The organism is Cobetia sp. PS-4MA, assembly GCF_057670765.1.
The window spans coordinates 979,698-1,095,040 of sequence record NZ_CM173107.1 but is presented as its reverse complement, the minus strand read 5'-3'; the positions used below and the strand labels follow the sequence as shown (position 1 = coordinate 1,095,040).

The window sequence follows — 115,343 nt, the reverse complement described above, 5'->3', positions numbered from 1 at the left end:
TCAACAATTACGATTAATTTATATATTCCGAATGTCTCATTTGGATTATTCCTGCCTGACCCTACCCTCTGAACTCGCGTAGTAAAACAACGTACTTCACGGTACCTACTTCGCGGCACGTACTTCACAACAACAAGCTCACACTCAGAGGTGAAAGCCCATGTCCTGCCCCCGCAACAGACTGTCCTCCTCAGGCTCGGGAGATATCACATGTTGTCATTGATCGGCGTCGCCATCATCGTGGTCGGTCTGGCACTGCGCTTGAACGCTCTGCTGGTGGTCCTGGTGGCAGGCTTTGCCTCGGGACTCGTGGCCGGCATGACACCCACCGAGATCCTCGGCGCCCTCGGCCAGGCCTTTACCGACAACCGCGCCGTGTCACTCTTCATCATCACCCTGCCGGTCATTGGCCTGCTGGAGCGCAATGGCCTGCGTGACCAGGCCGAGCATCTCGTGCAGAAGCTGCGTGCCGCCAGTGCCGGCCGCATCACCCTGAGCTACCTGCTGCTGCGCAAGGTGACCAACGCCTTCGGGCTGCAGCTGGGTGGGCACCCGGCGATGATCCGTCCGCTGGTCGCGCCGATGTCGGTCGGTGCCGCCGAGCGCGACCTCTCCGAGGAAGCCGTGGCCTCCCCCCGCTTCAAGACCCTGAGCCAGCGCATCCGGGTACTCAATGCCGTCAGCGAGAACTTCGGCAACTTCTTCAGTCAGCTGATCTTTGTCGCCTCGGGCGGCTTGCTGCTGATCAAGAGCGTGCTGGACAAGAGCGGCACCAACGTCAGTCTCGCGGACATGGCGCTCTATGCCATTCCTACCGCACTCGTCTCGCTAGTCGTGGTCTTCATCCTGTGTCGCCGGCTGGACAAGCGCATCCAGCAGGAGCATCGACTGCTGCGCGAGGAGTATCCCGCCTCCCCTTTGCAGGCAACCCCCGCGTCAGCCCCTGACAGCTACACCACTCCCGTGACGGAGAGCCACTCATGAGCGGTATCGATGCCCTTTACCTGATCACCGGCTTCGCCGTCATGGTGTTTGCCCTTCTGACCCTGACCGACCGCGACCATCCGCGTCGCCTTGGCACCAGCGCCTTCTGGATGATCTTCGGGATCAGCCTGGCCTTCGGCCAGTGGCTGCCCAATGTCGTGGTCGGCCTCGCCATGCTCGCCATGGCACTGCTGGCCGCCACCGGTCAGCTCGGCTTCGGCAACTACGGACAGCTCAGCGATGAAGCCCGCCAGCAGCGCCGCCAACGCCTGGGGTCTCGGCTGTTCATTCCGGCACTGGTGATTCCCATCGGCACCTTCCTCTACACCCTCACCACCGGGCAGAGCGCACTGGTCGGACTGGGGCTTGCGACCGTGCTGGCGTTTGCCGTTGCCCTGCTGCTGCTGCGTGAGCGCCCCGGCACCGGCATGCAGGAAGGTCGTCGCCTGGCGGATGCCATCGGCTGGGCCGCCATCCTGCCGCAGTTCCTGGCCGCGCTCGGTCTGCTGTTCGATCAGGCCGGTGTCGGCCAGACCATCGCGGGGCTGGTCTCAAGCGTGGTTCCCGATACCAGTCTCATCGCCTGCGTGATCGCCTACTGTGTCGGCATGGCCGTGTTCACCATGCTGATGGGCAACGGCTTCGCCGCCTTCGCCGTCATCACCTCCGGGATCGGCTATCCGCTGGTCATCGCCCTGCATGGTGGCAATCCCGCCATCGTCGGCGTGCTGGGGATGCTGTCGGGCTATTGCGGCACGCTGATGACGCCCATGGCCGCCAATTTCAACATCGTGCCGGCGGCGCTGCTGGAGCTGGATGATCGCTATCACATCATCCGCGCCCAGATCATCCCGGCGCTGGTGATGCTGATGGCCAACATCAGCCTGATGCTGCTGCTGGCCTTCTGATTCGTTCTCATGCTTACCCGCGCATCGATCACCGCCAGCAGTGGCCTGCGGTGATCGATGCCAGTCAAGGAGTCTCCCATGTCCCGTCTGCTTCTCTGTGGTTTCGAGCCCTTCGGCAACGACAGCGTCAATCCGGCACTCAAGATCATCGAGCAGCTGGAGGGTCAGACCCTGGCCCTGCCGAATGGCTCATCGGACAGTGTCGAGATACGCACCTGCCGCGTGCCGGTGACGCGCTACGCCGCGATCGAGAGCGTGGTGGAGGCCATCGAGCGTCACGCCCCCGATACCGTGATCATGCTGGGCCAGGCGAGTGGTCGCAGCGCCATCACACCGGAGCGCGTCGCCATCAATCTGGATGACTACCGCATCAAGGACAATGGCGGACACCAGCCGGTGGATGAACCCATCGAGGTCGCAGGGCCCGATGCCTGCTTCACCACCCTGCCCATCAAGGCGATGGTCAATGATCTTCAGGCAGCGGGTCTGCCGGCCAGCGTCTCCTATACCGCCGGCACCTTCGTCTGCAACCACCTGTTCTACGGCGTGCAACGCCATCTGGCACACAGTCCGATCCGCTCCGGCTTCGTGCATATTCCGGCGCTCCCCGAGCAGAGCCTCGATGGCCGACTGCCGACCATGAGCCTGGAGAGCCTGCTGGAAGGCGTGCGCGTCCTCTGCATCAGCGCCATGACCCATCAGCAGGATGTGCGCATCGGCGGTGGCAACATCAGCTAGCCCTTCCGCCACCACCGCACTCGCTGCTGACCTGGCCATCCCCTTGGCAGCACGTCTCACCCGCCAGCCGGCATGCGTTACAATGCCGGCTTTCCCATTTCTGGCAGGTGGATACGATGACTCCCGAGACACACATCCTGGTGCTGTATACCGGCGGTACGCTGGGCATGGTCGAAAGCGAGCAGGGCCTGGTGCCGGCCGGAGACTTCGATGCGCGTCTGCGAGCAGCGCTGGAGGATCTGCCGCCCAGCCGTCGTGGCCGTCTGCCCGCCTTCACCCTGCGCGAATTCCCGCAACTGATCGACTCCTCCTCGGCGACGCCCGCTGACTGGCAGCAGATCGCGGGCGAGATCGCCGATGCCTATGACAGTTTCGATGGCTTCGTGGTGCTGCAGGGCACCGACACCCTCGCCTGGACGGCGTCAAGCCTCGCCTTCCAGCTCAAGGGCACCGCCCGCCCGGTGATCGTCAGTGGTGCCCAGCTGCCATTGGAGGCCGACGGCAGCGATGCTCTTGCCAATGTCGAACTGGCCCTCACCGCCGCCGCCCAACCGACCCTCAATGAGGTGGTGGTCGCCTTCGGCGGTCAGCTGCTGCGCGGCGTGTGCACCCGCAAGTGGTATACCCAGGATCACCGCGGCTTCACCACTCCCAATGCCCCCCTGCTGGGCGAGTGGGTCGATGACCGCGTGGTGGTCTATCCGGGCCGCCTGATGGATGACCAGGGGCCGGCCTTCGAATTGCCGGATTACGCCTGCCTCGGCCAGGATGCCATCATCCGCCTGCCGCTCTACCCCGGCATCAGCGCCGAGAGCGTACGAGTGCAGTTGCTGCGCAGCGAAGTGAAGGGCGCGGTGCTGGAATTGTGGGGCAGCGGCAATCTGCCGGCGGACGCCGAGCTTCTGGGCGTGCTGGCCGATGCGCGCGGCGAAGGCAAGCTGCTGGCCGGCATCAGCCAGTGTCCGCATGGCCCGGTCAGCATCGGCCACTATGCGGCAGGCGCGGGCCTTGCCACCATCGGGGTACTGTCCGGTGATGACATGACACTGGAGGCCGCCTTCACCAAGCTGCTGCACCTGGTCGCGCTCAATCAGGATGAGGACTGGCAGCGGGAACGCTTCCTGATGCCATGGGTAGGAGAGCGCGCCAGCGGCCTGCTGTAATCAGATACCGCCGTTAGCTTCATGACAACGAAAAGCCCCGACAGGCATGCCTGTCGGGGCTTTTTCATGCAGTGACTCAAGACTGGCCGACGCGATATCGTCAGCCGCCGCCTCAGCCGGTGTTGCGCAGACCGGCCGAGATACCGGCCATGGTCACCATCAGGGCGCGCGACAGCTCGGCGGAGATGGCGCCATCGGCGTCCCGGTTGCGCTGCAGAAGCTCGGCCTGCAGGCCATGCAGCGGGTCGATGTAGGGGTTGCGCACATCGATGGCCTGACGGATCAACGGCATGTGCTCCAGCAGCGTCTGTTGATCGCGGATCTCCAGCACCACCTTCTCCAGACGCTCGAGACGATCACGCAGCGACTGCCCCAGCTCCTTGAGCGCCGGCTCATCCACCAGACGTTGCTCGTAGTAGGCCGCCGTCGAGAGATCCGCCTTGGACAGCAGCATCTCCAGCATGTCGACATAGGTGGAGAAGAACGGCCAGTCGTTCATCATCTCGCGCAGGATTTCCAGCCCACCCTCTTCCTCGAGCCGATTGGCGAAGGCTTCGCCACTGCCAAGCCACGCCGGCAGCATCAGACGAATCTGGGTCCAGGCGAAGATCCACGGGATTGCCCGCAATGTCTCGACACCGCCATCCTGACGACGCTTGGCCGGGCGTGACCCCAGCGGCAGGCGCGCCAGTGCCGTCTCCGGCGTGACCGAGCGGAAGTAAGGCACGAAGTTCGGGTCCTCGCGCACCACCCCCACATAGGCCTTGTGCGCGACGTCCGCGAGACGATTCATCTCGTCGCGCCATTCCTGACGCGGGGCGGGCGGCGGCAGCAGGCTGGCCTCGAGCACCGCACAGACATAGATCTCCATCGAGCGGCTGGCGATGTCCGGCAGGCCGAACTTGAAGCGGATCATCTCGCCCTGCTCGGTCACGCGCAGGGAACCGGTCACCGAGCCCGGCGGCTGCGAGAGGATCGCCGCATGTGCCGGACCGCCCCCGCGACCCACCGTGCCGCCACGACCATGGAACAGTGTCAGTTCGACGCCGTGCCGCTTGGTGACATCCACCAGCGTCTCCTGGGCACGATACTGTGCCCAGGCCGCCGCCAGCTGGCCGGCATCCTTGGCGGAGTCGGAATAGCCGATCATCACTTCCTGACGATTGCCGGCGTGCTTGCGATAGATCGGCATGCCCAGCAGCGTGTCGATGACCGGGCCGGAGCGATCCAGGTCGTCCAGGGTCTCGAACAGCGGCGCGATGGGCAGGCGCACGTCACCGCCCACCTCCTTCATCAGCAGCGCCACCGCCAGTACATCGGAGGCTTGGCCCGCCATCGAGATGATGTAGGTGCCCAGCGCCTCACGGTGTTCACGCGCGATGACCTTGAAGGTATCCAGCACTTCGCGGGTATCGGTGGAGCACTCCCAATGACGCGGGATCAAGGGGCGCTGACCGCCCAGCTCCCTGGCGAGGAATTCACAGCGCTTCTGCTCATCCCACTCGAAGTAGCTGCCCATGCCCAGCGACTGGGTCAGCTCGTCGAGCACCTGGGCGTGGCGCGTACTTTCCTGACGGATGTCGAGCTTGGTGAGAGTCACGCCGAAACAGGCCACGCGGCGCAGCGTGTCGAGCAAGGCGCCATTGGCGATGGTGTCCAGTCCCACGTCACACAGCGAGCGGTAGCAGGCCAGCAGCGGTGCATAGAGCTGCTCACGCGTCTCGATGATGTCGAGCCCCTCGTGACGCTTGCCGTCCAGGCCAGCCTTGGCCCAGTCACGGGTGCTTTCCATGCGCAGGATCAGACGCCGCAGGATCTCGCGGTAAGGTTCCGCCACGTCGCCGGCCTCGGCACGCAGCGCCGCGGAGCACTTCCACATGGAGAGCTCGGACTTGAGCTGCTCGAGATCCCGCAGGTAGAGATCCGCCGCCATCCAGCGACCCAGCAGCAGCACGGTGCGGGTGACCCGCGCGGTGACATTCGGGTTGCCATCGCGGTCGCCCCCCATCCAGGAGGCGAAGCGCAGGGGCGCGGCGTCCAGCGGCAGACGCTCGCCGGCCGCCTCCAGCGTCATCTCGTCCAGCTGACGATGGAAGTCAGGCACCGCCTGCCACAGCGAATTCTCGATGGTGGCAAAGCCCCACTTGGCCTCGTCCACCGGGGTCGGGCGCTCGTGACGGATCTCGTCGGTATGCCAGGCCTGGCTGATCAGCTCAGAGAGGCGTGCACGCGCGAGCGTCGCCTGTTCCGGGCGATCACAGGCACCTTCCATCTGGGTCAGGCAGCCTTCGATGGCATCGTACTTCTGGATCAGGGTACGGCGGATGACTTCCGTCGGGTGGGCCGTCAGCACCAGCTCGACGCGCATCGCCGACAGCTCCTCGACGATCTTCTGGGCACTGAAGCCACGCTCACGGATACGCGTGATCAGCTCGCCCAGATCCGGCTGACTGCCGGGACGATAATCCTCGACACGCTTGAAGCGGCCGCGGTAGTGCTGCTCGGCGATGTTGGAAAGATTCAGAAACTGATTGAAGGCGCGGGTGACCGGCAGCAGATCGCTGTCGGGAAGGTCGCGCAGGTAATCGATCAACTCGCGGCGGGCCGCAAGGTCGCCTTGCTGGCCTTTCTTGGCCAGGGCGCGGATGCGTTCGATACGCTCGACGAAGTCATCGCCGAGGTCGGCCGCGATGGTCTGGCCGAGGTTGTCCCCGAGAATGCGCACATTGTCGCGCAACGATTCATGCAGGTCGTGACTCATGCAACCCTCCTTGGGAGTGACGGTGCCGCCGCGGGAATCATCCCCTGTCATCAGGGGCATTCAGTTGACAGATCCATGACGGGCTCGCGGCCCGTCGCAAGCCGTGCGCCATCTGACACGGAGACTGGCACAGAGATCTGACGCATGCCCCAAACGAAAGGCCCGCGGCGCAGCAGACCGGAAAGCAGGACAAGGCACTTGCCCTGATCGCTTACCATCAGCATACGACCGCGGGCCTTGGCTCCACAATCCGACTATCGCGTAAACTTACTACATTTTCTTTCTGCCGCCCGACGACGGCATCACATCACCTGACAAGCGGAGTCACCGCACGCGCGTTCGACGAGCCATCCTCGAGGCTCTCGGACTGACTGGCCGCCCGCTCCCGGCGCTTGGCCTCATCCCAGTGCGCATCCATCTCGGCGAGACTGGCCTCCTTCAGCGAACGCCCCTCTGCCGCAATCGCGGCTTCCACATGACGGAACCGGGACGCGAAACGGGCATTGGTCGCCCGCAGCTGCTGCTCCGGGTCCGCCTTGAGCGTCCGCGCCAGATTGACCACCGCGAACAGCAGATCCCCCACCTCCTCACGCGCATGGGCCTCATCGCCCTCGGCCAGCGCTTCCTCGACCTCGCCGAGTTCCTCGCGGATCTTGTCCAGCACGCCACTCGTATCCGGCCAGTCAAAGCCCGAACGTGAGGCCTTCTTCGTGAGCTTGGCCGCCCGCGTCAGCGCCGGCAGGCCCAGCGGCACGCCATCCAGCACGCTGACGTCAGCGGCCTGGCTGGCAGATGGCTCGCCGGACTCCTGCTGCTTGAGGGTCTCCCACTGGGCATTGAGCGACCCTGCGTCCACCTCATGCGTGGCGATGCCCTCACGGCGCGAAGCCAGGGTGCCATCCGGGAAGACATGCGGATGGCGGCGCAGCATCTTCTCGGTGAGCACATGAATGACGTCATGGAAGTCGAAACGCTGCTGCTCGCTGGCGATCTGGGCGTAGAACACGCCCTGGAAGAGCAGGTCGCCCAGCTCCGCCGGCAGCTCGTCGAGCACCTCGGCATCTGCCGCGGCCCGCTCGATCACGTCGACGACTTCATAGGCCTCCTCCAGGGTGTGCGGCACCAGGCTCGCGTAGTCCTGCTTCAGATCCCACGGACAGCCGTACTGCGGGTCACGCAGCACGGCCATCAGAGTCAGCAGGTCCTCAAGGCCATGGCGTCCGGGGGGAGTTGCGGCACTCATGACTTGTTGCCACCAACCCGCAGGCGCTTGACGTCGATGATGTTGGGCAGCTGCTGGATACGTGCGAACACGCGTCCCAGCACATCGAGGTTCTCGACCTCCAACGTGATCCTGAGCGTGGCGATGTTGTCGAGCTGGTCGGTGCGCGTATTGACTGACAGCACATTGACCTTGTCGCCACTGAGCACATTGGTGACATCGCGCAGGAGCCCCGAGCGGTCCCAGGCCTGGATCTCGATATCCACCGGATACTGGCTGCGTGACCGCTGGCCCCAGTCGACATCGACGATGCGCCGCGGCTCGTCCGAGCGCAGCTGGATCAGGTTCGGGCAGTCCTGACGATGCACCGTCACGCCACGCCCCTGGGTGATGAAGCCGGCGATCTGATCCCCCGGCACCGGATGGCAGCAGTTGGCCATGGTGGTCTTCAGGTTGCCGACCCCCAGCACCATGACGGCGTCCGGCTTCTCCTTGCCCTGCGGCTTGCGCTGACGCAGCAGGCGCTCGAGCTGCTCCTGATCATCGGTGTCGCCGAACAGCTGCTGCGCCTGATGCAGCACCTGGCCGACCCGCAGGTCCCCCGCGCCGATGGCGGCGTACATGTCATCACGCGTCGGATAGTTGACGGCGTTGGCCAGCTTGTCGCGATCAAGGTTCTCCAGCGCCAGACGCGAGAATTCCTTCTCGAGCAGCGCCTTGCCCTCGTCGACGTTCTGATCCCGCGCCTGGAGCTTGAACCAGGTCTGGATCTTGGCGCGAGCGCGCGAGGTGCGCACATAGCCCAGGTTGGGGTTGAGCCAGTCACGACTCGGCCCGCCCTTGGTGGCCGTCAGGATCTCGACCTGCTGGCCGGTCTTGAGCTTGTAGGTCAGCGGCACGATACGGCCGTCAACCTTGGCACCACGACAGCGATGCCCCACCTCGGTGTGCACGCGATAGGCGAAGTCAATGGGCGTGGCGATCTTGGGCAGGTCGATGACGTGCCCTTCCGGCGTGAAGACATAGATACGGTCAGGCGCCACGTCGGAACTCAGGCCCTGACGGATGGACTCCTGTCCTCCGCTCTCGCCGACCTCGTCCTGCCATTCGAGCACCTGACGCAACCAGGCGATCTTGTCCTCGTAGCTGCGACTCTTGTGGCCGACGTCGTGGCCCTTGTAACGCCAGTGGGCACACACGCCCAGCTCCGCCTCCTCGTGCATGTCGAAGGTGCGGATCTGGATCTCGATGACCTTGTTGCTGGGCCCGACCACTGCGGTGTGCAGCGACTGATAGCCATTCTTCTTCGGGTTGGCGATGTAGTCATCGAACTCGTGAGGCACGTGGTGCCAGCGCGAGTGGACGATGCCCAATGCCGTATAGCAGTCACTGACGGTGCCGACGAGAATCCGCACCGCACGCACGTCATACACCTGCGAGAAGGCGATGCGCTTGATCTTCATCTTCCGCCAGATGGAGTAGATGTGCTTGGCGCGGCCGGCGACATCGAAGTGCTTGATGCCCTGATCGCGCATCAGACTGCGCATCTCGACCAGCAGGTCGGCGATGTAATGCTCGCGCTCCAGACGCTTCTCGGCCAGCTGCTTGGCGATGTTCTTGTACTCGGTCTCCTCGCGGTAGCGGAAGGACAGATCCTCCAGCTCCCACTTGAGCTGACCGATGCCAAGACGATGAGCCAGCGGACCATAGATGTCGAAGACCTCATTGGCGACCCGCATGCGCTTCTCACGCGGCGCATCCTTGACGTGACGCAGGGCGACGGTGCGCTCGGCGATCTTGATCAGCGCGATGCGCACGTCATCGATCATCGACACCAGCATCTTGCGCAGGTTGTCCTGTTGATCGTGCTGCGCCATGCCATGACTGGGCGCCTGCAACTGACTGATGGCGGCCATGTTGAGCACGCCCTCGATCAGGCGTGCCACCTCGGCACCGAAGTGCTTGTCGATGGCCTCAAGCCCCAGGTGCCCCTCACGCACTGCGCGATAGAGCACTGCCGCCACCAGCGCAGGCTGGTCAAGCTTCAGCTCCGAGAGGATATCCGCCATCTCGAGACTGAAGCGGAAACTGACCAGCGGCTCACGCCAGGGCTTGTCGCCACGCGCATCCGCCTCACGCGCCACCTTCAATGCGACTTCACAGGCTCGCACCATGACCTCGGCATTCACCGACGGGACTTCCTCGCGCAGTCGCGCGACCCACACCGGGATGTCCACACCACCGCTATCGGTCAGCGGCTGATCTTCGCGCACCTTGACCATGACCCTATGTCCTTGAATATCTTGCCATCTTGATGACAGCGCCCGGGGGCGCCGTCTCAGTCTTCCATCCGCTCCAGCAGCAGCATCGATTCCAGATGTGCCGTGTGAACGAACATGTCCGCCATCAGCGCACGCGTGACACGATAGCCGGCGTCGGTGAGCATCTTCACGTCACGCATCAACGTGGTCGGGTCACAGGCGATGTACAGCACCCGTGCGGGTGCATGGGAGACCTTCCCGGCATGCAGGTGACGTGCCAGCTCATCGCATAGAGGCTGAGCGCCATCGCGCGGCGGGTCCAGTACCAGAAGGTCGATACCCTCGAGTGATGGCAGCGCACGACTGAGGTCGGCGCGTCGAGCGCTCACCTGGGGCAGCGCGTTGTGCTCGGCATTGGCGATCAGCTGATCCACCATGCCCTGGCTGCCTTCGATGCCGGTTACCTTCGCGGCCCCCGCTGCCGCCACGGCCAGCGTGAGATTGCCGACTCCGGCGTAGAGGTCCATGACCGCAAGGCCACTGACGTCGCCCAGCCAGTCCAGCGCCGTATCCACCAGGCGCTGATTGAGCGCGGCATTGACCTGCACGAAGTCACCCGGCGAGAAGGCGAGACGCAGTGTCCGCTCGCCGACGCGCACGGAGTAGGCGGCGTCCGGCATGCCGGCCAGCCATTCCAGCACCACCGGATCACGCCCGACTCGCCAGCCGACCACCAGCCCATGCTGTTCGGCAAAGGCCTGCCAGCGCTCGGCATCACGCGGCACGGCCTTGAGCTGTCGTATCACCAGGATGACCTGGTCATCCGCGGCCGTCAGCTCCAGATGGCCCAGACGCTTGGGCGCTTCCAGCGTATTGATCAGCTCGCGCAGCGGCGTGATCAGTCGATCCAGCGCCGGCACCAGCACGCTGCAGCTCTGGATATCCACCAGCTGATTGCTGCCACGGCCGCGGAAGCCCAGCTGGATCTCGCCGCTGTCCGTGACGCGCACCCCGAGGCGTGCACGCCGACGATAACGATGCTCGTCCTCGCCCAGTGGCTGGATATCCGCCAGCGCCACGCCATTGCGCTGTGCATGCTCACTGAGCACCTGCACCTTGTGGGTGCGCTGGGCCGGCAATGCCAGGTGCTGGAGATCACAACCACCACAGGTGCCGAAGTGTGCACACGGCGGCGTCACGCGACTCTCGGCAGCATTGTCCCGCGAGCGCACATGCGCTTCGTTGAAGCGCTTGTGGGTACGGTGGATGGCCAGCGTGACCCGCTCACCGGGCAAGGCCTGGTCGATGAACTGGGTCTTGCCGTTCTCGTCATGCGCGACGCCTCGCCCATCATGCGCCAGACGTTCCACCGTCAGCCATTGGCTGTCGGCATCACTGACGTTGCGCGTCTCGCGACTGGCCACTTCCTTCTCACGACGCGTCGGCTTGCGCGCTGGGCGTTTCTGTCCGAGCAGTGCCATCAGAGGTCATCTCCGTGGGTGTAGAGGCCGGTCGACAGATAGCGGTCGCCACGGTCACAGACGATGAATACGATCACCGCGTTCTCGACCTGCTCCGCCACCGTGAGCGCCCCTGCCAGGGCGCCGCCGGAGGACACGCCCGCCAGAATGCCTTCCTCACGCGCCAGACGGCGCATGCAGACTTCGGCGTCCCGCTGAGCGATATCCAGAGTGCGGTCGATGCGCGAGGCATCGAAGATGCGCGGCAGATAGGCCTCGGGCCAACGACGGATGCCGGCGATGCTGGCGCCGTCCGCTGGTTGCAGTCCCACGATCTCGATGGCGGGATTCTGCTCCTTGAGATAGCGCGAGGTGCCCATGATGGTGCCGGTCGTGCCCATGGAGGAGACGAAATGCGTGATGCGTCCCTGAGTCTGTTGCCAGAGCTCCGGTCCGGTGGTGCGGTAGTGCGCCAGGGGATTGTCCTGATTGGCGAACTGATCAAGGGCCTTGCCCTCGCCACGCGCGATCATCCCATCGGCGATGTCCCGCGCGTGCTCCATGTTGTCTGCCTCGATCAGCGTCGCGCCATACGCGCCCATGGCCTGCTTGCGCTCGCTGGAGGCAGTGGAGGGCATCACCAGCACCATGCGGTAGCCCTTGATGGCCGCGACCATCGCCAGCGCGATGCCGGTGTTGCCGGAGGTGGCTTCCACCAGGGTGTCACCGGGCTGGATCTCGCCACGGGCCTCGGCTTCATTGAACATCGAAAGCGCCGGACGATCCTTCACGGAACCCGCGGGATTGTGGCCTTCCAGCTTGGCCAGCAAGACGTTGTTGCGACCGGCGGTGATACGCGTCAGGCGTACCAACGGCGTATTGCCGACGACATCGGCAAGACTGGGGAATTCAGTCGCGGCAAGATCCGCGGGGTCACTGACATGAGACATGAGGGGCAGACTCCAAGGACGCGCCCGGATACTCCGATGCTGACCGTCAGGAGGCAGCATCGAGACCTGAGACAATCGGGGCCACGTCGGGGGTGTAGAAGATGTGCGCAGTATATCGCTCCCGCCACCTCCCTGTCAGGGCGCGAACCATCGCATCACTGCAGTCTGGAAGGTATGCTTGAGCCTGGCTTTCGCACGCCGCTCGCCGCTGGCGGCTGTGCGGGCCTTGCACGCAGGCCCTCGGACACGTCACCTCCGGAAGGTGCGGCGCTGCAACCCTGTTTTCCTCTTCCTGCGGCATCCGAGTCTCTGGCTCGCTGCCCCGTCGCGATGGACTGCCATGCTGCTTAGAACCCGCTTTCAGCTCGCGTTGCTTCTGCTGCCGCTTGCCACGAGCCTGCTGTTCAGCCTCTATGTGGTGGATCGTGAGATCAGTCGTGAACGCACCGCCATGATGCAGCGTCTGCAGGCCAGTGTGCAGGCGATCATGCCCGGGCTTGCCAATGCCGCCCTGGAAGCCGACGACCAGCGTCTGCATGAACTGGCACAGATGCTCATCGATCAACGCGACGTGCGAGGGTTGACGCTGCGCACCCCCGAGGGTGGCACCCTGCTTCACATGGGGCCGAGCCAACGTCCACAGACAAGCTCGCTGCTGGAAAGCGACGCCTACCCGCAAGCCCCCGACGCGCTGGTGCTGGTGACACCGGTGATCGACCCATGGCGGGAGGCACGACGCGGAGACCGCATCTCCTGGCTGATTCTCGAGGCCTCCGATACCCGTATCGTGCTGCACCGCTATCAGCTGCTGGTCGGCTATGGGCTGGCCAATCTGGTCTTCGGACTGGCACTGCTGCTGTTCGCCTACCATGCCTCACGTCGCATGCTGCAGCCCTTCCATGACCTTGGCGAAGCCATGACCCGCCTCGCGCGCGGCGAGACTCACCAGCGTCTGCCGGTGCAGGGGAATGACGACATGAGCGAGCTGGCCGAGCACTACAATCTCAGCGTCGAGCAGCTCAAGCGCGCGCGGGAAGACATGCAGGACCAGATCGACCAGACGACGCGTGACCTGCACGAGTCGATGGAAACCGTCGAGATCAAGAACATCGAACTGGACATGGCCCGCCGCAAGGCGCTGGAAGCCAACCGCATCAAGTCGGAATTCCTCGCCAACATGAGCCATGAGATCCGCACGCCGCTCAATGGCATCATCGGCTTCAGCAACCTGCTGGGGCGCAGTGACCTGGACAACCGCCAGCGCGACTGGCTGGGCCACATGCAGAACGCCTCCTCCTCGCTGATGTCATTGATCAATGACATCCTGGACTTCTCCAAGATCGAGGCCGGCAAGCTCGAGCTCGAGAAGGTCCAGATGGACATCGAGCCGCTCATCGAGGAAGTGCTGGCGATGCACGCCCCGGAGGCGCATCGCAAGCATCTGCACCTGCTGGGGCTGGTCTACGATGACGTGCCACAACGCTTCGAGGGTGACCCGCTGCGCATCAAGCAGGTAGTCACCAATCTGGTGGCCAATGCGGTCAAGTTCACCGAGCAGGGCGAAGTGATCGTCCGCGTGATGGTGGATGACCTTTCCGGCAGCAGTACCCGCCTGAAGATTGCCGTGGCCGATACCGGCATCGGCATGGACAGTGCGCAACGCAACCGCCTGTTCCAGGCCTTCTCCCAGGGTGACCCGTCCCGCGCCCGCCAGTTCGGCGGCACCGGCCTGGGCCTGATGATCTCGAAGCGCCTGGTGGAACAGATGGGTGGCGAGATCCAGGTCGAAAGCCTGCCCGGACATGGCTCCACCTTCCTGTTCAGCGTGCCGGTGGCCGTCAGCAGCATCGAGGAGCGCCCGCGCGAGATCGTCTTCGATCATCAGCGCATCTGTCTCATCGAGCCTCACCCGGCCACGCGCCGCGCCCTGAGCTACCTGCTCTCGCGCTGGTCGCTGGACCTCGTCGGCATCGAGGAGCAGCCTGATCTCGTGGTAGTCGCCCTGGAAAGCCGTGACCTGAAGCGGCTGGAGGAATGGAGTCAGCGCCTCAAGCATCTGCCGTGTCGCGTGCTGTGTCTGCTGAATGCGCCACTGCCGGCCAATATCGAGGACCTGCAGCAATACGGGATCGACGAACTGCTCAGCAAGCCGGTCACACGCCTGCAGATGCGCCACAAGCTGGCCAACCTGCTGCATTCACCGCGGCGCGACACACCACGCCTCCAGGAGCTGCCGGCCTTCACGCCGCTGGAGGATGGCACCACGGCCGGGCGGCTGACGCCTGATCTTTCCGCTCCGCTCCCGGAGCGCTCGCCGGCATCGCCGCGGCCCCCCGAGGCGTCGCCTGCCTCCCCCATGCCTGACGGGCTGCCTCAGGCTGCCACGCCTGCGGAGACGCCGAACATGACGCGCAAGTGCGTGATGGTCGTCGATGACAACCCCTCCAATCGCCTGCTGGCCGAGGAACTGCTCACCGACATGGGTCTGGATACCCTGGCCGCACAGAGTGGCGAGGAAGCGTTGGCCCTGGCCCAGCAGCAGCCGGTGGATGCGGTACTGATGGATATCCAGATGCCGGGCATGAACGGCCTGGAAGCCACCAAGGCACTGCGCCATCAACAGCGCATGCGCCATGAGCACCTTCCCGTCATCGCGTTGACCGCGCACGCCCTGGCACACGAGCGCCGGGAGCTGCTGGCCGAGGGCATGGATGACTACCTCATCAAGCCGGTCGACGAGCACCTGCTGGCCAACATGCTGAGCCGTCATCTTGGCATCACGCTCAGCGTGCCGAAGACCCCGCCACACGACACGGCCCCCGCCTTCTCCCCCCTCTCCAGTGCCACTGACGCGGGCAGTATCGAGCGTGGCAAGCGCCCCGAGGGTACACCTCCCATGCCCGCCGCGTTCGAGGGACTGAGCGAGCAGGATGGCGAACTGCCCATCGTCGACATGGCACTGGGCATCGAGATGGCCGGCGGGCGCAAGGCGCTGGCCCTGGAGATGCTGGGGCTGCTGATCAAGAGTCTGCCGGAGAGTGAGGTCACCATCCGCAGGGCCTGGGCGGTACAGGATGGCGAGGCCATGCTCGATGGGGTGCACTATCTGAATGGTGCCTGCCGCTACTGTGGCGTGCCGCGCCTGGCACTGCTGGTCGAGGCGCTGGAGACACGCCTGCGCGTCAGTGGTCTGGATCAGCTGGAGGACGATGTCGCCGCGCTGTTCGATGCCATCGCAAGCCTTGCCCAGTGGGCACAGAGCGAGGAAGCCACCTCGCTCCTGGCAGAGTCGCGCCCCGACGCCTCGGACCGCGAGCGCTGAGCGAGAGCGCTGGTCGAGGGCACTGATGACGGCATCCGCTCTTCGCCACCCCTTTTTCTCTTGCCTTTTCCGCCCCCTCCTCACCATCCCACTGCCGACAACGACAACGCCACCCTGGCCGCAAGGCGAGGGTGGCGTTGTCATGTCCAGCACTTGTCAGCGGTCAGCGGTCAGCGGATGCTCAGCGCTCCAGCACCACGAAGGCGATGGCCTGATCACGCTCATCACTGATCGACAGATGCAGATGACGAATCCCGGCACGTGCAGTCAGCGCTTCCGCCTCATCTGACAGCACGAAGGACGGCTTGCCCAACGCATCGTTCACCACCTGGATCTGGGTGAAACGCATGCCCTGGCGCAGCCCGGTCCCCAGCGCCTTGACGAAGGCTTCCTTGGCCGCGAATCGCTTGGCCAGAAAAGCCGCCGGCTGGGGGTGATCCGCGAAGCGTGCCAGCTCCTGCGCTCCGAGCAGACGCCGAGCGAAGCGCTCTCCGTGACGTGCCATGCCGGCCTCGAAACGCTCGATTCGCGCGATGTCCGTGCCTATCCCGACGATCATCCGCAGCAGCCTGACCCTTGCACGTGCTCATGATCCTCATCGTGCTCATGGTCATGGTCGTGCGCATCCAGCGCTGCCATCAGCCCCGCTTCCTGGCCTGCGATGCACAGGCGCTTCATCTCGATGACGGCCTCCTTGAGGCCAACGAACATGGCGCGCGCGATGATCGCATGGCCGATGTTCAGCTCGTTCAGCCCCGAGATGCCCGCGATGGCCTCGACGTTGTGATAGTTGAGACCATGCCCGGCATTGACGATCAGGCCCAGCTCGTTGGCGAGCTCGGCTGCAGCCGCGATGCGCTCGAATTCGACACGCGCCGCTTCACCGCAGGCATCCGCGTAGGCACCGGTGTGAAGCTCGACGACTGGCGCCCCGGTCTCGAAGGCGGCACGAATCTGCTCAGGCTCCGGGTCGATGAACAGCGAGACTTCACAGCCCGCCGTCGCGAGACGCTCACAGGCCGCGCGAATGCGTTCCAGATCTCCGGCGACATCCAGACCACCCTCGGTGGTCAGTTCCTCGCGCTTCTCCGGCACCAGGCAGACATTGGCCGGACGCACTTCCTCGGCCAGCGCCAGCATCTCGTCACTGACGGCCATCTCGAGATTCATGCGCGTATTGAGCACCTCGGCCAGAAGACGCACGTCGCGCTCCTGGATATGGCGACGGTCTTCACGCAGGTGCACGGTGATGCCATCGGCGCCGGCTTCCTCCGCGACCAGCGCGGCCTGGACCGGGTCCGGATAACGGGTGCCACGCGCCTGGCGCAGAGTGGCGATGTGGTCAATATTGACCCCGAGCAGGATACGCAGCGGGTGCATGATCAGCTCCTAGCGATGGAGATGGAAAATAGGCATGGCAACAGGTGCCATGACGAAGACAGCTTGCATGACGACAGGATACGATCTGCAGGCAAGGCCCGCATCAACCTGTCTGACGACTTTCACGTCGCCGGGCGGTCAGCTGACGCATCAGTTCACGCGAGCGCAGCGGACGCTCTCCCAGCAATGGCGCCAAGGCGCGCCGCGCCAGCCATAGACTCTCTCGCGACAGGCCGGCGTGCCCCCAGTCCTCACTGGCCAGCAGCTTCAAGGCACGCCCCTCGATACCTGCTGCCCCCTCGGGTTGGGCGCGAAAACGCCGCTCGCTGGCGACATAGTCGTAGCGCACGTCGGGCATCAGAGGGGCATCCTCCAGCGTACGAAACTGCGGCAATTGCTCAAGGGCTTCCAGCAGGGTGTATTCCAGTCGCCTGAGCGCCGGGGCGCGACGAGCAGGCAGCGCCACGTCATCCAGGGTCAGCGAATAGAGCGCGAACAGCTCCGGTACCGGCATTTCCACCGGCAAGGTGCGCGTCAATAGCTCATTGGCATAGAAGCCACACAGAAGCCCTTCCCCCGCCAGCAGACTGGCGCTGCCGCCGGTCTCCATCAGGTTGAGCGTCTTGAGATCGCTTTCCCCGCGCCAGGTGACGTGCAGGGGAGTGAACGGCTGCAGTCGCGCCCGCGACTTGCTGCCCGGACGCTGGACACCGCGTGCCACCGCGCGCACCCGACCATGCTCGAGGGTCAACAACTCGATGATGGCACTGGTTTCACGATACGGCTTGCGATGCAGCAGGAAGGCCGGTTGCGGCGTCATCGGACAGACTCACGACAAAGAGGGCTTGCGGACAGGGAAGATGGCATCCGGCAGAGGCGAACGCCGAGCATCAGGCGATGCTCGACTGATGAGGGCACCCGTGGCGCGGCAGTCGTCTTGCCTGCCGCACCACGGGTGCGGGGAGCATCAGTCCTTGTCGTGGGTGTAACCCAGGCTTTTCAGGGCGCGCTCGTCATCCGACCAGCCACGCTTGACCTTGACCCACAGGTTCAGCATCACCTTGGCATCGAAGGCACGCTCCATCTCGAGACGCGCTTCGCGACCGATGTTCTTGATGCGCTCGCCATTCTCGCCGATCAGGATCTTCTTCTGGCCCTGACGCTCGACCATCATCAGCGCGCTGATGTGCAGCGTGCCGCGCTGATCGGTCTTGAATTCCTCGATCTCGACGGTCATCTGGTACGGCAGTTCGTCACCCAGCTGACGCATCACCTTCTCGCGCACCAGCTCGGAGGCCAGGAAACGTGAGCTCTTGTTGGTGATCTGATCATCCGCGAACATGTGCTCGCCGTGCGGCAGACGCCCCATCACGTTCTCGAGCAGCAGGTCGATGTTGGTGCCATTCTTGGCCGACATCGGGATGATGGCCGCGAAGTCACGACGCTCCTGCAGACTCTGGAGCCAGGGGGCCAGAGTGGTCTTGTCCTTCAGCCAGTCGATCTTGTTGACGACGAGAATCACCGGCGCCTTCACGTGGGCCAGCTTCTCGAGCACGATCTGGTCTTCTTCCATCCAGCGGGTGCGGTCGACGATGAACACCACGGCGTCCACATCGCGCAGCGCCTGGGTGGCGGTCTGGTTCATGAAGCGGTTGATCGCCTTGTTGCGATCGCGCTGCATGATGTGGATCCCCGGGGTATCGACGAAGACGCACTGGGTGCCGTCCTCGGTGTGGATGCCCATCACCTGGTGACGCGTGGTCTGCGGACGACGCGAGGTGATCGAGACCTTCTGGCCCAGGATGTGGTTCATCAGCGTCGACTTGCCGACATTGGGGCGCCCGACGATGGCGACGAAGCCACAGCGGGTATCCGGCAGCGGCTGATCGCTGACACCGGCGGCCGCCAGCATGCCCTCGAGGGCATCGGCGTTGCCGGTGTGCGTCTCGGTAGAGGCATCAGGGGCGTCGCCGCTCGGGGTGACATTGTCTTCTGGGGTATGGCTCATGAGCGGCCTCCGCGGGCAGGTTCGAGCAGTTGCAGCGCGAACTCGGCCGCCTGCTGTTCAGCATGGCGACGGCTGGAGCCGACGCCTGTGGTCTTGGTGTCGATCATCTCGACATGGCAATCGACGCTGAAGGTCTGCGAATGCGCTTCGCCTTCGACGCTGGTCACCTCATAGCGCGGCAGGGCCGCCTGACGCGATTGCAGGAATTCCTGCAGACGTGTCTTGGGATCTTTCTGGGTGTCCTGAAGGTTCAACGCCTCAAGACGGCTGTCGTACCAGCGCAGCACGTGTGCACGCACGACCTGCATGCCAGCATCCAGATAGATGGCACCGATCACGGCTTCCACGGCATCGGCCAGGATGGATTCGCGACGATGACCGCCGCTCTTCATCTCGCCGGAGCCCAGGCGCAGGTTCTCGCCCAGCTTGAACTCACGGGCAAGCTCCGCCAAGGTCTGGCCCTTGACCAGACGCGCACGCAGGCGTGACAGCTGGCCCTCACGGGCCTGGGGGAAGCGCAGGAACAGCGCTTCGGCGATCACGAAGTTGACGATGGAATCGCCAAGAAACTCGAGCCGCTCATTGTTCTGGCCACCATAGCTTCGATGGGTCAATGCCAGTTCCAACAGACTGGCATCCTCGAAGGTGTGGCCGATACGCTTTACAAAGGCATTCAGCGGGCTACTCACAGGTCTCCCTACTCTCTTTTTGTCGCTGACGCCCGCAGGCGTCCTGTCGAATGGTGCATCAGTCTTGACGGCTGATGCCTGTCGTCATCGACATGCTTCGCGATGCCCGAAGCCTACACGGCTTGAGGAGTTGCCGATCGCCACCATCCCAATCCGATATTCGTCAGCCGCGCTGCCCGCAGGCTCGTGGCCTCGGGTCCGACATGATGAACAGCAGGTTGACATGGCAGGCACGACGCATCGTCCCATGTCGAAAGATCCGTCCTTGCGGTACTGGCACGCCGCCGGGCGGCGCTGCCAGACACGACCGGGCCGCCTCTCGGCGGCCCGGTCAATGCACTGATCAATGAATCAGGCGTACCGAGGAAAAGTCCGGGAATCCGTCCTTCCAGTGCATCCACACCGCGACCGCCTTGCCGACGATGTTCTCTTCCGGCACGAAGCCCCAGTAGCGGCTGTCGTTGGAATGGTCGCGGTTGTCACCCATCACGAAGTACTGGCCTTCAGGCACCCGGATCTCGCGCATCTGCGGGCCGGGGTCCTGAGGGTTATTGTAGATTTGATGGGCGTGTTTCCCCAGTGTCTCATCCAGCAGACTCTCGCCGGGCTGCTCACTGACATTGCGCGCATTGAGCGTCTTGCTGACCGCCTGGCCATTCACGTAGAGCTGCTTGCCCTCATAGCGGATGGTGTCACCGGGCAGACCGACGACGCGCTTGATGAAGTTGGTGGACGGGTCCTCCGGGAAACGGAACACCATCACGTCACCACGCTCGGGCTCGCCGACCTCCAGCACCTTGGTGTCGACCACCGGCAGGCGCAGGCCATAGTCATACTTGTTGACCAGGATGAAGTCGCCGATCTTGAGCGTCGGCAGCATCGAGCCGGAGGGAATCTGGAACGGCTCATAGGCGAATGAGCGCACCACCAGCACCAGCAACAGTACCGGAAAGAACGACTTGGCATAGTCCACCAGCCACGGGTCCCGCGTCAGCTTCTCACGCGTATCACTGTCCAACTCCCCTTCGACGGATGCCTCGGCCTTGGCCAGACGCGCCTTGCGCGCACCGCGCAGGGCAATCAGATCTATCAGCCACACCACGCCGGCTACCGCTACGGCAATCACCAATACTAGCGAGAAATCCATCGTCATCCCTGTCTGCCCTGGGTCTTGGGGCAGGCCGCCAGCCGGCGGCCTGCATCAGTCGTTCATCTTGAGCACGGCAAGGAAGGCGTCCTGGGGAATTTCCACCCGGCCGACCTGCTTCATGCGCTTCTTGCCCGCTTTCTGCTTCTCGAGCAGCTTCTTCTTGCGGCTGACGTCGCCGCCGTAGCACTTGGCGGTCACGTTCTTGCGCAGCGCCTTCACGGTGGAGCGTGCCACGACCTGACCTCCGACGGCCGCCTGGATCGCCACGTCGAACATCTGACGCGGGATCAGTTCCTTCATCTTCTCGACCAGCAGTCGGCCACGGCCGTGAGCATGGTCGCGGTGGATGATGGCCGCCAGCGCATCGACGCGATCGCCATTGATCAGCACGTCCAGACGTACCAGCTTGGCCGCCTCGAAACGCTCGAAGCTGTAATCCAGAGAGGCATAGCCCTTGGAGATGGACTTGAGGCGATCGAAGAAGTCCATCACGACCTCGGCCATCGGCAGCTCGTAGACCAGCTGGATCTGGCTGCCCAGGAACTGCATGTCGAGCTGGACGCCGCGACGATTGACGCACTCGGTGATGACGTTGCCGACGTATTCCTGTGGCACGAGGATGGTGGCACGGCAGATCGGCTCACGCAGTTCATCGACGTTGGCCATGTCCGGAAGCTTCGAGGGGTTGGACACCGGCAGCACGTCGCCGTTGTCCATCAGCACCTCGTAGATCACCGTCGGCGCAGTCGTCAGCAGGTCGAGATTGTACTCGCGCTCCAGACGCTCCTGGATGATCTCCATGTGCAGGGTGCCCAGGAAGCCGACGCGGAAGCCGAAGCCCAGTGCGTCGGAGTTCTCCGGCTCGTAATCCAGCGAGGCATCGTTGAGCGCCAGTTTCTGCAGCGCGTCACGGAAGTCCTCGTAGTCATCGGAGCTGATCGGGAACATGCCGGCGTAGACCTGCGGCTTGACCTTCTGGAAGCCCGGCAGACGCTCGACCTTGTCGGCCGTCTTGGTGTGCACGATGGTGTCACCCACCGGCGCGCCCATGATGTCCTTGATGCCGGCGACGATGAAGCCCACCTCGCCGGCACGCAGCACACCGGTTTCCTTGCGCTTGGGCGTGAAGATACCGATCGCGCCGGTTTCCCAGTCGCGGCCGGTGGACTTCAGGCGGATCTTCTCACCCTTCTTCAGGGTGCCGTCGAAGATACGTACCAGCGAGACGACGCCGAGGTAGTTGTCGAACCAGGAGTCGATGATCAACGCCTGCAGCGGCGCTTCCGGATCGCCCTTGGGCGGCGGAATGTCACGCACCAGACGCTCGAGCAGCGCTTCCATGCCCATGCCGGACTTGGCCGACACCTGACAGGCATCCGTCGCGTCCAGACCGATGATCTCCTCGATCTCCTGGGAGACCTTCTCCGGGTCCGCCTGCGGCAGATCCATCTTGTTGAGGACCGGCAGCACCTCGAGGCCCTGCTCGATGGCGGTGTAGCAGTTGGCCACCGACTGGGCTTCGACGCCCTGACCGGCATCCACCACCAGCAGCGCCCCTTCACAGGCATACAGCGAGCGCGAGACTTCATAGGAGAAGTCGACGTGGCCCGGGGTATCGATGAAGTTCAGCTGATAGGTATTGCCATCATCGGCGTGGTAGTCGAGGGTCACCGACTGGGCCTTGATGGTGATGCCGCGCTCACGCTCGATGTCCATCGAGTCAAGCACCTGCTCCTTGAGCTCACGGTCACTCAAGCCTTCGCACAGCTGAATGATGCGGTCAGCCAGCGTGGACTTGCCGTGGTCGATGTGGGCGATGATTGAGAAGTTGCGGATATGCTTCAAGGACGGCGGCGTTACGCGTTCGGTCATGGATCACTGCTCTGTATTTGTGCCCGTCTCCGTGAAATCACACGGCCAACACGGGAGACGACGGAAATCGAATTGCACGCATTGTACAGTCCGACTTGAGGCGATGATAGAAGGCGTTACCTTTTGCACCTCTCTCACCCAGCCGTTCGAACGGCAGCCACAAGGCAATCCTCATGCTTGCGAGCCCCGCGAGAAGGGGCTCGCCCCTGAATGCAGACGGGGCGCACAGTCGCCCGTGCGCCCCGTCGTCACTCGCCTCCCTTGCTGGCGTCCGCGTCATTCATCGCGCATGCGCAGAGCGATGTACAGCGGGCGACCGTTGCGCACCAGGCGCAGCGAGACCGGGCGATCCGCCGGCAGCTTGGCCACCACGTCACGCAGCGACTGCACGCTGGTCAACGGCTGCTGATTGAGCTCGACCAGCACATCGCCGGCAGTGATGCCCGCCTCTGCCGCCACGCCCTGTGGGTCGACCTCCAGCACCTTGACGCCATTGTCGAGGTTCATTTCCGCCAGCGCCGCCTTGCCAAGCTCGGTCACGGCAATGCCCAGGCCTTGCTTGTCATTGCTGGCAGCGGCAATCTCGTCCTGATCGCTGCCCGGCCAGTGCCCTACCTTGGCCTGCAGGGTCTGACGCTTGCCATCTCGCAGGATGGAAAGCTTGAGCGAATCCCCCGGCGAGCTGGCACCGACCATGCGCGGCAGGTTGGCGGAGGTTTCCACCTCATCGCCATCGACCGCCATGATGATGTCGCCCGCCTTGAGGCCGGACGCTGCGGCCGGGCCATCCGGGTCAAGATCGGCGATCAGCGCGCCACGCGCCCGGTCCAGCCCGAAGGATTCGGCCAGATCCTTGGACACCGGCTGGATGACGACCCCCAGCCAGCCACGATCGACGCGACCATCGGTCTTGAGCTTGTCGGCCACATCCATCGCCACATTGATGGGAATCGCGAAGCTCACCCCCATGAAGCCACCGGAGCGGGTGTAGATCTGGGAGTTGATTCCGACCACGTCTCCCTCGAGATCAAACAGCGGCCCCCCGGAGTTGCCCGGGTTGATCGCGACATCCGTCTGGATGAAGGGCACATAGGCATCCGAGGGCAGCGTGCGATCGATGGCACTGACGATCCCCGCCGTGACGGAGTGATCGAAGCCGAACGGCGAGCCGATGGCCGCTACCCACTGACCGACTTCCAGGGCGTCACTGTCGCCCATCGGCAGAGTGGGCAGATCATCCGCCTTGACCTTGAGCAGCGCGATATCGGTCTTCTTGTCCTCGCCGACCACCTGAGCCTTCAGCTCTCGACGGTCATTCAGGCGCACCATCACCTCGTCGGCACCATCCACGACGTGGGCGTTGGTCATGATGTAGCCATCGTCGGAGATGATGAAGCCGGAACCGAGGCTGGAGCGCTTCTCGATCCCCCCACGCCCCTGACCGGGGAACTGATCACCGAAGAAGTGCTTGAAGAACTCCGGCATCTCCTGGCCATCCGGGCCACGGAACACCGGCCCCGAGGTACGTTTGATCTCGGTGGTGGTCGCGATGTTGACCACGGCAGGCGCCGAATCCTTGACCAGCTGGGTAAAATCGGGAAGTTCACGCGCCTGGGCCATCTGGGCACCCATCAGGGCAGCCATGGCCAACGCGGGCGCCATCAGGCGAGAAAGCGATTTCATCGATGCGACTCCTGGTACGTCCTGTCACTTGTTATGAGGCACGCTGTCACTTGCCATCCAGCATGCTGACGCCGCAGGCGACGTCCCATTCATTGACGCCAAGACGGCGTTGAAGTTCAGCGAATGATACCGCGCTCGACGCAACCTCAGGTCGCATGAAAGCGACAGACGACATGCAGCAGGCATTCTCGGGGACGGGCGAGGGTCGACCACTGCCGCTCACGCGCGCGAGCAGCTGTCAGCCGAGCACAAGAGCCCCGTCAGACGGCCTTGATGGCCAGCGAGTCCACTCCCAGGCGACGCAGCAGGCGGGGACGATACAGCGCCTGCTGCTCAGGACGCGCGGCATGCCAGCGCACCACGCCCAGCCCCGCCGCCAGCGAGAGCGCAAAGCCCAGCGGCACCACCAGAGCCCCTGCGCCTGCCAGCTGCTCGGCTACGATACCGCCGAGCATGCCACTCATCAGCGGCAGGCCATACAGCAGTCCGGCACTGCGCAGGAAGGCGGATTCGTCGATACCGATCACGACCCGTTCGCCGACCATCGGCCACGCCTCGCCAAGCGGCACATGAATCAGCACGCGGTGTGCCTTGCGGCGCGAGAACTGGCTCAACAGCCCGCTCCCGCAACTGCTGCGAGCCTTGCAGGCTCCGCAGGTGGAGCGGCGCTGGGTCTCGACCCACACCCCTTCCCTGCCATGACCGGTGACCTGCCCTTCTTCCTGCATCATCTTGCCGACTCCTGAAATCTCGCCACCTGCCGGCAGCACATATGGGTAGAATAACGCCTTTCAGGGGGACGCTTCACCTCACCCCGCCGCCATTGCCCCTCATCCCGGTCGACCGAGATGACACCCATGTCCGCACAGGAACTCTCATGAGCGAAGCACCGCCACCCTCCACCTCGCGTCTCGACCCCCTGCACGGGGTCACCCTCAAGGCGTTGCTGACCTGGCTGGTCGACCATTACGGATTCGAGACGCTGGGCGAACTGATCCCCATCAATTGCTTCCTGAGTGACCCCAGCATCAACTCCAGCCTCAAGTTCCTGCGACGCACGCCCTGGGCACGCGCCAAGGTCGAGGCGCTCTACATCCAGACGGCAGATCGCTATCTACATGACTGAGGCGGAGAGTGGCCACACCGCCAGGTGACGGCGCTGACCGGACGCGACCAGGATATGCAGACGCAAAAAGAGGGGCAGCCAATGGCTGCCCCTCTTTTTGCGTCGACCCTTGCTGCTTTCACCTACCCTGGCAACGACGCCATCGCAGGCCAGTCATCCAGCGAAGGTTACTGGGCGACATCCTGCAGACTGATCCATTCGCTGCGCTCCGGCACGGGGCCGCGCTCGGACGACTTGCTCAGGTACGCTTCAAGCAGTCGACGCTGGGCAAGATCCGCCGCCGCGACGTTGCTGGACGACATGCCGGATTCATAACCGCCATTCTGCGGGGCCATGAACATGGGACGCGACGGAGAAGCCGTCACGCCGACCTGCATCAGGCCGCCTGCAGCACTCGGTTGTGCCCACTGGGAAGCCTCGGCATTCACGGACGGCTGGCTGACCTGATGCACCGCGCCACCCTGCAGGCCTGAAGCCCCACTGGCCAGCTCCGCGCCTGAGCCGTTGAGGCTCGGCACGCCGGTGTCAGTGCCGTTGAAGACCTGCACACCGGTGATCACCATCACCGCGACACCCGCCGCGATCGCGGCAGAGCCTGCGAAGGAGAAGAGGCTGCGGCGCTCGGCCACGGGTTCGGCAACCGGCGCTTCACGGGAGATCATCTCGACCTCGGCACTCACGGCCGCCGAGATATCCATGGTGAAGCTGCTCTCGCGCTCGCGGTGCATGACGCTGCGCGCAAGATGATAGCGACGCCAGGTGTCTGCCGCCTCAGGCGATTCGTCGAGCCCCTTGAGGACACGTCGCAGATCCAGCTCGTCACCCTCCGCATCCATCAGCGCGGACAGCGACTCCTTCACGGATTCGGTGGTCTTAAGATTCATGCGTAAATACCCTCACACTCGACAGGCCATCACGGGGCACAACCTGCATTTCAGACAACGAATGGCGTCATGACACGACTGGCTCGCTGCATGACTCTTGGCGGCCCGACTGAACGAACCGGCAATCTGCACACTATGATCACGCGCGCGCCAGTTCGTTCCGCGATTCATTCAGAAAACATTCACTTTTCATGCACTATCTGAACAAGCCATTGTTTTTGATGAATTTTCTCGGCAGACAAGGATGTAGACCATCGGAGACAGATACTTGCCTGTCGGGTCCTGCTCGACCGCCAGACGCCATCTTCAACAGTGCCCCTCTCAGTCAGCTACCGCCCCAGCTGCAGCAGGACTGAGCAGCCCCTGGATGGCCTTGTCCACCGATTCGCGAGCACGGAAGATGCGTGAGCGAACGGTCCCCACCGGGCACTGCATCACCTCGGCGATATCCTCATAGGACAGACCGTCGAACTCGCGCAGAGTGATGGCAGTGCGCAGGTCTTCCGGCAATTTCTCGATGGCATCGAACACCACCTTCTCCAGCTCGTCACGCGCCATGGCCGCTTCCGGTGTTTCGACATCCGCCAGACGCCCGGACTGATCCAGCACCTCGGCATCCCCGATGTCCAGATCCGTCCCCGGGGGACGCCGCCCCCGCGAGACCAGATGATTCTTGGCGGTATTGATGGCGATGCGATACATCCAGGTATAGAAGGCGCTCTCCGCCCGGAAATTGGGCAAGGCGCGATAGGCCTTGATGAAAGCTTCCTGGGCGACATCCTGGACTTCGGCATGATCATGCACATAACGGCTGATCAGGCCGAGAATCTTGTGTTGATACTTGTTGACCAGCAGATCGAAGGCGCGGTTATCCCCTTTCTGGGCGCGCTCGACCAGCTGCTGATCTGTCTCATTGACACTCATTCACTCGCTCCCTCCGCGGGAGTGGAGGCACCGCTAGAGACGACTCGCAAAGACGTCCCCGGGGCATCAGTACCTGATGGAAATTGCGACTCGCGCATATGGAATCCGGCCCCTTTGACATTCATGCTCATGGATGCGTCGCGCAATTCGAACAGCACACTGGCTACCTTGCACCCGTTCGGGCGACCAAAATCAACGCACAGTGTTCCTGTTTATCATTTGCACGGCAAGACACGTGGTGGCCAAAGCCACAGGTTTTCCATGCCCACGCCTGAGATGACCGTGTTTGGCGACGCTGACTCGCTCAAGTGTAACGATTACTTTACGACTGACTCATGACCAGGCATGACACTCGCTCCTGATCCCTCCATTTACCTTGACAGGTGATTTATATTGCGCCAAAGCCGCTGACAAGCGTCAAAGCAGCAGATACCATGGAGCCATTCACGACTCCACTCACGGCAGAGGGACAGCCTCTGCCAGGATCTGCGCTCACGATTGCGGACCGAACAACGCTCAGGACACCGTCATGTCAGAACAGCACGTCAACAACCTCAACGTCCTGTCCCAGGATGTACTGATCACTCCGCAGGCGCTCAAGCAGGACATCCCGCTGACCGACAAGGCCGAGCAGACCGTCATCGAAGGCCGTCGTACCATCCAGCGCATTCTGGACGGCGAAGATCCGCGCCTGCTGGTGGTGGTCGGCCCCTGCTCCATCCATGACCTGGACGCCGCCCGCGACTATGCTCGCCGCCTGAAGGTGCTCGCGGAAGAGGTCAAGGACAGCCTCTACATCGTGATGCGCGTCTACTTCGAGAAGCCGCGCACCACGGTCGGCTGGAAGGGATTGATCAACGACCCGCACCTCAACGATTCCTTCGAGATCGAGGAAGGCCTGCACATCGCCCGCGGCCTGCTGGTCGAACTGGCCGAGATGGGCCTGCCGCTGGCCACCGAAGCGCTGGACCCGATCTCCCCGCAGTACCTGCAGGACTGCATCAGCTGGTCCGCCATCGGCGCGCGCACCACCGAATCCCAGACTCACCGTGAGATGGCGTCTGGCCTCTCATGCCCGGTCGGCTTCAAGAACGGCACCGACGGCTCGCTGGATGTCGCCGTCAACGCCCTGCAGTCCGTCTCCCACGGCCACAACTTCCTGGGCATCAATCAGGCCGGTCAGGTCGCGATCATCCGCACCCGCGGCAACGCCTACGGCCACGTCGTGCTGCGGGGTGGCAACGGCAAGCCGAACTATGACAGCGTCAGTGTCGCCCTGGCCGAGCAGGAACTGGCCAAGGCCGGCGTCACCGCCAACCTGATGGTCGACTGCTCCCACGCCAACTCCAACAAGGACCCGGGCCTGCAGCCGCTGGTGCTGGAAAACGTCACTCAGCAGATTCTCGAGGGCAACCGCTCCATCATGGGCCTGATGGTCGAGTCGCACATCAACTGGGGCGCCCAGAAGATCAATGCCGACCGCAGCAAGATGGAATATGGCGTTTCCATCACCGATGCCTGCATCGACTGGGCGACCACCGAAGAGACCTTCAAGACCATGGACACCAAGCTCAAGGACGCCCTGCGCGCCCGCCTCGAGCAGTCCGCCGAAGCCTGATACGCACCGAACAGGCAGACAGAAAAAGCCCCGCCGATCGGCGGGGCTTTTTTGTGGCCACTCAGTACTTGCGAATCAGTACTTGCGAATCAGTACTTGCGAATCAGCACTTGCAGATCAGGGCTTGCGGCTCAGTTCTGACGTACGCCGTCAATCTCGCGCACGAAGGGCGGCAATGCCTCGATCAGCTGCTGACCGTAACGCTTGGTCAGGATGCGCCGATCCAGAATCGTGATGCGCCCCTCATCGGCCTCCTTGCGGATCAGGCGTCCGCAGGCCTGCACCAGCTTGATGGACACATCGGGCACCGCGATGCGCATGAACGGATTGCCGCCTCGCGACTCGATCCACTCTGCAAGCGTCGCACCGACCGGGTCATCCGGCACCGCGAACGGCAGCCGCGTGATCACCACATGGGTCAGGTACTTGCCGGGCAGATCGATCCCCTCGGCGAAGCTCGCCAGGCCGAAGATGATGCTGCCGCGACCACCATCCACCGCCTTGCGGTGCTGACTGAGCAGCTCGTGCTTGGGCAGGCGACTCTGGGCCAGCACCCGCTTGCGGGTCTCGTTGTCCAGCGCCTTGTTGACCGCCGCCAGCTGCTTGCGCGAACTGAACAGCACCAGCACCGCCTCGCGCACATCCAGCGCATTGACGAAATCGACGATCGCCTGCTCATGCGGGCCGGGCGGCGACGGTTCTACCGCCTCGCGCGGGATGGCCAGCACCGCCTTGCCATAATCGAACGGGCTGGGCAGTCGCTGATAGCGATAGCGATTGGCCAGACCAGCGCGCTCCTGCAGGCGCTCGAAGCGGTTGAGCGCCGTCAGGGTCGCGGACGTCAGTACCGCGCCGAAACAGGTCCCCCACAGGTGGCGCGCCAGAGTCTCCGCCGCCGAGACGGGGCTGGCCGAGACGGTCATCTCCGGTTCGCCATTGAAGCGCTCGAAGGTCAGCCAGCGCGCATGCGGCGGGCCATCCGCGGGGTCGCTCAGCCCGATGGCCTCCCACAGCGCATGGGCTTCCAGCGCACGCCCATGCAGCAGGGCCACCAGCGGCAACCAGTCCTCGGCATTCTCCTTGGGCAGGCCTGTTGCCTTCTCCGGGTCCAGACTCTCGCGCAGGATATCGGCGATCTGCTCCAGCGCCCGTGACAGCTCCGCGAAGCCCTTGAGCAGATTGTGCCCCAACTCCTTGAGCGCCTCCGGTGCCTGGCCGCGCTCGAAACGATGATTGGTGGCATCATCGCCCGCCCCCTCCGGCAGGTCAGCCAGCTGGTGGCCCAACCCGAACACCTCGCCCAACCGCGGCTCGATGTCGGCCAGCAACTCCGGCATGCGCGCCAGCAGGCGCCCGATGGTCGGCTGACTGCCCAGCGCCGCGTTCAGCTCGGTGAGCGACTTCTTGAGATTGCCCAGCCAGCGCAGCGTCTGATTGATCGGCGTGCGGTGGTGGAAGTGGTCCAGCGCCTTGTCCGGCAGGTGATGCGCCTCATCGAAGACGTAGATGCAGTCACTGGGCGAGGGCAGCACCAGCCCGCCGCCCAGCGAGAGATCCGCCAGCACCAGATCATGGTTGGCGACGATGATGTCGGCCTGCTCCAGCTGACGGCGGGCACGGAAGAAGGCGCACGCCGAGAAGTGGCTGCAGCGGCGATTGGTGCACTGGCGGTGATCCGTGGTCAGCCGCGCCCAGTCGCGATCCTCGACCTGCAGCGGCCAGCTGTCGCGGTCCCCTGCCCACTCGCCGCTGGCATAGTCCTCGGCCATCTTGCCGGCCAGCTCCACGAAGCTGCCACCATCGCTGGCGATCATGTCGCGCTCGAACAGCGCCATGGTCGGGTTGTCCTCGACGCCTTCCAGCGCCTGATCCAGCTTCTGCACGCACAGATAGCGCCGCCGCCCCTTGGCCAGCGCATAGTCGAAGGTCAGCCCCGAATGCTTCTTGAGCGCCGGCAGGTCCTGATGCATGACCTGCTCCTGCAACGCGATGGTCGCGGTGGAGACCACCAGCCGCTTGCCGCGCGCCTTGGCCACCGGCAGCGCGGAGAGCAGGTAGGCGAGCGTCTTGCCGGTACCGGTACCGGCCTCCAGCACGCAGACGTGCTCGTTGCCGAGGCGATACCCTTCCGGATTCTGCTCGATGTTGCCCAGGGTGCGTGCAATCTCGGCGATCATCAGCCGCTGTCCATAGCGCGGCGTCAGCTCAAGCCCCTCAAGCAGCTTGCGATAGGCGGTCTGGATCTCGCCCTTGAGACTGTCTTCCAGCATTGCGTGTCTCTCCTTGTGCCGAGCTGACCGCCGTGCGGCGCCCTAGCGCAAGACGGCGAACAGCCTGAGCTGTTCGCCGTCCATCACTTGCTGTCTTCTGACTGCGCTGCCGAGCCATGCCCTGATGAGTGGCATCGGTCATCCAGGCCAGACAGTCAGCATGAGCGGGGTATCACCCCCGCGTCACAGCATGCCCTGTGGCGGTTGCTCGCGGGGCAGCGTTTCCTGGATGTACTCCTCGATCCCCGGCAGGGAGAACACATCCTCCTCGCCGATGAAGCTGATCAGGCTCACGTCACTGAAGCTGGCACGATGCACGTAATCTTCCGGCACCTCCGGCAGCGTGAAGTTGATGGCATGGGTGGCATCTTCCAGCGGCAGACCCCGCCCGGCCACGTCACTGACCACCAGCACCTTGAGCTTGCCGTTGCGGAAGGCTTCCTGCGCCTCGAGACGTGCCGTCTGGGTCTCGGCACCCGACATCAGCGCCACCTCGATGCCTGCCTCACGCAGAGCGGCATCGATGCGACGCACCAGCGCACGGGTATTGCCGAATACCACCACGCGCTCCAGCGCGTCCTGCTCGACGAGCTTGACCAGCAGACGCAGCTTGTCGTCGTCGCTGACGGTATAGGCCTGCACGCCCGCGTTGTCCGCCGGGATGGCGGCCGCGGCTTCATGCTCCACCGCCACCTGAGCGGCCTCATGCGTCCACTGCTCTGCCAGGCCCAGCACGTCGGAGGACAGCTCGGCGGAGAACAGCAGTGTCTGGCGCTCCTCGGCACGCGGCGTGGCGCGGATGATGCGCTTGACGTCCGGGATGAAGCCCATCGACAGCATGCGGTCGGCCTCGTCGACCACCAGCACTTCGGTCTCGGAGAGATCGACATCGCGCTTGGTATGGAAGTCCAGCAGGCGGCCCGGCGTGGCGACCAGCAGGTCGACCTTGCGCTCGAGACGCTCACGCTGCTTCTGGTAGTCCATCCCGCCGACCACGCAGGCCACGGAGATGCGCGCGAATTCGGAGAATGCCTTGGCATCCTTCTCGATCTGCAGCGCCAGCTCACGGGTCGGCGCGATGATCACGGCACGCGGGGCTCCCGGCTTCTGACCTTCCGGCGCCTTCTCTTCCAGGAAGTAGGCCAGCGTGGCGATCAGGAAGGCAGCCGTCTTGCCGCTGCCGGTCTGGGCGCGCCCGACCACGTCACCGCCCAGCAGCGCCTTCTCGAAGGTCTGGGTCTGGATCGGGGTGCAGTATTCGAAACCGGCCTTCTGGATGGCACGCATCAACGGCAGCGGCAGATCGAAATCGTGGAAGCGCCACTGACCGGCGACCGGCGCGACCTGGAACTGATCAAGGTTCCACTTGGACTGGGAGCGACGCGGCTTGCGGCGGCGACGCTTGGGCTTTCTGGGCTTCTGGTTCGGGTCCTGCGGCTCTTGCTGAGTCTGCTCAGCGGCTGGCTGGGTCTGATCCGTCTCGCTCATGTAATCCGTTCTTTTCAAGGGTTCATATGCGACAGGCGCGGGCCGCTCTCGGAATCTCGCCACGACAGGCCACACCCGGATGGTTCGTCATGCCCAGTGGTCTCACCTGGTTCGCCTGACCCGCTTGTGACAAGCGGTCGTCTCGGGCTGCATGCGCCTTTGCCGGATTGGGAGTCATCCCGTGCCTGTCTGCTCCCCTTCGGGGGTATGCGTCTCCAGGGCCACGCAGGCCCCGGGTGCAGACATGCACGAATGCTCTCACCTGTTCTGAACGGATTCACGCATCCGGATCTCCCCTGCCCGAATGTTCGGCAGGGGCTGGAGCGGACGTCGGCCATGAGGGTCAGCTCACCTGGCATCGGTCATGTCATCGCCGCGCACAGGGAACCGACAGGCTCATGGGTCGCCACAAGGGCGGCCAGTACTGCGTGTCGGTGGAATGGTTGTCTTCTGTCATCTTCTTTGGGCCCGGCGAGGACACGCTGAACGCTTCCTGCCGGAGCGACCGGGCGGTACGTTGCAGGCCAGGTCAACGAGGCTGGCGGGTCCTGAGAGCCGTTCCCCCGGCACGGCATTCAAGCAACGTGCCGCGAAGGCAGGGTACTTGAGACATGCGTGTGGAGGGTGAGGCTTCGGATCCTGCGGCCAGTCGCGAGTCGCGCCTGCGGGTAACAACGATGATGCCGGATCATTGTACCAGCACGTGACCATCTTCGCGCCCCTGCGTGGCATCGTGATGACCCCGCCCGGGCATGGGGAAACCTCCCATCATCGTCTGCGTCCTGCAGGCGTCAGGGGAGCGGCGTGTGACATGGCGCATGGCACCTGCCCCGTGCAGGCTGGTAGAATGCCCGCCAACTGATGCGATTGCCCGCACGCCACGCCCTGACTTGCGCGTGTGCCCGAGGCTGGCGACTGCTGACACCGAACAGGAAAACCCGAAGATGACACGCAGAAAGAAGAGCCGCTCCATCGCCGACAAGGTGCAGATTCGCACCGGCCGCCGCAAGGACTTCAAGAAGTGGCGCGCCGAGAATCCGGATCAGGTACATTCCGGACCTCGCTATGTGGCCAAGAAGAAGGATCAGCGCAAGAGCCAGGCAGCCGCCAAGCTGGAACGCATGAACGCCGCCCCGCTGCTGCCGCTGCATCCGGACGCCCCTGCCGAGCAGGACGACAAGGGCGGGAATGATGAGGGAGGCAAGGCGTGATGCGACTGGTGTCCTTCAACATCAATGGCATCCGTGCGCGTCCGCATCAGCTGGAAGCGCTGATCGAGGCGCATCAGCCGGACGTCATCGGCCTGCAGGAAACCAAGGTGCAGGACAGCGAGTTTCCCCACGCGCACATCGAGGCACTGGGATATCACGTGGTCTGGCACGGCCAGAAGGGCCACTACGGCGTCGCGATGCTGACCCGCCAGGTGCCGAAGAAGGTGCATTACGGCATGCCCGATGACAGCGAAGATGCCCAGAAGCGCATGATCGGCGTCGAGATCGACGGCCCGAACGGCGAACCGCTGATCGTCTACAACGGCTACTTCCCCCAGGGCGAGAATGTCGAGCACCCGGTGAAGTTTCCCTACAAGACGCGCTTCTATCAGCAGCTGTTCCGCCTGCTGGAAGAGGACCACACCCCCGATCAGCACGTGGTGGTGATGGGCGATTACAACATCTCGGCCACCGACCGCGACATCGGCATCGGCGAGCCCAACCGCAAGCGCTGGCTGCGCGAAGGCAAGACCAGCTTCCAGCCCATCGAGCGCGAGTGGATGGAGCGTCTCTACGCCTGGGGCCTGACCGACAGCTTCCGTCACGTGCACCCGGAAGTCGATGACCAGTTCAGCTGGTTCGACTATCGCTCGCGTGGCTTCGAGCGCGAGCCCAGACGCGGCCTGCGCATCGACCTGATCATGACCAGCCCGGGCCTGACCCCGCTGATCAAGGATTCCGGTGTCGATTACGTGCTGCGTGGCATGGAAAAGCCATCGGACCACGCGCCCGTCTGGACCGATATCGGCTGATACGCTGAGCAACGCCAGCGCGAACACGATCGCCAGATACGCAAACGCCGCCTTCCCCGTCTCAGGACGATCAGGAAAGGCGGCGTTTTCGTTGCACTGACGGTCAGACAGCCAGGAATCGCGGGGGTGGGCGCCTCAGCGCTGCGCGAGTGACTTCAGCCAGTCATCGGCCCCTTCGGCGCCGCGTGCCTGCGCCTTCTTGAAGGCCTCACGCGCGGGGTCCAGCTGGTCAAGCTGACGGGCGACCACACCGCTGAGCAACCAGTGACGCGCGGAATCATCCCCACGCTCACCGGCACTGGCCAGGGCACCGCTCGCGATATCCCAGCGCCCCCAGTCATAGGCCAGTTCCGCCAGCTGCCGAGCATCCTCGACACGGCCACTCTGCTCGGAAACCGTCGCCCACGCCGTCAGCGAGTGCTCGATGTCGCGCGCCGAGGTCCAGGCCTCTGCCAGCTGACGACGCAGTACCGGCGTGTCTACCAGCAACGGCTGCCCCTTGGGAGTTGCCGACGTCGAAAGTCCCGCCTCGATCAACTCCGCGGCCCGCGCCGGCGCGCCGGCGGCCAGTTGCAGATCGATGCGCTGCTGATAGGCCTCGCGCCCACTGACGATTCCCGCCGCCCAGGCGGCTTCCCAGGTACTCGCCGCACGCCGCTGCTGATTGAGACGCTGATAGAGCGCCACGGCGCGCTGCCAGTCCTGCGCATCCCGCGATTCGCCAAGTCCCTGCTCGACCAGTGCCACCGCCGCAGCATGGCGTCCCGTCTGCTGATAGACGCTGACGGCAAGTTTCAGGCGATCGCCTTCAGGCGCACTCGCTCTGCTGGCCCGCTCCAGCCAGTCCTCGGCCCGCGACCACTGGCCACGGTTGGCTTCCAGGCTGACGGCCAGCCACAGATCATCGGCACTCGCCGAGCCACCATGCAGGTACTCCGCCAGACGTGCGGTACCGGCTTCCTGCTCTCCCGCCCGCAATCTCAGCATGGCTTCGCGCCGCAGCCACTTGCGCGCCTGACTGGCATCGACGCCCGGCAACCGGCGCGCTTCGCCATAGAGACGCGCCGCCTGGGCCTGATCCCCTTGTCTTGCCCGCGCACTGGCGGCCAACGACAGATACAGCGCACGCACCTCGCCACGTTGCTGACGGGCTTCCCGCTCGGCACGCTCGCCGACCTCGTCGTAATCCCCCTCCTCCAACCGTGACTGGAGCGTGCGCAGCTGCCCCGCGACCTCCGCCGACACGCGCATGGCCCCATTAGCGGTGGCGACGCCCCCGACCTCCATCATCAGCATCAGACAGGTGGAGACCAGGGTCACGCGCGTCAGGCGACGCCCGCCGCGACGAATCGCCGTCATCAGACGAGCGCCGAGACCTTCAGGCGTCGCTGACTCGGCAGGCGCCTGTCGCGTGGACTGCACGCGCGGTGAGCGCTTGGCGGAATGCTTGTCTTGGTTCGACATCGTACGGATATCCTTTGCTCCACGACTCAAGTACGTCTCAGGCGTCATGCCTGCCATCTGCTTGCAACACCAGCTCTCTTCTACACCAGATTCGCGGCGAAGACATGAATGACAGGTACCGCTTTGCATGCGCCCGGGTTGCCTCAACGCAACTGGAACTCAAGCCGTTGACGCGCCTGACGCGCTGTCTGGGCCGCCGGGAACTCCCAGCGCGCGATGGCCTTCATCGCGGCGCGATCAAAGACACCGGAAGGCTCTGCACGCACCACCCTCAGCGAACTGCCATCGACATTGCCATCCGGACGAATCACGAAGGCCACCTCGACGAAGCCCTCGATGCCACGCCGGCGTGCACGACTGGGGTACTCAGGCGCCGTGCGCAGCGTCGGGCGGGGCGAGCCCCCTTGCGCCGCGGGTGCCGGGGTCGACTTGGCCTCCGATCGAGAAGCACTGGCGGTGGCCTGGGCACTGGACTGGGCTGACGCCTGGGAGGCGGGTGCCGGGGCCGGCTTCGGCGTTGGCTTGGGTTTCGGATCCGGTTTCGGCTCCGGTTTCGGCTCCGGTGTCGGTCTCGGCGGACGCTTCACCTCCAGTGGCGGCAGGCTGTCATCCAGCGTCAGCTCCGGCGTTGGCGGCAGTGGTGTCTTGACCTCAGGGATCGCCACCGAGCTTGTCACCTCTGGTGACGGCATCGGTGCCGCTTTAGGCGGCGGCGGTGGCTCGGCCGGTGGTGTCGGCAAGGCCTCTGCCGGCGCCGCTTCAGAGGCGGGAGCCTCCTCAGGCGCCTGAACGGTCGAGACCGACAGCGGCTCAGGCGCCGGCGCATCGTTCACCGGCGGCGCCACCAGCAGCGCCAGGGCATAGAACAGGGCCAGCGCCAGCAGGGCTCCGCCCAGCAATCCGATCAGTCGATTGGCATACAGACGTCGCGTCATGTCATTCGCCTTTCGATGCCGCGACCGCGATGTCCTGCACTCCCGCACTGCGCAGCGCATCCATCGTCTCCACCAGCAGCCCGGTCCGCGATTGACGGTCCGCCTGGATCACCACCGGTTGGCCATCGGCCAGCTCCGCTACCGCGTCCCCGACACGGTGGGCATCCACCGGCTTGCCATCGACCCACACCGCGCCCTCGGCGGTGATCGCCACCATCACGGCGGCATCCGGACGCGCCGTGGCATGCGAGGCCTCGGGACGCTGGATCTCGACCCCCGACTCCTTGACGAAGCTGGTGGTGACGATGAAGAAGATCAGCATGATGAAGACGACATCCAGCATTGGCGTCAGGTTGATCTCGCCGCTGTCTTCCGCGGCTTCCATGCGACGTCTACGCATGCGGTGTCTCGCTTGTATCAGAGGAATCGGAGTCAGACGCGGTGGACATGCCGCCAGGTACCTTGCCCTTGCGGGCATCATCCACGGCGCGCGCCAGGCGGTCGTGCAGGCGTTGGTCTTCACGACGCACGACACGCTCGAAACGGGTCACGAACAACAGTCCCACCACCGCCACTGCCATGCCGGCCAAGGTCGGCAAGGTGGCACGCGCCACGCCATCGGCCATCGCTCGCGCCTGGCCGGTACCGGCGATCGCCAGGGAATCGAAGACGTGGATCATGCCGGTCACGGTACCCAAAAGGCCCGCCAGCGGGCAGGTCATCACCAGCAGCTTGAGCCACGGCAACGGCGCGCGCAGGCGCGACAGCAGCTCGCGGGTCAGTACCTCGCGGTGAGTGAGCGCCGACCAGCTGTGGTGCTCGCTGCGCGCCACCCAGTCGTGGATCAACTGGCGGCGTGCCGGCCGATGCACCAGCCGCCAGTAAAGGCCGCGCTCCAGCGCCAGACCGAACAGCAGCATGGCGATCAGGCAGATCACCACGATCAGAGGCCCGCCGCTATCCACCAGCCGCATGACCGGTGCCAGCGCACCGGGCAACAGGGAAGAAGAGGCCAGCGACTCAGGCATGCTCGGTTTCCCGCGTGCGGGCATTGGCCGTCGCCGCGGCGGCGGGCGCACGTCGCTCGAGGTGATCCGCCAGACGCGCACTGGCACGCCCTTCCAGGCGCCCCATCAGCCCCTTCGACAGGCTCGACAGACCGGTCTGCGCGAACAGCAGCGGCACGGCGGTGATCAGACCCAGCACGGTGGTCACCAATGCCTGGGAGATGCCGCCGGCCATCAATTTCGGATCGCCGGTACCGAAGACGGTGATCGACTGGAAGGTGCCGATCATGCCGGTCACGGTGCCCAGCAGGCCCAGCAGCGGCGCGATGGCCGCCAGCAGCTTGACCAGTGCCTGACCACGTTCCAGCTTCGGTTGCTCGGCGAGCAGCGCCTCATCGAGACGCGCTTCCAGCGCTTCCGGCTCATGATCATGACGCATGCCTTCAAAGCGGGTCAGCACGCGGCCCAGCGGGTTGTCATCCTTGAGCTGGGTCAGATCCGCTTCCTGACGCTTGACCGCGCGCCGCGTGGCCGTCAGGCGCACCAGCTGGATCAGCGCGATGATCAGCCCCAGCACGCCAAGCCCGACGATCACGTAACCGACCGCCCCGCCCTGCTTGAGTCGCTCGGTCAGCCCCGGCGCACGTGACAGGGCGCGGGTGACATCACCCCCGGTGGGATCGAAATCGAGTCGATCGGTATCGCCGGCATTGAACGCCGCCAGCTGATCACGCATGGTCGCCGGTGTCTTGCCGGCAAGGCCGAGACTTTCCAGTGCGCTTGCACCATCCACGGCCTTGTCATCGGACAACGGTGAGAGCAGCAGGTCGCCACTGAAGGCCATCTGCTCGCCGACACGCACGATCTCACGTGGCTTGATGCTGCCATCGGCACCGGCCAGCGGTGCCTTGAAACGCAGCGCACGGCCACTTTCGCGGGCGATGCTGCCGATGTCGGCCGTCAGGGCCGCGAGTCGCTCACGACCGGGCACTTCATCCCGCGGACCAAGGTCCGGCAGTCGGGCCTGCCCACCAGCCAGCAACCAGTTGCCGGCCACCCCTTCACGGACTTCCCGCGCATGCTTGCGCGCCACCGTGAAGACCTGGCCGAGATCCCCCTGCTGCGCCTGGCGCTCATCATCCAGGCCGCTGAGGGTCGCCTGCTGCTGCTTCGCTTCGGCTTCAAGGGTCTCGCGCTTCTCGCGCAGGCTGTCACGTTGCGCCTCGGCCTTGGCCACGGCCGCCTTGAGCGCTTCACTGTCCGACAGCAACGTCTCCAGGCGTGTCTGATCGCGACCTTCCGCCTGTCTGGCCGCCTGCTCGAACTGCTCGACGCTCAGTGCCTGTGCCGCGGAGCCTGTCACGGCATGTGCCGGCAGCGCGCCCATGCCGAGCACGCCCAGCAGGCTCACGCCGAGCCACCCGCGCTTGAGCGCGCCAGACATCGACAGTGGCGGGAATGTCTTGTGCATCATGGACATCAGCTGGACTCCTGCGCGGACGGGGTAGACGAAGCGGCATTGGAGACAGCCTGACGAGAGGCGTCGAGCTCCACGTTTTCCACCGGGACGGACAGCGGCAAGGTGAGCAGTGACGGGGCCTGCTGGTCACGCGCCATGCTGATTCCCTGGCGCAGCTCGCTCAGCGCACTGTCATCCAGTACCTGCCAGCTGTCATTCTGCGTCTTCCATGCCCCGCCGTGCTGGCCATCCAGCGTCAGGTAATAAAGCCCCACGCGGCCGACACGCAGATATTGCACCTCGGTGTCCTCCGCACCGATCAGCCCTGCACGCCAGGTATCCAGGCCCTGGCCGTAGCTCAGCTCCTGCTGCCAGGCATTGAGCAGCTGATCGAGGCGCTCGTCATTGGTGAGACTGGCGTTGGACAGGTTGTCGCGCAGCCGTGCGACACGCGCCAGACGCTCTTCCTTCAGGAAGGGCAGGTCCTGCTCGATGAACGCTTCCAGCTCATTGACCTGCTCACGCAGCAGGCCCGGCAAGGACTCGCGGGTGGCCTCGAGATTCTCGAGCGCCGTGCGCTGACGCTCGATTCGCGCGGCACGGTCGGCATTGAGCGGGGTCAGTTCCGCGGTATAGCTTTCCAGACGCGCCGCTTCCTGACGCGCCTCGCGCAGCCTCACCAGCAATTCGCGGGTCTCGTCGTCAGCCGCGTCGATGCGCGACTGCAACTCCCCCTGAGTCTGCTGATGACTCGCCGCACTGTCACGCAGCGTCTGTGCATGAACCGGCAGACTCGTGGCACACAGAGGCACCATCAGCGCCAGCGCGGGCAGCATGCCGCCAAACGCGCGCGCCCTCGGGAAAGAGAAAGAAGTGGAACGCCGCACGGACATCTCCTGAAGAACAAGACTGGGTTGCATCCTCGGTCACTGGCCAAGCTGCCAGAAAGTCGCGAGTGGAAATGCAAATCACTGGCAGGGACGGTATTACAAACAAGAACAATTATCAATTGATCTCGATCCGCACTCGCCTCCATCTCTGCAATGCCGCGTTGCAGGCTTTCCCCTCGCGTGCCGACGCTCACGCAGAGCCTGTCAGATGTCATGCCCACGGGGTGCCATCCAGGCAAACGCCATGACGTGACGATGTCTGATCCGGGCACAAAAAAAACGCGACCCGCCGAAGCGGGTCGCGTTTTCTGCTCATCTCCGGTCCGGGTGTCCGGCGCCGGATGAGAGGTCAGCGCACTGTCTTACAGCTTGCCTTCCAGCTCCGGCAGCACCTCGAACAGGTCACCGACCAGACCGTAGTCCGCGACCTGGAAGATCGGCGCCTCATCATCCTTGTTGATCGCGACGATGACCTTGGAGTCCTTCATGCCCGCCAGGTGCTGGATCGCACCGGAGATGCCGACGGCAATGTACAGGTCCGGGGCAACGATCTTGCCGGTCTGGCCGACCTGCATGTCATTGGGCACGAAACCGGCATCCACGGCGGCACGTGAGGCACCGATGGCGGCGCCCAGCTTGTCGGCGATGCCGTCGAGCAGTGCGAAGTTCTCACCGTTGCCCATGCCGCGGCCACCGGAGATCACCACCTTGGCAGCACCCAGCTCCGGACGCTCGCTCTCGGCCAGCGTCTCGTTGACGAAGCTGGAGACACCGGCATCCTCGACGACATCCACCGCCTCGATGGCCGCCTGGCCGTCAGCCGCCACCGGGTCGAAGCCGGTGGCACGCACGGTGATCACCTTCAGGACGTCGTCACTCTTGACGGTCGCGATGGCGTTGCCGGCATAGATCGGACGCAGGAAGGTATCGGCACTCTCGACCGCGATGATCTCGGAAATCTGTGCGACGTCCTTCAGCGCTGCCACGCGCGGCATGAAATTCTTGGCCGTGGTGGAAGCACCGGACAGCACATGGCTGTAGTCGTCCGCCAGCGCCACGACCAGTGCCGAGACATTCTCCGCCAGCTGATGGGCGTAGACCGCGTTGTCCGCCACGCGCACACGCTTGACGCCGGCAAGCTTCGCGGCCTGCTCGGCAACGCTCCCGACACCTTCCCCCGCGACGAGAACATCGATATCGCCACCGATGGCGCTGGCAGCCGCTACCACACTGGCAGTGGTACCTGTCAGCTGGCCATCGTGATGATCGGCAATGACGAGAATGCTCATGAGATCACCTTTGCTTCATTCTTGAGTTTGTCCACCAGCTCATCGACGGAGCCGACCTTGACGCCACCCTGGCGCTCGGCCGGCGGCGTCACCTTGACCAGCGTGACCTTCGAGGCCGTGGAGACACCCAGCTCTTCCGGCGTCTTGACGTCCAGCGGCTTCTTCTTGGCCTTCATGATGTCCGGAAGCTTGGCGTAGCGCGGCTCGTTGAGGCGCAGGTCCGTGGTGACCACCGCCGGCAGGCTGAGCTTGACGGTCTGCAGACCCCCGTCGATCTCACGAGTGACGTTGACGCTCTCGCCATCGACTACCACCTCGGAGGCGAAGGTGCCCTGCCCCATGCCGGTGAGCGCCGCCAGCATCTGGCCGGTCTGGTTGTTGTCGGCATCGATGGACTGCTTGCCGAGAATCACCAGGCCAGGCTGCTCTTCCTCGACCACCTTGGCCAGCAGCTTGGCCACTGCCAGAGAGTCGACGGCGTCATCGGTCATCACCTGCACGGCGCGATCAGCCCCCAGCGCCAGCGCGGTACGCAGCTGTTCCTGGGCGGCCTTCGGCCCGATGGTCACGGCCACGACCTCGGTCGCCACGCCTTTTTCCTTCAGGCGTACCGCTTCTTCCACGGCAATCTCGCAGAAGGGGTTCATGGCCATCTTGACGTTGGTCAGATCCACGTCAGACTGATCCGCCTTGACGCGAATCTTGACGTTGTAATCGATGACGCGTTTCACCGCGACGAGTACTTTCATGGTGTCCTCGCTGATCTCTCATGGAGCGAGAGGCTGCTCGAGGCGCCCCCGCTCGATTCATGCAAGCGTTTGATAGGTGAATATCATCCAAAATAGGTCGTGCTGACAAGCACCGCGTCACGGCACCCCATCCCACGACCCGAAGGCATGCTGCCTGCTGCTGGCGAACGCTGCTCGCCGGCCGTTGACAACCGGCCCTGATGGCAACGGATCATCATTCTCATGGGGGCATCTTGCGCAGAATTGGGGGTCGGGGTCAAACCGGAAAGCCACCATCCGGGTGCCCGGACATGAAACCCGTCAGGCGATATCCTGCAACACGCCGTGTGGCTATTACGTCAGACCCAAGCATAATAAACAAACGGTCGTTTTAAATGCTACTGTTGCGGCATGCTATGCGGCTGCCTTGCGCATGACAGCTCGCCACGACGGGATGGGAGCCATATCCTTCACTGTCGACACGACGAGCACAGCATCGTTTTTTGCTTTGGCGAGCCACCGCCCTGACGCGCGCCGCCGAAGATCAATAGCCCTGCGATCAGCAACGACTGATCGTGATACGCCCACCCCGCCGGATCCGCGGGGCCTGATACAGGGCATCAAGATTGAGGAGACGGGTCATGGAACGCGAATTCATGGATTTCGACGTCGTCATCGTCGGTGCCGGGCCTTCCGGCCTGTCGGCGGCCTGTCGACTGATGCAGCAGGCCAATGAGGCGGAGCACGAACTGACGGTCTGCGTGGTCGAGAAAGGCTCTGAAGTCGGCGCCCATATCCTGTCAGGCGCAGTGCTGGAGCCACGCGCACTCACCGAACTCTTCCCCGACTGGGCCGAGCGCGGCGCGCCGCTCAATACCGCCGTGACCCGTGATGAAGTCGTGCTGCTCAAGGATGACCAGAAGGCACAGGTCATCCCCAATGCACTGGTTCCCAAGACCATGCACAACGATGGCAACTACATCATCAGCGCCGGCAACCTGACCCGCTGGCTGGGCGAGCAGGCCGAGGAACTGGGCGTCGAGATCTTCCCGGGCTTCGCCGCTCAGGAAGTGCTGCACGGAGAAGATGGCACGGTGCGCGGCATCGTGGTCGGCGACATGGGCGTGGCCGCCGATGGCAGTGAAAAGGATGGCCACATGCCGGGCATGGAACTGCGCGGCAAGTACACCCTGTTCGCCGAGGGCTGCCGCGGGCATCTGGGCAAGCAGCTGATCTCGCGCTTCTCTCTCGACAAGGACGCCGATGCCCAGCATTACGGCATCGGCCTCAAGGAGCTGTGGGATGTCCCGGCCGAGCAGCATCAGCCGGGGCTGGTAGTCCACGGCAGTGGCTGGCCGCTCAAGGGCAACGCCGAAGGTGGCTTCTTCCTCTATCACACCGATGACCAGCAGGTGGTGGTCGGGCTGATCGTCGATCTCGCCTACGACAATCCGTGGCTGTCGCCCTTCGATGAATTCCAGCGCATGAAGCAGCACCCGACCCTGGCTCGGCACCTCGAAGGCGGCAAGCGGGTCTCCTACGGTGCACGCGCCATCGCCAAGGGTGGCCTCAACTGCCTGCCGAAGATGAGCTTCCCGGGTGGCCTGCTGATCGGCTGTGATGCCGGTACGCTCAACTTCGCCAAGATCAAGGGCCTGCACACCGCGATGAAGTCCGGCATGCTGGCGGCGGAGAGCGTGTTCGCCGCCATCAAGAGCGGCGATGAAGGTGGCGAGGACCTCGTCGACTTCGGCAAGCGCTTCCAGGACAGCTGGGCCCATGAGGAGCTGGATGCCTCGCGCAGCTTCGGCCCGGCGATGCACAAGTACGGCACCTTCCTCGGTGGCGCCTACAACTTCCTCGACCAGCTGATGGGCGGCCGACTGCCGACCCTGCATGACACCACCCCGGACTACGCGCGCATGCGCCCGGCGGATGAATGCACGAAGATCGAGTATCCCAAGCCGGACGGCAAGCTGTCCTTCGACAAGCTGTCCTCGGTGTTTCTCTCCAACACCAATCACGAGGAAGACCAGCCGTGTCACCTGCGTCTGGCAGACCCGGCGCTACCGGTGCGTGACAACCTGCCGCGCTTCGCTGAGCCGGCCCAGCGCTACTGCCCCGCCGGGGTCTACGAGATCATCGAGGAAGCCGGTGAGCCGCAGTTCCAGATCAACTTCCAGAACTGCGTGCACTGCAAGACCTGTGACATCAAGGACCCGGCGCAGAACATCACCTGGGTCGCCCCGGAAGGTGGCGGTGGCCCCAACTATCCGAACATGTGACCCATCGCTGCCCGCCAGCTGACAACGCCGCCGTGGCCCTGCCGCGGCGGCGTTGTCATTTCTGGCCTCCCGTACGGAGCTGCTCCGTGGACCGCTGCGCGGTCCGCTTCAGCAGGGAGATGTCGCGCTCTCACGAGGGCGCTTCTTGTGTTATTCCAAAACAGTCTCAAATACTTCATTGATATAACTTTCCATGGATAGCACATTAGCCATCCTTGATTTCACTCACTCCAACGGGGTCAGACGGCGCAGCACCCGAGCGTCGACTCGCCTCTTCCTGACTTCCCTTGCTTCGGAGCCACCATGTCCGTCACTCGTCAGATACTGCTCGCCCTGGGGCTGGGTATCCTCAGCGGCCTTGCCCTGAACGCCGGAGCAGGTGCCTTGCCCGAGGGCAGTGTCGCCTGGCTCGACGCCAACCTGCTGACGCCGGTAGGCCAGATCTTCCTGCGTCTGCTGCAGTTCGTGGTGGTACCGATGGTCTTCGGTGCCCTCATCCTCAGCCTGACCAGTCGCGAAGGCGGTGCTGACGTGGGCCGCCATGCCGGGCGTCTGCTGGGCAGCTACGTGATCACCAGCGCCGTGGCGCTGACGCTGGGCATGCTGGTCGCTCATTGGCTCAGCCCGGGCAGCGGTGCCGAGAGCCTGGTGGACTCGGCGCCTGAAGGCCGCAACGCCGACAGCATCGCCCAATGGCTGGTGGGCCTGGTGCCCAACAACCCCTTCACGGCGCTGGGTGGCGGCGGCCTGCTGCAGGTCATCTTCGCAGCCGCCTTGATCGGGCTGGCGATGCGTGCCCTGCCGGAAGAAAGCGCGCCGCTGCATCGCGTGATCGAAAGCGGCTACACCGTCAGCCTCAAGGTACTGTCCTTCGTGCTCAAGCTGGCCCCGCTTGGTGTCTTCGCGCTGATCACCTCGGTGATCGCCACCCAGGGGCTGGATCTGCTGATGCGGCTGGGCATGTACGTGATCGGTCTGATCATCGCGCTGGCCTTGATGGCACTGCTCTATCTGGTGCTGCTGGCCGTGACCGGTGCCCGCCCGCTGGCCTTCATGCGCCACTTCGGCCAGAGCCTGGGCTTCGCCTTCGGTACCGCCAGTTCCGGTGCCACCCTGCCGCTGGCGCTGGGCAATGCGCGCGACTACGGCATGCAGGAATCTCTGGCCAGTTTCGCGCTGCCCTTCGGTACCGCGCTCAAGCGTGATGGCGCCGCCGTGCTGCAGGGCTTCAATGCGTTGTTCGTCGCGCAGCTGTTCGGTATCGACGTCACGACGTCACTGGTGATCACCGTCTTCACCACCGGTCTGCTGGTCAGCTTTTCCACGGCGGGCGTGCCGGGTGCCGGGCTGGTCGCGATGACCACCGTGCTGGGCGCGGCGGGTCTGCCGCTGGAGGGCGTGGCCGTGGTCGCCGGCGTCGACCGCTTCACCGACGGCCTGCGCACCGCCCTCAACGTGATGGGCAACTGCGCCAACGCTGCCCTGCTGGAGCGCTTCGAGTCGCGCAAGCCTGCCGCGGAGCCCAAGACGCCAGCCTGAGCGCGCACGGAAAGCGCGCCCCACAAACGACAACGCCCGCCAGAGGTTTCTCTGGCGGGCGTTGTCGTTTCGGCAATATCCGTGTCGGGCTTGCCTGAATGCTACCCTTCGCTGGCCTCGCCGGTGGCGACCGGGCGTTCGGCGTCACTGATCCAGTCACTCCAGGAGCCGGCGTACAGACGCGGCAGCGGCAGTCCCGCGATCGCGAAGGCCAGGATATTCTGACAGGCGCTGATGCCGGAACCGCAATAGGCGATCACGGCGCTGTCATCCGGCAATGTCCGGCGCAGCTCGCGCATCAGGCTCATGCGGTCCTTGAAGCGACCATTGGCCTCGAGATTGCCGGGGGTCGGGCGACACAGGGCGCCGGGGATATGGCCGGCCACCGGGTCGACCGGCTCCTGCTCACCGCGAAAGCGCGCTTCACCACGGGCATCCAGCAGCACCGCCTGACTGTCCACCTCCTCGGCAGTGACCAGCAGGCTGTCGTCAAAGCTCGGCTGCCAGTCACTGGGCTCGGAGGTCACTGGCTGGGAGGGAGCGCGCTTGAGCTCGCCCATGGCCTGATTCCAGGCCTGGATGCCGCCATCCAGAACACGCACATCCGGATGCCCGGCCCAGGTCAGCATCCACCACAGGCGCGCCGCCGCCATCTGGCCGCCCATGTCGTCATAGACCACCACCTGTTGCTCGGGCGTGATGCCGAGACGGCGAAACAGCTCGGCTGTCGCCTGGTGCGACGGCAGTGGATGACGACCGCCCACGCCCTCCTCGCGCACGGGCGCGGAGAGATCACGTTCCATATCGACATGGATGGCCCCTGGCAGGTGCCCTTCACGCCACATCCGCTCGCCCGCCTCGCCATCCTCGAGGCGAGCGCGGCAATCCAGTACCACGGGGGACTTGAGCCCTGCCATCGCCAGCTGGGTCACCAGCTGACTGGCGTCGATCAAGGGTGCCTGCCGCTGGACCGGGGCCAGCAACGATGAGGTGGAGACGGAGGCTGCCGCCAGTGCGGCAGGATCGGGATACTGGGCCATGGGAACTCCTTTCCAGCGGACGGTGACGCCATGAGGGCATGATGGCCCTCACGTCGATGATTGGCAATCGCGCACCTTGCCACCCTGGGCGTCTGGTCTTACAGAGCGGACAGTGGCGCACGCGAGGCGATCAGGCGTCGCTTGCTGCCATCGGCAAAGCGCACTTCGACCAGCGGATTGGTGTCATTGCCGGACACCTCTTCGATCACGCCCTCGCCAAAGGTGTCATGAGCGACACGCTGCCCCACCTCCCAGCCACCGACGCTTTGCAGCACGCCAGACACCTCGCTGCGAGGCGAGGATGACGTGCGGGAATGACGGCCCCCGGAACGAGGCTGACGCCGGCTGGATGCGGCGTCAGCGGTCTTGCCTACGCCACCGGGCTTGCTCTGTTGCTCGGGCCTGGGCGAGGCCTCAAGCGTCGGCGGCGTGATGCCATGACGTACCAACGGCAGGCGTGCCAGATAGGCCTCGCCAAGGGCTGGCGCGCTCACGCGCAGGGTCTCGGTATTTTCAGAGGACGCCTCGCCAGGGGCCGCCTCGCGACTGGGTGCGTCGCCCTCACCGGCCTGCTGGCGAGCGAGCTTGGCACGCTTGCCCGCACCGTGAATCCAGTCACCGAGGCGGGAGCAGTCCTCTACACACAGTTCCGCCAGGAAGCGACTCGGCGCATGGGTCCCGCCATCCCGCCACAGATGCAGCTGTTCGCGAGCACGGGTCACGCCGACATAGCACAGACGTCGCTCTTCCTCGAGGCGCTCCGGCGACAGCGGGTTGTCGCGCGAGTAGGCCGGGAAGTCCTCTTCGTTCATGCCCCAGAGGCCTACCAGCGGCCATTCCAGCCCCTTGGCGCCATGGACCGTGGTGATCAGCACGCCATCGGCGGCATCCTCGACCGGATTGCGCAGCAGGTTGACGAAGGCCTCGGGGTCGTTGGCAAGCTCCCCCGCCTGCTCGATCAGCACGTCCAGCAGACGCACGTCCTCCTCGCCCTTGTCCCGTCGGGCCGCGGCCCGTCTCAGCACCTTGTCGGCTTCCAGCTCATCGACCACGTGCCGCAGCAGCCGCGCGGGAGCCCAGTCGCCCAGCGAAGGGAGATCACACAACAGCTTCCAGCGCTTGTGCAGGTTGCGGCGCTGCAGCGGCTTGAGCCCTTCGAGAATCGGGTCTTCCTTGCGCGGCCAGCGCTGGCTGTCGGCCAGTTGCTGACACAGACGCTCGAGGCGCTCGCGCGCGACGAAGGCGGTGGGCTGGGTGAACAGCAACATCAGATGTGCCGGGTCGCGCAGCCGCGTGGCGTCACGCGCAAGCTCCAGATAGCCTGCCAGCGCCTGCACCAGTGGCAGGCGGAACACGAAGCGATCGCCCTGCCCGAGACGGAAGGGAATCCCGGCCTTCAGCAACTGCAGCTGCACCGGCACCGACAGCGCCCAGCTGCGCACCAGCACGGCGGCCTCGGCACCGCTGCGCCCGGCGTCCCGCCAGGCGGTCAGCGCCGCGACCAGACTGGCGGCCCCCTGCCCTTCGAACAACCGCGTCGGCGGTGTGCCGGGTGCAGCCAGACACAGCTGATCCGGTCGGCGCGCATTGGCGGCGATCGCGTGATTGGCCGCCAATGCCAGACGATGACCATGGCGAAAGGTGTAACTGAGCGGGAAGTCCAGCGGGGACGGGAAACTTTCGGCGAAACGCGTCAGCATGTAATCAGGGCGGGCGCCACGCCACTCATAGATGCACTGGTTGGCGTCACCTACCGCCATGACTTCTGCCACGGTGCTGGATGATTCGCCGGTGACTGCCGGCGAGGAAGCCTCAGTGGACGGCGCACCGGCCAGCAGCGCCAGCATGCGCTGCTGCGCCTCATTGATGTCCTGATACTCATCGATGATGACGTGCTGCAGATGCCCCTGGATGCGCGCACGGGTCTCCGGCTCCTTCTCCAGCTGACGCAGCGGCCGGTAGAGCAGATCGGCATAGGTCATCTGGCCATGCTGCTCGAGCAGCTGCTCAAGCTGGGCGAAGGACTCGACGAAGTGACCGGTGTGCTCACCAAGGTTCATGCGCTCATACAGCAGCGTCGGTTCGCACATCTCGGCCTTGACCAGATCACAGAACTGGGCAAGCGCTTCGAGACGCTCACCTTCCAGTGCCGCCTCACGATCGGCGCGGTCGGCATCGCCCAGGGCACGCTGGGCGGCCTGCTTGAGCAGCCGCTCCAACGCCCAGTCCTGCTGGATCAGCTCGCGCGGCGCCAGACTCCCCCAGCGCACCAGGGTAGTGGTCAGGCGATGACCGATGGAGTGGAAGGTGCGGACATCCGGCAGCCGCGTGCCCGGTGGCGCCGACTGCGCCAGCTTGGCGACGAAGTCCTCGCGCGCCGAGCGGTTGAACATCAGCACCAGAATCCGCTGCGCCGGAATGCCTTCCGCCAGCAGACTCAGCACTCGCGCCACCAGCGTGGTGGTCTTGCCAGACCCTGCCACCGCCGCGACCCGTGCGTGTCGTCCGCGATGTGCCACCACGGCACGCTGCTGATCCGTCAGCCGTTGCGTCAGCTGGCCGACGGCGTGCGCGAGCGGCGAGACCGGTTCCGCACCGCCGGTGGCGACATCATCTGGCGTGACACCGATGGTCTCGACAGGGGTATCAGGCGCGACTGGCGGGAGAGTAGAAGACATGAAGACCTGCAATGGCTGACGAGGGACGGCAAGGATGCCATGCGTCGTTGATGAATACGGTTCAGGCGGCGCTGCCGCGGGCGATACCGGGTGGCTCAGGTGTCGAGGTCACGGGCACTCAGTACGCCGAGCATCTGCCAGTGGCCGTCGCTCATGAAGCCCAGTGCCTGATCGCCATTGTCCAGCTCGCGCATCTCGGCCTCTTCCAGCAGACGATAGTAGAGATTGCGATGCAGACGAGCGGCGAGTCCGAAGCGCACCGGCGCTTCCGGCAACCACAGGCCATCCGGTGTCTCGCTGAGCGTCAGACGGGTATCCCCTTCCAGTCGCACGATATCACCCTGGTCGGTGACCAGCTGCCAGATGTCCGGCTGAGGCTGAGGCTCAGCCTCTCCGAGTGCTGCCTGTCCAGGCTGTGTCTGACCAGGCGGTGTCTGACCAGGTTTAGACTCGACACGAGAGCAATCCACCGCCAGGAAGGGGCGATCCTCGACCTGGATGGTGACCTTCTCCGCCGGCGTGACCAGGCAGTAGCTGCCATCGGGTTCGCGCCGCATGACCCGCGACAGCATGTGCACCAGCCGTGCACGACCGATCGGCGTGCCTTCATGCACCCAGCGACCATCGGCGCGGATGACGAGATCCATCTCGCCGCAGTGCTCCGGGTGCCAGGTCTCCACCGGTGGCAGTGGCCCATCCTTGCCGGCCCTGTCGCCCAATCGAGTGAGAATGGCGGCTGGATTCATGACATTTCCTCCCTGCCTGGCGTGTCACGCTGCCCGTGGGCGCTCATCCGTCGATGAGCATGCCGCTGCTGGCCAGCGCTTCGCGAACGTTGTCCGGGGCTTCCGGCGCGGCGGCGCGGAACAGACGATAGAAGTTGGCGGTGGTCTGCATCGCCAGCTCATCGACGGTGATGCCGCGCTCGGCAGCGATACATTCGGCGACCTCGACCACGTTGCCCGGCACGTTGGAGGTGCCGCGGTACGGCACCGGCGCCAGGTAGGGGCTGTCGGTCTCGATCAACAGGCGATCCAGCGGGATGGCGCGCGCCAGCTCGCGGACATGCTCGGCATTGCGGAAGGTGACGATCCCGGAGATGGACACCATGAAACCGTGGCCCACCGCGACACGTGCCATGTCCAGATCTTCCGTGAAGCAGTGCAGCACGCCACCCACGGCGGGATCGGTATGCTCCTTGATCAGCGCCAGGGTGTCCTCGCGGGCTTCACGGGTGTGGATGATGACCGGCAGCTCCAGCTCGCGCGCGGCAATCAGATGACGCGTGAAGCGCTCGTATTGCAGTTCACGGCTGACGCTCTCGTAGTGATAATCGAGGCCGGTCTCGCCGATGGCCACCGCACCGAAGCGCTCGGCACACTTCTTGATGTCCTCGACCGAGGGCTCCGGGTCTACCTGATGCAACGGATGCACACCGGCGGAAATCACCACATCGTCATGCTGTCGGGCGATGGCCGAAATCTCGGGCACATCGTCCAGCGTGACCGCGATGGCGAGGAATTGATGCACGTGACGGGCGCGTGCGGCGTCCAGCACGGCGTCAAGGCTGCCGCCATGTTCTTCAAGCTTGAGGCGATCAAGGTGGCAATGCGAATCGACAAACATCCGGAAACTCTCAGACTGGGGGCCACGCGAGGCATGGCGAAAATATGAACGACCGACACGCCAGCATGGCGGCGCCGGTCGGGGTGACAGGCAGAGCGGGGTCAGCTCATAGCGTATAGGTGGCGTGGCCCTTGCCCAGCATGCCGGCCAGATGGTTCTCGATATGATCACGCACCTGGCGGTCCTCTTCACTGAAGTGGATGCCGATGCCTGCGGTACGGCGACCGCCGACACCCGAGGGGGAGATCCAGACCACGCGACCGGTGACCGGAATGCGCTCGGATTCTTCCGGCAATGTCAGCAACAGGTAGACCTCCTGCCCCATGGTGTAGCGCTCGGTGGTCGGCACGAAGATACCGCCTCGCACGAGAGTCGACATGTAGGCGGCCAGCAATGTCTTCTGGTCGCGAATCGTCAGCGACAGTGCCTTCTGGCCTTGCTGTGGAGCGGTGTGCATCCTTCACCTCCGGCCGGTGATCCGGCGAATTCAGTCTCGTGGCTCGGCGTCTGCTCTTCTCACGGCGACGCCGAGCAGCGTGAATCTCATGGCGCCTGTCCTGCGGTTCGCGCGGCGCCTGCTGTCAGTCTAGCCCGCGGGGCACGTTGAGCGCTGCCTCCTGCTCACGGGCATCACGAACGCAGCAGCGCTGCCCAACGCACCAGCCAGGACTCCAGCACCAGCTGCGGGTTAGGGTTGCCCCCCGCCGCCAGCAGACGGCGCTGCTCACGGGCAAAGTCCAGCAGCTTGAACCAGTCACGGGTGCGGCCATTCTTGACCGCCTGACGCAGCAAGGGCTCAAGACTCGGGTCATGCAGCTGCGCGGTATTGCCAGACAAGCCCATGCGAATCAGATCTTCCAGCCAGGCAATACCGTACCACAGCACCTGCGACAGCGGTTGGCGCTCCAGACGCCAGGCTTCCGCCACCGGCTCTCCCCCGCGCACCAGCGCGTCGAACAGTTCACGCAATGCCTGCCTGAGCTGGCGCTGGTCCGCCTCGCCCAGACGCACCGCCAGCTGCGGCAGGCCTCCTGCCATGCGCAGCAACGATTGGGCATCTTCGCCCAGCTGCTCGCTCAACCACGGCAGACTGTCTTCAGCCGACGGAATCACCAGGGGCCACTGCTGGCAGCGGGAGCGAATGGTCGGCAGCACGCGCGATGGCATGTCACTGAGCAGGATGAACAGGGTGTTGGCGCCGGGCTCCTCGAGACTCTTGAGCAGCGCGTTGGCCGAGGCGATGTTCATCGATTCCGCCGGCTGCAGGCGAATGACACGATAGCCGCCCTGCTGGGCCGTCTGGGCGACGAACCGATTGACGTCGCGGATCGGGTCGATACGGATCATCTTGCCGACGTCCTGAGGTGACACCGCCATCAGGTCAGGATGATGCCCTGCCGCCAGCATGTGGCAACCATGGCAGTCACCGCAGGCGGCAGCACCGGGTTTGCCCTGTGCGGTGCGACACAGCACACGGGCGATCATCGCATCCGCGAGTTCCTGCTTGCCAAGCCCCGAAGGTCCGCTGAGCATCACCGCGTGCGGCAGGCGACCGCTGTCATGCACGGCGGTGAAGTGCTGCCACAGCGAGTGCTGCCACGGCAGCGGCGAGAAACTCGAGAGTGTCACCCCGTCATCACTGGATCGCGTTGCACTCATGCGGTCTCTCCTGCCTGCCAGGCGGCGATGCGGGCCGACAGCACGCCGGCGATCTCGGCCTGTACCTCTGCCAGTGACTGATCGGCATTGATGGTGGCAAAGCGCTCGGGGTCTGCATCGCGCCGCTGGTGATAGCCGACTCGCACCGCTTCGAAGAACTGCTCGGCTTCCTGCTCGATGCGATCCGCGCCTTCGCCGGTCTCGGCGCGCCGTGCGGCCAGACGCCCTCGTGCGGCCTCGACCGGCATGTCCAGCAGCAACGTCAGATCCGGCTGCAGCCCTTTCTGCACCAGGACTTCCAGTGTGGTGATGTCGGCCAGCGGCAAGCCACGCCCGCCGCCCTGATAGGCGAAGGTGGCATCGGTGAAGCGATCACACACCACCCAGGCACCACGTTCCAGCGCCGGACGAATGGTCGCGGCCAGGTGCTGGGCACGCGCGGCGAACATCAGCAGCAGCTCGGCATCATCGCTCAAGGCCTCCGCGGGGGCCGGGTCCAGCAACAACCGGCGTATGGCTTCCGCCCGCTCACTGCCTCCGGGTTCCCGCGTGCGCACCACCTCGATGCCGTGCGCCTCGAGTTCGGCGACCACGAAGGCGACATTGGTGCTCTTGCCGACACCTTCTCCTCCTTCCAGGGTGATGAAACGCCCCGTCGATGGGCTCACCTCGAGGGGGGGGGGGTGGAGAGAAGACGTCGTGCTTGCGGCGCTCGGACGTGAAGACATGAGGTTTCCTGATTCAGACGGCAGATGACTCGCGACGAAGGCCCACGCGGCATGGCGATGATCACCGGACCACGCGGACATTTCGCCTCATTCACGGCGTATTACCGGTTGAGAATATAGCGGCGCACGGCGTTGTTGTGCTCTCGCAGAGTGCGCGAGAAGTGGTGCTTGCCCTCGCCCTTGGCGACGAAGTAGTAGGTGTCGCCTGGCTTGGGGTGTACCGCGGCTTCCAGGGCGGCACGCCCCGGCATCGCGATGGGTGTCGGCGGCAGGCCGGTGATCACGTAGGTATTCCAGGGGGTCGGCTTGCGCAGATCGGCACGCGACAGCGAGCCATCATAATCCTCGCCCAGACCGTAGATCACGGTCGGGTCGGTCTGCAGGCGCATGCCACGCTCCATGCGACGCTTGAACACGCCGGCGATCTCGCCACGCTCTTCCGGGGCACCGGTCTCGCGCTCGATCAGCGAGGCCAGAATCAGGGCCTCGTACGCGGTGGTGATCGGCAGGTCGTCATCACGCCCGGCCCACACGTCCTCAAGCGTCTTGCTCATGCGCGCGTAGGCCTGCTTGTAGAGCGACAGATCGCTCACGCCCTTGTGATAGCGGTAGGTGTCCGGGAAGAAGCGCCCTTCCGGCTTCTCGCCTTCTGCCCCTACGGCCGCCATCAGTTCCTCATCGCTCATGTCGCGAGTCGTGTGCTCAAGCTTGGGTGAGGCGTCCATGGCGGTACGCATCTGGGCGAAGGTCCAGCCTTCCGGCACGGTCAGGGTATAGCTGACGACGTCATCGCTGGACAGCAGTGCCACCAGCTCACGCCCGTTGAGGCCCGGAGTGAGACGGAATTCACCGGCGCGCAGACCATTGACGGCATCAGGCTCCAGACGTGCCCATACCTTGTACGGCCAGCTGGCCTCGATGATGCCTCGGGATTCCAGCTCGCTCACCACCTTGGAGAGACTGGCACCGCGCGGGACCTCGAACAGCTGTTCCTGCTCGATCGCCAGTGGTGACAGCAACTGTGCCTGCCAGTAACGAAAACCCACCATACCCGCAGCCACGGCCACGACGACCAGCATCAGAAGGATCTTGAATACACGCATAATCGGATTTCCAGTCTTCATGGCGAAGAAGGTGTCTGCTCGGGAACGCCCCCGCAGCCTGGACGCCTTCCATCAATACGCGGGCTCGCCCAGCAAGCGCGCGACAATGTCGTTCAGTGACGCAAGCGCCGGATGCCCCTCATCACTCCATTGGGCCAGAGGCGCTCCCGACGCCGCCAGCAAGGTGCGCAGCGGCCAGACGCCCTGCACGGAATTCATCACCACCACCACCTCGGCCGCCCTCAGTGATGACAGTCCTTCGCGCACTCGCATGACGGGGAGCTCGGCCTCTAGCGCCACCAGCAAGGTGCCCTCGACACCGGCGCGATCCAGGCATGGCGTGAACCATTGCCCGTCGCGATACCAGGCGAGGTTCATGCTGGTGGCCTCGACGAGCTCATCGCTTGCCGTCAGCAACAGCCCCTCCCGGATGGCGGGGTCTGTCCACTCACGGCGTGCCAGCACATTCTCGAGCCGGTTGAGATGCTTGAGTCCCGCCAGCGCCGGCTGCTCCGCCACGCGCAATTCGCACACGCGCGCCGTGATGCCCTGACGGGCCTCACGATTGACCACAAAGGGCATTGCGCGTGCCCGCAGACGAGGTTCGGGTGACTCGGGTGCCTTGTAGCCACGACCACCGGACCCGCCGGTGACGACCAGCTTGAGCACCTCGAGCCCCTCGCCCCGACAGACGTCCAGACACGCATCGAGCGCCTGCGACGAGGGCACGGGCAAGCCAAGTCGCCGGCAACCACGGATCAGTCGCGCCAGGTGCCGTGACCATAGCTGCGGCTGGCCATCGCGCACCAGAATCGTCTCGAACACGCCCTCACCATAGGCAAGGCCGCGATCCTCCATGGGCAGGTCCGCCGCAAGCGAGTCGTGAAGCATCTCCTGCGTGGTACCGGTATGGTCAGCCGTCATCGATGCAACACTCCTTCGCGACATGCATGGCACACAAGGTGTCAGCAAGACATCGTGATCCGGTCATCACCGCCAGGCAACGCCCCACAGACAGACGCGCCCCCGGATGGGAGCGCGTCAGAGGGGAGATCACGACAGCGTGCGACCTCAGTCCTTGAGCTTGCCGAACACCAACGAGCCGTTGGTGCCACCGAAGCCGAAGGAGTTGGACAGGGTGTACTCGATCTTCATGTCGCGTGCGACATTGGGAACGTAATCGAGATTGCAGCCCTCGGCCGGATTGTCGAGGTTGATGGTCGGCGGGGCGACCTGATCACGCATCGCCAGCACGCAGAACACGGCCTCGACGGCACCGGCGGCACCCAGCAGGTGACCGATCATCGACTTGGTGGAACTGACGGCCACATTGCGCGCCGCGTCGCCCAGCACGGATTCGACGGCCAGGCTCTCGGCCTTGTCGCCGGCATTGGTGGACGTGCCGTGAGCATTGATGTAATCGATCTCGCTCGGGTCCAGCTTGGCATCCCGAATGGCGTTGCGCATCGAGGCGGCCGCGCCACGGCCGTCTTCAGGCGGCGCCGTCATGTGATGCGCATCATCGGACATGCCGAAACCGAGCACCTCGGCGTAGATGGTCGCACCACGTGCCTTGGCGTGCTCATACTCTTCCAGCACCACGACACCGGCACCGTCGGACAGCACGAAGCCATCACGATCACGGTCCCATGGGCGGCTGGCCGCCTGAGGGTCGTCGTTGCGGGTCGAGAGCGCGCGCGCCGCGGAGAAGCCGCCCAGACCCAGCGGTGTGGTCGCCATCTCGGCACCACCGGCCACCATCACGTCAGCATCGCCGTAGGCGATGGTACGAGCGCTGTAACCGATGTTGTGCGTTCCGGTGGTACAGGCGGTGGTGATCGCGATGTTGGGACCACGATAACCGAACTGGATCGCCAGATTGCCGGAGATCATGTTGATGATGGAGCCCGGCACGAAGAACGGCGAGATGCGACGCGCACCGCCTTTCTCCAGCGCCTTGTGATTGTGCTCGATCATCGGCAGACCACCGATACCGGAACCGATGGCAACACCGATGCGATCGGCATTGTCTTCCGTGCACTCGATACCGGAATCGGTGATGGCCTGATGGGCCGCCGCGATACCGTACTGGATGAAGAGGTCCATCTTGCGGGCCTCTTTCGGGTTCAGATACTGACCCACATCGAAATTCTTGATGGAACCGCCAAAACGGGTATTGAAACCGCTGACATCGAAATGCTCGATGGGTGCGATGCCACTCTTGCCCGCCTTGATGTTGCTCCAGCTTTCCTCGACGGTATTCCCTACCGGGGTCACCAGGCCTAGACCTGTCACCACTACCCTTCTGCGAGGCATCGTGTCTCCTCCAAAACTATCGACTTGGCACGCCTGGGCCAGCTGCACCTGGGCGGTAATTGAGCGCATTATACAGAAACCTTGCCAGTGATGGGCAGTCGGTTTTCCTGCGGTTTTCCAGACGCTGTCCTGCGCACAGGCAACGGGGGTGACACCGCCATGTCACCTGCGATCAACACTGCCGACCACACGCCCTGCTCCCGCCTCTTTTCGCCCACAAAGACAGGGCTCTGGCACAGGAAGGTCGCGCGAGACATCCCGCGACAGGCTCACGCTCCTGCGCAGACCTCGCCCTTGCCTCGGACGTCGCCCGCCCCTGGCACCGCCAAATTCTCGCATCTCCCGCCGACAGAGAAGTCTGCCGTCCTTGCTTGCCGCTCTGCCGAGAAAGGCACGGCCGACCAGCGCTCAAGAGTGACGAATGGCAGAAACGACAAGAGCCGCACTGAAGACAGTGCGGCTCTTGAACGTACAGACGATTGCATCACGACCCTGAGCCACGAAGGGCCCGCTGGTCGCTTCAATCCACCTTACTGGTGGTTGACGATGTAATCGATAGCTTCCTGCACGGTGGTGATCTTCTCTGCTTCTTCGTCAGGAATTTCAGTATCGAATTCCTCTTCCAGAGCCATCACCAGCTCAACGGTGTCCAGGGAGTCGGCGCCCAGGTCTTCAGTGAAAGAGGAAGAGTTCTGGATGTCTTCTTCTTTGGCGTTCAGGCGCTCGGCCACAACCTTCTTGACGCGTTCTTCAATGGTGCTCATTTAACAATCACTCCTAGTGGTACGGAATCCGCAGCTCGAAAAAGCTGGGCGTAGTTTATAGGCCACCCCAAAAGGACGCAACCACGTCCCCGCGCGGGGCTTAGCGCATGTTCATGCCGCCGTTTACCTGCAACGTCTCACCGGTAATGTAGCCTGCTGCATCACTGGTCAGGAAGCCGACTGCCGCAGCAATCTCTTCCGGCTGGCCAAGGCGCGCCAGCGGGATGTTGCCGAGCAGCGCTTCGTGCTGCGCTTCCGGCAATGCTTCGGTCATGTCAGTGGCGATGAAGCCCGGCGCCACTGAATTGACGGTAATGTTGCGCGACGCGACTTCACGCGCCAGCGAGCGGGCAAAGCCTTCCATGCCTGCCTTGGCGGCAGCATAGTTGACCTGACCGAGGTTGCCCATGGTCGCGACCACGGACGAGATGTTGACGATGCGACCGAAGCGCGCCTTGGTCATGCCGCGCAGGCAGCTCTTGCTGACACGGAAGACCGACTTGAGGTTGGTGTCGAGCACCGCATCCCAATCGTCTTCCTTGAGGCGCATCAGCAGGTTGTCACGGGTGATGCCGGCGTTGTTGACCAGGATGGTCGGTGCGCCGAAGCGCTCGCCGATTTCCTTGAGCACGGCGTCGACGCTGGCCTGGTCGGTGACGTTGAGCAGCATGCCCGCGCCTTCGATACCGTGCGCCTCGAGGTCAGCGCCGATGGCGGCCGCCCCTTTTTCGCTTGTGGCCGTGCCGATCACGATACGGCCCTGACGGCCGAGTTCACGGGAGATGGCTTGGCCGATGCCACGACTGGCACCGGTTACCAGTGCGATTCTGCGTTCGCTCGTCATCTTGAGTCCTGAGTTGGCTGATCCAAGTCACATGACTGGCCGCGCGGGCCAATCACGAGCTTACTGATTCTGTTCGGCAGCGGTCTCACGGGCAAGTTCCAGCGCCGCTTCCAGGCTGTCCGGGTCGTTCACGGCCAGGCCACGGGCCTGACGCTGGATACGCTTGCCGAGACCGGTCAACACCTTGCCCGGACCGCATTCGATGAAGGTCCGCGCGCCGCTGTCGAACATGGCATTGACGCAATCCGTCCAGCGCACCGGCTGATAGAGCTGCTCGATCAGACGCTGACGCAGTGTCTCGACATCCTCATGGGTTTTGGCATCGACATTCTGGATGACGGTGTAGCGCGGCGCACGGAAGTCGATGTCGTTCATCGCCTCGGCCAGCTTGTCAGCCGCCGGACGCATCAGATCACAATGCGAAGGCACGGAGACCGGCAGCGGCATGGCACGCTTGGCACCCGCCTCCTGACACGCCGCGATGGCACGCTCGACGGCAGCCGTGCCGCCCGCGATGACCACCTGACCCGGCGCATTGTAGTTGACTGCCGCGACCACTTCACCCTGCGCCGCACTGGCACAGGCAGCTTCGACCTGAGCATTCTCGAGACCGAGAATGGCCGCCATCGCGCCCTGCCCCTGAGGCACGGCAGTCTGCATGGCTTCGCCGCGCAGATTGACCAGCTTGACGCCTTCGGCAAAGCCGATCACGCCGGCGCAGACCATCGCGCTGTATTCGCCCAGGGAGTGACCGGCCATGCGCGCCGGACGCGGACCTTCCAGCTCCTGCCAGACGCGCCAGATGGCAACGCTGGCCGTCAGAAGCGCAGGCTGGGTCAACTCGGTACGATTGAGCTCCTCTGCCGGGCCTTCCTGCGTCAGATGCCAGAGATCGCGCCCCAGCGCGTCAGAGGCTTCTTCGAAGGTAGTGCGGACGACGCTGTAGCGCTCCGCCAGCTCCCGCAGCATGCCGACCTGCTGGGAGCCCTGTCCCGGGAAGATGAGGGCCAGGGAATCTGTCATTGCTGTCACCATTTCCATCTGTTCAGGTGGGACTGACACGGGTAAGGAAACCCGATTTCCACTGGCCCGCCAGTGCGCTGCGCCGTGCCGCTCCCATCCGGAACCATTCACCAACGCCACACACTCCTGCCAGGGGAAAGCCTGCTTCTCCCTTCACTGCATTGTACTCACCAGCGACACACTTGCTGCCTGCTGCCACCCTCTCACTCGCCATCCCTCGCGAGAACTGGCCTTCACACCTGCCGGACATCCCGGACATCAGGCGGCGCCTTCGCGTCAGACCCGATGCCACATCGGTCGGGCGCAGGCATTGTCGCACCGAGTGAGACCAAGCTCGACCCCCGCCGACCAAGAATCCGACCAATTTACGCAATTAACCCGGCAGGCTGCCCTTGAGAGCATGCGCAAGACGCTCCGGCAAGCCTCGGCGCGCCTCACTCGCCGCGCGCGAGACAGCATAGGCGAATCCCTCCGCGGCCGCCCCGCCATGACTCTTGACGACCACGCCGGCCACGCCCAGCAGACTGGCACCGTTGTAGCGCACCGGATCCAGCTGACGAGACAGGCGCGTCAATGCCGGACGTGCCAACCAGGCCATGAGGCGCGTACGCCAATCCGCCGCCAATGTCGCCCCCAGCTGTGCCGACAGCATCTGGGCCAGCCCTTCACTGCTCTTGAGCACGACATTGCCGACGAAACCGTCGCAGACCACGACGTCTACCTCTCCTGCGAAGAGGTCGCCCCCTTCAACGAAGCCGAGGTAATCGAAATTCGCACCGCTGCCAGCCAGCAAGGCATGCGCTTCCTGCACCTGCGCCGTCCCCTTGCCGGACTCGACACCGACATTGAGCAGCCCCACGCGCGGGTTGGTGACACCTTCCACCAGCTGGCACCGCACGGCACCCATGCGAGCAAATGCCAGCAGATGCTGCGGCGCGACCGCCACATTGGCGCCAAGATCCAGCAGACTGCAGGACCGCTCTCCCTGCGTGGGTACCGCCGCACAGATGGCTGGCCGCTCCACTCCCTCGACCGTACCCACGTCCCGCATGGCCAACGCCATCAAGGCGCCGGTATTGCCCGCACTGACGCAGGCGTCGGCCTGCCCGCTCGCCACCAGGTCGAGCGCACGGGACATGCTGCTGGGCTCGCGACTGCGCACGACACGCGAGGGGCGAGCATCAGACGCGACAATGCCGTCGACAGCGAGTGTCTGAAGGCGATCACGAACACGGGAGAGTGAAGCAGGGAGGGAATCAAGCTCGGCATCCAGAAGATGCCCTGGACCCACCAGCGTGGCGCTGAGTCGTGGGTCACGCAACAGTGCACTGGCAGTGCCCCGTAACGTAGCGCGGGGACCGAAGTCCCCGCCCATCGTATCGATGGCGATACGCACGGCGTTACGCCGTGCGCTGCATCAATGCTTTAGGCATCGACGACTTTACGGCCACGGTAGAAACCGTCGGCAGACACGTGGTGACGCAGGTGAACTGTACCGGTTTCCTTGTCCTGGGACAGGGTCGGTGCAGTCAGGGCGTCGTGGCTGCGACGCATGCCACGCTTGGAACGGGTTTTGCGGTTCTGCTGAACTGCCATGGGAATTACTCCAATCTTGTCGACAAATTGAGTTCAGTGCTTGTCCTTCAGGGTGCCAAGCACACTGAATGGATTCACAGCGGGTGCGTCCGAGGCCTCGGGTTCCACACCGCTGGCCAGCTGGTCGCGAGAGACGGCACAATCGGCCTCCTCGTGGTAGACCACCTGCGGCAGGACAAGGAGCACTTCATCCTCGATCACTGACAGGAGATCCAGCTGTTCGTTTTCCACCACTACCGGCTCGTACTCACCGGGCAGCTGCGATGCCAGTGCGTCATTGGTGACCAGTCCCAACAGGAATTCGCTGGAAAGCGGTTCCGGCTCGGTAGGTCCCAGGCAGCGCTGGCACAGCAGACTTGCCTCGAAGGCGATGCTGCCCTCGATGAAGCTGCGACGCTGAGTATCGATGTCAAAGGCCAACGTGATGCTCACGTCACCCTCCTGCGCACCGATCGCTTCAACTACACGGGGCATGTCCGCCAGAGGAATCACGCCTTCAAGGCGTTTTCCCGCTGACGCCAGCCGGTAGGGCTCGACCTTGGTCGGCAGTCTTGTGGTCAACATAGGCGCGCCATAATAGGGATTCCCCCTCCCGGTGTCAAAATGCATGAGCAACTTGTTCATTCTGCCAGCCCACTGCATGGCGGCCTTTCCGCGCCACCCGGCCCGAGCATGAGCGCAGATGAGGTCAGGCGGATCCTTCAGCGCGCGATTGTACGCCTGTGTCGCTTCAATGCCGAGAGGATTTGCGGCATCCTCCAATCTCAAGCATATCAACGAGTTGTCGTGAGAAAGCATGGCGGCGATGCATCACACGGAGAATCACGCGCGCGCCGGCCCCTCTCGACCTCCTGCCCTCTCATGCTCCGCCCCCTTCGCGCCCCGAACGCCTGCACGAATCGAGAGCCCAAAAAGAGAACAACGCCATGACACGACTGGTACTGGCTTCCAGCTCCCGCTGGCGCCGAGCCTTGCTTGATCGACTCGGACTCCCCTACACATGGGGGGCGCCTGACATCGATGAAACCCCTCGTCCCACGGAATCTCCCGAGGCACTGGTCCATCGCCTGTCCCTGGGCAAGGCCAACGCCCTGGCGGAGGCCTATTCACACCACTTGATCATCGGCAGCGACCAGGTGGCCGTCTTCGAGGGCGAGATCCTCGGCAAGCCACAGGACCTGGCCGCCGCCCGCGCTCAGCTGACACGCTTCTCGGGACGCCGAGTCCGCTTCGTCACCGGCCTGGCGCTGTTGGATACACACAGCGCGCGACACTGGGTCTGCCATGAAAGCTACGACGTGGTGTTTCGCACGCTGAGCGAGCAGGAGATCACGCGTTACGTCGAGCGCGAATGCCCGCTGGACTCGGCCGGCAGCTTTCGCATGGAGGGGTTGGGCATCACGCTCTTCGAGCGTCTCGAGGGACGTGATCCCAACACCCTGATCGGCCTGCCGCTGATTCGCCTGTGCGAACTGTTGCGTGAGGCAGGCCTGGATCCACTGCTGGAGGACTAGGGCAGGCGATAGCTGACCGGCGAGACATTGGCGTCAAGCCCCAACGCGCTGGCCATCACACCGGCAAAGCGCCGCGTGAAGCGCTCGAAGGGATCCTGACGCGGCGTGTAATCATGCACGCCACCCTGCGGTGCCAGCTCGGCGGCCAGCTCCTCAAGCGTTGCGGTGCGATCCACAAGCCCGAGCGCGCGAGCCTGCTCGCCGGTCCAGATCAGCCCGGAGAACAGCGCCGGATCGTCCTTGAGCCGCTCACCGCGCCCGGCCTTGACCGCCGCGATGAACTGCTGGTGAGTCGTGGCCAGCACGTTCTGCCAGAAGTCGCGCTGCTCAGGCGAGATCTCGGAGAAGGGATCGAGAAACGCCTTGTTGTCACCTGCCGTGAACACACGTCGCTCGATTCCCAGCTCTTCCATCGGCCCCTTCAGCCCGAAGCTCGAGGAGATCACCCCGATGGACCCGACCAGACTCGACGGTGCCGCGAGAATCTCGCCGGCGCCAGCTGCCATGTAATAGGCGCCACTCGCCCCGAGATCCTCGATCACGGCGATCACCGGCTTGCCACCCTGCTCCCGCATGCGCATCAACTCGTCATAGACGCGCTGGGACTGCACGGGACTGCCGCCGGGGGAATTGATATCCAGCACCACCGCCACGGAGGCCGGCGACTCATTGGCCGCTCGCAGACCCTTGATGATGCGCTCGGCATTGGCTTCGCCATCCGCCTCGATCACGCCCTTGACGCGCACGACACCGAGGTGCCGTTCACCGGGCAAGGCTGCCGGCTGGCTGCCGAGCGTGAAGAGGGTCACGGATGTCGCGATCGAGGCAATGAACAACAACGCGAACAGGAAGCGAAAGAACAGCTTCCAGCGCCTGGAGCGCCGTTGCTCGGTGACCACGCCCTGCACCCAGCGGTCCATCATCTCGAGCTGCACGGTACGCTCACGCGCCTGCCAGTCCACCTCGCTGCCGGAGGTGGCAGCGCTGTCAGCGCCCTGTCCGCTCGCGCCCGCTTCACCCTCGCCCTTACCACCTGGCCCTTCACGCCAGGGATCCTGCGGCCTGTCACTCATCGCTTGCTGCTCCTGTCATGGGTAGGACACCGTCATCATCTGACCGCGCCAAGCCACTCCATCAATTCATCGAAGTGCGAGACGATGCGCTGTGGGGCACAGGCCTCGAGTCGCGGCACGCTGTGCACGCCATAGGTGACACCGACACTGTGCATGCCCAGCGCACGCGCCATCTCGAGATCATATTCGGTATCGCCGACCATCAGCGCCTCATGCGCCTCAACGTTCAACTCGGCCAGCAGCTCTTCGAGCATCAGTGGATGCGGCTTGGACAGCGTCATGTCCGCGGTACGCGAGGCGTGGAACCAGTCACCGCAGTCATGGGCCTGGAACATCCGATCCAGCCCGCGACGACTCTTGCCCGTCGCGACGGCCAGCAGCTGCTCCGGGTGAGCTCGCAGACGTTCGATGCCATTTTCCACGCCCGGAAAGAAATCCAGTGGCGTGGTATCGACTGCCACGAAATGCTGCTTGTAGGCCTCGACCAGTGCCTCGCACTGGGCAGCCGAAGCTCCGGGGAACAGCCGCGCCATGGCCTCCGGCAATCCGAGACCGATGATGTCGCGCGCGGCATGCGCCGGAAGCTCTCCCATGCCGACCGCCAGCGAGGCCGCCTGCAGGCAATCGACGATGCGTGCCTCGGAGTCCATCAAGGTACCGTCCCAATCGAAGATGACCAGACGATAGCGAGGTGAAGGCAGTACCGCAGAGGCGTCAGTCATGACGGGCTCCCAATTCTCGAGCATTGGCAAGGACGCGCTTCATGCGCTTGTCCAGCGGCGCACGGACCGTCACGGTCCGCCCGTCGGTGGGGTCCGGGAAGCTGAGCTGAGCGGCATGCAGGAACAGGCGCTCCAGCCCGACCTTCTTCGCCAGCGCACTGCCGCGCTCGGTCCCGTACTTGGTATCGCCGAGCAGCGGGTGACCGGCATGCACGGAGTGCACACGAATCTGGTGGGTACGCCCGGTGATCGGCTCGGCCTCGACCAGCGTCATGCTGGGATAGGCTTCGCGCACCGCATAACGGGTACTGGCCGTCTTGCCGGCCTCGTCGACGCGCACGCGACGCTCCCCGTTGCCGCCGTCGTAACGCTCAAGCGGTGCATTGACGTAATCACGCCGCGAGTCCCAGCGCCCTTCCACCAGCGCCAGATACAGCTTGGTCATCTTGTGGGCCTTGAGGTCCGCATTGAGCTGCAGCAACGCCGCACGCGTCTTGGCCAGCAGGATGCAGCCGGAGGTATCACGATCCAGACGATGCACCAGCTCCAGAAACGGCAGTTCATCACGAATCTGACGCATGGCCTCGATCAGCCCGATCTTGACGCCGCTCCCGCCGTGCACGGCGAGACCGGACGGCTTGTTGATGACCATGAAATCATCGGTCTCGCGCACGATGCAGCCCGCCAGCACCTCACGCAGATTGCCACTGACTTCCTGCACCGCGGCTTCCGGCGACAGGCGCAGTGGCGGTACGCGCACCAGGTCTCCCGCCTGCAGGCGATAGTCGACCTTGATGCGCTTCTTGTTCACCCGAACCTCACCCTTGCGCACGATGCGATAGATCAAGGCCTTGGGTGCCCCCTTGAGACGTGTACGCAGGAAATTGTCGATGCGCTGCCCGGCCAGTTCCGGGGCAACCTCGATCCACTGGACTGATTGGCCCTCGGCCATGTCTCGCTCCTTTCCGGCCTCGCCTTCGCGCGGCCTGTTCATCATGTTGCCGTACGCCGGGGCGCACTCAGACTGGCCATTCTACGGTGTCATGCGACCAATGGGGAATCATCCCGCCATCGGAGGGCTCTGGCTGCGCCGCTCAAGGCCGCGAAACCCGGGACGAATGGCGGGCTTTCGGGCGAAGCATTTGATATGCCTGCCGAATTGCTGGCCCATACCTTTACTGGTATATTCGGGCCCAGTGAGATGGGCCTTCTCTATATGCCTGATCACTCGCGTCACGACCCCGCCGAGACGGCGAGGTAGACGGTTCTGCATGCGGCGTGAAACCCCATGCAGACCACGTGAACAGGGCCAGCCGGCCCACGACGAAACAATGCGCACCGACGTCAGCACCGTGCAGAGTCTTCACGCACCCTGTTGTCACCTGGACTGTCGGCCGCGTGCTGTCCTGCGCAACGGGTCTGCCGATTGCAGATCACGAATGCCGCCTCACGGACAGTCGTCCAATGCCGCTGGCTGGCCAGCATCATGACGAAAGACATCGATAACGTCCGCGCCAGAGATGGCGAGGTAACGCTATCAGCGGGCGCGGGACGTGTTACCCCGCGCGCCGCAGCGCGACCGGCCGTGACGCCACCTCCCCGCGAGACACGTCACTGCCCTCGAGCGCAGCAACACGATGCAATGCCCAGCCTTCTGGTGGGCCAATGACACACTACCGCCCGGGCATGATGCCCGGGCAATCATTCGATATCCGTGCCGAAGGCCGGCGTCGATGAATCGGCGAATGCCAGGTGTTAGGGAAGAGACCGCAGGGCCGGAGGAGTCAACGTTCCCCGCAACACGTCCTGCCTCTTTCCAGTACTCAACATGATCATGCCGCATGTGGCACGTCACGAGACGTGCCTGCATGCGAAAGACGCATCCCACGACATGCGCTGAGCACAACACGAAGCTGAAAACGGTTCCTCGTCGCCGACGCAAATGCGGCTGCCCTTCGGCACGCCCAGTCTAGCGAGACGACATGAAACGGATGCTCATCAACGCGACCCAGCCGGAAGAGCTGCGCGTCGCACTGGTCGACGGACAACGCCTTTACGATCTCGACATCGAGTCTGGTGCCCGCGAGCAGAAGAAAGCCAACATCTACCGCGGCAAGATCACCCGCATCGAGCCCAGCCTGGAAGCCTGCTTCGTCGATTTCGGCGCCGATCGCCACGGCTTCCTGCCGCTCAAGGAAATCTCCCGCGAGTACTTCAGCAAGGACCCGGGCCAAGGCCGCCCCAACATCAAGGAAGTGCTCAAGGAAGGCCAGGAAGTCATCGTCCAGGTCGACAAGGAAGAGCGTGGCAACAAGGGCGCCGCCCTGACCACCTTCATCAGCCTGGCCGGCCGCTTCCTCGTGCTGATGCCCAACAACCCGCGTGCCGGTGGCATCTCCCGCCGCATCGAGGGGGAAGAGCGCGCCCAGCTGAAAGAGGCGATGAACAGCCTCACCCTGCCGGACAAGATGGGCGTCATCGTACGCACCGCCGGTATCGGCAAGAGCGCAGAAGAGCTCCAATGGGACCTCGACTATCTGGCTCAGGTCTGGGATGCCGTCACCAAGGCTGCCGCCAGCCGCCCTGCTCCCTTCCTGATCTATCGTGAATCCAACGTCATCATCCGTGCCATGCGCGACTATCTGCGCAATGACATCGGTGAGGTGCTGATCGATTCCGGCGACGTCCAGGAAGAAGCGCTGTCCTTCGTCCGTCAGGTCATGCCGAGCTATCAGCAGAAGATCAAGCTCTACGAAGACGACGTCCCGCTGTTCTCGCGCTTCCAGATCGAATCCCAGATCGAGACCGCCTATCAGCGCGAAGTGAAGCTGCCTTCCGGTGGCGCCATCGTCATCGACCACACCGAAGCTCTCGTCTCCATCGACATCAACTCCGCGCGCGCCACGCGTGGCAGCGATATCGAGGAAACCGCGCTGCAGACCAACCTGGAAGCGGCGGACGAGATCGCGCGCCAGCTGCGTCTGCGTGACATCGGCGGCCTGGTGGTGATCGATTTCATCGACATGACCCCGGCGCGCAATCAGCGTGAAGTCGAGAATCGCGTGCGAGACGCGCTCAAGATCGACCGCGCTCGCGTGCAGATCGGTCGCATCTCACGCTTCGGTCTGATGGAAATGTCGCGCCAGCGTCTGCGTCCGTCACTGGGCGAGACCAGCGGCGTGGTCTGCCCGCGCTGTGACGGCCAGGGCACCATCCGTGACGTGCGCTCCATGGCACTCTCCATCATGCGCCTGATCGAGGAAGAGGCCATGAAGGAGCGCAGCTCGCAGATCCGCGCCATCCTGCCGGTGCCGGTCGCGACCTACCTGCTCAACGAGAAGCGCGCCACACTGTTCGACATCGAGCGTCGTCAGGGCGTCAATGTCGTGCTGCTGCCGAACCCGGAACTCGACACGCCGCACTACGAAGTCGTGCGTCTGCGTGATGACCATGTCGATGAAGACGGTGCCGACAAGTCCAGCTTCGAGCTGTCCGTCGAGACCGAAGTCGGCAAGGAGCCGGATCCGAACTTCGACAAGCCACCGGCACGCACCGAAGCGGCGGTCAAGAGTGTGTCCCACACGACACCAGCCCCCGCCTCCGCACCGGAAGTCAGCAAGCCTGCCGAGCCCGCCGAGACTGACGAGAACACCTCCGCTTCCGGCAACGGCAACGGCAACGGCAACGGCAACGGCAATGCCAAGAACGGCAACCGTCGTCGCAATGGCAATGGCAGCAATAACCGCAGCCGCAACGACAATCGTAACGACAATCGCAACGACAGCCAGAGCGAGACTCGCAACGACAGTCGTCAGGGATCGCGCAGCGACACTCGTAACGACGGCCGCAATGCCAATCGCAACGACAATCGTCAGACCTCTCGCAATGACGGGCGCAATGCGGTGAGCAAATCCGAGGCCACGGCGGCCCCGGCCACCCAGGCACCGGCAGCAGCCCCTTCCGGCGGCGGTCTGCTGGCACGTCTGGCCAAGGGCTTCAGCCGCCTGCTGGGCAGCGACGACAGCGCCAGCGCGACGCCGGCCAAGTCCAGCGAAGCCCGCAAGGCACTGGAAAAGGCACGCGAGCGTCGCGAAAGCGTCAGCGAAGCCTCAACCGACGGCAATGCACGCAAGGATGGCCGCAATGCCAACCGCGGCAACGCACGCAACGACAATCGTCGCCGCAACGCCGAGAGCGATTCACGCCAGCAGGACTCGCGCCAGCAGGACTCGCGCGGCAACGACAACGATGGTCGCAACGACAACCAGAGCGACAACCGCTCCGAGGGTCGCAGCAACAACAAGCGTCGTCAGCGCAATGACCGTGGCAATCGTCGCAAGTCCAGCGAGTCGCGTCAGGACAACGCTCAGGACATCGTGACCAACGACAGCAAGCCGCAGGCAGAAGCGACGGAGAAGACATCCGACGCACAGACGCCTGCCAAGGCGCCGTCCGGCAATGATGCCAAGAGCGATGCCAAGCAGAACGATGCCAAGCAGAACGATGCCAAGCAGAACGATGCTGCCAAGCAGGACAATGCTGCCAAGCGTGATGACAAGCCGGCGCGCCGTGAGAAGCCTTCCAAGGCGGACAAGGCAGAGCAGGTCAACAGCCATCATGCTCGCGAGTCCATCAAGGCGGCAGAACAGGCCCAGCAGAGCGAGCAGCAGGCAGACGATGTCCAGCAGCCGACGCGCAACAATCCGCGCGCTCGTAGCCGCAGCCATGCACTCAATCCCGATGCCGTCGCTCAGCAGCAGTCCCTGAAGGCCATGGCACTGGCCGGCCCGCAGGCGCAGAGCGCTCAGCCAGCCGACGCCGTGCTCGATGACGTCGCCTCGACCGCAGCACCGCAGCAACCGGTTCCCGCCGTTGCCGAGGAAGGTGCCGAAGGCGTGAAGGTCGCGCCTGAGACGGTCGAGAGCAGTGAACCGCAAGCGCAAGCTGGCGTCGCTGACAGCGACGGCGACAAGGCAGCGCCTGCCGACACCAGTGCCGACGTCAGCGCCAAGGTGGAGACGGACGTGACGCCGGCCGTGGCTGTGACCGCTGACGACGCCACGCCTGATGAGCAGCCGTCGGTCGCCGAGACGCCAGAGGCGCCGGAAATCAGTGCGCCCAGCACGCAAGCCCTGCAACAGGACGTGACGACACGGCATGACTCTGCCGAGGTCAACGACTCCAGCACCGCGCCTGCCACGCCCCATCAGGCTCAGCGCACTGAACAGCACGCCACCCAGCGTACTGAGCAGCATGCACCGCAGCAGGCCAGCGCTCATCAAGCGCAGGCCGAGACGCTGAGCGCAACGACCAAGACCGATGCCGACACCTCTGAAACCGTGTCCGATGCCGAGGCCGATGTGACAGCAACGGACGTCAAGGCGGATGACAGCGCGGTACAGGAGCACGTCGCGGTGGAGACCGCACCGGAAGCGGCCGTCGATAGCCAGGCGCTGAAGGACAGCGTGATGCCGCAGGAGACGGCGTCCGTGGCCGAGACCGAAGCTTGCGTGGAAGCAGACACCCCCCATCGCACTGAGCACGCCAGCGACGCTGCGCCGACTGCGACAGCAGAAGACGCCAGCGAAGCGGCGACGCAGCCAGAGGCGACAGCTCAGGTAGAAGCGACTCCTGAGACTGCACCTGCCGAGCAAGATGCAGGACAGTCTGAAGCCGCCAAGCCGGAAGTGCAGCAGCCACAGACCCAATCTGCCGCGACCCCGCTGGCGTCGACTCAGGCCGATGCACAGCCTGATGCGTCTCAGGCAGAGGCTGCGCCAGCAGAGCCCGCTCTGGAAGATGTCGAGGCGACCGCCTCCGTGCAGACGGAAACGCCAGCACAGGATGACGACATCGCCGCGGCAGACGCTCAGGCACCTGCGAGCGATGACAAGCAAGATGAGGCAGCCGGGACCGCCAACGCTTCACGTCGCCGCCGTGGTGCTCGCGCCTACAATGACCCGCGCGAAGTTCGTCGTCGTGAGCGTGAGGCCGCCGAGAAAGCGGCCGCCGATGCTCAGGCGACAGAGGGTCAGGCAGAAGTCAGCTCGCAGGACAACGACGACAGCACGTCACGTTGAGCCCTGCCCCCTGCCTCACCGGCTTCATCGGTGCAGGCAGGGGATTGACCCGCCACGAAAAAGCCCCGCAGATCACTCTGCGGGGCTTTTTCGTGGCGGAATACCTTCGACAAACCGACCAACCGTCAGGAAGGCGTCGCGGCCATCTCTCCCAGTACGCGCGGTTCCTGCTCCAGCCAGACCCCGAAGCGCGCATGAACGCTCTCACGCACCTCCTGTGCCAGCGCCAGCAGCTCCGAGACCTGCCCGCCCCCAAAGTGAACCAGCACCAGCGCCTGGCGATCATGCACGCCGACATGACCCCGACGTGCCCCCTTGAGGCCACATTGGTCGATCAGCCAGCCAGCCGCCAGTTTCACGCTGCCATCGGCCTGCGGGTAGTGCGGCAAGGTCGGATGATGCGCCAACAGCTCGCGAGCCTCGTCGGCGGCAAGCTGAGGGTTCTTGAAGAAGCTTCCCGCATTGCCGAGCACCGCAGGGTCCGGCAGCTTTTCACTGCGCGTGGCAATCACGGCATTGGCTACGCTCAATGGCGTGATGGCCTCCCCTTGCGGTGTGGCGGCACTAACGCGCTGAGCGAGGTCCCCATAGGCGAGTTGCGGTGTCGCTTCACGAGTCACCACGAACTCCAGGCGAGTGATCAGGACGCGATGCTCAAGCGCCCCCTTGAAGAGACTGTCACGGTAGCCGAAGGCGCACTCCTCGCGACTCAGCCAGCGCGTGCTGCCATCCTCCAGCGACATGACTTCCAGTCGCAGCAGATGGTCGGCCAGCTCGACACCATAGGCACCGATGTTCTGGATCGGGGCTGCGCCACAGCAGCCGGGAATCAAGGCCAGATTCTCGTAGCCCCACCAGCCAGCTGTCGCCAGCTCCATCACCAGGGCGTGCCAGCGCTTGCCCGCCTCGACACTCACGGTGGCGGTTCTGCCATCCGCTGCCGGCGTGATCGTCATGGCCTCGAAGGCCGGGCGCATCACATGGGCATCCAGCCAGGGCAGCAACACCAGATTGCTGCCCCCACCGATCACCACCAGACGCTCATCGGCCGCACGCGAGTCCAGAATCTGGCGACGCGCCTCGGCCACGCTGCGTGGCTCACTGAAGGTACGTGCGGTGGCGGCAAAGCCCAGGGTATTGCAGGCCGTCAGTGATGCTCTCGTCGATGTCTTGTCGGACGCCATCATGAAGGGGCCCGCGTGACAGGTGGCAGGGCATCGATCAATGCCTCACAGGCAATGTCGATCAGGTCCAGCACCTGCTCGAAGGCCTCAGGCCCCCCGGTATAGGGGTCCGGCACTTCGCGACTGCCTCGCGCCGGAGCCGGCAGCGGCAGCAGGTCCAGCAGACGGCCAAGCAGTGCCGGACTGTCCTGGGGTGCCAGACGCCGCGCGTCACTCAGGTTGGCATCATCCATCACCAGGATCAGATCGACGTCATAAAAGTCCTGCACGCACAGCTGGCGGGCGCGCAGGCCACTGATGTCGTACCCACGCTCAGCCGCATGCGCGATGGCACGTGAATCCGGCGGAGCGCCCACATGCCAGTCACTGGTACCACAGCTGTCGACCTCGATGAGCTCATCCAGCCCATGGCGTGCCAGCGCGGCACGCAGTACGCCTTCCGCGCTGGGGGAGCGACAGATATTGCCCAGACAGACCATCAGAATTCGTCTGACCGGCGGTCTCCGCGCCGCTATCCGCTCAAGCAACTCACTCATCACCGGCCTCTTGCGTCAGCCAGTCACGCACGCGCTCGAGATCTTCCTGGGTATCCACACCGGCAGGATGGGAGGTGCAGGCGATGGCGACCTGAATCGCATGACCATGATGCAGTGCGCGCAATTGCTCGAGCTGCTCGAGCTGCTCCAGCGGTGCCGGCAGCCAATCGACATATTCACTCAGAAAGCTGGCGCGATAGGCGTAGAGACCGATATGGCGCAACCAGGAGTCGGTGGCCAGCACGGTCGGCGGCGTGGTGAAGTGCTCCCGATCCCACGGCAGCGGTGCGCGCGAGAAGTACAGCGCGCGACCACGCAGATCACGCACCACCTTGACCACATTGGGATTGAACAGGCTATCGACACTGGTGATGGGCTCGGCCAGGGTCGCGATGGAAGCCCCCTCGTCTTCCTCGAGACGCAAGGTGACCTGATCGATCAGCGCGGCAGGCAACAGCGGCTCATCTCCCTGCACGTTGACGACCAGCGTCTCGGGAGCCAGTGCCAGCCGCTCGACCACTTCCGCGAGACGATCGGTGCCACTGGGGTGATCGGCACGAGTCATCACGACCTCGGCACCGAAGCCCTCACAGACGGAGCGGATACGCTCATCGTCCGTGGCGATCACCACACGGCTCGCCTGACTGGCACAGGCATTGCGCCAGACATGCTCGATCATCGGCCGAGCATGGATGTCCGCCAACGGCTTGCCTGGCAGGCGCGAGGAGTTGAAGCGCGCCGGAATCACCACCACGGCGCCACGACCTGTCACATCACTGCTGTGCGCCACATCGCTCATCAGCCGCGACTCCCCTTGAGCTTCTCGTCGGCATCCATCACGCGCGCTTCTTCTTCCAGCATGACGGGGATGCCGTCACGCACGGGATAGGCCAGCCCATCATAGAAGCACTTGAGCTCGGCATTCGCCGCATCATAGGTCAGCTTGGCCTGACAAAGCGGGCAGACCAGCAGCGCGAGCAATTCCTTGTCCATCGAGACATCTCCGGGATAACAGCTAATAAGAAAGAAACAATCGGTCAGTCGCTCACAGCGCCTCGAGGCGGTTGGCGAGCCAATCCACCAGCGCCTGATCCGGACGCGCCTCGACATCCAGTGCCCAGCAACGCTCGTTGGCGAAGCGGCGACACTTCACGGCATCCTTGGCCGTCATCACCACCGGCAGGTTGTCGGAAAAGCGCAGGTCCGTCGGCGTGAAGCGATGATGGTCCGCCAGGGGATGGGGCTGATGCTCCACCCCCAGGTTGGTCAAGGTACGGAAGAAACGCTGGGGATTGCCGATACCGGCCAGTGCATGCACCGAGCCACTGAATGGCTGATGAGTGGCGGGATAACGCACATCATCGATCAGATGGCGCCAATGGACCGGCGTCAGCGCCATGCAATGCGATTCCACCGGCAGGCGGGTGCAGTCGATCACCCCATTGGAGATCACGGCATCGACACTCGCCAGCCGTGACAGCGGCTCCCGCAGGGGACCCGCCGGCAGGCACCGCTGATTGCCGAAGGCGCGCTCGCCATCCACCACCACCAGCTCGATGTCGCGCCCCAGCGCATGGTGCTGCAAGCCGTCATCGGAGAGCAGGATGTCGCACCCCGCCGCGATCAGACGACGCGCGGCACTGGGACGGTCCGGGTCCACCGCCACCGGCAGGCCGGTCTGCTGAGCCAGCATCACCGGCTCATCACCGGCATGCTGCGGGTCCGTATCGGCCTGGACATACAGCGGGTAACGCGGCGCGTGGCCACCATAGCCCCGTGAGATGATGCCCGGGCGCCAGCCCTGCTCGCTCAACCAACGGCCGAGCCAAGCCACCAGCGGCGACTTGCCGGTTCCACCGACGGTGATGTTGCCGATCACGATCACCGGCACCGGCGCCTTCCAGACCTCACGCTTGCCAGTGAGATAGGCCTCACGCCGGCGTGCCACCACCCCTTTATAGACATGCTCCAGCGGACGTAACAGATGGAGCCAGGCGGCGCCCCGATACCAGGCGTCTACCAGTCGTTCACTCATGCGTCAGCCGTCTCCCGGAACTGGATGCGATGCAGGGCGGCGTAGGCCCCTTCCTGAGCGATCAACGCTTCATGCGTACCGTCTTCGATGATCTCGCCGTCATCCATCACCAGGATGCGATCCGCCTTCTCGATGGTGGACAGCCTGTGCGCGATGACGAAGGTGGTACGTCCCTGACAGACTTCCTCCAGCGCCCGCTGGATATAGCGTTCCGACTCGGTGTCCAGCGCCGAGGTGGCCTCGTCCAGCACCAGAATCGGCGAATCCTTGTAGATGGCACGCGCAATGGCGATGCGCTGACGCTGCCCTCCCGAGAGCATGATGCCGTTGTCACCGACGATGGTGTCATAGCCCTGACTCATGCGTTCGATGAACTCGTGGGCATAGGCGGCGCGCGCCGCCTCCTCGACCCGCTGGACATCCGCTTCCCCGGTGCCGTAGGCGATATTGGCGGTGAGGTTGGCATTGAACAGCGTCACGTTCTGGGAGACCAGCGCGATCTGCTGGCGCATCGGGCGCAGCTTGTAGTCCTCGATGGCCACGTCGTCGATCAGGATGCGGCCCGTGGTAGGCGAGTAGAACCGTGGCAGCAGGCTCATCAGCGTCGACTTGCCGGAACCGGAGCGCCCGACGATGGCCACCATCTGCCCGGCCTCCACTTCCAGATCGATGCCCTTGAGCACATCCGGCTGATTGTCGGCGTAGCGGAAGTGGACGTTGTCGAAGCGCACCCGACCCGCCAGGCGACCGTCCGGAACCACGTTACCGTTGTCGGGCTCCGCGGGCATGTCGAGCAGCCCGAACAGCTCCTCGGATGCCGCCATGCCCTTCTGGATCTCGCCGTTGACCTCGGTCAGCTGACGCACCGGCTTGGCCATCATCGAGGCCGCGGTGATGAAGCCGACGAATTCACCCGCCGACATGCCAGCCATCAATTCCGGCGCCATCGCCAGCCACACCAGGGTCGCCAGTGCCACGGCGATCAACAGCTGGATCACCGGCGTGGCGGTGGCCTTGGTCAACGCCTCCTTCATCTTCTGCTCGCGGTTGTACTCACTGACCGCAGCGAAGCGCGCCTTCTCGTAATCTTCCGCACCGTGGGTGCGGACCACCCGATGCCCGGACAGCGCCTCGGATGCCACATGGGTGACCTCCCCCATCGAGCCCTGGATACGCTTGGAGAGCTTGCGGAAGCGCTTGCTGGCATAGCTGACCACCCAGCCGATCAGCGGCGTGACCGCGATGAATACCAGCGTGAGTTTCCAGTTGGTCCAGAACAGATAGCTCAGCAGACCCAGCACGAAGAAGCCTTCGCGCATGATGATGGTCAATGCCTTGGTGGCGGCGCCTGTGATCTGCTCCACGTGATAGGTCACGCGGGTGATCAGGTGACCGGTGGAGTTCTCGTCGAAGTAACGTCCCGGCAGATGCAGCATGTGGTTGAACACGGTGGTACGCAGGGTATGCACCACATTGCGTGCCACGTCGCTCATGCAGTAGGTCCCCAGGAAGGTCCCCACACCGCGTATCGCGAACATGCCGATCACGAACAACGGCAGGAACAATCTGAACTGGGCGTCAGGATTCTGAATGCCATCGATCAGGCGCTTCATCATCTCGGCCAGCGCCGTGCTCGAGGCACCATAGATGACGTAACCCAGCACGGCAGCCAGGAACATCTTCCAGTACGGACGGACATAGCCGAGCAGGCGGCGGTAATGAATCCAGGTGGAGTCGCGACTCACGGGGTCTCCATAGACTTGAGCGGCGCCCTCATGGGGCATCCGGTGGTGATGTATCGGTCCCGGTGCGCGTACTGATGCGCACTCGGGTAATGCCCACTTCGGCGGCAGCGTCCAACGCTTTCACCACCTTCGCATGTGGCGTACGGCCATCGGCTTCGAGAATCAACCCGAAGCGATCAGCCTGGTCCTTGTGTCGTGCAAGCGCAGCCCTCAATGCTGACTCGGTGAGCGAGGTGTCACCGAGCGTGAAATCTCCCTTGGCGCCAATGGTCATGATCAGCGGCGCCTGCTCCACGGCGCTGGCCTGACTGGATTGCGGCAGAATCAGGTCCAGGGCGCGTCGACTGTCAAACGTGGTCGAGACCATGAAGAAGATCAGCAGCAGAAAGACCACGTCGATCAGCGGCGTGAGATTGACCTCGACCGATTCACGCTGGCGGCGAGGAAACCTCATGACGGCCTCCCGGGCCCCACGCCTCGATCAGCGAGCGTGTCGGAGCCCGACAGCGGATCATCCTCGTCCCGACGCATGTAGGCCGGCAGGTCTTCCGGCAGACTCTCCCTCGGCGCTGGCCCGTTGCGCTGGCCCGCGCGACGATCGAAGCCGTCATGACTCTCGGCCAGCCCCAGCTCCCCCTGATGGTGCGAGATGTATTCCACCACCTGCCCCGCCTGCTCTTCCATGGTCACGGTGATGTCTTCCACGCGACGCTGGAAATAGCGATGGAACATCAGCGCCGGAATCGCGACCGTCAGACCCGCCGCCGTGGTGACAAGCGCCTGGGAAATCCCGCCGGCCAGCTCCTGGGCACGCTCGGCGGACCCGGCGTCCACGATCACGGCGAAGACATCGATCATGCCGACCACCGTGCCCAGAAGGCCCAGCAGCGGGGTGATGGCCGCGATGGTCCCCAGGGGGCTCAGGAAGCGCTCCATGTCGTGGATCACCGCAACGGCCGATTCCTGAATGCGCGCACGCACCTGTTCATTGCCCAGGCGCGCATTGCGAAGCCCTGCCGCCAGCACCCCCCCAAGGGGCGAATGACTCTCCAACCAGTAGACATTGACCTGTCCCTGACTGATCAGTTCACACACCTGCTGTCCCAGACCGCGCGGCGCGATACGGCGCGTGCGCAACGTCCACAGACGTTCGAGGATGATGGCCAGTGCCACGACCGAACATCCCAGGATCGGGAGCATCAGCAGCCCCCCTGCGTACAAGGCTTCCAACATGTGACCTCTCCCTTGGTCTTGATGGTGCACCGTCAACGGCGCCGATCATTGTTGTCGTCATCAGGCCTGCGCGACCGCGTCCCTGGCACGCTGACAGGCAGACATTCGCCATGCCCCTGATCAATCAACGGATTTTACCCCAAGGCACTGCGTATCGATACCGGCAGCACCCCGCGCGGGAATGAGGCGCTCCGCGTCAGGGGACCACTCCCAGCGCAGCGCTCCCTCCAGGCCACTGTGCCAGACACATTGCGCATGCCGCATCAGGCGTTCGACCACCTCGCCATGCGGATGACCATGCGGGTTGTAGCGTCCGGCACTGATGATCGCGTGGCGCGGTGCCAGACGCGCGAGCCAGGATTCCCCACTGCTGCTGCGACTGCCATGGTGCGCGACGACCAGCAATGGCAGCGGGCTTCCCGCCAGCCGACGCGAGAGCAGCTCCACCAGCTGGCGCTCCTCCTGCACCCCGATATCGCCACTCAGCAACGCCAGCGGACGCTCACCCCACGCGATCAGAACCACACAGGAGTGGGCATTGTCACGCCGCACCTTCCACCCGGGCGGCGGCCACAGCATCTCCAGTTTCACGGGGCGGTCGGCGAGATGGCCGAGCGTGATGCGCCGCCCTGCCTCACAGGACGCGGTCGGCACGTCCTTCAGCCAGCCCACCTGACGGTCAAGACGGCCTCTCTGTCCCTCAGGCACCCACAACTGCGCGATCTGCTCCGCTCGCAGCGCCGCCAGTCCGCCTGCATGATCGCCATCACCATGACTGATGATGACGCCCCAGGGCGCCTCGGCAGCCGTCAGCAGCTCCCCCATGCGCGGCGGCCCGAAGGCAGCACCGGGGCCGAGATCATAGAGCCAATGACGAGGAAGATCCTCCATCGTCTCAGGTGACAGCACGCGCCCCGCTACCCTGAGCGATATCGCCAGCCCCTGTCCGACGTCATGGACGGTCACGACCAACGGGGCCGCTCGCGAATCGGCAAGCCATTCGCTGTCGCGCCCTATGCGTCCTTCGCCGGCGTGGGCGCTGGACGACCATGGCGCAGGCGGCCACAGCAGCAAGGCAAGCCCCGTCCCCCACAGCATCGCCAGGGCGGTGCACAGCCCTCTGACACGGCGCTCCAACCCCGGCACTCCACTTGCCAGCCACAGGCCGCCCAGTACCATCATCGCCATCGCTGCTGCCATGTCAGCGGACAGGGTGTCCGTCGCTGTCCGTGCGGGCCAGAGGCCATGACGCTGCGTGACGGCCCCGAGCCACGCCATGCCATGATCCACTCGCTCGGCGAGCCACTGCCACAGCGCCCCGCTCATTCCCGCCCCTTCCGACAGCCTCAAGCCCATCGCGTCCAGCAGGGAGTCGATGCCAGCCAGCCCCCAGCCCAGCATCCCCAACGGCACGACCAGGAGGGTCGCGAGCGGGGCAATGACGAGATTCATCGGCATGGCAAGCCATGACAGCTGACCACGCCCGACCAGCAGAGCGACCCCCATCACCAGCGTCAACACCCATTGACTGCGCAGCGTGGCGCGACACCAGCCCAGCGCACCGCGGGGGCGCTCACACCCCTGCCAGGCCAGCAGCAGCGCTGCCACGGCAAGGAACGAATACCAGGTGCCGGGTCGCCACAAGGCCAGCGGATCAAGGCCGATCACCAGCGACAACGCCAGCATCCATATCTGCCAGACGCCCAGGCCGCTGCGCCCGCTGGCCATCCACAACCCAACACTTGTCATCAGCGCCGCTCGCAGCGCCGGCGGCGCCAGCCCTGCCAGTATCGCGAAACTCCAGGCCGCCAGACACGCCAGCCACCAGGGAGCGACGCTGAAACGCCAGTCGGCAGGACGAAGACGGCGCAGGACGCCAAAGCTCACCACCAGCACCAGGCTTGCCATCAGCCCGACATGCAGCCCTGACACCACGGCGAGGTGCGTCAACCCGGAGGCATTCAAGGACTCCCAGTCATCGCGAGTCAGCGCCGAGGCACGCCCCAGCGTCAGCGCCGCCAGCCAGCGGCAGGGCGAATGCGCCCATTGGATGTCATCGCTCCGCCCTCCACAGTCCTGCCAGAGCCGCTGCTCGGCCGCCAGGCGCAACGCTGCCACCCCGCGGGGTGGTGCCAGTCGCTGTGCTTGGGCGGGGTCTCGCACGTACCCCGTCGCCACGATCCCCTCGCGCCACCACCAGCTGACCCGATCAAAACTCTGCAGCGCGTCCGGGTTGCTGGCAGCATGCGGCGGCACCAGTCTGGCGATCAGCCGCCACCGCTCCCCTGCTTGCCAGGGAACGAGAAGAGGCGAAGCTGATGATTCAGAGGCGGCACGCCGCGGCCAGTAGCGCCGCAATTGCACCCGCTGGCCCTCGAGACGGCGACAGGCCAGCTCACGCCCGGCGCTCGTCATGCCGGATGCGTTCATCCTGGGGGGCTTGAGCGCCTCGCCCTGCTCACCGCCTGCTTCGCCATCAGCGCCCGAGGCTCGACAGGCTTCCACCCTGAAGACCAGACGCACCGACTCCCCCGGGGCCGGGAGCGAACGGCTGGCCTGCTCTATGCGCCCCTCCAGCCAGATATCCTCGCGCGCCAGTGCTTCGGCAAGCATGAGTGGCTGATGCGCCAGCCCGAGCAACAGCCCACCCCACAGAGCAATCCCCAGCCGCAAAACTGCCGGGCGTCGCGCGAAGGCGAGCATCACCAGCAGGCTTAGCACAAGGGATGGCAGCAACAGGCTGTCTGCCATCCCGCTCAAGACATCCCCTGCGCTTTCGGGTGCGCCATCCGGCATGCGTCCCTGCCAATCGGCCGCCCACTCCCCCTGTCGCGACAGCCACACCCCGGCCACCAGACCGGCGAGCCACTGGATCAGAGCCCCCGGTGTCAGCCAGGACCCGCGAAACCGCGTGGCGTCGCTCGCGCCCACGGGCAGCTTTTCAGACGAATCGTTCAAGGAGGCAGATATCGCTCTTCATCAGGCATGACGGGGGCTGGCCTGCGTTCAGCATCATTTCAAGCACACAGGATTGCACGATGCGGGCCGCTTAACTGAGCTCACAGCATGGCAGTCCCGGGGACATGTATGGATAATGGCCGGCGTTGAATGCCAAATGGCCAAGCCATGCCTCGTCGTCTACTCAAGCGGTTCATGCCGGAACCGGATGCCCTCAGGCGCAAGAAATCCCTGCGCTTCATGCATCACCTGATCGCCGACCCCGCGTTGTGGGCGTTGTCGCGTCGAACCGTTGCCAATGCGTGCATGGTGGGCTTCTTCTGTGCCTTGCTGCCGATCCCCTTCCAGATGGTGGTGGCCGCCTTCGGCGCCTGGGCGTTGCGCTGCAACCTTGCGCTCTCGGTAGGTCTGGTGTGGATCACCAACCCGTTGACCATGCCCGTGGTCTACTACGCGACCTATCGCGTGGGCGCCTGGATGCTCGATACGCCTGCCCGGGTGATGCCGGACCAGGTCTCCGCGGCCTGGTTCGCCAACCAGCTGGAAGATATCCTGCCGGCACTTGCGCTGGGCTCGCTGGTCAGCGCGGTGGTGGTCGCCCTGCTCGCCAACGTGCTGGTCCGGCTGCTGTGGCGTTATCAGGTCGTGCGCAGCTGGCGCAGTCGCCGCAAGGCGCGTCTGGCCGCCAGGCGTTGCACCAAGGCGCAGCGGTCCGACCAGAACGCTGCCCCGGATACCGACAAGTCCTGAAGGCTGACGACGCCGCCCATGAAAAAGCCCCGCCATCTCTCGATGGCGGGGCTTTTGGCTTTCTGGCATGGCGTGAGGCAGACATCCGCCACTCAGCGGTGAAGCTCAGTCCTCGTGCAGCTTGCCGCCATCCAGGCGCAGCACACGGTGCTGGTGCGCGGCCAGCCCATTGTCGTGGGTCACGATGATGAAGGCGGCCTGCGCTTCCCGAGCGATGTCGTCCATCAGCTCCAGAATGCGCGCCGCCGTGGTCTGATCCAGGTTGCCGGTCGGTTCATCCATCAGCACCAGGCTCGGGTCCGTCACCAGCGCACGCGCGATGGCGACGCGCTGACGTTCTCCCCCGGACAGCTCGCCCGGCTTGTGATCGGCGCGCGGCGCCATGCCGACACGCTCCAGCAGCTTGCGCGCCTTGACGGCGGCCTCGGCACGCTTGTGGCCCCGGATGATCAACGGCATCGCCACATTCTCTTCGGCGCTGAATTCCGCCAGCAGATGATGGAACTGATAGACGAAGCCGATGTGCTGATTGCGGAAGCTGCCCAGCGCCGACTCACTGAGTTCGGACAGGCGCTGGCCGGCCACCTTCACGATGCCCTGACTGGGATGATCCAGCCCGCCGAGCAGATTGAGCAGCGTGGTCTTGCCGGAGCCGGAGCTGCCGACGACGGCGACCCGTTCGCCGGCGTGCACACGCAGCTCCAGTTCGTCCAGAACCTGCACCTTCTGCGGGCCTTCGTCGTAGCTGCGACTCAGGCGCTCACAGATCAACATCGGCTTGCCGTGAGCCAAGTCAGTCGCACGGGTGTCAGAAGCCAGGGTCGGCATGGCGGAGTCTCCAGCAGCAGAGCGGGATGATGCATCGGTCGATGTCGGTAGATCATTCATAGCGCAGCACCTCGGCCGGCTGGATGCGGGAAGCGCGCCAGGCCGGATAGAGTGTCGACAGGAAGCTCAGCACCAGCGCGGAGCCGATGATGACGCCCATGTCGGACAGCTCGAGACGAGACGGCAGATAGCTGATGAAGTAGACGTTGGGATCCAGGAACTGGATACCGAAGGTCGACTGCACCCAGGCGATGATGTCGGAGACGCTCAATGCCAATGCCACCCCGGCGATGGCGCCGATGATGATCCCCATCACGCCGATGGTCAGCCCCTGGACGATGAAGATGCCCATGATGCTGCCGGGCTTGGCCCCGAGGGTGCGCAGGATGGCGATGTCGGCGTGCTTGTCGGTCACCATCATCACCAGCGTCGAGACGATGTTGAAGGCTGCCACGGCGACGATCACCATCAGTAGCAGGCCGATCATGTTCTTCTCCATCTGGATGGCGGCGAACAGGTTGCCGTGGGTACGCTTCCAGTCCATGCCTCGATACTGCGGCCCCAGCTGGCTGATGATGTCACGGGTGACGGCATCGGCACTGAACAGGTCATCGAGTTTCAGGCGTACGCCCTGCACCTCGCCTTCCTTGAAGCGTGCCAGCTTGGCCATGTCCGAGATGTCGGTGTAGGCGAGACTGGCATCCACGTCCGCGCCGACCTTGAAGATGCCGGTCACCGTGAAGCGCTTGAGGCGCGGGAAGATGCCCCCGGGCGTGATGGAGGCCTCGGGCACCAGCAGCGTGACGCGATCCCCGACGCCGACCCCGAGATTGCGTGCCAGCAGCTCCCCCATCACGATGCCCCAGCTGCCCGGCGTGAGGTCTGCCAGACTTCCTTGCACCATGTGCTCACTGATGATCGAGACCTGGTCCTCCGCGGACGGATCGATACCGGTGACCAGCGCGCCCTTGTTGCGACCATTGGTGGTGAACATGCCCTGCTGCTCGATGTAGGGAGCGGCACCGACGACATGCGGCTTCTCGCGCAACATGCCGGCGAGCGTCTCCCAGTCGGTGACGCTGTCGCGCGCCTCGACCCGCACATGCGGCACCATGCCCAGTACGCGGGTACGCAATTCGTGGTCGAAGCCGTTCATGACGGACAGCACCAGAATCAGCACGGCCACGCCCAACGACAGGCCGAGCATCGAGGTCAGGGAAATGAAGGAAATGAAATGGTTACGGCGCTTGGCGCGGGTATAGCGCAGGCCGATCAGAAAGGGTAGGCGATCCAGCAGCATCGAAGTCGATTCCTTGGGTCAGGGTCGCGGGCCATGATACGCATTCCGCAGGCTCGGCGCATGGGGCCACAATCGCGCCCAGTTTGCCAGCCCTCGCATGAGAACAGCATGAACCGCCAGTCTCGAGTGTCTGGGCATATGACGCACGCAGGGGCTAGCGTCGACGCATGGCTCTGCTATCATCGCGCGCCAAGTCCGCGGTATCGCGGCATTACCGTCACTTCTTCATCAGGGAGATGCCCATGGCCACCCGTCTGCTTGCCGAATGGCACCCGCAGGATGCCATCCAGCTCAGCTGGCCCAGCCCCCACAGCGACTGGAACGAGATGCTCGAGAGCATCGAAGCCACCTGCGAGGCCATGGTGATCGCCATCAGCCGGTATCAGCACGTGCTGATCAGCGTCAGTGACGAGGCCACCCACGAGCGCCTCACGTCACGCTTCGCCGGTTTCGGCGTGCCGGCCGAGCGTCTGCATCTGCATGTGGCGCCGCTGGATGACACCTGGACGCGTGACCACGGCCCCATCACCGTCGAACGTGATGGCCAGCCGGTACTGCTCGACTACACCTTCACCGGCTGGGGCGGCAAGTTCGAAGCCGCCCGTGACAACGCCCTGACCCGAGCGCTGGCCGCTCAAGGGGTCTATGCAAGCCCGGTGGAAAGTCGCGATTTCATTCTGGAAGGCGGCGGCATCGAGACGGATGGCCTGGGGACGCTGTTGACCACCGAGGCCTGCCTGCTCAACGACAATCGCAATGCCGGGCTGAGCCGCGAGCAGGTCGAGGCACAGCTCACGGCTGATTTCGGTGTCTCACGCATCCTGTGGCTGGCCAATGGCCATCTGGAAGGCGATGACACCGACAGTCATGTCGACACCCTGGCGCGCTTCTGCGACCCGCGTACCATCGCCTACGTGCGTTGCGATGATCGCGACGACCCGCACTACCCGGCGCTCAAGGCGATGGAAGCCGAGCTGGAAGGCATGCTGGATGCCAATGGCGATCCGTACTTCCTGGTACCGCTGCCATGGCCAGAGGCCTGCTTCGATCCCGAAGACGGCCATCGCCTGCCGGCGACCTATGCCAACTTCCTGATCATCAACGGCGCGGTGCTGGTACCGACCTATGCCGATCGTCACGACATGATCGCGCTCAAGGCCCTGGCGGGCGCCTTCCCGGGACGTGACATCATCCCGGTCGACTGCCGCGCCGTGATTCGCCAGCATGGCAGTCTGCACTGCATGACCATGCAACTGCCCAAGGGCACCCTGGCCACCTCGAACCTCACTCAAGGAGCACTGTGATGACCACTTCCCGCCGTACACTCAAGGTCGGTGTCGTCCAGCAGCAGGGCTGGCCCGACAAGGATACGAGCCTGGCGGCCAGCGAGGCGGCCATCCGCCGCCTGGCAGCCGGCGGTGCTGAGCTGGTGATGCTGCAGGAGCTGCATGCCAGCCACTATTTCTGCCAGACGGAAGACACCGCGATCTTCGATCTCGCCGAACCCCTCGAAGGCCCGACCACCCAGCGCCTGGCCGGTCTGGCCGCTGAACTCGGTCTGGTCATCGTCGGCTCCATCTTCGAGCGCCGCGCCGCGGGCGTATATCACAATACCGCCGTGGTGCTCGACAAGGCCGATGGCCTGGTCGGCACCTTCCGCAAGATGCACATCCCGGATGATCCCGGCTTCTACGAGAAGTTCTACTTCACGCCGGGTGATGCGCCCAGCGCACAGTCGCCGCGCCGCGGTTTCGAGCCCATCGATACCTCGGTGGGCCGCCTGGGCGTGCAGGTCTGCTGGGATCAGTGGTACCCGGAAGGCGCGCGACTGATGGCACTGGCCGGTGCCGAGATGCTGCTCTATCCCACCGCCATCGGCTGGGACCCGCGCGATGATGAAGCCGAGCAGACGCGCCAGAAGGATGCCTGGACGCTGATCCAGCGCAGCCACGGCGTCGCCAATGGCGTGCCGGTGATCGTCGCCAATCGAGTCGGCCATGAAGCGGACCCGACGCCAGCCAGCGAAGGCATCCAGTTCTGGGGGGGCAGCTTCGTGTGCGGACCCCAGGGCGAGCTGCTGGCGCATGGCGGCACCGAGCCCGAGGAGTTGCTGGTCGAGGTGGATCTGGCGCGTGGCGAGGACGTGCGCCGCATCTGGCCCTATCTGCGTGACCGCCGCATCGATGCCTATGGGGATCTCACCGAACGCTATCGCGACCGCTAGACGCAAGGTCGCGATCAGCTCCTGAGGAAGCCGCGTGTTTCTTGACGACGCTTCCCGCCCGGGAGATGCCAGCCATGCCACGAGGCGCCCTGCGGGGCGCCTCGTGTCGTATCCGCACGCTTGTCTTTCCCGCCAGGCTGCGCTAAACAGGATAACGCGATAAAAAGAGTGTATCCCTCAAGCGCCAACCAGGACGCGGACCATGCCCGAATATCAGCTGATGGCCAGAATAGAGGCGGCCTTCGATGAACAGATCAGCGCAGCCGAACAGGTCATCACTGCCGTCGCGGAGGAGAATTCGCCGCTGTGGCGGCTGGATGGCGGCCATGCCGATCTCGATTGGCTACGGCTCGCGCTGCAGGATGTGTGGTATCAGGATGGGCAAGATGGGCGTGTCACCCGCCCCTATCTGGGCGTGGTGGCGGCAGGCCCGCAGGTGATCCAGGCGGTCGGCGCCCTCAATCTGGCCAAGGAGCATCTGGCGGGACTGTTTGCCGAACTGCGTGAGGCGTATCCCGATCAACTCGCGGAGCTCAAGGCCATCCTGCCCTTCCGCCACCCCGGCCTCAACCAGCACCTGAAGGGCGATGGCCTCGCTCGTCTGCATCTGAAGCAATGCTGGCGGCGCGTACCGGTCGCGGAAGCAGCGGTGGCGCGAGTGCGTTTCGCCTGGTACAGCTCCGGACGCTCCATTCAGCGCGTCAGTGTGCCGGAGTGCGAGGCGATGCTGATGAAACTGGATACCGAGGCCGATCACGTGCGCCTGCAGCTCAGACTGCTGGCGGGCCTGCCCTCTGACGAGATACTGGCACGCATCCAGCCTCAGGCGCCGCTGATGCGCGCCAATCTCTTCTATCGTGAGCCGGTCTTGCGCGAGGATGGCGAGCTGCGCACTCGCCGCGCGATGAACGTCTCGCTACCGCTGTTCCTGCCCCACGATGACCTACGCCTGCCGGCGCTCAACCAACCCTCACCGACTCCGCCCGCACAGCGCACACGCGCCAGACGCGGAGATGTGCGCATCGAGGACACGCCCTTTCTCAAGAGCCTGCGCGTGCATCGCTATCGCTGATCTCTAGAGCCGGAGAGCCAGTGAGACAGAGAGACTGTGAAGTCGCCTGCTAGAGATCCAGCCCTGATTCCGGCAGGCGCTTGAGGTGCATGCGGCGCGCCAGGCGGATCAACGGCTTGAGCGTCAGCTGCAGCGAGCCGATCACGAACAGCCAGATCCCCAGCGTCATCCACTCATCCCAGAAGAAGCACACGCTGCCGATGGTGAACAACAGACCCAGCACCAGCTCGTTGATGATGCTGGCCAGCTCGTAACGGCGGTGGATGACCAGCTCCTCATGCCCCAGCCTCAGGGTCAGGTCCGTGGTCGGATCATCCTGCAGCGCCCTGCGTGAATGATTGCTTGTCTGCCGAGTGTCGCTTGTCTGCGAGCTGTTTTCCTGCGTGCCGCTTTCCCCGCAATCATGCTGCTGCATGCGTCATTGCCCTCAAGGTTCGTCAATGGAAAGGTCCCTGCGAGAGCCCCGGATACGACAAGGCCTCGACACCAGAGATGTCGAGGCCTTGTGAACCGCTTTCAAGCGCAGCGTAATCAGAACAGACGATTGAGTCCATTCATGGCAGCGACCCGATAGGCTTCCGCCATGGTCGGGTAGTTGAAGGTGGTATTGACGAAGTACTTGAGCGTATTCGCCTCACCTTGCTGCTGCATGATGGCCTGGCCGATGTGCACGATCTCGGATGCCTGATCACCGAAGCAGTGGATGCCGAGGATTTCCAGCGTGTCGCGATGGAACAGGATCTTGAGCATGCCGACGGTGTCGCCGGTGATCTGGGCGCGTGCGGTGTCCTTGAAGAAGGCCTGCCCCACTTCGTAGGGAATGCGCGCTTCGGTCAGTTCGCTCTCGCCACGCCCCACCGAGCTGATCTCGGGGATGGTGTAGATGCCGGTCGGCACCTCATTGACGAACTTGAACTCCTCGCCCAGCAGATTGGCCGAGGCGAAGCGACCCTGATCATAGGCAGCAGAGGCCAGGCTCGGCCAGCCGATGACATCGCCCACGGCATAGACGTGGTCCAGCTCGGTGCGGTACTGATCATCGACCGTCAGCTGACCACGGCCATTGGCCTGCAGACCGATGTTCTCGAGGCCGAGGCTGTCGGTGTTGCCGGTGCGCCCATTGGCCCACAGGAAGGCGTCCGCACGCAGCTTCTTGCCGGACTTGAGGTGCACGACCACACCGGACTCATCGCCCTCGATGCGCTCGTATTCCTCATTGTGGCGCACCAGCACGCCGTTGTTGCGCAGGTGGTAGGACAGCGCGTCGGAAATCTCGTTGTCCAGGAATGACAACAGACGATCACGGGTATCGATCAGGTCCACCTTGACGCCCAGCCCCGAGAAGATGGAAGCGTACTCGGACCCGATGACACCGGCACCGTAGATGATCAACGTGCGCGGCGTGTGCGACAGACCCAGGATGGTATCGGAGCAATAGATACGCGGGTGGCGGAAATTGACGTCTGCCGGGCGGTAGGGGCGCGACCCGGTGGCGATCACGACCTTCTCCGCGTGCAGCTCCTCGGTCCCTTCATGGGCATCACGCACCAGCACGGTGTGCTCGTCCTTGAAGCGCGCGGTACCGAAGAACACGTCGATGCGGTTGCGAGCATAGAAGCGCGTGCGCATCTCGACCTGCTGCTCGATGGTACGACGCGAACGTTCCAGCACCTTGGGGAAGGAGAACCAGCGCGGCTCACCGATGTCGCGGAACATGCGATTGGTGTTGAACTCGATGATCTGCTTGACCGCGTGACGCAGGGCCTTGGAGGGGATGGTGCCCTTGTGGGTGCAGTTGCCGCCCACGGAGGACTGGGCCTCGATCACGGCCACTCGCTTGCCATGCTTGGCCGCATTGACCGCCGCGCTCTCCCCTGCCGGACCGGTACCGATCACGACCACATCGTAGTTGTAGACTGCCATGAGACTCGCTTTGCTCCTTGGTTGTTCGTAGGCCGGCCCTGACACGCCACACTCTGCTCAGGGAGAGAATGGCATGCCAGGGCCGGCGGCTGGCCTTGCGGCCGGCGGGCTCTGAGTCATCAGAGCAGAAATCAACGACGCGGGGCTTCGTAGGCCAGATCACTGGCCGGCTTGCCGCCGCTCTCGGCCATCAGACGCTGGCGCTCCTGCTCCTTCTCGCACTCGTCATCCTTGCCGCCACAGATATCACAGCCATCCTTGAGCCCGAGGTTGTTGAGGCCGCCGCAGGAGCCGGCGATCGGCTTGCGCCCCATCAACACCCCGACAGCCATCGCGCCGATCAACAGCAGCATGGCGGCGAACACCAGTAACCAGATAGTCATGTCATTTCTCCCGGGGCATGGCCCCATGTTGGCCCACTGTGACCGACCCGACTCGACCGCCACATCGGTACCCGCCCTGACGGGAGGGTGCCGATGCATCGTGAGTGGCAGGCCCGGTCAGGGGCGTGTCACGACAGGTGGCAGCGGATCACGTCCTCCCCGTCTGCCTGACGGCAGACAGGCTCAGACGCTGGATTCCCCTGCGGGCTTCGTCTCGCCTGTCGCCGGCGCGTCCTTCAGATAGGGCGCGAATGCCGGACTCCAGGACTGCTTGAAGCCATCATCCGTTTTGACAATGAAATAGGCGGCAATGTTCTCGCGTCTTGCGATGGCCATTGCCTTCTCGGCGCCAAGCACGTTGAGTGCCGTGGCCCAGGCGTCCGCACTCGCACAATCTGGCGTGATGACCGTCACCGATGCCAGGGAGTGCTGAATGGGACGACCGGTACGCGGATCGATCGTGTGTGAGTAACGTACGCCGTCCTGCTCGAAATAGTTGCGGTAGTCACCGGAAGTCGCCACGGCAGCATTGCCGGGGTCGATGATCCGCTGCACGGAACGCTCGAAGGACTTCGGCGCTTCGATGGCGATACGCCACGGCTTGTGGCCGGGCTTCTCACCCTTGACGCGGATCTCGCCACCGACCTCGACCAGATAGTTCTCGATGCCATTGGCCTCGAGCACATCGGCGACTCGATCCACCCCATAGCCCTTGGCGATCCCCGACAGGTCGGCATACACCGGCTTGCGCTTGATCACCGTATTGCCATCGAGCTCCAGCGCCAGATGATCGACCTTCTCGAGCGCCTGCGCGATCTGTGCATCACTCGGTGCCTTGTCGAGACGCTCATCCGGGCCAAAGCCCCACAGATTGACGGCCGGACCGACGGTGATGTCAAAGGCACCCTCGGAGCGCCTGCCGATATCCTGCGATTCGGCCAGCACCTGCGCCAGGCCATCCGACAGCGTGATCGGCGTATCCAGCGGTGCCTGATTGAGCTTCGAGAGCTCCGAGGTGTCCTTGTAGGTCGACATCTGCCAGTCGACCTTGTCCAGCGCCTCGACGCTCGCCTGCTTGAGTGACGCCACCTCATCGACATCCAGATCCCCTGCCACCGTGACATGGAATCCGGTGCCGAAGATGGGACCGGCGAAGCGATGCAACTCAGGGTTGCTGGAATTTTCACAGCCTGCAACCAGCAGGGCCAGCCCCATGAGGGCCGGCCCTGCCAGTCGTCTTGCGACGCGTGACATCATCGATCAACCACCGAAGTCATCGAGCAGGATGTTCTCCGGCTCCACACCCATGTCGGTCAGCATCTTGACGACGGCGGCGTTCATCATGGGCGGCCCGCACATGTAGTACTCGCAGTCCTCAGGGGCCGGGTGGTCCTTGAGGTAGTTTTCGTACAGGACATTATGGATGAAGCCCGTCGGGCCTTCCCAGTTGTCCTCAGGCTGCGGATCAGACAGCGCCAGGTGCCACTCGAAGTTCTCGTTCTCTTCGGCCAGCTGGTCGTATTCCTCGTTGTAGAACGACTCGCGCATGGAGCGCGCACCGTACCAGAACGACATCTTGCGCTTGGAATTCAGACGCTTGAGCTGATCGAAGATATGGCTGCGCATCGGCGCCATGCCGGCACCGCCACCGATGAAGACCATCTCGGCGTCGGTATCCTTGGCGAAGAACTCACCGAACGGCCCCATCACGGTCACCTTGTCACCCGGCTTCAGCGAGAAGACATAGGTGGACATCAGCCCCGGCGGATGCTGGGAATTCGGCGGCGGAGTGGCGATACGGATGTTGAACTTCAGGATGCCGTACTCTTCCGGATAGTTCGCCATGGAGTAGGCGCGGATGACCGGCTCTTCGTTCTTGTGCTGAACGTTGAACAGACCGAACTTCTCCCAGTCACCACGATACTCTTCTTCGATATCGAAGTCGGAGAACTTGATGTCGTAGGCCGGCGCTTCCAGCTGCACGTAACCGCCGGCGCGGAAGTTGACTTCCTCGCCTTCCGGCAGCTGCAGGTTTAGCTCCTTGATGAAGGTCGCGACGTTCGGGTTGGCGGTCACGGTGGTTTCCCACTTCTTCACACCGAAGATCTCTTCCGGCACTTCGATCTTCATGTCCTGCTTGACCGGGACCTGGCATGACAGGCGCCAGCCTTCCTTCTTCTCACCCATGGTGAAGTGGGATTCCTCGGTGGGCAGGATGGAGCCGCCGCCCTCCTCGATCCGACACTTGCACTGGGCACAGGAACCACCGCCACCACAGGCGGAGGACAGGAAGATGCCATTGGCCGCCAGGGTCTGCAGCAGCTTGCCGCCGGCCTGGGTGGTCAGGGTGTTGGCGGGGTCGCCATTGATCTCGATCTGGACGTCACCGCTCGAGACCAGCTTGCTGCGTGCCGCGAGAATCACGAGCACCAGGCCGATCACGACCACAGTGAACATGACGACGCCGAGCACGATGATGGAGGTATCTACCATTTCGATTTCCTTATGCTCGGTTGCGTTACAGCTGGACGCCGGAGAAGGACATGAAGCCCAGCGACATCAGGCCAACGGTAATGAAGGTAATGCCGAGACCCTGCAGGCCAGCCGGCACGTCAGAGTACTTGAGCTTCTCGCGGATACCGGCCAGTGCGGCGATCGCCAGTGCCCAGCCGAAGCCGGCACCCACGCCATAGATCACGGACTCGCCGAAGCTGTAGTCACGCTGCACCATGAACAGGGCCGCACCGAGAATCGCGCAGTTGACCGTGATCAGCGGCAGGAACACGCCCAGCGCGTTGTAGAGCGCCGGCACGAACTTGTCGAGGAACATCTCGAGGATCTGGACGATCGCCGCGATGACGCCGATGTAGGACAGGTAACCCAGGAAGGACAGGTCGATGCTTTCCGCACCTTCCAGACCGGTCCAGGTCAGCGCGCCTTCACGCAGCAGATAGTTCAGGATCAGGTTGTTGACCGGGACGGTCACCGCCAGCACGACGATGACGGCCACGCCCAGACCGATCGCGGACTGGATCTTCTTGGACACCGCCAGGAAGGTGCACATGCCCAGGAAGAAGGCCAGCGCCATGTTCTCGACGAACACGGCCTTGATGAACAGGCTCAGGTAGTGTTCGAACATGTTACACGGCCTCCTTGATCTTGGTGTTGGCGGTAATCTTGTACTCCGCCTTCTCGACCTGCTCCGGATAGACGCTGCGCAGCACCCAGATGAACAGACCGATGACGAAGAACGCGGACGGCGGCAGCAGCATCAGACCATTCGGGATGTACCAGCCACCGTCGTTGACGGTCTGCAGGATGGTCACGCCGAACAGGGAGCCGGAACCGAACAGCTCACGCACGAAGCCGACCACCAGCAGGATCACGGTGTAGCCGAGACCGTTGCCGATACCGTCGATGAAGCTCATCGCCGGGCCATTCTGCATGGCGTAGGCTTCCGCGCGGCCCATCACGATGCAGTTGGTGATGATCAGACCGACGAAGACCGACAGCTGCTTGGAGGTCTCGAAGGCGAAGGCCTTGAGCGACTGATCGACCACGATGACCAGCGAGGCGATGATCGTCATCTGCACGATGATGCGGATGGACGACGGGATGTGATTGCGGATCAACGAGATGAACAGACTGGAGAACGCCGTCACCAGTGACACCGCGATCCCCATGATCAGGGCGGTGTTCATCGAGTTGGTCACCGCCAGCGCGGAGCAGATACCGAGGATCTGCAGCGCGATGGGGTTGTTCTTGAAGATCGGCGTCGTCAGGACACCTTTAGGAGTTTCGGCTGCCATCATTACGCTCCTTTGACGTCGCGGAACTGGGTCAGGTACTTGGCGAAGCCATTCTCACCCATCCAGAACTGCAGCAGGTTGGTCACGCCGTTGCTGGTGAGGGTAGCACCTGACAGGGCATCAACCTGGTACTTGGCATCCGGAGATGACGGATTGACACCGCCCTTCTTCAGGTGCACTTCCGGGTCCATGCTGTCTTCGGGATAGATCTTCTTGCCATCCCACTGGGCCTTCCACTTCGGGTTGTCGACTTCGCCGCCCAGCCCCGGAGTTTCCCCCTGCTGATAGAAGGACAGACCCACCACGGTGTTGCCGTCACCCTTGAGTGCCAGGTAGCCGTACATCATCGACCACAGGCCGTTGCCACGCACCGGGACGATGATCTCGTCCGGCTGCTCGACATCACCGACCAGATAGACCACCGAGTACTGCTCACGACGCTTGATGCCCGGCAGATCCTCATCACCGGACAGGGTACGTGAGGTGGCCGGGTCCTTGGACATCTTGGCCTGGTCGTACTTTTCCGGATCGATGTCGTCGACGTACTCACCGCTGTTCAGGTCGACGACCTTGGCGGTGACCTTGTCACGGAACTGCTGGCCGACATCCTCGCCCGGCTGCAGCAGCTCGGCGACCGCGAGGATGTTGCTCTTGCGGTCCAGCTCGGCATTGGTCATCTGCATCGGACGCAGCACGACCGCTGCGGTGGATACCACCACCGAGCAGACGATGCACAGCCCGAGCGCGACGCCGAGGGTCTTCTTGATGGAATTGTTGCTGGCCATGTCAGGCGGTCTCCTCGTTCGCGATGCCGGCAGCCTCGCGCTTGACGCGGCGCTTGATGTTGGCCTGCACGACGAAGTGGTCGATCAGCGGGGCGAACAGGTTGGCGAACAGGATCGCCAGCATGATGCCCTCCGGGAAGGCCGGGTTGGCGACACGGATCAACACGGTCATCACGCCGATCAGTGCACCGAAGATCAGCTTGCCCTTGTCGGTCATGGAAGCCGAGACCGGATCGGTGGCCATGAAGACCATGCCGAAGGCGAAGCCGCCGATGACCAGATGCCAGTACCACGGCATCGCGAACATGGCATTGGTGTCACTGCCGATGGCGTTGAACAGCGCCGAGGTCGCGACCATGCCCAGCAACACGCCCAGCATGATTCGCCAGGAGGCGATGCGCGTCCACAGCAGTACCGCCGCGCCGAGGAAGATGGCCAGCGTCGATACCTCACCCAACGAGCCCGGAATGAAGCCCAGGAAGGCATCGGTCCAGCTCATCTGCTGCATCAGGGCGCTCATGCCGTCCTGTGCCGCGGTGGACAGTGCGGTCGCACCGGTATAGCCGTCAGCCGGCACCCACACCGCGTCACCGGAAATGCTGGCCGGATAGGCGAAGTACAGGAAGGCACGACCGGACAGCGCCGGGTTGAGGAAGTTCTTGCCGGTACCGCCGAAGACTTCCTTGCCGATCACCACACCGAAGGTGATGCCGAGCGCGACCTGCCACAGCGGGATGGTGGCCGGCAGCGTCAGCGCGAAGAGCACGGAGGTGACGAAGAAGCCTTCGTTGACCTCGTGACCGCGACGCATCGCGAACAGCACTTCCCAGAAGCCGCCGACCGCGAAGGTCACCAGATAGATGGGCAGGAAGTAGGTGGCCCCCAGGATGAAGTTGGCCCACACGCTGCCCGCATCATGGCTGCCCGCCAGCATCATGACGATGGCTTCACGCCAGCCGCCCAATGCACTGTAACCGCCAGCGATGGCCTCGTTGGCCTGCAGACCGGCGTTGTACATGCCGAAGAACATGGCCGGGAAGGTACACATCCAGACCGTGATCATGATGCGCTTCAGGTCGATACCATCACGCACGTGCGCGGTGGTACGCGTGACACTCGCCGGCGCATAGAAAATCGTGTCCACGGCTTCGTAGAGCGCGTAGAACTTCTCGTACTTGCCACCCTTGTGGAAGTGCGGCTCCAGGTTATCCAGAGTCTGTCGAATACCCATCATCAGACCTCTTTCTCGATCGTGGTGAGGTTGTCACGCAGGATGGGACCGTACTCGTACTTGCCCGGGCACACATAGGTGCACAGTGCGAGGTCCTCTTCATCAAGCTCCAGGCAGCCAAGCTGCATGCCGGTCTCGATATCACCCACGATCAGCGAGCGCAGCAGCTGCGTCGGCAGAATGTCCAGCGGCATGACCTTCTCGTACGCCCCCACCGGCACCATGGCACGCTCGGAGCCATTGGTGGAGGTGTTGGGACGATAGTCACGCAGACCGGTCAGCTTCGACAGGTAGATACCCAGCACCGAGTGACGATTGGCACCGGTGGACAGCCAGCCCATGAAGGCACGCTTGTTGCCTTCTTCCAGCAGACTCACCTGAGTGTGATAGCGGCTGACGAAACGCAGCGCCCCTTCACAGGTCAGACCGGAGAACACGGAACCGGAGATCACACGGGTATCTTCCGGCTGCTCGACTTCCCCCTTGAGCAGTTCTTCAGTGCTCGCGCCCAGACGGGTACGCAGCAGGCGGGGCTTGGTGGCACGCGGGCCACCGACGGCGATGACACGCGTGGTGTCCAGACGCCCTTCCGCCAGCAGGGTACCGATGGCGACGACATCCTGATAACCGACATGCCAGACATGACGCTTCAGGCTGACCGGTGCGAGATGATGGATGTGCGTACCCGGCAGACCTGCCGGGTGCGGGCCCTTGAAGGACTCGCTGACCACGCCGGCCACATCGCCGCCCGGGATATCCGCGCCCGGTGCCTGGCACAGGAACACCTTGCCTTCGGTCAGACGCGTCAATGCGACGAGACCCTGACGGAACGCAACTTCCTGCCCCTTGAGCACCACGGCCGGATCTGCGGCCAGCGGGTGGGTATCGATGGCGGTGACGAAGATGGCTGCCGGGGTGGCATCCAGTGCCGGCACACGCGAGAACGGGCGGGTACGGAATGCCGTCCACAGACCGGAGTCGACCAGCTGGTCGACCACGACCTGACGCTCGAGACCGGCCAGCGCCGCCTCGCCATGCGCGGTGAATTCCACCGCTTCGCCCTGCGCATCGGTCTCGATGACCACGGACAGAAGCTTGCGCTTCTCGCCACGGTTGATCTCGACCACGGTCCCGGCAGCAGGCGCGGTGTAACGGACGCCCGGGGTCTTCTTGTCGGTGAACAGGAGTTGCCCCAGTTTCACCTTGTCCCCTTCACGGACTTCCATCGTCGGCTTCATGCCGACGTAGTCAACACCCAGGATCGCTACGCGACGAACGGGCTGCGCATCCTCGATACGCTGCTCCGGCGCCCCGGCGATGGGGAGATCCAGGCCACGTTTGACTTCGATCATAGACTCGCCCAATTGTCGGATCTGATGTTGTTCAGGAAAGATCACGCATCAATGACACGCCTCGAGGCCGACATACGGCCAGGCAACCTCGCGAGATTCGCGTTTCAGTTGATGTGAATGCTTTTCTTATCAGACGGTTGGAGGTGTAGCCCAGAGATTGGACCGGCCCAAAAAAATCCGCCTCATTATAAAGATGCGAGCCCCGAAAGACCATACGACACTAAAGTGGTGAGGGCATTCAACACGCCAACGCCCCTGCCATCGAGGACGGCAGGGGCGTTGTATTGACAGGCATTTTTTCCTCACCGTGCGTGAATCACGCCATGGCGCGACCCATTGCCTCAGCGAGTGGGGAAATAGCTGAAACGCACGTTGGACATGTGCTGCAGGATACGCACGACCTGGCAGCTGTACCCGAACTCGTTGTCATACCACACATACACGACGGCCTGCTTGTCGGTGACGATGGTCGCCTGGCCATCGACGATGCCGGAATGGCGGTTGCCGACGAAGTCGGAAGAGACCACTTCACAGGAATCGACGTAGTCGATCTGCTTCTGCAGTGAAGAGTGCAGAGAGGCCGTGCGCAGAAAGTCATTCATGCGCTCGGCGTCGCTTGCGGTGTCCAGCGTCAGATTGAGAATCGCCATCGAGACGTTGGGCGTCGGCACACGGATCGCGTTGCCGGTCAGCTTGCCGGAAAGCTCCGGCAGCGCCTTGGCGACGGCCTTGGCGGCACCGGTCTCGGTCAGCACCATGTTGAGTGCCGCCGCGCGACCGCGACGGTCCCCGCTGTGGAAGTTGTCGATCAGGTTCTGGTCGTTGGTATAGGAGTGGACCGTCTCCACATGCCCCTGACTGACGCCGTATTCGTCGTGCAGCACCTTCAGCACCGGCACGATGGCATTGGTAGTACAGGAGGCCGCGGAGATGATGCGGTCATCATCGCTGATGTCGGTGTGGTTGACGCCATAGACGATGTTCTTCAGATCGCCCTTGCCCGGAGCGGTGAGCAGCACCTTGGCCACGCCCTTGCACTCGAGATGCTGCCCCAGGCCGGCCTCGTCGCGCCACTTGCCGGTATTGTCGACCACGATGGCATTGTCGATGCCGTGCGCGGTGTAATCGATCTCGGACGGCGAGTTCGCGTAGATGATCTTGATGTAGTTGCCATTGACGATCAGCGCCGAATTCTCCTGATCGACCGTGATGCTGCCCTCGAAGGGGCCATGCACGGAATCACGACGCAGGAGGCTGGCCCGCTTTTCCAGGTCATCCTTGCTGCCACGCACCACGATGGCGCGAAGACGCAGCAGATTACCGCCACCGGCCTTCTCGATCATGATGCGCGCCAGCAGGCGGCCGATGCGCCCGAAGCCATACAGGACGACGTCCTTCGGGTCGCCACCCATGCCGCCTTCGACGTAGCCACCGACGATATCGGTCAGTTCACGCTTGAGGAAGGCGGTGATGTCCGTCTCGTCGGAGCGCTTGAAGGCCACCGCCAGCTTGCCGATATCGACATGGGCCGGCCCGAGATTCAGCTCGATCATGGCACGCACCAGCGGGAAGGTGTCCTCGACGGACAGCTCCACCCCTTCCGCCTTGCGCACCCAACGGTGGTTCTTGAGGATACGCACCATGGAGCGGTTGATCAGCGAACGCCCATAGATGGAGGGCACGACATTGAAGCGACGATAGAGGTCACCCAGCAGCGGGATCATCTGTTCGGCGAGGGCTTCATTGTCTTGCCACTGCTTGAAACAGGCTTCGAGATTCTCTTTGCTCACGGAGGAATTCCTCTGACTGGCGAACGATAGGCGAACGCGGCAAGCGAGCTTGCAGCGTCGGACAAGGCCAGCTGAGTATGCGTAACGGGGGGCGGGGTCACAATGAAAGGATGGTCGCACGGAGGGTAGTAGTGCTACAGAATCAACGATTTGACTACAAGAGCCCTTCCTGAAGCACCGTCCGCATCCCGTGGAGGATCGCCGGACAAGCTCTTGCGAGATTCCGGGCCTCGCCACCGATGAAAAGGCCACGCCTCGCCCCCATGACAGGGAATGACTTGCTATCATCAGGCGCAGGGCATTGACGACACCGCCTCGGCAGCCCCGTCACGGCAAGGGGTTGGATCTGCGACCATCAGAGCGGGCCGTCAGAACGCCCCCTCCATGCTGGCTGCCACGAGTAGCGCCCTGCGCCGACCATTGCGCCTTCATCACCATCGCTCGCGCCGCCGCGGGCTTTCACCGTTTGGCGTGACTGGCGAGGAGCACCCCTCCCGCCGGTGAATCTTCCCGTGCGCCCAAGCCCAGGACACAAGACACCAGAGCCCATGTTCGAGACTCCGCTGACGCCCCCGTTGCCACGCTCTCCCCGTGAGACCACCTACTGGACGCTGCAGGATGGCAGCGCTGCCGCCCTGGCGCTGGCGCGCCTGGCGGACGCCGATGAAGCGCCACTGATGGTGATCACGCCGGACACCGCCAGCGCCCAGCGTCTGGAGGCGGACCTGCACTTCTATACCCGCCACCCGGAGCGCCTGCTGCCATTCCCTGACTGGGAGACACTGCCCTACGACAGTTTCTCGCCCCACCAGGACATCGTCTCGGAGCGCCTGCGCACGCTGCGCACCCTGCAGGCCAGCCGCCGCGCCATCGTGCCGGTACCGGTCAACACCCTGATGCAGCGCCTGGCGCCGGCGGATTACATCGCCGGCCAGGTCTTCAGTCTCGCCAGGGGAGACACTCTCGACCGCGAGAATTTCCGCTCACGCCTCTCACGTGCCGGATACCGTGCGGTGGAGACCGTCTACGAGCCCGGAGAGTATGCGTTGCGCGGCGCGCTGATCGACCTGTTCCCGATGGGCAGTGAGCAACCGCTGCGAATCGATCTGTTCGATGACGAGATCGACACCCTGCGCGCCTTCGACCCCGACACCCAGCGCAGCGGCGACAAGGTCGAGGCGATCGAGATCCTGCCCGCCCACGAATATCCTCTGACGCGCAGCGCCATCGCCTGTTTCCGCGAGGGCTTCGAGACACTGTTCGATGTCGACCCCCGCCAGTGCATCCTCTACAACGATGCCATCAAGGGCATTCCCTCACCGGGGCTCGAGCAGTATCTGCCGCTGTTCTTCGAGGAGACCGCGACGCTGTTCGATCACATGGGCGACAACCTGCGGATCGCCATGCTGCCGGGAGCTCGCGAAGCGGCCGAACATCATTGGGACGCCATCACCACGCGCTACGCCAATCTCAGCGTGGACCCCACGCGCCCGCTGCTGCCGCCGCATCGCGCCTTCGTGCCGGTCAACGAACTGTTCGCGTTGATCAAGCAGCACGAGCGCATCGAACTGCTGCGCGAGCCCAATGCGCACACCATCGAATTCGGCCAGCAGGCGCTGCCCAGCCTCGCCATCGATGCACGCAGCGCCGACCCCACCCAGGCGCTGGCGAGCTTCCTCAAGCAGCGACTCAACGGCCAGAGCGCACAGCGCATCCTGTTCGTCGCCGAGACCCAGGGTCGCCGGGAAGTCGTCGAGGAGCAGCTCGCTCCGCTGCTGCGCAGCTTCGGGCTACGCAGCCTGGAGGACTTCGCGAGCTTCCAGCACTTCGTCGACAGTCCCGCCGCGGTCGGCCTGACCGTCGGGGGCCTGACGCGTGGTGCCTGGGTAGCGGGTGAGCAGGCCTCCCAGGCGCCCTCCCCCGAGCGCGAAGACGCCGCCAAGGGGCTGGTCATCGTCACCGAGACCGAGCTCTATGGCGAGGTAGTCCGCCAGAGCCGTCGTCAGGCGCGTGCCACCGATGACAACGAACTGGCGGTGCGTCATCTCTCGGAGCTGCGCGAAGGCGCACCGGTGGTACACCACACCCACGGGGTCGGTCGCTACCTGGGACTCGAGACCATCGATGCCGGCGGCCAGGAAGCCGAGTTCCTCGCCCTTGAATACGCCGACGGCGCCAAGCTCTATGTGCCGGTGGACAGCCTGCATCTGATCTCACGCTATTCCGGCGCCAGCGATGAACTGGCACCGCTGCACAAGCTGGGGTCCGAGCAGTGGGAGAAGGCCAAGCGCAAGGCGGCCGAGAAGATTCGCGACACCGCCGCCGAGCTGCTGGATGTCTATGCACGGCGCGAAGCGCGTGTCGGCCATGCCTGCGACTTCCCCGCCGAGGACTACGCCCGTTTCGCGGCCAGCTTCCCCTTCGAGGAGACACCGGACCAGGCGCAGACTATCGGCGCGGTGATCCAGGACATGTGCTCTCCTCAGCCGATGGATCGCGTGGTGTGCGGCGATGTCGGCTTCGGCAAGACCGAGGTCGCGATGCGCGCCGCCTTCCTGGCCGTCAACTCCGGCCGTCAGGTGGTGGTGCTGGTGCCCACCACCCTGCTGGCCCAGCAGCATTACGACAACTTCCGCGATCGCTTCGCCGACACCGCGGTGGAGATCGCCCTGCTGTCGCGCTTCACCAGCGGCAAGGGCCAGGAAGCGTCACTGGAGCGCATCCGCAAGGGTCAGGCGGATATCGTGATCGGCACCCACAAGCTGCTCTCCAAGTCGCTGGAATTGCCCAACATGGGACTGCTGGTCATCGATGAGGAGCACCGCTTCGGGGTCTCCCAGAAGGAGCGACTCAAGAGCCTGCGTGCCGAAGTGGACATCCTGACCCTGACCGCCACGCCGATTCCGCGCACGCTCAACATGGCGATGAGCGGCATTCGCGACCTGTCCATCATCGCCACACCACCGGCGCGCCGCCTGTCGGTGAAGACCTTCGTCCAACAGCGCAACGACGGCGTGATCAAGGAAGCCATCCTGCGTGAGCTGCTGCGCGGCGGACAGGTCTACGTGCTGCACAATGAGGTCAAGACCATCGAGGAAAGCGCGGCACGCATCGCGGAACTGGTGCCGGAGGCCATCGTCGGTGTCGCCCACGGGCAGCTGCCGGAGCGTAGCCTGGAGCGGCGCATGTCGGACTTCTACCACAAGCGCTTCAACGTGCTGGTCTGCTCGACCATCATCGAGACCGGCATCGACGTCCCGAGCGCCAACACTATCATCATCGAACGCGCCGACAAGTTCGGCCTCGCGCAGCTGCACCAGCTGCGTGGGCGCGTCGGGCGCTCGCATCACCAGGCCTATGCCTACCTGCTGACCCCGCACCCCAAGGCCATGACCCGCGATGCGGTCAAGCGTCTGGAGGCAATCAGCGAATCGCATGACCTGGGGGCCGGCTTCACCCTGGCCTCCCATGACATGGAGATCCGTGGCGCGGGCGAGCTGTTGGGTGATGAGCAGTCCGGCCAGATGGAAACCATCGGCTACTCGCTGTACATGGAGATGCTGGATCGCGCCGTGAAGGCCATCAAGGCCGGCAAGACGCCCAACATCGAATCGCCGCTGGATGAGGGCGTGGAAGTCGGACTCAATCTGCCGGCGCTGATTCCGGGTGACTACCTCCACGATGTCCAGCAGCGCCTGATGATGTACAAGCGCATCAGCAACGCCGAGAACGCCAGCGATCTCCGGGAATTGCAGGTCGAGATGATCGACCGCTTCGGCCTGTTGCCGGAGCCGGTCAAGACGCTGTTCCGCCAGACCCGGCTGCGCCAGCGCGCCCAGGCACTGGGCATCGTCAAGCTGGAAGCCGGTGCCGCACGCGGCCGCATCATCTTCGGCGCCCAGACGCCTGTCGATCCCTTGACGCTGGTGACACTCATCCAGCGCCAGCCCGATGTCTACAGGCTGGAAGGTGCCGACACGCTGCGCTTCACCACCGAGATGGAAGACGCCGAGGCGCGCTTCAGCTTCTGCGAATCCTTGCTCGAGCTGCTCAACGCCAAGACCCAGGCGGCCTGACGCACCCACTCACCTCTGTGCACGTGAAAATGCGCGGAACATGAAAACGGCCTGCATCGCTGATGCAGGCCGTTTTTCTGGCAGTCAGACCGCCTCACCTCCCAGGGACAAGCGCCTCACGCATGGCGTGCCAGCAGCGCCGCCAGCAAGCGCTGCACCTGCGGCATGCCTGCCTCGATCACCGATTCCGTTCCGGCCCTCGTCGGCTCCTCCTCCCCGACCCCGGCCGCGTGACTGATCACCAGGCACAGGCTGGCGTACTCCATCTCGAGTTCCCGGGCCAGCACGGCCTCGGGCATCCCCGTCATGCCCACCAACGTATTGCCATCGCGCGCCATCAGACGAATCTCGGCCGCGGTTTCCAGTCTCGGCCCCTGCACCACGCCCAGCACTCCGCCTGCCTGGATCGTCAGTCCCGCGTCAGAGGCCGCCGAATGCAGCTCCTCGCGCCAGACACGGTGATACGGCCAGGCGAATGCCACATGCTGGAACGGCTTGAAACGGCCATCGAAGAACGAGCCTTCGCGCCCCGTCGTGTAATCGATCAACTGATCCGGGACCACCAGCGTGCCCGGCGTCAGCGTCGGGTCGATACCTGACACGCAGTTGACGCCAACGACGTGAGTCGCCCCGGCCTGCTTGAGCGCCCACAGGTTGGCGCGATAATTGATTCGATGCGGCGGCATCTTGTGGGGTTGACCATGCCGCGCCAGAAACAGGATCGACCTGCCGCCGAGCCGCCCCTGCACCACCCCGCAGGACGCCGCCCCCAAGGGAGTTTCCTGACCACCCCGCTTGAGCACCTCCAGACCCGGCCAATGGCCGAACCCGGTCCCCCCGATGACTGCCAGCATCCCCTGTCTCCTCGCCACCCATGTGCAGGAATCTCTCAAGGGCCGAACGCTTCGCCCCTGAGCGAACGCTACTCCGAGCCAACCGACAACGACAAGCACAATCGTCACGCTCTGCACCAAGAGACGAGAAAAGGCCCCGAAACGACACCACCCGCCGCGGTGGCCCGGGCGGGTGGTGATCACATGCAGGCGTGGCTGCGATGGTGAGACAGGACGGCAGCGCGACGAAACCGCCTCGTCTTCAGGAACGTTACAGCCCCTTGGGCGCGTAGATGCCCGGCGCGTTGCGCCAGTAGCCCTTGTAATCCATGCCGAAACCGAACAGGAAGCGGTCCTCGACATCCAGACCACAGAAGTCGGCCTTGAAACCCGGATAGGCCTTGCGATCGTGCTTCTTGTCCACCAGCACACAGCTGGACACGCTGCGCGCACCCGCTTCACGGCAGTACTCGATGATGGCCGCCAGGGTGCCACCCTCATCGAGGATGTCATCGACGATGACCACGTCACGACCGGCCATCGGCAGTTCCGGATTGACGCGCCAGAACAGCTCGCCGCCGCGCATGGCACCGCGGTAACGCGTCGCGTGCAGATAATCGACTTCCAGCGGGAACTTGAGTCGGGTCAACAGCTGACCTGCGGTAATCAGGCCGCCATTCATCACGCAGTAGAAGATCGGCATGCGATCACCAAGGCTGCGGGTCAACTCCCCGGCCATGCGATCAAGTGCGACCTCCAGCTCTGCCTGGGGAATCAGGCAGTCGGCGTTGTCCATCACGTCTCGCATTTCGGCATGCAGGGCGCTCAGGGAGTCAGGCGTCGGAGTCAGCATCGGGAGTTTCCTGGGTATCACTGGCCTCATCTCCACGTCGGGCGGACGTGGCAGAGGATGTAGCAGCGGAGGATGAAGCAGAACGGCGGGACCCGCTCTGCGCAGCGTGTGACGGCGAGGCTTCAGCGGCCTTGCCGTCCTGTTCGTCTTGCGGTCGGCGCGAGGACGACTCGCGATCAGCATTCGTGTCGCCTTGAGGAGCAGCGCCCTCGAGGGACAGCACGTCAGCGAAGTGCAGGCGCTGCCCCGGCAGGGCCACGCGTGCATCGTGCTCACGGATGATGTCATGGATGCGCAGCAGCACATCCTGCTTGATGGCGTGATACTTCACCCAGTCGGTGGTGCGCGTGAAGACGTACACGAAGAAGTCCAGCGAGTGTTCACCGTAGCTGTTGAAGTTCACGATCTGGGTCCGCGTCTGGTCGATCTCGTCATGCCCTTCCACCATCTCGCGGACCGCGGTGATGATGTCACCGACCCGGGTGGCATCTTCGTAACGCAAGCCGATGGTCTCGAAGATGCGCCGGTTGTACATCCGTGACGGATTCTCCACCGCGATGCTGGTGAAGATGGCGTTGGGGATGTAGAGCGGACGCATGTCGAAGGTGCGGATGCGCGTCAGCCGCCAGCCGATGTCCTCGACGGTGCCCTCGATCTCGCGGTCCGGCGAGCGAATCCAGTCACCGACCTTGAACGGGCGGTCGAGATGGATCATCAGGGCACCGAAGAAGTTGGCCAGCAGATCACGCGCGGCGAAGCCCACCGCGATACCGCCGACCCCACCGAAGGCCATCACGCCGGACAGTGACACACCGAGATTCTGCAGGATGGCCAGACCCACCAGCACGATCACGACGGCACGCAGCAGTTTGCTGATCGCCGAGGCCGTGGTGGCATCCATCGCGTTGACGTTGGTGCCGGGCGGTGGCGTGGTACGCAGCGACTCGAAGCGCTTGATCATGCGAATCAACGCCCAGGCCAGCGCCAGCAGGGTGATGATCTGGCGCACCGTGCCCAGATAGGCCTCCAGGCTGCCGGGCGCGAACTGATGGGCAAGAATATCCAGCGCGACCAGCGACCCCATGCTGTAGAGCCACAGAGACAGCGGATGGCGCAGCCCGTGCAGCAGCGCGTCATCCCACAGGTTGCGACTCTTCTCGGCATGCACGGCCAGGCGACTGAGCAGAATGCGCTCGCTCAGATGCAGCACGATCACGGCCACCAGCACCAGGGCGAGGTTGATCCCCCAGAGTGGCAGACCGAAGGTCTGCTCCACCCAGTTGCGCAGCGGCTCGACCCAGTGATTGATCATCTCTTCGGCAGGCGCCGCCAGCTTGTCGGCAGCCGCCTCGGTGGCGGATTTCTCAGCCATGTGGAGTCCTTGGGTGACGTCTGGAGGAAAAGCCCCTCAAGGCTGGCTCATTCAGCCAAGCCCGTTGGCATGGCCACCTGCTCGAGCGGCTGACTGGCCGCCAGCGCCTCGAGACGTGCATGGGTACGCCGCCAGCGAGACAGCCCCGCAAGGCCCTCGAGCGTGGGGCGGGCGCGCCCGTAGCGCAGACGCGCCTGACGCTTGCCGGCATTGCGCTGCTCATCCCCATCGAGGCTGTCGAGCACGGCACGTGCGGCGGCGGGATCATTGCACACCAGCGCCATGTCGCAGCCGGCATCCAGTGCCAGACGAGCGCGCACTTCCGGCTCGCCCTCGGCCACGGCAGCCGCCATGCCCAGGTCATCGGAGAAGATGGCGCCCTTGAAACCGAACTCCTCACGCAGCAGCCCCAGCCAGCTTGGCGAGAAGCCGGCGGGGCGCGCATCGAAGTCGGGATAGATGACATGAGCCGGCATCACGCCACCCAGGCGATCCGCCAGCGCCGCGAAGGGCTTGAGATCATGCTCGCGCAGCTCGCGGAAGGGGCGGGGGTCGATCACGCGCTCGCGGTGGGTATCCGCCGCGATGCCACCATGGCCGGGATAATGCTTGCCGACCGCTGCCATGCCAGCTTCGCGCAGGCCCTCGATGAAGGCGGTACTGACGGCAATCACGTCCTCGGGAGTCGTCCCGAAACTGCGGTCTCCGATGATGGTGGAACCCGCGACATCGATATCCAATACCGGCGCGAAGGTGATGTCGCAGCCAATGGCGGCCATCTCCATGCCCAGCAACCAGCCGGCGTCACGGGCAAACCCGAGCCCTGACGACTGGGCATCATCACCGCAGCCGTCACAGTCACGTCCCAGGCAGCAATGTGCCAGGGCGCGCATCGGCGGCAGGCGGGTCACGCCTTCGCGCAGCCGTTGCACCCGTCCGCCTTCCTGATCGATGGCGATCAACAGATGTGGATTGACGCGGCGGATCTCACCGCACAGCGCCAGCACCTGCTCGGGAGAAGCACAGTTGCGCGCAAACAGGATGACGCCGCCGACGGCGGGGCGTGCCAGTAGTTCACGTTCGTCAGACGTGAGGGTATGCCCCTCGACGTCGAGCATTACGGAGCCCAATGGCTGTGTCATGACATCCTTCCTGTCCATGGCCTGCTGGCCGTGTCATGCGCTGCAAGGCATGGCACGCACGGCAGGGTTTCATGTCGTTACGGGGCTCGGCAGCCTGGAAAACAAGCCTCAGGACAGGCGGCCGGCGCGAGGAAAGGCGCAATTCTAGCCGACTGAGCGCGACTCGAACAGTCGCGAGCACCAGCCGCCAGGCAACGCAGCGTCAGGCATGCAACAGCACTGGCGTTCCGGCGGGCGCATGCTGGTAAAGGCACAGCAGATCCTCATCGCGCAGACGAATGCACCCATGGGAGGCCGGGGTGCCCATCGGCTCGCTGGTCGGCGTGCCATGGAAGTAGATGTAGCGCCGCAGGCTGTCGACGCGCTGTCCTGCCGCGTTGCGGCCACGGTTGATGCCGGGTTCACGACCGCTGAGCCACAGGATACGCGTCAGGATCCAGTCGCGTTCGGGGTGCTCGGCGGCCAGTCGAGGCGTGAACACCTCTCCCGTGAAGCGCCGTCCACGATAGACGGCACCACGTGGATTGCCCTCCCCGATCGCGGCGCGAACCACATGCCAGCCGGTCGGCGTGCAACCGCTGCCATCGAGCTCGCCGATACCGTTGAGGCCGCTGGAGATCACACAGGCATGCACCAGCGTGTCAGGGTCAGCCGCGGGGGGCGGCGCATCACGACTGCCACTGGGCGCGTCATTGCGTATCTCAAGACGCTGGCGGGTGAGATCCACCGCCACCCAGCAAGCCATCAGCTGGCCGCCTGGGTGACCGCTTCACCATCTCCGAGCGAGGCCGGCAGCGGAGCCGCCATCGCCGCCACCACCACCGGACGCATGTGCTGGATCAGCTCGCGCACACTGGTGTGATGGCCGTATTCGGCCTCTTCGATATCGCGCAGTGCGTCCAGTCCCGAGAAGGTGAAGATCACGCTGCCGAGCATGAAGTGCAGACGCCAGAAGCGCTCGTTGTCTGGCAGGTCCGGCGTCGCAAGCTTCAGGAGCTCGGCGAAGCGGCTGAAGACCGTGCCGTAATGCTCGCGGATGTAGCGACGCATGTGACCCTGCCCCTGGGTATAGGCAAGCCCGAGCAGGCGCATGAAGGTACGCAGGCTGTTGCGCTCGGCCGGCACCTCCAGCACCGTGCGCGCCATCACTTCCAGCAGCGTTTCCAGCGGCACCTGACGACCGGCATGCTGCTGCTCGACACTGTCGAGTGCCGCATGGAAACGCTCGCTGAAGGGGTCGAGATAGCGGGCGAACACTGCCTGGATCAATGACTTCTTTGAGCCGAAGTGATAATTGACCGCCGCCAGGTTGACCTTGGCCTTGCTGGTGATATTGCGCAGCGAGGTTTCGGCGAAGCCTCGCTCGGCGAACAGGACCTCGGCGGTATCGAGGATACGGGTAACGGTATCGGTCTGGGCCATGGGCGGATGCCTTGTCAGGTGATCAGTCACGAGGGGGCACGGGAGTCCTTGTCCCCCCGGACAACGGCAAGGCCGTGGCCCGGGGGGCGACTCTTCTCATGCAGGTCAATCAAACGACATGTCGGTCTTCACGCACCGCGTGTCAGGCAGCGACTCCGAGGCGGAGGCTGCCACGAGCCGTGTCCCGAGCACAGGACACACAGGGCCTGTGTACCGGTAGCCGGATGCGCCCGACGAACATTCGTTTGAAACAAGATAATTCTAGCTGTCCATGCCATGACTGGCAATTGCTGGTTGTTTCAAACACTCGACAGCCAAGACCGGCAGGACGCGCATTCACGCGGGACATTCGGGGACGGGATGGTCATGGGGCGTCCCGGACACCCGCTGTCTCGCGTCAGCATGTCGATGTCGACGAAGATGCCGGCAACGTTGCTGCCAAAGCACCCACGATGCCTTGCATGACCGCCATGACTGGATACAATGACAGTTGTATGGATGCACACCCCGTGCCGTCAGCTCAGATGCCGCCCAGGCCAAAGGCAATGCCCATGACTCAGCCGCTTACTCCGCGCCAGCAGGATGTCTTCGATTTCATCATCAAGACCATCAAGTCCTCAGGCTATCCGCCAACGCGTGCCGAAATCGCCCAGGCACTGGGCTTTCGCTCACCGAATGCCGCGGAAGAGCATCTGCGTGCCCTGAAGCGCAAGGGAGCCATCGAGATGGTGCCGGGCACCTCGCGGGGCATCCGCGTGCCGTCTCTGGCCGAGGCGGAAGAGGATAGCGAGCAGGGCCTGCCGGTCATCGGGGAAGTGGCCGCTGGCAGCCCTATCCTGGCCAGCCAGCATATCGATCGCCATTGCCCGCTGCCCAGTGACTACTTCTCGCCTGCCGCCGACTATCTGCTGCGCGTACGCGGGGTCTCGATGAAGGATGTCGGCATTCTGGAAGGTGACCTGCTGGCCGTGCACCGCACGAGCAGCGTGCGTGACGGACAGATCGTGGTGGCGCGTCTGGGGGATGAAGTGACGGTGAAGCGCTTCCGTCGCGATGGCCATTACGTATGGCTGGAAGCCGAGAACGAGGACTTCGCTCCCATCAAGGTGGATCTGCGCACGGACAGCCTGGAAATCGAGGGCCTCGGCGTGGGCGTGATCCGCGATGGCGGCCTGCACTGATCTCATGGCTCGCAGGCAGTCTGTCCTCACAGCGCTGACGCGCAGATGACGACTGTCGCCATCAGGGCATCCACGAAAAAACCCGCCGATTGGCGGGTTTTTTCGTGACAGGCAGACATGCGGGAAGTGCTCAGTGCACCATGCCTTCCGACTGCTCGTCTTCATCATCCTCGCCATCCCACAGGCGGGTGCGGGTGATGGCGTGATCGATCATCTCACGCGCGACCTCGAAGCGATTGTCACGCAGCAGATCGGCAGCTTCATCGGAGATGCGGATACTGAGAAGTGGCTCACCTTCACTCTCGGCGGCACGCAGGATCACTTCCCCATCTTCCATTTGCACGATTTCAAGTACGGCGGGATCGGACACGTCATTCCTCCTGCACGGCATCCTGAGGATACCGGCGTCGTTGTGATCGTCAGCTTGACGGCGGGCAGGCCCTGCGACTTGCAGTCACTGGCGACAATGCAGAAAAAAGTACGACCACAGCCAGAGCCATGGTCGTACCGGAGAATGCAGGGCTTGCCACAATGCCGCCAGTCTAGCACCCGTCATGCCAGGGCGTCACCTGAATGACAGGTGCGTGACATGCCAGCGCTTTCTGGTCAGGCAAGGCGCGACGCTACCACTCCACATTCGACTCGCGAAGGTGTGACAGCAACGCCTTCATGGCGCTGACTGCCGTGGCGAGACGCTCTGCCAGAGGCGCATTGGCCGCCGTGGCGATGATGAGACCATCGCCACGCGCCTGGCCTTCCTCACGCCGGGCAGCACCGCCCTCTTCATGCAAACGCGTGATATCGGCCACCAGCTGGCTCAACCAACTGTCCGGCTGCGCCTGCAGGCTTCGCAACTGCTCGATTTCCGCCACGGGAGTCGGCGGTGTGGCCAGCCGCTCGCGCCAGCTGCCCTCAGGCCAGCGTGCCGACGCCGCGCACTCCTCGATCAACGAGGCCAATGCCAGCTCCATCAACGCCAGCGCCCCTTCCTCACCGGCCATGCGCAGTGCGACGGCATGCTCATCACGCGTCGCGACGGCCGCCTGCTCCAGCAGCAACTCGGCCTGATACAGCAGTTGATTGGTGCGGCCACGCTGGCTCATCAGCTCTTGGCTCCCTTGCGCTTGTCCTCGACGACCCAACGGCCGTTGTCGAAGGTCGCCTTCCACCCCGTCGCCTTGCCATCTTCGTCCGTCATCACGAACTGCTCCTTGGCCTTGCGCGAGAAACGAATCTGCGTCGGGCGGCCATCGGGGTCTTTCTCCGGCGCCTTGAGGATGAAGTGATACTTCTCCGGCAGCTCGTCGGCATGCGCCTTGAGCTCGCTGACCAGCGGCGGACGCGTCTCGCGATTCTTGGGGAACTGACTGGCGGCAAGGAACAGGCCACTGGCGCCATCACGCAGCACGTAGTGATCCTCGACCTTCACGCAGGCAAGTTCCGGCATGGGGATCGGGTCCATCTTCGGCGGCGCGACCTCCCCGGACTTGAGCAGCTTGCGGGTGTTCTTGCAATCCTCGTTGGTGCAGCCGAAGTACTTGCCGAAACGCCCGGTCTTGAGCTGCATGTCGGCACCGCACTTGTCGCACTCGATCACCGGCCCATCGTAGCCCTTGATGCGGAACTGACCCTGCTCGACTTCATGTCCCACGCAGTCCGGGCTGTTGCCGCAGACGTGCAGCTTGCGCTGCTCGTCGATCAGATAGCTGTCCATGGCCGTGGCGCAGATCGGACAACGGCGCTTGGCACGCAGTGCATCGGTCTCGGCATTCTCATCCGCGTCAGCGGCGACCGCCTCATCCCCCGGCAACAGGTCGATGGTGGTCTTGCAGCGCTCCTTGGGCGGAAGGTTGTAACCGGAGCACCCCAGGAAGACGCCGGTGGAGGCGGTACGGATCTGCATCTCGCGACCACAGGTCGGGCAGGCGATATCGGTCGGCACCGGCTGATTCGGGCGCATGCCCTCTTCTGACTGGGCGTGATCCAGCTCGGCCTTGAACTCGGCGTAGAAGGCATCCAGCAGTTCACGCCAGTTGCGCTGACCGTTGGCCACCTCATCGAGGTAGTCTTCCATGCGCGCGGTGAAGCCGAAGTCCATCAAGTCCTTGAAGGATTCACTGAGACGATCAGTGACGATGTCACCCAGCTTCTCGGCGTAGAAACGCCGATTTTCCAGCGCCACGTAACCACGATCCTGAATGGTCGAGATGATGGCCGCATAGGTCGAAGGACGGCCGATGCCGCGCTTCTCCAGCTCCTTGACCAGACTGGCTTCGGTGTAACGCGCCGTCGGCTTGGTGAAGTGCTGCTGCGGGTCCAGCTCGACCAGCTCCAGCACCTCGCCGATGGCCAGGTCCGGCAGTGACTGATCCTCTTCCTTCTTGCCCGCCGGCTTCATCACGCGGGTATAACCGTCAAACTTGAGCACCCGGCCCTTGGCGCGCAGCTCGTAGCCATCGACCTCGATGGTCAGGGTCGAGGACAGATACTCTGCCGGCACCATCTGGCAGGCGACGAACTGACGCCAGATCAGCTCATACAGACGCTCCGCGTCACGCTCCATGCCGGTGAGGTCCGTCGCGCGACGCGCCACCTCGGAGGGACGGATCGCTTCGTGAGCTTCCTGGGCACCTTCCTTGCTGGAGTAGACGTTGGCGGCCTGCGGCAGATAGTTGTCGCCGAATTCCTCAGCGATGAAGTCCCGCGCGGTGGCCACCGCGTCCGCCGACAGATTGGTCGAGTCGGTACGCATGTAAGTGATGTAACCGGCCTCGTAGAGGCGCTGCGCCATCATCATGGTCTTCTTGACCGAGAAGCCGAGACGACTGCTGGCCGCCTGCTGCAGGGTCGAGGTGATGAAGGGGGCATTCGGCTTGGAACGGGTCGGCTTGTCTTCGCGATTGGAAATCGCGAGCCGAGCGGTACGCAGCGCCGCGATGCGATCCAGCGTTTCCTTCTCGCTGGTCGGACGGAAGGCCTTGCCATCCTGACGCGCCAGCTCGAAACGGATCGCCTCGCCGCTGGTCGCGGCAAGCTCTGCGTGCACATCCCAGAATTCTTCCGGAATGAAGGCACGGATCTCACGCTCACGCTCGACGATCAAGCGCACGGCAACCGACTGCACTCGCCCGGCCGACAGCCCACGAGCCACCTTGGCCCACAGCAGCGGCGAGACCATGAAACCGACGACACGATCCAGATAGCGACGCGCCTGCTGAGCATGCACGCGGTCCATCTTCAGATCGCCCGGCTCATCGAAGGCCGCCGTGATTGCCTTCTTGGTGATCTCGTTGAACACCACGCGCTTGTAGCGGGTATCGTCGCCACCGATGGTCTCGCGCAGGTGCCAGGCAATCGCCTCACCTTCGCGGTCCAGATCCGTCGCGAGATAGATGGTGTCGGCCTTCTCGGCCAGGCGCGTCAGCTCGGAGACGACCTTTTCCTTGCCGGGCAGGATCTCGTAATGCGCCTCCCAGCCGTTCTCCGGGTCTACCCCCATGCGACGGATAAGCTGCGTCTTGGCCTTCTTTTCCTTGTGAGCCGCCTTGGCTTCCGGCGACATCTTGCGCGTCTCGGCTGCCTGACGGGCACGCTCCTTGGGATCGGTGGCCTGCTTGCCGCTACCGCTGGTCGGCAGATCGCGGATATGCCCGACACTCGACTTCACCACGAAGTCGTTGCCGAGATACTTGTTGATGGTCTTGGCCTTGGCAGGCGACTCGACGATCACCAGTGACTTGCCCATGGTTGCTCGCATCTCCTGGCCGGCGCTGACTGCACCGGCGAATGACTCGTAGCGCTGGGTTTTATCCCAGCCTAAAAATGCGCCTACCCTACCCCAGCATTTCAGCGCTGACCAGCAATGTTGCCAGCACCACGCCATGTGGGTGGTGGCAGCGGACATCACACACCACCCCGAATCTCGAGAATCGACGCCCGAGGCATGACGCGGTCATCGACTGGCACCCGGACCTGCCAGACCCGCCAAATGCATGTGTCGCCATGACGACAGGCAAGCCATGACTATATATAAGTGGCCTTTTCACGATTCGTCACATCAGTGTGGCATTACTGACACAGGCAGTGGCAGGCCTGCGGGTCAACGTAGATGCCGTCTTCCCAGCCTGGGTCTCTCGGATCACGCCGTGTCTGGCTGGCCACCAGCCTGACGCCAGCGCTTGTGAAGACGCAAGTCATGTCGCTACCATCGCCGCCATGGCAGCCGAATCACTCACGCGCTACCACACCAATCAACCACGACACTCGACAGGCTCCCTTTACGTCGTCAATGTAGTAAAATGACAACACAAACCGCCTGACCCCTCACGCAAGTGTTCAAGGAGTATGTTCTCATGCCGCACGCGTTCAACGGCCCGATCCGCCGCACCAAGATTGTCGCCACACTCGGTCCGGCCAGTGACAAGCCGGGCGTCCTCGACGCGATGATCCGTGCCGGAGTGGATGTGGTTCGCCTCAACTTCTCTCACGGCAGCCCCGAAGACCACCGCATGCGTGCCGAGGCCGTCCGTGCCGCCGCCGCCGCCCAGGGCCGCAGCGTCGCCGTGCTGGGTGATCTGCAGGGTCCGAAGATCCGCATCGCCCGCTTCAAGGACACCGCTGTCCAGCTTCAGGAAGGCCAACCGTTCATCCTGGACATCGGCCTGGGCCGCGATGAAGGTACCGTCGAGCGTGTCGGCTGCGACTATCAGCAGCTGGCCGATGACGTGGTCGCCGGCGACGTTCTGCTGCTTGATGACGGTCGCGTGGTGCTCGAGGTCAACGAACTCAAGGGCAACGAGATCCACACCACCGTCAAGGTGGGTGGCAAGCTGTCCAACAACAAGGGCATCAACAAGCAAGGCGGTGGCCTGTCCGCCGAGGCGCTGACCGAGAAGGACAAGGCAGACCTCAAGACCGCCATCGACATCGGCGTGGACTATCTGGCCGTCTCCTTCCCGCGCAGTGGCGCCGACATGCAGCTGGCACGTGAGCTGCTGGGCGAGGAAGGTCGTGACATCGGCCTGATCGCCAAGGTCGAGCGCGCCGAAGCCGTCGCCGATGATGCCGTGCTCGACGGCATCATCCTCGCCAGTGAAGGCGTGATGGTGGCGCGTGGCGATCTGGGCGTGGAGATCGGCGACGCACAGCTGATCGGCGTGCAGAAGCGCATGATCCGCCGTGCCCGCAGCCTCAACCGCGTGGTCATCACCGCGACCCAGATGATGGAGTCGATGATCAGCGCCCCGCTGCCGACCCGCGCCGAAGTCTTCGACGTCGCCAATGCCGTGCTCGACGGCACCGACGCCGTGATGCTGTCGGCCGAGACCGCGGCAGGCGATTTCCCGGTCGAGACCATCGAGACCATGGATCGTGTCTGCCTGGGTGCCGAGCGTGAACGTGCCGCCCAGGAATCCCAGCACCGCATCCACGAAGGCTTCAGCAAGACAGACGAGACCATCGCACTGTCGGCCATGTACGCGGCCAACCACCTGACGGGTGTCGTGGCCATCGTCTGCATGACCGAATCCGGCTATACCCCGCTGATCGCCTCGCGCATCCGCTCGGGTCTGCCGATCGTCGGTCTCGCCCAGGACCAGAAGACCCAGCGCCGCATGGCCCTCTATCGTGGCGTGGTGTCCCTGCCCTTCGATTCCAGCGAGCTGCCGGCGCAGGAGATCAACCGTCGCGCCATCGCCGAGCTGGAAGCGCGCGGCATCGCCAACCGTGGTGATCTGGTGATTCTGACTCGCGGCGATCAGATGAATGCCCACGGTGGCACCAACACCATGAAGATCGTCACTGTCGGTGGCACCATCGACTGAGCGACCGGCATCGACGGATCGACACCGGCAGCGTTATCACTGGCGGGGCTGACCCCCCGCCTTCAGGAGATCAAGCGGCATGAGCGAGCAACGACCCAAGCGCCAGGCACGACGCACCCTGGCAGAACGCAAGCGGATTGCGCTGGTGGCTCACGATGGCAAGAAGGATGAGATGCTGGCCTGGGCCATGCGCTGGCGCGATGAGCTGTCACGCCACCAGCTGCTGGGCACCGGCACCACGGCCCGACGCATCAGCAA

The 115,343-nt window shown here is 64.1% G+C and carries 95 protein-coding genes and 2 pseudogenes (1 of these 97 only partly in view); 21 read left to right on the top strand and 76 right to left on the bottom strand.

The window, feature by feature from the left end:
- Window positions 1–210 precede the first annotated feature (210 nt).
- The 4 genes from AC26AR_RS04685 (at window position 211) to AC26AR_RS04670 (ending at window position 3,793) form a co-directional block, all read left to right on the top strand.
- Complete coding sequence (locus AC26AR_RS04685) at window positions 211–984, top strand: DUF969 domain-containing protein (RefSeq protein WP_488107635.1); 774 nt, start codon at window positions 211–213, stop codon at window positions 982–984.
- Entirely contained in the window at window positions 981–1,892 is a 912-nt protein-coding gene (locus AC26AR_RS04680; protein ID WP_077372207.1) for a DUF979 domain-containing protein, read from the top strand. Before AC26AR_RS04685 ends, AC26AR_RS04680 begins: the two co-directional genes overlap by 4 nt.
- 78 nt (window positions 1,893–1,970) lie before the next feature.
- The gene (gene pcp, locus AC26AR_RS04675; RefSeq protein WP_488107634.1) at window positions 1,971–2,630 is read left to right on the top strand and encodes a pyroglutamyl-peptidase I; all 660 of its coding nucleotides are present in this window, start codon (window positions 1,971–1,973) and stop codon (window positions 2,628–2,630) included.
- Between the two features lie 116 nt (window positions 2,631–2,746).
- Window positions 2,747–3,793, top strand: a complete 1,047-nt coding sequence (locus tag AC26AR_RS04670; RefSeq protein ID WP_077372200.1) for an asparaginase — start codon at window positions 2,747–2,749, stop codon at window positions 3,791–3,793.
- 112 nt (window positions 3,794–3,905) lie between these two features.
- Here AC26AR_RS04670 and ppc read toward each other — a convergent pair whose 3' ends face one another.
- The 5 genes from ppc to cysM all read right to left on the bottom strand — a co-directional run bounded on the left by ppc (window position 3,906) and on the right by cysM (window position 12,447).
- Window positions 3,906–6,554 (bottom strand): phosphoenolpyruvate carboxylase, encoded by a 2,649-nt coding sequence (gene ppc / locus AC26AR_RS04665; protein WP_077372197.1) that lies wholly within the window; start codon window positions 6,552–6,554, stop codon window positions 3,906–3,908.
- Between the two features lie 307 nt (window positions 6,555–6,861).
- Entirely contained in the window at window positions 6,862–7,797 is a 936-nt protein-coding gene (gene mazG / locus AC26AR_RS04660; protein ID WP_488107633.1) for a nucleoside triphosphate pyrophosphohydrolase, read from the bottom strand.
- Complete coding sequence (gene relA / locus AC26AR_RS04655) at window positions 7,794–10,058, bottom strand: GTP diphosphokinase (protein ID WP_077372191.1); 2,265 nt, start codon at window positions 10,056–10,058, stop codon at window positions 7,794–7,796. The genes mazG and relA overlap by 4 nt, the downstream gene beginning before the upstream one ends.
- A gap of 56 nt (window positions 10,059–10,114) precedes the next feature.
- Window positions 10,115–11,518: a TRAM domain-containing protein gene (locus AC26AR_RS04650; protein ID WP_488107632.1), complete on the bottom strand. Its 1,404-nt coding sequence runs from the start codon at window positions 11,516–11,518 to the stop codon at window positions 10,115–10,117.
- On the bottom strand, window positions 11,518–12,447 hold the full coding sequence (gene cysM / locus AC26AR_RS04645) for a cysteine synthase CysM (RefSeq protein WP_077372185.1): 930 nt from the start codon (window positions 12,445–12,447) through the stop codon (window positions 11,518–11,520). The genes AC26AR_RS04650 and cysM overlap by 1 nt, the downstream gene beginning before the upstream one ends.
- Window positions 12,448–12,787: 340 nt before the next feature.
- Here cysM and AC26AR_RS04640 point away from each other — a divergent pair, with 340 nt between their 5' ends.
- Window positions 12,788–15,769, top strand: coding sequence for a response regulator (locus AC26AR_RS04640; RefSeq protein ID WP_488107631.1), 2,982 nt, complete (start codon window positions 12,788–12,790; stop codon window positions 15,767–15,769).
- A 181-nt stretch (window positions 15,770–15,950) separates the two neighbouring features.
- On the opposite strand, the gene acpS is transcribed toward AC26AR_RS04640, so the two are convergent.
- From acpS to AC26AR_RS04595, 9 genes are all read right to left on the bottom strand, one after another.
- A complete protein-coding gene (gene acpS, locus AC26AR_RS04635) occupies window positions 15,951–16,328 on the bottom strand; it encodes a holo-ACP synthase (protein ID WP_077372179.1) in 378 nt (125 codons plus the stop codon).
- Window positions 16,325–17,149 (bottom strand): pyridoxine 5'-phosphate synthase, encoded by an 825-nt coding sequence (pdxJ, locus tag AC26AR_RS04630; RefSeq protein ID WP_488107630.1) that lies wholly within the window; start codon window positions 17,147–17,149, stop codon window positions 16,325–16,327. Before pdxJ ends, acpS begins: the two co-directional genes overlap by 4 nt.
- A gap of 103 nt (window positions 17,150–17,252) precedes the next feature.
- Window positions 17,253–17,969 (bottom strand): DNA repair protein RecO, encoded by a 717-nt coding sequence (gene recO, locus AC26AR_RS04625; RefSeq protein ID WP_077372173.1) that lies wholly within the window; start codon window positions 17,967–17,969, stop codon window positions 17,253–17,255.
- Window positions 17,970–18,116: 147 nt separating this feature from the next.
- Window positions 18,117–19,061 (bottom strand): GTPase Era, encoded by a 945-nt coding sequence (gene era / locus AC26AR_RS04620; protein WP_077373161.1) that lies wholly within the window; start codon window positions 19,059–19,061, stop codon window positions 18,117–18,119.
- Window positions 19,062–19,153: 92 nt separating this feature from the next.
- Window positions 19,154–19,846 carry a ribonuclease III gene (gene rnc, locus AC26AR_RS04615; RefSeq protein ID WP_488107629.1) on the bottom strand — a complete coding sequence of 231 codons (693 nt, stop codon included), beginning with the start codon at window positions 19,844–19,846 and terminating at the stop codon, window positions 19,154–19,156.
- Between the two features lie 343 nt (window positions 19,847–20,189).
- On the bottom strand, window positions 20,190–20,993 hold the full coding sequence (gene lepB / locus AC26AR_RS04610) for a signal peptidase I (protein WP_488107628.1): 804 nt from the start codon (window positions 20,991–20,993) through the stop codon (window positions 20,190–20,192).
- Window positions 20,994–21,047: 54 nt separating this feature from the next.
- Complete coding sequence (gene lepA, locus AC26AR_RS04605) at window positions 21,048–22,868, bottom strand: translation elongation factor 4 (RefSeq protein WP_077372164.1); 1,821 nt, start codon at window positions 22,866–22,868, stop codon at window positions 21,048–21,050.
- Window positions 22,869–23,144: 276 nt separating this feature from the next.
- Window positions 23,145–24,551, bottom strand: a complete 1,407-nt coding sequence (locus AC26AR_RS04600) for a DegQ family serine endoprotease (protein WP_176502763.1) — start codon at window positions 24,549–24,551, stop codon at window positions 23,145–23,147.
- Window positions 24,552–24,811: 260 nt separating this feature from the next.
- The gene (locus AC26AR_RS04595; protein ID WP_077372161.1) at window positions 24,812–25,282 is read right to left on the bottom strand and encodes a SoxR reducing system RseC family protein; all 471 of its coding nucleotides are present in this window, start codon (window positions 25,280–25,282) and stop codon (window positions 24,812–24,814) included.
- Window positions 25,283–25,428: 146 nt separating this feature from the next.
- Here AC26AR_RS04595 and AC26AR_RS04590 point away from each other — a divergent pair, with 146 nt between their 5' ends.
- The gene (locus tag AC26AR_RS04590) at window positions 25,429–25,677 is read left to right on the top strand and encodes a VF530 family protein (protein ID WP_084209118.1); all 249 of its coding nucleotides are present in this window, start codon (window positions 25,429–25,431) and stop codon (window positions 25,675–25,677) included.
- A 167-nt stretch (window positions 25,678–25,844) separates the two neighbouring features.
- Here the strand turns inward: AC26AR_RS04590 and AC26AR_RS04585 are convergent, their stop codons facing one another.
- Together AC26AR_RS04585 and rpoE are read right to left on the bottom strand one after the other, a co-directional pair.
- Window positions 25,845–26,561, bottom strand: a complete 717-nt coding sequence (locus AC26AR_RS04585) for a sigma-E factor negative regulatory protein (protein ID WP_084209119.1) — start codon at window positions 26,559–26,561, stop codon at window positions 25,845–25,847.
- 321 nt (window positions 26,562–26,882) lie between these two features.
- On the bottom strand, window positions 26,883–27,485 hold the full coding sequence (rpoE, locus tag AC26AR_RS04580; RefSeq protein WP_077372152.1) for an RNA polymerase sigma factor RpoE: 603 nt from the start codon (window positions 27,483–27,485) through the stop codon (window positions 26,883–26,885).
- Window positions 27,486–28,014: 529 nt separating this feature from the next.
- Between rpoE and AC26AR_RS04575 the strand changes: the two genes are divergently transcribed.
- The gene (locus tag AC26AR_RS04575; protein ID WP_077372149.1) at window positions 28,015–29,103 is read left to right on the top strand and encodes a 3-deoxy-7-phosphoheptulonate synthase; all 1,089 of its coding nucleotides are present in this window, start codon (window positions 28,015–28,017) and stop codon (window positions 29,101–29,103) included.
- A gap of 131 nt (window positions 29,104–29,234) precedes the next feature.
- Here AC26AR_RS04575 and dinG read toward each other — a convergent pair whose 3' ends face one another.
- Window positions 29,235–31,373 carry an ATP-dependent DNA helicase DinG gene (gene dinG, locus AC26AR_RS04570; RefSeq protein WP_176492958.1) on the bottom strand — a complete coding sequence of 713 codons (2,139 nt, stop codon included), beginning with the start codon at window positions 31,371–31,373 and terminating at the stop codon, window positions 29,235–29,237.
- A gap of 183 nt (window positions 31,374–31,556) precedes the next feature.
- On the bottom strand, window positions 31,557–32,861 hold the full coding sequence (locus tag AC26AR_RS04565) for a DEAD/DEAH box helicase (protein ID WP_488107627.1): 1,305 nt from the start codon (window positions 32,859–32,861) through the stop codon (window positions 31,557–31,559).
- 944 nt (window positions 32,862–33,805) lie between these two features.
- On the opposite strand from AC26AR_RS04565, the gene AC26AR_RS04560 reads away from it, so the two are divergent.
- Together AC26AR_RS04560 and xthA are read left to right on the top strand one after the other, a co-directional pair.
- Window positions 33,806–34,072 carry a hypothetical protein gene (locus AC26AR_RS04560; RefSeq protein ID WP_077372139.1) on the top strand — a complete coding sequence of 89 codons (267 nt, stop codon included), beginning with the start codon at window positions 33,806–33,808 and terminating at the stop codon, window positions 34,070–34,072.
- On the top strand, window positions 34,072–34,884 hold the full coding sequence (gene xthA, locus AC26AR_RS04555) for an exodeoxyribonuclease III (protein ID WP_077372136.1): 813 nt from the start codon (window positions 34,072–34,074) through the stop codon (window positions 34,882–34,884). Before AC26AR_RS04560 ends, xthA begins: the two co-directional genes overlap by 1 nt.
- Window positions 34,885–35,019: 135 nt before the next feature.
- On the opposite strand, the gene AC26AR_RS04550 is transcribed toward xthA, so the two are convergent.
- The 8 genes from AC26AR_RS04550 to AC26AR_RS04515 all read right to left on the bottom strand — a co-directional run bounded on the left by AC26AR_RS04550 (window position 35,020) and on the right by AC26AR_RS04515 (window position 42,677).
- Window positions 35,020–36,348 carry a hypothetical protein gene (locus AC26AR_RS04550; protein ID WP_488107626.1) on the bottom strand — a complete coding sequence of 443 codons (1,329 nt, stop codon included), beginning with the start codon at window positions 36,346–36,348 and terminating at the stop codon, window positions 35,020–35,022.
- A gap of 143 nt (window positions 36,349–36,491) precedes the next feature.
- On the bottom strand, window positions 36,492–37,283 hold the full coding sequence (locus AC26AR_RS04545) for an energy transducer TonB (RefSeq protein ID WP_488107625.1): 792 nt from the start codon (window positions 37,281–37,283) through the stop codon (window positions 36,492–36,494).
- Between the two features lies 1 nt (window position 37,284).
- Entirely contained in the window at window positions 37,285–37,683 is a 399-nt protein-coding gene (locus AC26AR_RS04540; protein ID WP_077372126.1) for an ExbD/TolR family protein, read from the bottom strand.
- Window positions 37,676–38,311 carry a MotA/TolQ/ExbB proton channel family protein gene (locus tag AC26AR_RS04535; protein ID WP_488107624.1) on the bottom strand — a complete coding sequence of 212 codons (636 nt, stop codon included), beginning with the start codon at window positions 38,309–38,311 and terminating at the stop codon, window positions 37,676–37,678. Before AC26AR_RS04535 ends, AC26AR_RS04540 begins: the two co-directional genes overlap by 8 nt.
- On the bottom strand, window positions 38,304–39,770 hold the full coding sequence (locus tag AC26AR_RS04530) for a MotA/TolQ/ExbB proton channel family protein (protein ID WP_488107623.1): 1,467 nt from the start codon (window positions 39,768–39,770) through the stop codon (window positions 38,304–38,306). Before AC26AR_RS04530 ends, AC26AR_RS04535 begins: the two co-directional genes overlap by 8 nt.
- Window positions 39,770–40,636, bottom strand: a complete 867-nt coding sequence (locus AC26AR_RS04525; protein ID WP_167593047.1) for a DUF3450 domain-containing protein — start codon at window positions 40,634–40,636, stop codon at window positions 39,770–39,772. Before AC26AR_RS04525 ends, AC26AR_RS04530 begins: the two co-directional genes overlap by 1 nt.
- Before the next feature lie 365 nt (window positions 40,637–41,001).
- Entirely contained in the window at window positions 41,002–41,928 is a 927-nt protein-coding gene (locus AC26AR_RS04520; RefSeq protein WP_084209126.1) for an electron transfer flavoprotein subunit alpha/FixB family protein, read from the bottom strand.
- Window positions 41,925–42,677 carry an electron transfer flavoprotein subunit beta/FixA family protein gene (locus tag AC26AR_RS04515; protein ID WP_077372115.1) on the bottom strand — a complete coding sequence of 251 codons (753 nt, stop codon included), beginning with the start codon at window positions 42,675–42,677 and terminating at the stop codon, window positions 41,925–41,927. The genes AC26AR_RS04520 and AC26AR_RS04515 overlap by 4 nt, the downstream gene beginning before the upstream one ends.
- Before the next feature lie 620 nt (window positions 42,678–43,297).
- Between AC26AR_RS04515 and AC26AR_RS04510 the strand changes: the two genes are divergently transcribed.
- Window positions 43,298–44,941: an electron transfer flavoprotein-ubiquinone oxidoreductase gene (locus AC26AR_RS04510; RefSeq protein ID WP_176492953.1), complete on the top strand. Its 1,644-nt coding sequence runs from the start codon at window positions 43,298–43,300 to the stop codon at window positions 44,939–44,941.
- Between the two features lie 303 nt (window positions 44,942–45,244).
- Window positions 45,245–46,480 carry a dicarboxylate/amino acid:cation symporter gene (locus tag AC26AR_RS04505; protein ID WP_488107622.1) on the top strand — a complete coding sequence of 412 codons (1,236 nt, stop codon included), beginning with the start codon at window positions 45,245–45,247 and terminating at the stop codon, window positions 46,478–46,480.
- Window positions 46,481–46,581: 101 nt separating this feature from the next.
- On the opposite strand, the gene AC26AR_RS04500 is transcribed toward AC26AR_RS04505, so the two are convergent.
- The 16 genes from AC26AR_RS04500 to AC26AR_RS04425 all read right to left on the bottom strand — a co-directional run bounded on the left by AC26AR_RS04500 (window position 46,582) and on the right by AC26AR_RS04425 (window position 62,289).
- A complete protein-coding gene (locus AC26AR_RS04500) occupies window positions 46,582–47,520 on the bottom strand; it encodes a sulfurtransferase (protein WP_488107621.1) in 939 nt (312 codons plus the stop codon).
- 98 nt (window positions 47,521–47,618) lie between these two features.
- Window positions 47,619–50,198: an ATP-dependent helicase gene (locus AC26AR_RS04495; protein WP_488107620.1), complete on the bottom strand. Its 2,580-nt coding sequence runs from the start codon at window positions 50,196–50,198 to the stop codon at window positions 47,619–47,621.
- Window positions 50,199–50,293: 95 nt separating this feature from the next.
- The gene (locus AC26AR_RS04490) at window positions 50,294–50,944 is read right to left on the bottom strand and encodes a DUF1285 domain-containing protein (RefSeq protein ID WP_488107619.1); all 651 of its coding nucleotides are present in this window, start codon (window positions 50,942–50,944) and stop codon (window positions 50,294–50,296) included.
- A gap of 43 nt (window positions 50,945–50,987) precedes the next feature.
- Window positions 50,988–51,824, bottom strand: coding sequence for a TatD family hydrolase (locus AC26AR_RS04485; protein WP_084209132.1), 837 nt, complete (start codon window positions 51,822–51,824; stop codon window positions 50,988–50,990).
- 106 nt (window positions 51,825–51,930) lie between these two features.
- Window positions 51,931–52,281, bottom strand: coding sequence for a PilZ domain-containing protein (locus tag AC26AR_RS04480; protein ID WP_077372097.1), 351 nt, complete (start codon window positions 52,279–52,281; stop codon window positions 51,931–51,933).
- 173 nt (window positions 52,282–52,454) lie between these two features.
- Window positions 52,455–53,483 (bottom strand): DNA polymerase III subunit delta', encoded by a 1,029-nt coding sequence (locus tag AC26AR_RS04475; RefSeq protein ID WP_488107618.1) that lies wholly within the window; start codon window positions 53,481–53,483, stop codon window positions 52,455–52,457.
- Window positions 53,480–54,211, bottom strand: coding sequence for a dTMP kinase (tmk, locus tag AC26AR_RS04470; RefSeq protein ID WP_488107617.1), 732 nt, complete (start codon window positions 54,209–54,211; stop codon window positions 53,480–53,482). The genes AC26AR_RS04475 and tmk overlap by 4 nt, the downstream gene beginning before the upstream one ends.
- A 101-nt stretch (window positions 54,212–54,312) precedes the next feature.
- A complete protein-coding gene (gene mltG / locus AC26AR_RS04465) occupies window positions 54,313–55,314 on the bottom strand; it encodes an endolytic transglycosylase MltG (protein WP_084209134.1) in 1,002 nt (333 codons plus the stop codon).
- A 72-nt stretch (window positions 55,315–55,386) separates the two neighbouring features.
- Window positions 55,387–56,238, bottom strand: a complete 852-nt coding sequence (gene pabC, locus AC26AR_RS04460) for an aminodeoxychorismate lyase (protein ID WP_289862918.1) — start codon at window positions 56,236–56,238, stop codon at window positions 55,387–55,389.
- A gap of 147 nt (window positions 56,239–56,385) precedes the next feature.
- Window positions 56,386–57,630, bottom strand: a complete 1,245-nt coding sequence (gene fabF / locus AC26AR_RS04455; RefSeq protein ID WP_077372085.1) for a beta-ketoacyl-ACP synthase II — start codon at window positions 57,628–57,630, stop codon at window positions 56,386–56,388.
- A gap of 530 nt (window positions 57,631–58,160) precedes the next feature.
- Window positions 58,161–58,394 (bottom strand): acyl carrier protein, encoded by a 234-nt coding sequence (gene acpP, locus AC26AR_RS04450; RefSeq protein WP_065392587.1) that lies wholly within the window; start codon window positions 58,392–58,394, stop codon window positions 58,161–58,163.
- A gap of 100 nt (window positions 58,395–58,494) precedes the next feature.
- Window positions 58,495–59,238: a 3-oxoacyl-ACP reductase FabG gene (gene fabG / locus AC26AR_RS04445; protein ID WP_043331893.1), complete on the bottom strand. Its 744-nt coding sequence runs from the start codon at window positions 59,236–59,238 to the stop codon at window positions 58,495–58,497.
- Between the two features lie 60 nt (window positions 59,239–59,298).
- On the bottom strand, window positions 59,299–60,261 hold the full coding sequence (gene fabD / locus AC26AR_RS04440) for an ACP S-malonyltransferase (RefSeq protein WP_488107616.1): 963 nt from the start codon (window positions 60,259–60,261) through the stop codon (window positions 59,299–59,301).
- Between the two features lie 373 nt (window positions 60,262–60,634).
- A complete protein-coding gene (gene plsX / locus AC26AR_RS04435; RefSeq protein ID WP_077372079.1) occupies window positions 60,635–61,657 on the bottom strand; it encodes a phosphate acyltransferase PlsX in 1,023 nt (340 codons plus the stop codon).
- 29 nt (window positions 61,658–61,686) lie between these two features.
- Window positions 61,687–61,857: a 50S ribosomal protein L32 gene (gene rpmF, locus AC26AR_RS04430; RefSeq protein WP_065392644.1), complete on the bottom strand. Its 171-nt coding sequence runs from the start codon at window positions 61,855–61,857 to the stop codon at window positions 61,687–61,689.
- A 33-nt stretch (window positions 61,858–61,890) separates the two neighbouring features.
- A complete protein-coding gene (locus AC26AR_RS04425; RefSeq protein ID WP_308457318.1) occupies window positions 61,891–62,289 on the bottom strand; it encodes a YceD family protein in 399 nt (132 codons plus the stop codon).
- 494 nt (window positions 62,290–62,783) lie between these two features.
- Here AC26AR_RS04425 and AC26AR_RS04420 point away from each other — a divergent pair, with 494 nt between their 5' ends.
- Window positions 62,784–63,371, top strand: a complete 588-nt coding sequence (locus AC26AR_RS04420; protein WP_141392621.1) for a Maf family protein — start codon at window positions 62,784–62,786, stop codon at window positions 63,369–63,371.
- Here AC26AR_RS04420 and sppA read toward each other — a convergent pair.
- The 3 genes from sppA to AC26AR_RS04405 are packed head-to-tail and all read right to left on the bottom strand — an operon-like array spanning window position 63,368 to window position 66,118.
- The gene (sppA, locus tag AC26AR_RS04415) at window positions 63,368–64,444 is read right to left on the bottom strand and encodes a signal peptide peptidase SppA (protein WP_488107615.1); all 1,077 of its coding nucleotides are present in this window, start codon (window positions 64,442–64,444) and stop codon (window positions 63,368–63,370) included. The genes AC26AR_RS04420 and sppA overlap by 4 nt on opposite strands.
- Window positions 64,445–64,479: 35 nt before the next feature.
- Entirely contained in the window at window positions 64,480–65,166 is a 687-nt protein-coding gene (locus tag AC26AR_RS04410; protein ID WP_136938267.1) for an HAD-IA family hydrolase, read from the bottom strand.
- Window positions 65,159–66,118: an RluA family pseudouridine synthase gene (locus AC26AR_RS04405; RefSeq protein WP_488107614.1), complete on the bottom strand. Its 960-nt coding sequence runs from the start codon at window positions 66,116–66,118 to the stop codon at window positions 65,159–65,161. The genes AC26AR_RS04410 and AC26AR_RS04405 overlap by 8 nt, the downstream gene beginning before the upstream one ends.
- A 1,030-nt stretch (window positions 66,119–67,148) precedes the next feature.
- Between AC26AR_RS04405 and rne the strand changes: the two are divergent.
- Window positions 67,149–69,056, top strand: a pseudogene (gene rne, locus AC26AR_RS04400) (ribonuclease E); the annotation flags it as partial.
- Between the two features lie 2,315 nt (window positions 69,057–71,371).
- On the opposite strand, the gene murB reads toward rne, so the two are convergent.
- The 9 genes and pseudogenes from murB to AC26AR_RS04355 form a co-directional block, all read right to left on the bottom strand.
- Window positions 71,372–72,433 (bottom strand): UDP-N-acetylmuramate dehydrogenase, encoded by a 1,062-nt coding sequence (gene murB, locus AC26AR_RS04395; RefSeq protein ID WP_488107613.1) that lies wholly within the window; start codon window positions 72,431–72,433, stop codon window positions 71,372–71,374.
- Window positions 72,430–72,966 carry a low molecular weight protein-tyrosine-phosphatase gene (locus tag AC26AR_RS04390; RefSeq protein ID WP_488107612.1) on the bottom strand — a complete coding sequence of 179 codons (537 nt, stop codon included), beginning with the start codon at window positions 72,964–72,966 and terminating at the stop codon, window positions 72,430–72,432. The genes murB and AC26AR_RS04390 overlap by 4 nt, the downstream gene beginning before the upstream one ends.
- Window positions 72,959–73,765, bottom strand: a complete 807-nt coding sequence (kdsB, locus tag AC26AR_RS04385; protein WP_488107611.1) for a 3-deoxy-manno-octulosonate cytidylyltransferase — start codon at window positions 73,763–73,765, stop codon at window positions 72,959–72,961. The genes AC26AR_RS04390 and kdsB overlap by 8 nt, the downstream gene beginning before the upstream one ends.
- On the bottom strand, window positions 73,765–73,959 hold the full coding sequence (locus AC26AR_RS04380; protein WP_077372055.1) for a Trm112 family protein: 195 nt from the start codon (window positions 73,957–73,959) through the stop codon (window positions 73,765–73,767). The genes kdsB and AC26AR_RS04380 overlap by 1 nt, the downstream gene beginning before the upstream one ends.
- A 52-nt stretch (window positions 73,960–74,011) precedes the next feature.
- Window positions 74,012–75,001, bottom strand: coding sequence for a tetraacyldisaccharide 4'-kinase (gene lpxK / locus AC26AR_RS04375; RefSeq protein ID WP_084209142.1), 990 nt, complete (start codon window positions 74,999–75,001; stop codon window positions 74,012–74,014).
- Complete coding sequence (msbA, locus tag AC26AR_RS04370; protein ID WP_254696427.1) at window positions 74,998–76,746, bottom strand: lipid A export permease/ATP-binding protein MsbA; 1,749 nt, start codon at window positions 76,744–76,746, stop codon at window positions 74,998–75,000. The genes lpxK and msbA overlap by 4 nt, the downstream gene beginning before the upstream one ends.
- 28 nt (window positions 76,747–76,774) lie before the next feature.
- Window positions 76,775–77,200, bottom strand: coding sequence for an ExbD/TolR family protein (locus AC26AR_RS04365; protein WP_488107610.1), 426 nt, complete (start codon window positions 77,198–77,200; stop codon window positions 76,775–76,777).
- Window positions 77,201–77,394: 194 nt separating this feature from the next.
- Window positions 77,395–77,979 (bottom strand): annotated as a pseudogene (locus tag AC26AR_RS04360) (MotA/TolQ/ExbB proton channel family protein); the annotation flags it as partial.
- A gap of 120 nt (window positions 77,980–78,099) precedes the next feature.
- Window positions 78,100–80,937 carry a ComEC/Rec2 family competence protein gene (locus AC26AR_RS04355; protein WP_488107609.1) on the bottom strand — a complete coding sequence of 946 codons (2,838 nt, stop codon included), beginning with the start codon at window positions 80,935–80,937 and terminating at the stop codon, window positions 78,100–78,102.
- Window positions 80,938–81,105: 168 nt separating this feature from the next.
- Here AC26AR_RS04355 and AC26AR_RS04350 point away from each other — a divergent pair, with 168 nt between their 5' ends.
- On the top strand, window positions 81,106–81,687 hold the full coding sequence (locus tag AC26AR_RS04350) for a DUF2062 domain-containing protein (protein ID WP_077372037.1): 582 nt from the start codon (window positions 81,106–81,108) through the stop codon (window positions 81,685–81,687).
- A 105-nt stretch (window positions 81,688–81,792) separates the two neighbouring features.
- Here the strand turns inward: AC26AR_RS04350 and AC26AR_RS04345 are convergent, their stop codons facing one another.
- Both AC26AR_RS04345 and AC26AR_RS04340 read right to left on the bottom strand, forming a co-directional pair.
- The gene (locus AC26AR_RS04345) at window positions 81,793–82,515 is read right to left on the bottom strand and encodes an ABC transporter ATP-binding protein (RefSeq protein WP_488107608.1); all 723 of its coding nucleotides are present in this window, start codon (window positions 82,513–82,515) and stop codon (window positions 81,793–81,795) included.
- Between the two features lie 52 nt (window positions 82,516–82,567).
- Window positions 82,568–83,812, bottom strand: coding sequence for a lipoprotein-releasing ABC transporter permease subunit (locus AC26AR_RS04340; RefSeq protein WP_077373141.1), 1,245 nt, complete (start codon window positions 83,810–83,812; stop codon window positions 82,568–82,570).
- A 245-nt stretch (window positions 83,813–84,057) separates the two neighbouring features.
- Here AC26AR_RS04340 and AC26AR_RS04335 point away from each other — a divergent pair, with 245 nt between their 5' ends.
- The 3 genes from AC26AR_RS04335 (at window position 84,058) to AC26AR_RS04325 (ending at window position 87,111) form a co-directional block, all read left to right on the top strand.
- Window positions 84,058–85,119 carry an agmatine deiminase family protein gene (locus AC26AR_RS04335; protein WP_488107607.1) on the top strand — a complete coding sequence of 354 codons (1,062 nt, stop codon included), beginning with the start codon at window positions 84,058–84,060 and terminating at the stop codon, window positions 85,117–85,119.
- A complete protein-coding gene (locus AC26AR_RS04330; RefSeq protein WP_176502781.1) occupies window positions 85,119–86,039 on the top strand; it encodes a carbon-nitrogen hydrolase in 921 nt (306 codons plus the stop codon). Before AC26AR_RS04335 ends, AC26AR_RS04330 begins: the two co-directional genes overlap by 1 nt.
- Window positions 86,040–86,241: 202 nt before the next feature.
- A complete protein-coding gene (locus tag AC26AR_RS04325; protein WP_084209145.1) occupies window positions 86,242–87,111 on the top strand; it encodes a DNA replication terminus site-binding protein in 870 nt (289 codons plus the stop codon).
- A 49-nt stretch (window positions 87,112–87,160) separates the two neighbouring features.
- Here AC26AR_RS04325 and AC26AR_RS04320 read toward each other — a convergent pair whose 3' ends face one another.
- The 11 genes from AC26AR_RS04320 to AC26AR_RS04270 form a co-directional block, all read right to left on the bottom strand.
- On the bottom strand, window positions 87,161–87,526 hold the full coding sequence (locus AC26AR_RS04320; protein WP_084209146.1) for a YrhK family protein: 366 nt from the start codon (window positions 87,524–87,526) through the stop codon (window positions 87,161–87,163).
- A 116-nt stretch (window positions 87,527–87,642) separates the two neighbouring features.
- Complete coding sequence (sthA, locus tag AC26AR_RS04315) at window positions 87,643–89,034, bottom strand: Si-specific NAD(P)(+) transhydrogenase (RefSeq protein WP_077372019.1); 1,392 nt, start codon at window positions 89,032–89,034, stop codon at window positions 87,643–87,645.
- A gap of 131 nt (window positions 89,035–89,165) precedes the next feature.
- Complete coding sequence (nqrM, locus tag AC26AR_RS04310; protein ID WP_077372016.1) at window positions 89,166–89,417, bottom strand: (Na+)-NQR maturation NqrM; 252 nt, start codon at window positions 89,415–89,417, stop codon at window positions 89,166–89,168.
- A gap of 183 nt (window positions 89,418–89,600) precedes the next feature.
- Window positions 89,601–90,674, bottom strand: a complete 1,074-nt coding sequence (locus AC26AR_RS04305) for an FAD:protein FMN transferase (protein WP_488107606.1) — start codon at window positions 90,672–90,674, stop codon at window positions 89,601–89,603.
- Window positions 90,675–90,677: 3 nt separating this feature from the next.
- The gene (gene nqrF / locus AC26AR_RS04300; RefSeq protein WP_077372013.1) at window positions 90,678–91,910 is read right to left on the bottom strand and encodes an NADH:ubiquinone reductase (Na(+)-transporting) subunit F; all 1,233 of its coding nucleotides are present in this window, start codon (window positions 91,908–91,910) and stop codon (window positions 90,678–90,680) included.
- A 25-nt stretch (window positions 91,911–91,935) separates the two neighbouring features.
- Window positions 91,936–92,556 carry an NADH:ubiquinone reductase (Na(+)-transporting) subunit E gene (nqrE, locus tag AC26AR_RS04295; protein WP_077372011.1) on the bottom strand — a complete coding sequence of 207 codons (621 nt, stop codon included), beginning with the start codon at window positions 92,554–92,556 and terminating at the stop codon, window positions 91,936–91,938.
- 1 nt (window position 92,557) lies between these two features.
- Window positions 92,558–93,226 (bottom strand): NADH:ubiquinone reductase (Na(+)-transporting) subunit D, encoded by a 669-nt coding sequence (locus AC26AR_RS04290; protein ID WP_077372008.1) that lies wholly within the window; start codon window positions 93,224–93,226, stop codon window positions 92,558–92,560.
- A 2-nt stretch (window positions 93,227–93,228) separates the two neighbouring features.
- Window positions 93,229–94,011 (bottom strand): Na(+)-translocating NADH-quinone reductase subunit C, encoded by a 783-nt coding sequence (locus tag AC26AR_RS04285; RefSeq protein ID WP_077372005.1) that lies wholly within the window; start codon window positions 94,009–94,011, stop codon window positions 93,229–93,231.
- Window position 94,012: 1 nt separating this feature from the next.
- Window positions 94,013–95,245: an NADH:ubiquinone reductase (Na(+)-transporting) subunit B gene (locus AC26AR_RS04280; protein ID WP_077372002.1), complete on the bottom strand. Its 1,233-nt coding sequence runs from the start codon at window positions 95,243–95,245 to the stop codon at window positions 94,013–94,015.
- On the bottom strand, window positions 95,245–96,594 hold the full coding sequence (locus AC26AR_RS04275) for a Na(+)-translocating NADH-quinone reductase subunit A (RefSeq protein WP_084209148.1): 1,350 nt from the start codon (window positions 96,592–96,594) through the stop codon (window positions 95,245–95,247). Before AC26AR_RS04275 ends, AC26AR_RS04280 begins: the two co-directional genes overlap by 1 nt.
- A gap of 341 nt (window positions 96,595–96,935) precedes the next feature.
- Window positions 96,936–98,384 carry a glyceraldehyde-3-phosphate dehydrogenase gene (locus tag AC26AR_RS04270; RefSeq protein ID WP_488107605.1) on the bottom strand — a complete coding sequence of 483 codons (1,449 nt, stop codon included), beginning with the start codon at window positions 98,382–98,384 and terminating at the stop codon, window positions 96,936–96,938.
- A 548-nt stretch (window positions 98,385–98,932) separates the two neighbouring features.
- Here AC26AR_RS04270 and mfd point away from each other — a divergent pair.
- Complete coding sequence (gene mfd / locus AC26AR_RS04265) at window positions 98,933–102,460, top strand: transcription-repair coupling factor (protein ID WP_488107604.1); 3,528 nt, start codon at window positions 98,933–98,935, stop codon at window positions 102,458–102,460.
- A 116-nt stretch (window positions 102,461–102,576) separates the two neighbouring features.
- On the opposite strand, the gene AC26AR_RS04260 is transcribed toward mfd, so the two are convergent.
- From AC26AR_RS04260 to AC26AR_RS04235, 6 genes are all read right to left on the bottom strand, one after another.
- Complete coding sequence (locus AC26AR_RS04260) at window positions 102,577–103,314, bottom strand: S-methyl-5'-thioinosine phosphorylase (RefSeq protein ID WP_488107603.1); 738 nt, start codon at window positions 103,312–103,314, stop codon at window positions 102,577–102,579.
- 250 nt (window positions 103,315–103,564) lie between these two features.
- A complete protein-coding gene (locus AC26AR_RS04255) occupies window positions 103,565–104,146 on the bottom strand; it encodes a hypoxanthine-guanine phosphoribosyltransferase (RefSeq protein ID WP_077371987.1) in 582 nt (193 codons plus the stop codon).
- Window positions 104,127–105,518: a mechanosensitive ion channel family protein gene (locus AC26AR_RS04250; RefSeq protein WP_255303065.1), complete on the bottom strand. Its 1,392-nt coding sequence runs from the start codon at window positions 105,516–105,518 to the stop codon at window positions 104,127–104,129. Before AC26AR_RS04250 ends, AC26AR_RS04255 begins: the two co-directional genes overlap by 20 nt.
- Before the next feature lie 47 nt (window positions 105,519–105,565).
- Window positions 105,566–106,660 carry a beta-N-acetylhexosaminidase gene (nagZ, locus tag AC26AR_RS04245; protein ID WP_488107602.1) on the bottom strand — a complete coding sequence of 365 codons (1,095 nt, stop codon included), beginning with the start codon at window positions 106,658–106,660 and terminating at the stop codon, window positions 105,566–105,568.
- Between the two features lie 202 nt (window positions 106,661–106,862).
- Window positions 106,863–107,405, bottom strand: a complete 543-nt coding sequence (locus AC26AR_RS04240; RefSeq protein WP_488107601.1) for a L,D-transpeptidase family protein — start codon at window positions 107,403–107,405, stop codon at window positions 106,863–106,865.
- Window positions 107,405–108,082 carry a TetR/AcrR family transcriptional regulator gene (locus AC26AR_RS04235; protein ID WP_077371978.1) on the bottom strand — a complete coding sequence of 226 codons (678 nt, stop codon included), beginning with the start codon at window positions 108,080–108,082 and terminating at the stop codon, window positions 107,405–107,407. Before AC26AR_RS04235 ends, AC26AR_RS04240 begins: the two co-directional genes overlap by 1 nt.
- A 551-nt stretch (window positions 108,083–108,633) precedes the next feature.
- Between AC26AR_RS04235 and lexA the strand changes: the two genes are divergently transcribed.
- Window positions 108,634–109,263 carry a transcriptional repressor LexA gene (gene lexA, locus AC26AR_RS04230; protein ID WP_077371975.1) on the top strand — a complete coding sequence of 210 codons (630 nt, stop codon included), beginning with the start codon at window positions 108,634–108,636 and terminating at the stop codon, window positions 109,261–109,263.
- Between the two features lie 130 nt (window positions 109,264–109,393).
- Here the strand turns inward: lexA and AC26AR_RS04225 are convergent, their stop codons facing one another.
- The 3 genes from AC26AR_RS04225 to topA all read right to left on the bottom strand — a co-directional run bounded on the left by AC26AR_RS04225 (window position 109,394) and on the right by topA (window position 113,008).
- A complete protein-coding gene (locus tag AC26AR_RS04225; RefSeq protein ID WP_103751365.1) occupies window positions 109,394–109,633 on the bottom strand; it encodes a hypothetical protein in 240 nt (79 codons plus the stop codon).
- A gap of 253 nt (window positions 109,634–109,886) precedes the next feature.
- Window positions 109,887–110,366 carry a DUF6586 family protein gene (locus AC26AR_RS04220; protein WP_488107600.1) on the bottom strand — a complete coding sequence of 160 codons (480 nt, stop codon included), beginning with the start codon at window positions 110,364–110,366 and terminating at the stop codon, window positions 109,887–109,889.
- Window positions 110,366–113,008 (bottom strand): type I DNA topoisomerase, encoded by a 2,643-nt coding sequence (gene topA, locus AC26AR_RS04215; RefSeq protein ID WP_077371966.1) that lies wholly within the window; start codon window positions 113,006–113,008, stop codon window positions 110,366–110,368. The genes AC26AR_RS04220 and topA overlap by 1 nt, the downstream gene beginning before the upstream one ends.
- A 607-nt stretch (window positions 113,009–113,615) precedes the next feature.
- On the opposite strand from topA, the gene pyk reads away from it, so the two are divergent.
- The gene (gene pyk, locus AC26AR_RS04210; RefSeq protein WP_077371963.1) at window positions 113,616–115,085 is read left to right on the top strand and encodes a pyruvate kinase; all 1,470 of its coding nucleotides are present in this window, start codon (window positions 113,616–113,618) and stop codon (window positions 115,083–115,085) included.
- Window positions 115,086–115,164: 79 nt separating this feature from the next.
- Window positions 115,165–115,343: the start of a methylglyoxal synthase gene (locus AC26AR_RS04205; RefSeq protein ID WP_488107599.1), read on the top strand. Its footprint extends 295 nt past the window's final position; 179 of the gene's 474 nt are visible here — the first part of the coding sequence; it begins with the start codon at window positions 115,165–115,167; its stop codon lies beyond the right edge, outside the window.

Bases quoted from the DNA above. Each gene is read 5' to 3' on its own strand.
- AC26AR_RS04530 (WP_488107623.1), bottom strand. From the start codon at position 39,770: ATGTCCATGATGCACAAGACATTCCCGCCACTGTCGATGTCTGGCGCG.
- lpxK (WP_084209142.1), bottom strand. From the start codon at position 75,001: ATGAGTGAACGACTGGTAGACGCCTGGTATCGGGGCGCCGCCTGGCTC.
- mazG (WP_488107633.1), bottom strand. From the start codon at position 7,797: ATGAGTGCCGCAACTCCCCCCGGACGCCATGGCCTTGAGGACCTGCTG.
- ppc (WP_077372197.1), bottom strand. From the start codon at position 6,554: ATGAGTCACGACCTGCATGAATCGTTGCGCGACAATGTGCGCATTCTC.
- AC26AR_RS04575 (WP_077372149.1), top strand. From the start codon at position 28,015: ATGTCAGAACAGCACGTCAACAACCTCAACGTCCTGTCCCAGGATGTA.
- AC26AR_RS04560 (WP_077372139.1), top strand. From the start codon at position 33,806: ATGACACGCAGAAAGAAGAGCCGCTCCATCGCCGACAAGGTGCAGATT.
- AC26AR_RS04590 (WP_084209118.1), top strand. From the start codon at position 25,429: ATGAGCGAAGCACCGCCACCCTCCACCTCGCGTCTCGACCCCCTGCAC.
- pabC (WP_289862918.1), bottom strand. From the start codon at position 56,238: ATGACGGCTGACCATACCGGTACCACGCAGGAGATGCTTCACGACTCG.
- AC26AR_RS04290 (WP_077372008.1), bottom strand. From the start codon at position 93,226: ATGGCAGCCGAAACTCCTAAAGGTGTCCTGACGACGCCGATCTTCAAG.
- AC26AR_RS04540 (WP_077372126.1), bottom strand. From the start codon at position 37,683: ATGCGTAGACGTCGCATGGAAGCCGCGGAAGACAGCGGCGAGATCAAC.
- acpS (WP_077372179.1), bottom strand. From the start codon at position 16,328: ATGATCGTCGGGATAGGCACGGACATCGCGCGAATCGAGCGTTTCGAG.
- AC26AR_RS04545 (WP_488107625.1), bottom strand. From the start codon at position 37,283: ATGACGCGACGTCTGTATGCCAATCGACTGATCGGATTGCTGGGCGGA.
- AC26AR_RS04365 (WP_488107610.1), bottom strand. From the start codon at position 77,200: ATGAGGTTTCCTCGCCGCCAGCGTGAATCGGTCGAGGTCAATCTCACG.
- mfd (WP_488107604.1), top strand. From the start codon at position 98,933: ATGTTCGAGACTCCGCTGACGCCCCCGTTGCCACGCTCTCCCCGTGAG.
- AC26AR_RS04550 (WP_488107626.1), bottom strand. From the start codon at position 36,348: ATGTCGAACCAAGACAAGCATTCCGCCAAGCGCTCACCGCGCGTGCAG.
- AC26AR_RS04405 (WP_488107614.1), bottom strand. From the start codon at position 66,118: ATGGCCGAGGGCCAATCAGTCCAGTGGATCGAGGTTGCCCCGGAACTG.
- AC26AR_RS04640 (WP_488107631.1), top strand. From the start codon at position 12,788: ATGCTGCTTAGAACCCGCTTTCAGCTCGCGTTGCTTCTGCTGCCGCTT.
- AC26AR_RS04685 (WP_488107635.1), top strand. From the start codon at position 211: ATGTTGTCATTGATCGGCGTCGCCATCATCGTGGTCGGTCTGGCACTG.
- acpP (WP_065392587.1), bottom strand. From the start codon at position 58,394: ATGAGCACCATTGAAGAACGCGTCAAGAAGGTTGTGGCCGAGCGCCTG.
- rpoE (WP_077372152.1), bottom strand. From the start codon at position 27,485: ATGAGTGTCAATGAGACAGATCAGCAGCTGGTCGAGCGCGCCCAGAAA.
- fabG (WP_043331893.1), bottom strand. From the start codon at position 59,238: ATGACGAGCGAACGCAGAATCGCACTGGTAACCGGTGCCAGTCGTGGC.
- AC26AR_RS04420 (WP_141392621.1), top strand. From the start codon at position 62,784: ATGACACGACTGGTACTGGCTTCCAGCTCCCGCTGGCGCCGAGCCTTG.
- AC26AR_RS04480 (WP_077372097.1), bottom strand. From the start codon at position 52,281: ATGCACACCGCTCCACAGCAAGGCCAGAAGGCACTGTCGCTGACGATT.
- AC26AR_RS04380 (WP_077372055.1), bottom strand. From the start codon at position 73,959: ATGGACAAGGAATTGCTCGCGCTGCTGGTCTGCCCGCTTTGTCAGGCC.
- sthA (WP_077372019.1), bottom strand. From the start codon at position 89,034: ATGGCAGTCTACAACTACGATGTGGTCGTGATCGGTACCGGTCCGGCA.
- AC26AR_RS04350 (WP_077372037.1), top strand. From the start codon at position 81,106: ATGCCTCGTCGTCTACTCAAGCGGTTCATGCCGGAACCGGATGCCCTC.
- topA (WP_077371966.1), bottom strand. From the start codon at position 113,008: ATGGGCAAGTCACTGGTGATCGTCGAGTCGCCTGCCAAGGCCAAGACC.
- AC26AR_RS04595 (WP_077372161.1), bottom strand. From the start codon at position 25,282: ATGATGCAGGAAGAAGGGCAGGTCACCGGTCATGGCAGGGAAGGGGTG.
- xthA (WP_077372136.1), top strand. From the start codon at position 34,072: ATGCGACTGGTGTCCTTCAACATCAATGGCATCCGTGCGCGTCCGCAT.
- cysM (WP_077372185.1), bottom strand. From the start codon at position 12,447: ATGTCTCATGTCAGTGACCCCGCGGATCTTGCCGCGACTGAATTCCCC.
- AC26AR_RS04670 (WP_077372200.1), top strand. From the start codon at position 2,747: ATGACTCCCGAGACACACATCCTGGTGCTGTATACCGGCGGTACGCTG.
- rpmF (WP_065392644.1), bottom strand. From the start codon at position 61,857: ATGGCAGTTCAGCAGAACCGCAAAACCCGTTCCAAGCGTGGCATGCGT.
- pcp (WP_488107634.1), top strand. From the start codon at position 1,971: ATGTCCCGTCTGCTTCTCTGTGGTTTCGAGCCCTTCGGCAACGACAGC.
- AC26AR_RS04250 (WP_255303065.1), bottom strand. From the start codon at position 105,518: ATGGCTGAGAAATCCGCCACCGAGGCGGCTGCCGACAAGCTGGCGGCG.
- AC26AR_RS04565 (WP_488107627.1), bottom strand. From the start codon at position 32,861: ATGAGCGAGACGGATCAGACCCAGCCAGCCGCTGAGCAGACTCAGCAA.
- AC26AR_RS04485 (WP_084209132.1), bottom strand. From the start codon at position 51,824: ATGTTTGTCGATTCGCATTGCCACCTTGATCGCCTCAAGCTTGAAGAA.
- AC26AR_RS04235 (WP_077371978.1), bottom strand. From the start codon at position 108,082: ATGGCCCAGACCGATACCGTTACCCGTATCCTCGATACCGCCGAGGTC.
- AC26AR_RS04320 (WP_084209146.1), bottom strand. From the start codon at position 87,526: ATGCAGCAGCATGATTGCGGGGAAAGCGGCACGCAGGAAAACAGCTCG.
- sppA (WP_488107615.1), bottom strand. From the start codon at position 64,444: ATGAGTGACAGGCCGCAGGATCCCTGGCGTGAAGGGCCAGGTGGTAAG.
- AC26AR_RS04325 (WP_084209145.1), top strand. From the start codon at position 86,242: ATGCCCGAATATCAGCTGATGGCCAGAATAGAGGCGGCCTTCGATGAA.
- lepA (WP_077372164.1), bottom strand. From the start codon at position 22,868: ATGACCGAACGCGTAACGCCGCCGTCCTTGAAGCATATCCGCAACTTC.
- AC26AR_RS04240 (WP_488107601.1), bottom strand. From the start codon at position 107,405: ATGGCTTGCTGGGTGGCGGTGGATCTCACCCGCCAGCGTCTTGAGATA.
- lexA (WP_077371975.1), top strand. From the start codon at position 108,634: ATGACTCAGCCGCTTACTCCGCGCCAGCAGGATGTCTTCGATTTCATC.
- pdxJ (WP_488107630.1), bottom strand. From the start codon at position 17,149: ATGCACCCGCTGCGTATCCTGCTCGGGGTCAATATTGACCACATCGCC.
- AC26AR_RS04680 (WP_077372207.1), top strand. From the start codon at position 981: ATGAGCGGTATCGATGCCCTTTACCTGATCACCGGCTTCGCCGTCATG.
- AC26AR_RS04390 (WP_488107612.1), bottom strand. From the start codon at position 72,966: ATGAGTGAGTTGCTTGAGCGGATAGCGGCGCGGAGACCGCCGGTCAGA.
- AC26AR_RS04345 (WP_488107608.1), bottom strand. From the start codon at position 82,515: ATGCCGACCCTGGCTTCTGACACCCGTGCGACTGACTTGGCTCACGGC.
- fabD (WP_488107616.1), bottom strand. From the start codon at position 60,261: ATGACAGATTCCCTGGCCCTCATCTTCCCGGGACAGGGCTCCCAGCAG.
- AC26AR_RS04600 (WP_176502763.1), bottom strand. From the start codon at position 24,551: ATGAAATCGCTTTCTCGCCTGATGGCGCCCGCGTTGGCCATGGCTGCC.
- fabF (WP_077372085.1), bottom strand. From the start codon at position 57,630: ATGCCTCGCAGAAGGGTAGTGGTGACAGGTCTAGGCCTGGTGACCCCG.
- nqrM (WP_077372016.1), bottom strand. From the start codon at position 89,417: ATGACTATCTGGTTACTGGTGTTCGCCGCCATGCTGCTGTTGATCGGC.
- AC26AR_RS04650 (WP_488107632.1), bottom strand. From the start codon at position 11,518: ATGGCACTGCTCGGACAGAAACGCCCAGCGCGCAAGCCGACGCGTCGT.
- dinG (WP_176492958.1), bottom strand. From the start codon at position 31,373: ATGCTGGAAGACAGTCTCAAGGGCGAGATCCAGACCGCCTATCGCAAG.
- AC26AR_RS04505 (WP_488107622.1), top strand. From the start codon at position 45,245: ATGTCCGTCACTCGTCAGATACTGCTCGCCCTGGGGCTGGGTATCCTC.
- AC26AR_RS04410 (WP_136938267.1), bottom strand. From the start codon at position 65,166: ATGACTGACGCCTCTGCGGTACTGCCTTCACCTCGCTATCGTCTGGTC.
- AC26AR_RS04255 (WP_077371987.1), bottom strand. From the start codon at position 104,146: ATGCTGACTCCGACGCCTGACTCCCTGAGCGCCCTGCATGCCGAAATG.
- recO (WP_077372173.1), bottom strand. From the start codon at position 17,969: ATGACGCCGCAACCGGCCTTCCTGCTGCATCGCAAGCCGTATCGTGAA.
- kdsB (WP_488107611.1), bottom strand. From the start codon at position 73,765: ATGAGCGATGTGGCGCACAGCAGTGATGTGACAGGTCGTGGCGCCGTG.
- mltG (WP_084209134.1), bottom strand. From the start codon at position 55,314: ATGCGTGTATTCAAGATCCTTCTGATGCTGGTCGTCGTGGCCGTGGCT.
- murB (WP_488107613.1), bottom strand. From the start codon at position 72,433: ATGATGGCGTCCGACAAGACATCGACGAGAGCATCACTGACGGCCTGC.
- nqrE (WP_077372011.1), bottom strand. From the start codon at position 92,556: ATGTTCGAACACTACCTGAGCCTGTTCATCAAGGCCGTGTTCGTCGAG.
- nqrF (WP_077372013.1), bottom strand. From the start codon at position 91,910: ATGGTAGATACCTCCATCATCGTGCTCGGCGTCGTCATGTTCACTGTG.
- tmk (WP_488107617.1), bottom strand. From the start codon at position 54,211: ATGTCTTCACGTCCGAGCGCCGCAAGCACGACGTCTTCTCTCCACCCC.
- AC26AR_RS04495 (WP_488107620.1), bottom strand. From the start codon at position 50,198: ATGTCTTCTACTCTCCCGCCAGTCGCGCCTGATACCCCTGTCGAGACC.
- AC26AR_RS04515 (WP_077372115.1), bottom strand. From the start codon at position 42,677: ATGAAAGTACTCGTCGCGGTGAAACGCGTCATCGATTACAACGTCAAG.
- AC26AR_RS04585 (WP_084209119.1), bottom strand. From the start codon at position 26,561: ATGAATCTTAAGACCACCGAATCCGTGAAGGAGTCGCTGTCCGCGCTG.
- AC26AR_RS04500 (WP_488107621.1), bottom strand. From the start codon at position 47,520: ATGGCCCAGTATCCCGATCCTGCCGCACTGGCGGCAGCCTCCGTCTCC.
- AC26AR_RS04330 (WP_176502781.1), top strand. From the start codon at position 85,119: ATGACCACTTCCCGCCGTACACTCAAGGTCGGTGTCGTCCAGCAGCAG.
- AC26AR_RS04490 (WP_488107619.1), bottom strand. From the start codon at position 50,944: ATGAATCCAGCCGCCATTCTCACTCGATTGGGCGACAGGGCCGGCAAG.
- AC26AR_RS04510 (WP_176492953.1), top strand. From the start codon at position 43,298: ATGGAACGCGAATTCATGGATTTCGACGTCGTCATCGTCGGTGCCGGG.
- lepB (WP_488107628.1), bottom strand. From the start codon at position 20,993: ATGGATTTCTCGCTAGTATTGGTGATTGCCGTAGCGGTAGCCGGCGTG.
- relA (WP_077372191.1), bottom strand. From the start codon at position 10,058: ATGGTCAAGGTGCGCGAAGATCAGCCGCTGACCGATAGCGGTGGTGTG.
- AC26AR_RS04280 (WP_077372002.1), bottom strand. From the start codon at position 95,245: ATGATGGGTATTCGACAGACTCTGGATAACCTGGAGCCGCACTTCCAC.
- AC26AR_RS04475 (WP_488107618.1), bottom strand. From the start codon at position 53,483: ATGAGTGCAACGCGATCCAGTGATGACGGGGTGACACTCTCGAGTTTC.
- AC26AR_RS04260 (WP_488107603.1), bottom strand. From the start codon at position 103,314: ATGCTGGCAGTCATCGGGGGGACCGGGTTCGGCCATTGGCCGGGTCTG.
- pyk (WP_077371963.1), top strand. From the start codon at position 113,616: ATGCCGCACGCGTTCAACGGCCCGATCCGCCGCACCAAGATTGTCGCC.
- era (WP_077373161.1), bottom strand. From the start codon at position 19,061: ATGCTGGCGGCCGCCGGTGTCAGCGATCAGCCGCTGCCGGATACCCGC.
- AC26AR_RS04220 (WP_488107600.1), bottom strand. From the start codon at position 110,366: ATGAGCCAGCGTGGCCGCACCAATCAACTGCTGTATCAGGCCGAGTTG.
- AC26AR_RS04275 (WP_084209148.1), bottom strand. From the start codon at position 96,594: ATGATCGAAGTCAAACGTGGCCTGGATCTCCCCATCGCCGGGGCGCCG.
- AC26AR_RS04335 (WP_488107607.1), top strand. From the start codon at position 84,058: ATGGCCACCCGTCTGCTTGCCGAATGGCACCCGCAGGATGCCATCCAG.
- AC26AR_RS04305 (WP_488107606.1), bottom strand. From the start codon at position 90,674: ATGATGTCACGCGTCGCAAGACGACTGGCAGGGCCGGCCCTCATGGGG.
- AC26AR_RS04535 (WP_488107624.1), bottom strand. From the start codon at position 38,311: ATGCCTGAGTCGCTGGCCTCTTCTTCCCTGTTGCCCGGTGCGCTGGCA.
- nagZ (WP_488107602.1), bottom strand. From the start codon at position 106,660: ATGACACAGCCATTGGGCTCCGTAATGCTCGACGTCGAGGGGCATACC.
- AC26AR_RS04285 (WP_077372005.1), bottom strand. From the start codon at position 94,011: ATGGCCAGCAACAATTCCATCAAGAAGACCCTCGGCGTCGCGCTCGGG.
- AC26AR_RS04520 (WP_084209126.1), bottom strand. From the start codon at position 41,928: ATGAGCATTCTCGTCATTGCCGATCATCACGATGGCCAGCTGACAGGT.